Source organism: Candidatus Ozemobacteraceae bacterium (assembly GCA_035373905.1).
GTDB lineage: Bacteria > Muiribacteriota > Ozemobacteria > Ozemobacterales > Ozemobacteraceae > MWAR01.
The window spans coordinates 1-115343 of the sequence record DAOSOK010000011.1; the positions used below are offsets into that span (position 1 = coordinate 1).

90 protein-coding genes (1 of these 90 running past the window's edge) are annotated in these 115343 nt (G+C 61.2%); 31 read left to right on the forward strand and 59 right to left on the reverse strand.

The genetic code is table 11. From position 1 onward, the window contains the following. From PLU72_06970 to PLU72_06990, 5 genes are all read right to left on the reverse strand, one after another. The coding region (locus PLU72_06970) for a hypothetical protein (GenBank protein ID HOT27913.1) at window positions 1-746 on the reverse strand (746 nt) is incomplete at its 3' end. After that, window positions 743-1951, reverse strand: a complete 1209-nt coding sequence (locus PLU72_06975; GenBank protein ID HOT27914.1) for an ABC transporter permease subunit — start codon at window positions 1949-1951, stop codon at window positions 743-745. The genes PLU72_06975 and PLU72_06970, both read right to left, overlap by 4 nt. Window positions 1952-2015: 64 nt before the next feature. Further along, on the reverse strand, window positions 2016-3692 hold the full coding sequence (locus tag PLU72_06980; GenBank protein ID HOT27915.1) for a phosphate ABC transporter substrate-binding/OmpA family protein: 1677 nt from the start codon (window positions 3690-3692) through the stop codon (window positions 2016-2018). A 79-nt stretch (window positions 3693-3771) separates the two neighbouring features. Then, complete coding sequence (locus PLU72_06985; protein ID HOT27916.1) at window positions 3772-4524, reverse strand: PspA/IM30 family protein; 753 nt, start codon at window positions 4522-4524, stop codon at window positions 3772-3774. A 27-nt stretch (window positions 4525-4551) separates the two neighbouring features. Beyond that, window positions 4552-6339 (reverse strand): phosphate ABC transporter substrate-binding/OmpA family protein, encoded by a 1788-nt coding sequence (locus PLU72_06990; protein HOT27917.1) that lies wholly within the window; start codon window positions 6337-6339, stop codon window positions 4552-4554. A gap of 234 nt (window positions 6340-6573) precedes the next feature. On the opposite strand from PLU72_06990, the gene PLU72_06995 reads away from it, so the two are divergent. Then, a complete protein-coding gene (locus PLU72_06995; protein ID HOT27918.1) occupies window positions 6574-7098 on the forward strand; it encodes a ferritin family protein in 525 nt (174 codons plus the stop codon). Window positions 7099-7142: 44 nt separating this feature from the next. Here the strand turns inward: PLU72_06995 and PLU72_07000 are convergent, their stop codons facing one another. The 17 genes from PLU72_07000 to ftsE form a co-directional block, all read right to left on the reverse strand. Then, complete coding sequence (locus tag PLU72_07000; GenBank protein ID HOT27919.1) at window positions 7143-7727, reverse strand: hypothetical protein; 585 nt, start codon at window positions 7725-7727, stop codon at window positions 7143-7145. 24 nt (window positions 7728-7751) lie between these two features. Beyond that, on the reverse strand, window positions 7752-8798 hold the full coding sequence (locus PLU72_07005) for a M50 family metallopeptidase (GenBank protein ID HOT27920.1): 1047 nt from the start codon (window positions 8796-8798) through the stop codon (window positions 7752-7754). A gap of 72 nt (window positions 8799-8870) precedes the next feature. After that, window positions 8871-12074 carry a tetratricopeptide repeat protein gene (locus PLU72_07010; protein ID HOT27921.1) on the reverse strand — a complete coding sequence of 1068 codons (3204 nt, stop codon included), beginning with the start codon at window positions 12072-12074 and terminating at the stop codon, window positions 8871-8873. A gap of 7 nt (window positions 12075-12081) precedes the next feature. Further along, a complete protein-coding gene (locus PLU72_07015; GenBank protein HOT27922.1) occupies window positions 12082-14700 on the reverse strand; it encodes a tetratricopeptide repeat protein in 2619 nt (872 codons plus the stop codon). Window positions 14701-14737: 37 nt separating this feature from the next. Then, the gene (locus tag PLU72_07020; GenBank protein HOT27923.1) at window positions 14738-16054 is read right to left on the reverse strand and encodes a HEAT repeat domain-containing protein; all 1317 of its coding nucleotides are present in this window, start codon (window positions 16052-16054) and stop codon (window positions 14738-14740) included. 16 nt (window positions 16055-16070) lie between these two features. Beyond that, complete coding sequence (locus PLU72_07025; GenBank protein ID HOT27924.1) at window positions 16071-16718, reverse strand: hypothetical protein; 648 nt, start codon at window positions 16716-16718, stop codon at window positions 16071-16073. Between the two features lie 14 nt (window positions 16719-16732). Next, window positions 16733-17314 carry a hypothetical protein gene (locus PLU72_07030; GenBank protein ID HOT27925.1) on the reverse strand — a complete coding sequence of 194 codons (582 nt, stop codon included), beginning with the start codon at window positions 17312-17314 and terminating at the stop codon, window positions 16733-16735. A 36-nt stretch (window positions 17315-17350) separates the two neighbouring features. Then, entirely contained in the window at window positions 17351-17923 is a 573-nt protein-coding gene (locus PLU72_07035) for a PilN domain-containing protein (protein HOT27926.1), read from the reverse strand. A gap of 4 nt (window positions 17924-17927) precedes the next feature. Beyond that, entirely contained in the window at window positions 17928-18998 is a 1071-nt protein-coding gene (gene pilM / locus PLU72_07040; protein ID HOT27927.1) for a pilus assembly protein PilM, read from the reverse strand. Between the two features lie 6 nt (window positions 18999-19004). After that, window positions 19005-20768, reverse strand: coding sequence for an ATPase, T2SS/T4P/T4SS family (locus PLU72_07045; GenBank protein HOT27928.1), 1764 nt, complete (start codon window positions 20766-20768; stop codon window positions 19005-19007). 126 nt (window positions 20769-20894) lie between these two features. Beyond that, window positions 20895-21542, reverse strand: coding sequence for a prepilin-type N-terminal cleavage/methylation domain-containing protein (locus tag PLU72_07050; protein HOT27929.1), 648 nt, complete (start codon window positions 21540-21542; stop codon window positions 20895-20897). A 28-nt stretch (window positions 21543-21570) separates the two neighbouring features. After that, window positions 21571-22116: a prepilin-type N-terminal cleavage/methylation domain-containing protein gene (locus PLU72_07055; GenBank protein ID HOT27930.1), complete on the reverse strand. Its 546-nt coding sequence runs from the start codon at window positions 22114-22116 to the stop codon at window positions 21571-21573. 6 nt (window positions 22117-22122) lie between these two features. Next, complete coding sequence (locus PLU72_07060) at window positions 22123-22776, reverse strand: type II secretion system protein (protein HOT27931.1); 654 nt, start codon at window positions 22774-22776, stop codon at window positions 22123-22125. Window positions 22777-22789: 13 nt separating this feature from the next. Continuing rightward, window positions 22790-24163: a S41 family peptidase gene (locus PLU72_07065; protein HOT27932.1), complete on the reverse strand. Its 1374-nt coding sequence runs from the start codon at window positions 24161-24163 to the stop codon at window positions 22790-22792. 135 nt (window positions 24164-24298) lie between these two features. After that, complete coding sequence (locus PLU72_07070) at window positions 24299-25579, reverse strand: peptidoglycan DD-metalloendopeptidase family protein (protein HOT27933.1); 1281 nt, start codon at window positions 25577-25579, stop codon at window positions 24299-24301. After that, the gene (locus PLU72_07075; GenBank protein HOT27934.1) at window positions 25576-26478 is read right to left on the reverse strand and encodes a permease-like cell division protein FtsX; all 903 of its coding nucleotides are present in this window, start codon (window positions 26476-26478) and stop codon (window positions 25576-25578) included. Before PLU72_07075 ends, PLU72_07070 begins: the two co-directional genes overlap by 4 nt. Window positions 26479-26508: 30 nt before the next feature. Continuing rightward, the gene (gene ftsE / locus PLU72_07080) at window positions 26509-27192 is read right to left on the reverse strand and encodes a cell division ATP-binding protein FtsE (GenBank protein ID HOT27935.1); all 684 of its coding nucleotides are present in this window, start codon (window positions 27190-27192) and stop codon (window positions 26509-26511) included. A 127-nt stretch (window positions 27193-27319) separates the two neighbouring features. Here ftsE and PLU72_07085 point away from each other — a divergent pair, with 127 nt between their 5' ends. The 7 genes from PLU72_07085 to PLU72_07115 all read left to right on the forward strand — a co-directional run bounded on the left by PLU72_07085 (window position 27320) and on the right by PLU72_07115 (window position 36819). Further along, entirely contained in the window at window positions 27320-28405 is a 1086-nt protein-coding gene (locus PLU72_07085) for a PilT/PilU family type 4a pilus ATPase (protein HOT27936.1), read from the forward strand. After that, window positions 28402-29445 carry a PilT/PilU family type 4a pilus ATPase gene (locus PLU72_07090; GenBank protein ID HOT27937.1) on the forward strand — a complete coding sequence of 348 codons (1044 nt, stop codon included), beginning with the start codon at window positions 28402-28404 and terminating at the stop codon, window positions 29443-29445. Before PLU72_07085 ends, PLU72_07090 begins: the two co-directional genes overlap by 4 nt. Then, complete coding sequence (locus PLU72_07095; protein HOT27938.1) at window positions 29442-32210, forward strand: tetratricopeptide repeat protein; 2769 nt, start codon at window positions 29442-29444, stop codon at window positions 32208-32210. Before PLU72_07090 ends, PLU72_07095 begins: the two co-directional genes overlap by 4 nt. 130 nt (window positions 32211-32340) lie before the next feature. Beyond that, window positions 32341-33789, forward strand: coding sequence for a proline--tRNA ligase (gene proS / locus PLU72_07100; GenBank protein ID HOT27939.1), 1449 nt, complete (start codon window positions 32341-32343; stop codon window positions 33787-33789). A 201-nt stretch (window positions 33790-33990) separates the two neighbouring features. Further along, on the forward strand, window positions 33991-35514 hold the full coding sequence (locus tag PLU72_07105; GenBank protein ID HOT27940.1) for a HEAT repeat domain-containing protein: 1524 nt from the start codon (window positions 33991-33993) through the stop codon (window positions 35512-35514). 66 nt (window positions 35515-35580) lie between these two features. Further along, a complete protein-coding gene (locus tag PLU72_07110; GenBank protein HOT27941.1) occupies window positions 35581-36093 on the forward strand; it encodes an adenine phosphoribosyltransferase in 513 nt (170 codons plus the stop codon). Window positions 36094-36105: 12 nt separating this feature from the next. Further along, on the forward strand, window positions 36106-36819 hold the full coding sequence (locus PLU72_07115) for an acylneuraminate cytidylyltransferase family protein (protein ID HOT27942.1): 714 nt from the start codon (window positions 36106-36108) through the stop codon (window positions 36817-36819). Window positions 36820-36863: 44 nt separating this feature from the next. Here the strand turns inward: PLU72_07115 and asrC are convergent, their stop codons facing one another. The 6 genes from asrC to PLU72_07145 are packed head-to-tail and all read right to left on the reverse strand — an operon-like array spanning window position 36864 to window position 43387. Beyond that, entirely contained in the window at window positions 36864-37856 is a 993-nt protein-coding gene (gene asrC / locus PLU72_07120; protein HOT27943.1) for a sulfite reductase subunit C, read from the reverse strand. Window positions 37857-37872: 16 nt separating this feature from the next. After that, window positions 37873-38670, reverse strand: a complete 798-nt coding sequence (gene asrB / locus PLU72_07125) for an anaerobic sulfite reductase subunit AsrB (GenBank protein ID HOT27944.1) — start codon at window positions 38668-38670, stop codon at window positions 37873-37875. Continuing rightward, window positions 38667-39737, reverse strand: a complete 1071-nt coding sequence (gene asrA / locus PLU72_07130; protein ID HOT27945.1) for an anaerobic sulfite reductase subunit AsrA — start codon at window positions 39735-39737, stop codon at window positions 38667-38669. The genes asrB and asrA overlap by 4 nt, the downstream gene beginning before the upstream one ends. A gap of 1 nt (window position 39738) precedes the next feature. After that, the gene (locus tag PLU72_07135; GenBank protein ID HOT27946.1) at window positions 39739-40236 is read right to left on the reverse strand and encodes a ferritin family protein; all 498 of its coding nucleotides are present in this window, start codon (window positions 40234-40236) and stop codon (window positions 39739-39741) included. Then, window positions 40233-42356 (reverse strand): diguanylate cyclase, encoded by a 2124-nt coding sequence (locus PLU72_07140; GenBank protein HOT27947.1) that lies wholly within the window; start codon window positions 42354-42356, stop codon window positions 40233-40235. The genes PLU72_07135 and PLU72_07140 overlap by 4 nt, the downstream gene beginning before the upstream one ends. Then, window positions 42353-43387 (reverse strand): tetratricopeptide repeat protein, encoded by a 1035-nt coding sequence (locus PLU72_07145; protein ID HOT27948.1) that lies wholly within the window; start codon window positions 43385-43387, stop codon window positions 42353-42355. Before PLU72_07145 ends, PLU72_07140 begins: the two co-directional genes overlap by 4 nt. A gap of 115 nt (window positions 43388-43502) precedes the next feature. Here PLU72_07145 and PLU72_07150 point away from each other — a divergent pair, with 115 nt between their 5' ends. Beyond that, entirely contained in the window at window positions 43503-43868 is a 366-nt protein-coding gene (locus PLU72_07150; protein ID HOT27949.1) for a hypothetical protein, read from the forward strand. A gap of 24 nt (window positions 43869-43892) precedes the next feature. Here the strand turns inward: PLU72_07150 and PLU72_07155 are convergent, their stop codons facing one another. From PLU72_07155 to PLU72_07175, 5 genes are all read right to left on the reverse strand, one after another. Continuing rightward, window positions 43893-45617 carry a methyl-accepting chemotaxis protein gene (locus PLU72_07155; GenBank protein HOT27950.1) on the reverse strand — a complete coding sequence of 575 codons (1725 nt, stop codon included), beginning with the start codon at window positions 45615-45617 and terminating at the stop codon, window positions 43893-43895. Next, window positions 45614-46714 carry a deoxyguanosinetriphosphate triphosphohydrolase gene (locus tag PLU72_07160; protein ID HOT27951.1) on the reverse strand — a complete coding sequence of 367 codons (1101 nt, stop codon included), beginning with the start codon at window positions 46712-46714 and terminating at the stop codon, window positions 45614-45616. The genes PLU72_07155 and PLU72_07160 overlap by 4 nt, the downstream gene beginning before the upstream one ends. A 30-nt stretch (window positions 46715-46744) precedes the next feature. Further along, a complete protein-coding gene (locus tag PLU72_07165; GenBank protein ID HOT27952.1) occupies window positions 46745-48052 on the reverse strand; it encodes a pyrimidine-nucleoside phosphorylase in 1308 nt (435 codons plus the stop codon). Window positions 48053-48085: 33 nt separating this feature from the next. Next, window positions 48086-48283: a hypothetical protein gene (locus tag PLU72_07170; protein HOT27953.1), complete on the reverse strand. Its 198-nt coding sequence runs from the start codon at window positions 48281-48283 to the stop codon at window positions 48086-48088. Between the two features lie 180 nt (window positions 48284-48463). Continuing rightward, on the reverse strand, window positions 48464-49096 hold the full coding sequence (locus PLU72_07175; GenBank protein ID HOT27954.1) for a nucleotidyltransferase family protein: 633 nt from the start codon (window positions 49094-49096) through the stop codon (window positions 48464-48466). A gap of 158 nt (window positions 49097-49254) precedes the next feature. Between PLU72_07175 and PLU72_07180 the strand changes: the two genes are divergently transcribed. The 3 genes from PLU72_07180 to PLU72_07190 all read left to right on the forward strand — a co-directional run bounded on the left by PLU72_07180 (window position 49255) and on the right by PLU72_07190 (window position 52750). Beyond that, window positions 49255-50544, forward strand: coding sequence for a hypothetical protein (locus PLU72_07180; protein HOT27955.1), 1290 nt, complete (start codon window positions 49255-49257; stop codon window positions 50542-50544). A gap of 63 nt (window positions 50545-50607) precedes the next feature. After that, window positions 50608-51498: a hypothetical protein gene (locus PLU72_07185; GenBank protein ID HOT27956.1), complete on the forward strand. Its 891-nt coding sequence runs from the start codon at window positions 50608-50610 to the stop codon at window positions 51496-51498. Window positions 51499-51592: 94 nt separating this feature from the next. Next, window positions 51593-52750 (forward strand): HEAT repeat domain-containing protein, encoded by a 1158-nt coding sequence (locus tag PLU72_07190; protein HOT27957.1) that lies wholly within the window; start codon window positions 51593-51595, stop codon window positions 52748-52750. Between the two features lie 446 nt (window positions 52751-53196). Here PLU72_07190 and PLU72_07195 read toward each other — a convergent pair whose 3' ends face one another. Further along, entirely contained in the window at window positions 53197-53916 is a 720-nt protein-coding gene (locus tag PLU72_07195) for a hypothetical protein (GenBank protein HOT27958.1), read from the reverse strand. 215 nt (window positions 53917-54131) lie between these two features. Between PLU72_07195 and modA the strand changes: the two genes are divergently transcribed. The 5 genes from modA (at window position 54132) to PLU72_07220 (ending at window position 60586) form a co-directional block, all read left to right on the forward strand. Beyond that, a complete protein-coding gene (gene modA / locus PLU72_07200) occupies window positions 54132-54986 on the forward strand; it encodes a molybdate ABC transporter substrate-binding protein (protein HOT27959.1) in 855 nt (284 codons plus the stop codon). 16 nt (window positions 54987-55002) lie between these two features. Further along, entirely contained in the window at window positions 55003-55773 is a 771-nt protein-coding gene (locus PLU72_07205) for an ABC transporter permease (protein HOT27960.1), read from the forward strand. Further along, a complete protein-coding gene (locus PLU72_07210; protein HOT27961.1) occupies window positions 55766-56857 on the forward strand; it encodes an ABC transporter ATP-binding protein in 1092 nt (363 codons plus the stop codon). The genes PLU72_07205 and PLU72_07210 overlap by 8 nt, the downstream gene beginning before the upstream one ends. Window positions 56858-57060: 203 nt before the next feature. Beyond that, a complete protein-coding gene (locus tag PLU72_07215) occupies window positions 57061-57483 on the forward strand; it encodes a hypothetical protein (GenBank protein HOT27962.1) in 423 nt (140 codons plus the stop codon). A 19-nt stretch (window positions 57484-57502) separates the two neighbouring features. Continuing rightward, on the forward strand, window positions 57503-60586 hold the full coding sequence (locus PLU72_07220; protein ID HOT27963.1) for a DUF5693 family protein: 3084 nt from the start codon (window positions 57503-57505) through the stop codon (window positions 60584-60586). Between the two features lie 273 nt (window positions 60587-60859). Here PLU72_07220 and PLU72_07225 read toward each other — a convergent pair whose 3' ends face one another. From PLU72_07225 to ahcY, 3 genes are all read right to left on the reverse strand, one after another. Further along, window positions 60860-61363 carry a hypothetical protein gene (locus PLU72_07225; protein ID HOT27964.1) on the reverse strand — a complete coding sequence of 168 codons (504 nt, stop codon included), beginning with the start codon at window positions 61361-61363 and terminating at the stop codon, window positions 60860-60862. A 93-nt stretch (window positions 61364-61456) separates the two neighbouring features. After that, a complete protein-coding gene (locus tag PLU72_07230; GenBank protein ID HOT27965.1) occupies window positions 61457-62092 on the reverse strand; it encodes a hypothetical protein in 636 nt (211 codons plus the stop codon). A 543-nt stretch (window positions 62093-62635) separates the two neighbouring features. Continuing rightward, entirely contained in the window at window positions 62636-64054 is a 1419-nt protein-coding gene (gene ahcY / locus PLU72_07235) for an adenosylhomocysteinase (GenBank protein HOT27966.1), read from the reverse strand. A 224-nt stretch (window positions 64055-64278) separates the two neighbouring features. Here ahcY and PLU72_07240 point away from each other — a divergent pair, with 224 nt between their 5' ends. Both PLU72_07240 and PLU72_07245 read left to right on the forward strand, forming a co-directional pair. Then, a complete protein-coding gene (locus tag PLU72_07240; GenBank protein ID HOT27967.1) occupies window positions 64279-67323 on the forward strand; it encodes an adenylate/guanylate cyclase domain-containing protein in 3045 nt (1014 codons plus the stop codon). Beyond that, the gene (locus PLU72_07245; protein HOT27968.1) at window positions 67320-70316 is read left to right on the forward strand and encodes an adenylate/guanylate cyclase domain-containing protein; all 2997 of its coding nucleotides are present in this window, start codon (window positions 67320-67322) and stop codon (window positions 70314-70316) included. The genes PLU72_07240 and PLU72_07245 overlap by 4 nt, the downstream gene beginning before the upstream one ends. 25 nt (window positions 70317-70341) lie before the next feature. Here the strand turns inward: PLU72_07245 and PLU72_07250 are convergent, their stop codons facing one another. The 4 genes from PLU72_07250 to PLU72_07265 are packed head-to-tail and all read right to left on the reverse strand — an operon-like array spanning window position 70342 to window position 77609. Then, window positions 70342-71472 carry a prepilin-type N-terminal cleavage/methylation domain-containing protein gene (locus tag PLU72_07250; GenBank protein HOT27969.1) on the reverse strand — a complete coding sequence of 377 codons (1131 nt, stop codon included), beginning with the start codon at window positions 71470-71472 and terminating at the stop codon, window positions 70342-70344. A gap of 24 nt (window positions 71473-71496) precedes the next feature. Further along, window positions 71497-71964 carry a prepilin-type N-terminal cleavage/methylation domain-containing protein gene (locus PLU72_07255; protein HOT27970.1) on the reverse strand — a complete coding sequence of 156 codons (468 nt, stop codon included), beginning with the start codon at window positions 71962-71964 and terminating at the stop codon, window positions 71497-71499. A 13-nt stretch (window positions 71965-71977) separates the two neighbouring features. Next, window positions 71978-74665 carry a hypothetical protein gene (locus PLU72_07260; protein HOT27971.1) on the reverse strand — a complete coding sequence of 896 codons (2688 nt, stop codon included), beginning with the start codon at window positions 74663-74665 and terminating at the stop codon, window positions 71978-71980. Window positions 74666-74714: 49 nt separating this feature from the next. After that, window positions 74715-77609 carry a hypothetical protein gene (locus PLU72_07265; protein ID HOT27972.1) on the reverse strand — a complete coding sequence of 965 codons (2895 nt, stop codon included), beginning with the start codon at window positions 77607-77609 and terminating at the stop codon, window positions 74715-74717. Window positions 77610-77733: 124 nt separating this feature from the next. On the opposite strand from PLU72_07265, the gene PLU72_07270 reads away from it, so the two are divergent. Further along, window positions 77734-80478 carry an HAD-IC family P-type ATPase gene (locus tag PLU72_07270; protein ID HOT27973.1) on the forward strand — a complete coding sequence of 915 codons (2745 nt, stop codon included), beginning with the start codon at window positions 77734-77736 and terminating at the stop codon, window positions 80476-80478. Between the two features lie 269 nt (window positions 80479-80747). Beyond that, entirely contained in the window at window positions 80748-81260 is a 513-nt protein-coding gene (locus PLU72_07275) for a hypothetical protein (GenBank protein HOT27974.1), read from the forward strand. Here the strand turns inward: PLU72_07275 and pncA are convergent. The 3 genes from pncA to PLU72_07290 all read right to left on the reverse strand — a co-directional run bounded on the left by pncA (window position 81236) and on the right by PLU72_07290 (window position 84781). Then, on the reverse strand, window positions 81236-81874 hold the full coding sequence (pncA, locus tag PLU72_07280; GenBank protein ID HOT27975.1) for a bifunctional nicotinamidase/pyrazinamidase: 639 nt from the start codon (window positions 81872-81874) through the stop codon (window positions 81236-81238). The two genes, PLU72_07275 and pncA, sit on opposite strands and share 25 nt — an antisense overlap. Before the next feature lie 240 nt (window positions 81875-82114). Beyond that, complete coding sequence (locus PLU72_07285) at window positions 82115-83587, reverse strand: nicotinate phosphoribosyltransferase (protein ID HOT27976.1); 1473 nt, start codon at window positions 83585-83587, stop codon at window positions 82115-82117. A gap of 78 nt (window positions 83588-83665) precedes the next feature. Then, complete coding sequence (locus PLU72_07290; protein HOT27977.1) at window positions 83666-84781, reverse strand: aminotransferase class I/II-fold pyridoxal phosphate-dependent enzyme; 1116 nt, start codon at window positions 84779-84781, stop codon at window positions 83666-83668. 255 nt (window positions 84782-85036) lie between these two features. On the opposite strand from PLU72_07290, the gene PLU72_07295 reads away from it, so the two are divergent. The 5 genes from PLU72_07295 to PLU72_07315 all read left to right on the forward strand — a co-directional run bounded on the left by PLU72_07295 (window position 85037) and on the right by PLU72_07315 (window position 92140). Beyond that, the gene (locus tag PLU72_07295; GenBank protein ID HOT27978.1) at window positions 85037-87031 is read left to right on the forward strand and encodes an ABC-F family ATP-binding cassette domain-containing protein; all 1995 of its coding nucleotides are present in this window, start codon (window positions 85037-85039) and stop codon (window positions 87029-87031) included. Window positions 87032-87045: 14 nt separating this feature from the next. Next, window positions 87046-87360, forward strand: coding sequence for an ATP-dependent Clp protease adapter ClpS (gene clpS, locus PLU72_07300; protein HOT27979.1), 315 nt, complete (start codon window positions 87046-87048; stop codon window positions 87358-87360). Window position 87361: 1 nt separating this feature from the next. Further along, window positions 87362-89677, forward strand: a complete 2316-nt coding sequence (gene clpA / locus PLU72_07305; protein HOT27980.1) for an ATP-dependent Clp protease ATP-binding subunit ClpA — start codon at window positions 87362-87364, stop codon at window positions 89675-89677. Between the two features lie 146 nt (window positions 89678-89823). Then, window positions 89824-90543, forward strand: coding sequence for a glycosyltransferase (locus tag PLU72_07310; GenBank protein ID HOT27981.1), 720 nt, complete (start codon window positions 89824-89826; stop codon window positions 90541-90543). A gap of 169 nt (window positions 90544-90712) precedes the next feature. Next, window positions 90713-92140 (forward strand): transporter, encoded by a 1428-nt coding sequence (locus PLU72_07315; protein HOT27982.1) that lies wholly within the window; start codon window positions 90713-90715, stop codon window positions 92138-92140. 91 nt (window positions 92141-92231) lie between these two features. Here the strand turns inward: PLU72_07315 and PLU72_07320 are convergent, their stop codons facing one another. From PLU72_07320 to PLU72_07330, 3 genes are all read right to left on the reverse strand, one after another. Next, window positions 92232-93101, reverse strand: coding sequence for a CapA family protein (locus tag PLU72_07320; protein ID HOT27983.1), 870 nt, complete (start codon window positions 93099-93101; stop codon window positions 92232-92234). 75 nt (window positions 93102-93176) lie between these two features. Further along, entirely contained in the window at window positions 93177-96221 is a 3045-nt protein-coding gene (locus PLU72_07325; protein HOT27984.1) for a DUF3160 domain-containing protein, read from the reverse strand. After that, window positions 96218-96784 carry a hypothetical protein gene (locus PLU72_07330; protein HOT27985.1) on the reverse strand — a complete coding sequence of 189 codons (567 nt, stop codon included), beginning with the start codon at window positions 96782-96784 and terminating at the stop codon, window positions 96218-96220. Before PLU72_07330 ends, PLU72_07325 begins: the two co-directional genes overlap by 4 nt. Window positions 96785-96862: 78 nt before the next feature. Between PLU72_07330 and PLU72_07335 the strand changes: the two genes are divergently transcribed. Both PLU72_07335 and PLU72_07340 read left to right on the forward strand, forming a co-directional pair. Beyond that, on the forward strand, window positions 96863-97708 hold the full coding sequence (locus tag PLU72_07335) for a penicillin-binding transpeptidase domain-containing protein (GenBank protein HOT27986.1): 846 nt from the start codon (window positions 96863-96865) through the stop codon (window positions 97706-97708). Window positions 97709-97712: 4 nt separating this feature from the next. Further along, window positions 97713-99758: a TIM44-like domain-containing protein gene (locus PLU72_07340; protein ID HOT27987.1), complete on the forward strand. Its 2046-nt coding sequence runs from the start codon at window positions 97713-97715 to the stop codon at window positions 99756-99758. A 188-nt stretch (window positions 99759-99946) separates the two neighbouring features. Here PLU72_07340 and PLU72_07345 read toward each other — a convergent pair whose 3' ends face one another. Continuing rightward, window positions 99947-101113 carry an SPFH domain-containing protein gene (locus PLU72_07345; protein HOT27988.1) on the reverse strand — a complete coding sequence of 389 codons (1167 nt, stop codon included), beginning with the start codon at window positions 101111-101113 and terminating at the stop codon, window positions 99947-99949. 110 nt (window positions 101114-101223) lie between these two features. Between PLU72_07345 and PLU72_07350 the strand changes: the two genes are divergently transcribed. From PLU72_07350 to PLU72_07360, 3 genes are all read left to right on the forward strand, one after another. Then, window positions 101224-101535 (forward strand): Smr/MutS family protein, encoded by a 312-nt coding sequence (locus tag PLU72_07350; protein HOT27989.1) that lies wholly within the window; start codon window positions 101224-101226, stop codon window positions 101533-101535. A gap of 70 nt (window positions 101536-101605) precedes the next feature. Continuing rightward, window positions 101606-101767: a GxxExxY protein gene (locus tag PLU72_07355; protein ID HOT27990.1), complete on the forward strand. Its 162-nt coding sequence runs from the start codon at window positions 101606-101608 to the stop codon at window positions 101765-101767. A gap of 129 nt (window positions 101768-101896) precedes the next feature. Further along, window positions 101897-103582, forward strand: a complete 1686-nt coding sequence (locus PLU72_07360; protein HOT27991.1) for a hypothetical protein — start codon at window positions 101897-101899, stop codon at window positions 103580-103582. Window positions 103583-103783: 201 nt separating this feature from the next. Here the strand turns inward: PLU72_07360 and PLU72_07365 are convergent, their stop codons facing one another. The 11 genes from PLU72_07365 to cmk form a co-directional block, all read right to left on the reverse strand. Then, complete coding sequence (locus PLU72_07365) at window positions 103784-104026, reverse strand: hypothetical protein (protein HOT27992.1); 243 nt, start codon at window positions 104024-104026, stop codon at window positions 103784-103786. Between the two features lie 8 nt (window positions 104027-104034). Continuing rightward, a complete protein-coding gene (locus PLU72_07370; GenBank protein ID HOT27993.1) occupies window positions 104035-104331 on the reverse strand; it encodes a DUF2442 domain-containing protein in 297 nt (98 codons plus the stop codon). Between the two features lie 4 nt (window positions 104332-104335). Next, window positions 104336-104596, reverse strand: coding sequence for a DUF4160 domain-containing protein (locus PLU72_07375; GenBank protein ID HOT27994.1), 261 nt, complete (start codon window positions 104594-104596; stop codon window positions 104336-104338). Between the two features lie 114 nt (window positions 104597-104710). Next, window positions 104711-106084 carry a polysaccharide deacetylase family protein gene (locus PLU72_07380; GenBank protein ID HOT27995.1) on the reverse strand — a complete coding sequence of 458 codons (1374 nt, stop codon included), beginning with the start codon at window positions 106082-106084 and terminating at the stop codon, window positions 104711-104713. 52 nt (window positions 106085-106136) lie between these two features. Continuing rightward, on the reverse strand, window positions 106137-107360 hold the full coding sequence (locus PLU72_07385; GenBank protein ID HOT27996.1) for a hypothetical protein: 1224 nt from the start codon (window positions 107358-107360) through the stop codon (window positions 106137-106139). Further along, on the reverse strand, window positions 107357-108715 hold the full coding sequence (locus PLU72_07390; GenBank protein HOT27997.1) for a sigma-54 dependent transcriptional regulator: 1359 nt from the start codon (window positions 108713-108715) through the stop codon (window positions 107357-107359). Before PLU72_07390 ends, PLU72_07385 begins: the two co-directional genes overlap by 4 nt. Window positions 108716-108740: 25 nt before the next feature. After that, complete coding sequence (locus PLU72_07395) at window positions 108741-110417, reverse strand: HAMP domain-containing sensor histidine kinase (protein HOT27998.1); 1677 nt, start codon at window positions 110415-110417, stop codon at window positions 108741-108743. Between the two features lie 358 nt (window positions 110418-110775). Continuing rightward, complete coding sequence (tpiA, locus tag PLU72_07400) at window positions 110776-111534, reverse strand: triose-phosphate isomerase (GenBank protein ID HOT27999.1); 759 nt, start codon at window positions 111532-111534, stop codon at window positions 110776-110778. A gap of 1 nt (window position 111535) precedes the next feature. Next, window positions 111536-112741 carry a phosphoglycerate kinase gene (locus PLU72_07405; protein ID HOT28000.1) on the reverse strand — a complete coding sequence of 402 codons (1206 nt, stop codon included), beginning with the start codon at window positions 112739-112741 and terminating at the stop codon, window positions 111536-111538. Window positions 112742-112783: 42 nt separating this feature from the next. Next, window positions 112784-113851: a type I glyceraldehyde-3-phosphate dehydrogenase gene (gene gap, locus PLU72_07410; GenBank protein ID HOT28001.1), complete on the reverse strand. Its 1068-nt coding sequence runs from the start codon at window positions 113849-113851 to the stop codon at window positions 112784-112786. 125 nt (window positions 113852-113976) lie between these two features. Further along, window positions 113977-115343, reverse strand: the 3' portion of a protein-coding gene (gene cmk / locus PLU72_07415) for a (d)CMP kinase (GenBank protein ID HOT28002.1). It continues 1354 nt past the right edge of the window; the window shows 1367 of its 2721 coding nt (coding positions 1355-2721); the start codon falls outside the window, past its right edge; its stop codon occupies window positions 113977-113979.

Here is a 115343-nt window from a genome sequence, read left to right on the forward strand (position 1 = left end):
GGGCCGACGAGAGCGATGAACTCGCCGACGTCGGGCAGATCCTCGATCTCGAAGTCGATGTCCTCGATGGCCTTGTATTCCTGCGGCGTTCCCTGATTGAAAATCTTCGTCACGTGACGGAAGGTGACGACAGGCGGCTTCACACCCGGCCCCGCTGATGGTCCGGCTTCTCCGGGTTTCGTCGCCCCGGTGTTGGGGGACGTGAGGACAGGAGGTCGCTCGGCAGGCGAGGCGGGGGCGTCCGGCAGGTTGATGAACGGGGATAGAAGATTTTTCCAGAACGACCGTTGCCGAGGAGCCGGGGCTTTCTGAACCGGTTGATGGTGCAGGGCTCCGGCCTGAGCGGACGGGCGCTGCGGCACCGGCGCCAGCGGAATCTCTCTGGCGGAAGGCTCCGGAGCCTGCGCCGGTTTTGACTGAGCGCTTTCCGGTGCCTGCGGGTGCGGTGCGACGACGGCCGTTGTCGATTCGGGAGGATTCGTCGGCGGGGCATCCGGGGTGGCGGAAGGTGCGGATGCACCTGGCGATGTCGCCTGCCGTGTCGCCGACGGTTCGACGGGCTTTTCCGGAGCAAGAGAGGGGGAAGGCTGCATTCCTTCGGAGGATGCCGCGGGAGGTGCGACGATTCCATCCAGATCGGGACCGTCAGAGCTGCGCCAGCCCGGTGCCGTCGGCGCCTCATCGGTGCCGATGGGGCGAGCCGGTGTTTCGGGAAGCGGGGTTCCGGTTTTTTCGTTTTCGCTCATCGCTTGAGCCTCCGATAGGGGAACAGCCGGTCACCGCAGTATTCCCACAGCTTGTCGGTGATGAACGCCATCGTCACGATCACGAGGAGAACGAGATAGATGTGCTCCTTCGGCCCGATGCGCTGGCTGCCCAGAATGAGGGCGCCGAGGCCGCCGCTGCCCATGTCGACCATTTCGGCCAATATAATATAGCCCCATCCGACACCGAAACCCATCCGCATCGCGTCGTACAGATTCGGAAGAGAGATGGCGAGCAAAACGTGTCTGACGGTTTGCCACTTGTTCGCCCCGAGGGTGTAGGCCGTGAGCAGATAGACGTTGTCGACCTCCTCGATGGCCCGCACGAAGAGCGGAAGGAGATAGATTCCGAACGCGAAGGCGAGGAACATCACCTTCTGAAGCTCGGTCGTGCCGAAGAGGCTCATGAACAGCGGGACGAGCGCCGGGATCGGCAGGTAGCCGCCGAACACCACCAGCGGGGCGAACATCGCCTTGATGCGCGAGAAACTGCCCATGGCGAGGCCGAGGGGGAAGCCCAGAAGCAGGGCGACGAAAAAGCCCTCGGCGACGCGGATGAAACTCGAAACGACGTTGCTGAACAGCTTACGCTCGCTCCAGAGCGATTTCAGGGAGCGCAATACTTCCATCGGACTCGGAAGGATGGCCTGTGTCAGCAGGCGCGTCTCGATATCTTCGTAGGTATATTCCAAAACGTATGTTTGTTTGCCCGCCGCTTGCGGAACCGGGGTCCCTCCGCGACCGATGGGGGGCGATTTCTCGTTTCCGGCCGCCTCGGCCGGCGCCGGTACCGCGGTCCGCCCTGTAATGCGGCCCCGCTTCAGCTTGATCTTGAAGCTGTCGCCGTATTTGCGGACGTAGAGATTGTGCAGGGGAAACCGTGCCGTGCCATTGACGAGAAACGTATCGGTGGCGCTCTGCTCGAGCTTCCAGCCGACGATGGCCAGGCCCATGCCGTCGGTGATGACGCGGCCGATTTCGGGGACCGGCGTGCCGGTGTCGAGCTCCCCTTCGGGGAGATAGACGATATCCATCCGTCCCCAGGTCGCGATCGTCCAGACGAGCAGGATGAAACAGATCGGAAGCACGCCGAGCATCGCGCTCTGCGTGATCGAAACCGGCTCGCGGATCTTCAGAAACTCCTTCGGCGTGCCGCTCTGCGCCATGTCGTCCCGCTCTGCCGTCATCTCGCTTCCTCCGCCATGTCATGATGCAGACGCGCACTGCCGTGCGCGCCTGCATCATGCGTGATCAATTGCCTTCCGGTGAATACACCGAAACTTCGACGCGCCGGTTGAGCGCGTGGTTCTGCGCATCCGCGGCGTCGGCCGGCTCTTCCCAGCCTTTGCCCTCGACGACGAACTTGTTCGGGTCGAACTTGAACTTGTTCACGAGGGCCTGCTTGACGGCGTTCGCGCGCTCACTGCTGAGCTCCTTCACGATCTCTTCCGGGACCTTGCCCTTCATCGAGCCGTCGGTGTGGCCGACGATCGCGATGACGGCGCGCTCGTAGGCGCCGACGAGGCGGCCGATCTTTTCCATCGTCGTCTCGATGTTGGGATCGTAGAGGGTGTTGGGCAGGGGGCGGCCGATGTCGTCATGCTGAGGCTCATACAGGTTCGAGGAGTTGGGGTAGAAGCTGATGCGCACCGTCTGGGTGACGATCGGGGCTTCCGCCGACACCTTCTTGTAGCTGGTGGGGACGAAGCTGCTGACGTACTCGTCTTTGTGATGCTTGAACGTGCCTTCCTTCTGAAGCGCCTGGATGATCGAGAAATCCATGAGCTGATCGAAGGTGACCGGGCTTTCGACCCTGCCGGCGAGCTGGTAGACCGAGTTGATGTTCTTCCAGGTGCGTTCGAAGCTGGTCGGGTTGTTGGCGTTGAGGAAGAACTCGACGTTCTCGGCGAAGTTCGTCGAGTGGGCGTCGTTCTGCATCCCCTTCACGTCATCGACCTTCATGCCGTAGCCGTCGGCCATCCATTGGAAGGCCTGGGCCTTGAAGGTGGGGTTCTTCAGCAGGTCCATGCCCTCGAAGATGCCTGCCACGAGACCCTTCACGACTTCGGGCTTGTCGCGGGCGAAGTCGGCGCGCACGGCCCACACGTCGGCGATCAGCTTGTTGGCCTCGCTGGTGGTGGTCAGGATGCGGGTTCCGGCGACCTTCTCGGGAATATTGTAGATGTCGGGTGCCCAGCTGACGCAAGCATCGATGCTCTTGTCGGAGACGAACGCCGCGGCCGCCTCGAACGCGGTGGCGGTGTATTTCGGGGTGATGTCGCTCAGCTGGAGGCCGCCGTTGATCAGCAGGTTGCTGATGAAATACTGGGAGGGGCTGTTCTGGGCGAAGACGACCGTTTTGCCCTTCAGGTCGGCGACGCTGCGGATGCCGGAGCGGACGACGATGCCGTCGCCGCCGTTCGACCAGTCGACCTGCTGGAAGATGCGGGGCGCGGTTCGGCTGTCCTTCATCAGCTCGGGGGCGAACAGAGCGATCATGTCGAGCGTGCCCCACAGCACATGGCTGGTGCCGGCGGCATACGCGTCGCGGGCCGCGACCGGGTCGTCGATCAGCTTCAGATCGACCTTGAACCCGTATTTCTTGAAGAATACGCTCTCTTCACTGGGTTTGAAGCCGTTGTTGGCGGCCACGATGGGAAGCCAGCCGATCCAGACGTTGATCGGGAATACGACAGTCTTTTCCTTTTCGTCCCATTTGTAGGCGGATGTGCCCTTGACGGGGGGAAGCTTCTCCTGTGGAACGTATTTGTACTCCTGGACCGTCGTGACACCCTGCGTATCCGGAGCTTCGACCGCCGGCTTGGCGGGGGCGGCGCCGGCCGGTGCCGGGGCTTCCTGCGCGAATGCGGCGCCGAGTTGCAGCGTAAAACCGATCATCGCAGCGGCTGCGAATCGAAACAGTTTCATGAAAATCCTCCAGTATATATGAGCTAATATATTATGTCGGCGCGACCGGCCGGTCACGCCCACGAGGCGATGCCGGAGATCAGACGCGGGGTCCCAGTTCCTTCTCGGGGGCCGGCGGCGGAGCCTCGGTGACGGGAGCGGCTTCTCCAGACGCCGAATCGATGCCGTAGACCGAGGCAAACTCGGCCAGTGCCTGCTCGCCGAGGGCGGCCTGCTCGTTCTCCTTCAGCTGAACACCCGACGTGTCGATCTGGCCCGACGAGACACGCGCGCGACCCGCGGCCTTGTCGCGGCGCTCCTGCACGAGTTCGGAAACGCGGGCGATCGTGTCGCCGGTTCCGCCGATGCTGTTGATCATGCCCTTGGCCATCTCGGAGAGCTCTGCCTGGGCTTCGAGCATCTCGGTTTCGGAGACCATTGCCTGGAGCTTCTCGATTTTCTGCTGAGCTTCGCGGACGGAAACGTCGCGGGCGCGCTCGAGATCCTTGAAGGCCTTTTCCTGAAGCTGGAGCTGCTGTTGGTTCTCGTCGAGCTGCTGCTTGACGGTCTGGAGCTGGAGGGCGAGCTGACCGGCGACGGCGCGGTTTCCCGCCTTGAGGTTCGCGGTGATCTTCGCGGTGAGTTCCTTTTCTTTCTGGGTCAGGTTCTTGACCTGCCTGATCAGTCGTTCGAGGAAGGCGGCCTGGTTGGCCAGCTGCTCGTTGAAGCGGGAGATCTGCTTGCGCAGATTCTCTTTTTCGACCTCGATCAGGGCGTGCGGGTTCTGGGCCTCGAGTCCCGAGATGAACAGACCGAAAAAGCCTCGAATGAGATTCATCAACCTGGTGAACATACTATGACCTCTCCTTTCGGATTTTGCTTACTGCTCGGGGGTGAAGACCTGGACCTCGACTCGGCGGTTGAGAGCGTGGTTCATCAAGTCGTTCTCGTCGGCCGGAACTTCCCAGCCCTTGCCGGCCACGACGAACTTGTTGAGCGGGAATCTGTATTTACGGATCAGCGCGTCACGGACCGACTTCGAGCGGTCTTCCGAAAGTTCCTTCACGGCTTTTTCGGGGACCTTGCCCTTCATCGAGGCGTCCGTGTGCCCGACGATCGCAACGGTCGCGCGCTCATACTGGCCGACCATGCGAGCGATCTTCTCGAGGGTCGCGTCGACGGACGGGTCGTAGAGCGTGTTTGCGACCGGCTGGCCGAACTCGTCGTGTTCCGGCTCATACACGTTCGCGGAGTTGGGGTAGAAGTTGATGCGCACCGTCTGGGTGAGCACCGGCGCCTCGGCCGAGACCTTTTTGTAGGAGGTCGGCACGAAGCGGGACACCGGCACATCCTGCTGGTCCTTGAAGGCGCCTTCCTTTTCGAGGTCCTGCAGGACCGAAAAGTCCATCACCTCGTCGAACCGCACGGGGGTGGCGAGAACGCCGAGTTCGCGGTAGACGAGCGTGATGTTGCTCCAGGTGCGCTCGAAGTTGGTCGGGTTGTTGCGGTTGGTGAAGAACTCCTTGTTCATGCCGAAATTCGTGATGAACGCGTCGTTCTCCATCGTCTTGACGTCGTCGACCTTCATGCCGTAGCCGTCGGCCATCCACTGGAACGCCTGGGCTTTCTGGGTCTGGTTCCTGACCATCGCCATGCCTTCGAAAATGCCGGCCACGAGGCCCTTCACGATCTCCGGGTGGTCCTTGGCGAAGTCGGCGCGGACGGCCCATACGTCGGTGATGAGCCGGTTCGCTTCGGCCGTGGTGGTGAGAATGCGCGTGCCCGTCACCTTTTCCGGGATGGTGTAGATGTCCGGGGCCCAGCTGACGCAGGCGTCGATCGTTTTGTCCGAGACGAAGGCCGCCGCGGCTTCGAACGCCGTCGAGGTGTAGCGGGTCTTGATGCGCTGGGGGCTCAGCCCGGCGTTGATGAGCAGGTTATGAATCAGATACTGGGAGGGGCTGTTCTGCGCGAAAACGACGGTTTTGCCGTTGAGATCCTTGACGGAACGGATGTTGCCGCGCACGACGATGCCGTCGCCGCCGTTCGACCAGTCGATCTGCTGGTAAATACGGGGCGCGGTGCGGCTGTCCTTCATCAGTTCGCCCGCGAATAGGCACATCATATCGAGGGTGCCCCACAGGACGTGGCTTTTGCCGGCCGCATAGGCGTCGCGCGCCACGACCGGGTCATCGATCAGCTTGAGGTTGACCTTGAAGCCGTATTTCTTGAAGAATATGCTCTCTTCGCTCGGGGCGAACCCGTGGTTGGCGGCGACGATCGGGAGCCAGCCGATCCAGACGTTGATCGGGAACTCGACGATCTTCTTCTGCTCATCCCATTCGTAGCTGGAGACTCCCTTGACCGGCGGGAGCTTTTCCTGCGGAATGTATTTGTACTCCTGGACCGTCGTGATGCCCTTCGCATCGGGAGCTTCGATCACCTGGCCCGACGGGGCCGCCGCACTTTGGCCGGACGGCGTGCCGGCGGCGTCAGGAGCGCCCTGCGCCTGTCCGCTTCCGTGGCCGGTCGGAGTGGTCGTCGACGCGGGAAAGATCATCTGCTTGAGCGACGGCGAGAAGGAAACGGCTGCAGCAAAAATACAGCCGAGTATAAAAACGAACATCACGAACTTCCCCAGCGGGGTCGGGCCGAGTTCCTCGTTCACGGGTTTCCTCCTGTGGTCAGGTCTGTGAGCCGACACGGCCGTCACGTCCATCGCGTGGGCGGCCGGTTCCGACTCCCTGTTCCCCGACATGATAGCCGTAACCCGCGCACAAGGCAACGACGAGTTCCGGTGACCCCGTGAATTGTAATTTTCCGGGGAGTGTTGTAACCTCACATGTAGAGCGGATACTGTCGCCCGCTTTCAGCATACGAGGCAGTATCCGGAAAACCAGAAATGAATGTCGGTATTATGATGCAATCTGACGGGGCCAGGACCATAGGGGATATTTTCGACCTCGCCATCGAGATCGAGATGAAAGCGGGGAGGCTGTACGAGGCGCTGGCCGGCATGTTCGCTCACGAGCCCGCCGTCGCCGCCTTCTGGAACGCGATGAAAGATGACGAGGTCGGCCACGCAGAAATTCTGCGAAAGGCCCTTGCCGAGCTTCCTTCCGGCAGGATCTCATCCGCCGCCGACCGGGGAATGTGGGTGAAGCTCATCGACGTGAAATACCGGATCGATCGCTGCTCGCCGGACGATTTCAAAACGCTCGAAGACGCCTATGAAATCGCTCACGAACTCGAATATTCAGAGGTGAACGGGATTTTTAATCTGCTCGCTTCCGGTCTCACCTCTCCCGATGTGAAAGTGGAGCTGATCGATTCGAATATCGCCCGGCATCAGAACAAGCTGCTCGAGTTCTCCCACACCTTCGGCGGAAGGGCCTGGCGGCAGACCGTCCTCTCGAAACCTCGCTGACCGCCCCCGCGCCCATCGCTGCGCCTGGTCTTGCGGTGAAGCGATTAAAACCGGCCGAGAAGCAGGTCTGTCTGGACGAAGAGGCCTTCGAGCCTGACGCCTTCGACGCCGCAAAACGTGTACCCGGCGCCGATCTCGAGCACGATATGACGCGTCATCGGAATCACGCCGACGAGCATCGGCTCGGCGAAGGCGAAACTGCCCTCGTTGACGACGCGCGAGCTGATCCGGGATTTCAGTTCGAAGGTGCCGCCACCGAGGCCCACCCGCCATTTCAGCCGGGTATCCTTCATGAAATGGTCTTCGACCGTGAAGCCGCCCATGCGCAGGTTGAGGGTGAGACCGGTTCCGGTCAGCGTGCCTGCCTGGGCCATGAGACCCAGTTTCGGATCGTCAAGCCGGCCGCCGAACCCGCGGGCGCCCCACACCACCATCTCGCCTCCGAAGCCTTCGGGACCGGACGTTCGCTTGAACTTGAACGTCGGGCCGAAGGCGCCGACCGGCATCGTATTTCCGGGCTGGTCGACGAGCAGGATCGGATCTCTCGCCGCCTGTGCCCGGGCGGCTCCGAGGCACAGCAGGAGCAGGACGAGACATGTCAGCCGCCGGAACTGCGTTTTCGGGATCATCGTTTTCCTTATCGGCAGGAGGGGCTACATCAACAAGGATCCGATGTCCTTTATCGTGATCAGCAGGAACAGCAGGGCCAGCCCGATGGTCCCCCACTGGTACACCGGCATCAGGACCTGCTCCCGGAGGGGGCGGCCGACGGCGGCGTGCCAGGCCGCGAGAAGCAGTTTCAGACCGTCGAGAGGGGGGAGCGGCAACAGGTTGAACACCGCCAGGTTGACGCTGAGAATCGCGAGAAGGGTCAGGAAGCCGAACCAGCCGTTCTGTGCCGCCTGGGAAACCTGGTCGAGGATCGCGACCGGGCCGCTGACCTGGCCGGCGCTCCGCATCGACAGGAGGCGGGAAAAGGCGATTCCGACGCCGACCGTCTCCTGGACGGTGCGTGCGATGCCTGACGCGAAGGCGGCGCCGAGACTTCTTGGTCTCTCGGCAGCGAACCTGGGCCTGACGCCGATCACGAATCGTTCCCCCTCGCGGCGGGGGGCGCATTGCAGCAGAACCGTTTCCCCACCGCGCCTGACCGCGAACGGCATCGGCTTGTCGCCGTTCTCCTGAATGATCGACAGGAGTCCCTGCCAGTCGGACACGGGGCGTCCGGCGGCGCTGACGATGGAATCCCCGTTGCGCAGTCCCGCGGCCGCGCCGGCGCTTCCCTTGACGACGGAGTCGACGACGGGAACCGGGACGGGATCGCCCCAGAGATGGAAGACGATCGCGAACAAAAGGACGGCAAGCGCCAGATTCGCAGCCGGACCCGCGGAGGCGACGAACGCCTGCACGCGCGGAGGGTCATCGGGCAGAAGGGGTTCGCCCGCGGCTTCCCGGCGGTCCAGATCGGCGGGATCGACAGGCAAAACATAGCCGCCGAGCGGAATCCAGCCGAGCCTGTATTCCGTTGCACCGCGCTTCCACCGGGCGAGGGGAGCCCCGAACCCGACGGAAAAGGCGAAGACCGGCCTGCCGCACCGGCGAAGGGCAAGAAAGTGCCCCCATTCGTGCAGAAGCACGAGAACGCCGAATCCGAAAATCGCGCCGGCCCACGCCGACAACGTGCTCATCAGGCTTGTCATAGATCGTTCCTTGCTCTGGCTTGAACTGCGACAATGTCTCTTGTCGGCTGAAACATCGGTTCCCGTAACGGGTCATTTGCCTTTCTTGAGCGTGGCATACAACTTGTCGGACCTGTCGAACGTGTCGCGGAAATTGATGTCGACATTGCATATCATATCGTATATCAGAAGCGCGCCGTCGGTGTCTCCCGCGCTTTCGAGGGCGACGCCGATCTTGTACAGCTGCTCCTTGAGGGGATCGGACATCATCTCCCGGTCGAGTTCGAGGGTTTCGATGATCTCGCGGGCGAGAGAGGTCTTTTTGAGGTGAACGTAGGCGTCGGCGAGCAGCAGGCCGATGTCCTGCGACCGCCGGGATGCGAAGGCGGGGGCGAGAATCGTGACGACGTCCTCCCACTTCTTCTGGGAGGCTTTCTGACGCGCTTCATCCAGCTCCTTCACGAAGCCGTCGCCGGCCGCCTGCTTCGGAACGGGTGTGGGGGACGGCGTCAGGGTTTCGGGGGGGGCCATGCCGAGATCGTCCTGGAGGTCGGCGCCGTCGAGGCCCTGGGCGGCAAACGGATCGAGCGTCGGCATCGACAGGATGTCGTCGACGGACTTCATGCCTGGCTCCGGTTCCTTCGGTATCTGTATCTCACCGATGAAATCCGCGATGGATGGTATTTCAACGGGGGAAGCGACCTGCGGTGATGCGTTCTCAGGAGTTCCGGGCGAGAACTGCGGCTCGACATCCGCCGGGCGGATATCGGAAGCCTGGCCCGCGCCGCCCAGTTTCAGGAAATCCGGAAGCGGCGTCGATGCGTCGGATGCGTTGAATCCTTCGGGAGGCGGTTCGACGAAGTTCCGGATATCCGTTTCGGACGGAATCGCCGGAAGAACCGGCTCGGCCGGCAAAGACGGGAACTCGGGGGCGATCATCTCGTCGCTGAAGGGGGACAGTTCGTCGACCCCGCTCAGGGTGTCCGGGGACCTCGTCGCCTGTTCGAGCTCCTTGCGAAGGCCCGTGACGATTTCGGTCAACTGGGGATTTCCGGGATGCCGTCGCAAAAATTCCTCATACTGCAGGACAGCCTCGTCCAGCATGTTCATTTTCTTCATGCAGGTCGTGTAGACGACATGGATGCCCATGTTGTTGATGTTTTTCGAGAGGACCTGCAGGCACTCCCGGGCGGCTTCCGCATACATGGCCTTTTTCGAGAAGTTGCGGGCCAGGAGTTCCCGATACCCGTCGTTGTCCGGGCAGATCTTCACGGCTTCCTGGAGGATCGTGACGACCTCGTCCCCCATTCGCTTGTTCTGAACGTATGCCTCGGCGAGCGCCTTCACGTTGTCGCGGTTGGTGGGCTGAACCTGGTAGAACGCATACATGATCTCCATCGCGTCGGCCGTATACTGCTTCTGTGAGGCGTAATACTTGCACAGGATCGGCAGGAACTCGGTCCGGCCCGGATCGTTTTTATACTGGGTTTCATACAACGTGATCGCCTCGTCGGAAGACGAGTTCGTTTCGAGGTAGGATTTTGCGAGATATTTCCAGCCGATGGGATTATCGGCGAACTCCTGGAGAAGATGCCTCGCGTTTTCCTGGCATTTGAAATAATTTTTGAGCGTATAATGTCCCTGGACGCTGATTTCCAGCAGAAGTCGCAGCGTCTGGATGGGGATGTTGCGTTGCCTGAGAGCGTCGTCGGCGATGCGCACGGCCTTCTCGGTTTGGCCCGCATCGAGAGCCGTCTTTGCCTTTTTCACGGGGTCGAAGATAAAGAGGTTGAGGGCCGGGGCGATCATGAGGATGAAGACGATGATGAAGGCTGCCGCGAAGATGCCGAGACCCGCCCAGATTTCAGTCGTGTGGTTCTGATAGAAGAGCGTCCACCGGAGCTTCGTATATGTGCTCTGATTCTCGGCATACTCCCGTTCGCGCTCGACGAACTCGTTGAATCGTCGGTAGGCTTCCTCATACTGTTGGTCGTCTGTCAGGATGCCGATCATGACCCAGTCGACGTCCCGACTGAGCTCCGGGGCGCAGTTTGGGAGGCTCTGGAACTTCTCGAAATACTCCCGGGCCTTGCGGAGGTTCCGATTCGAGCCGAGAACGTAGATCTTGCCGAGGTAGAACACGGCTTCGGCATACTTCAACGGGTCTTCTTCATAGGCTTTGAGAATGTCCGGCAGGGCGATATCGTATTTCTCGCTCTGATACAGGCCGACGGCCGCCTTGTAGCGCTTGTCGAGCTCTTTCTTCGCGTCGATCTTCGCCTGAAGCTCCTCGCGTCCGGGCAGGCCCGGAAAAATGCCCACGGCTTTCCTGAGCGTGGTTTCCGCCTCTTCGTATTTCCCGTCGGAGAACTTCCGCTTCGCCTGGTCGAACCAGTAGTCTGCGTCCTTCATCTTCTTGCGCTCCGGGTCTTCGCTTGCGACTTCCGGCGCCGTGGCGATTGTAATCGCGGGCGGAGGCTCGGCGGGAAGCTGCGTTTCGGAGCTTGCGGGGAAATCCGTTTCGTCGGGCGCCGGAAAATCCGTTTCGTCGGGAGCGGGAGGCGTCACCGGCCTGCCGGGCGGCGTCGGGACACCCGCCGTCTGGAGCAGGTCGGGCTCCGGCTGCGGCTCCGGCGGCAGGGGAACGTCCGGCGGTGCGGTGGGATCGTTTTCGAAGGGGTTGTCCGGAAGGGCTGGGACGGCGCTCTCGGCCGCGACCGGCGTCGCACGCCGTGGAAACCCCGCTTTTCCGGTCAGGCGCTTCGCCGAAGCCAATCCGTAATTCTTCGCATTATACAAAAACTGGAAATCGTCGAAGAGGACTTCGGACGACGGATCGATCTGGAGCGCTTTTTCCAGCTGATCGAAACTCTGCGTCATCCTCCCTTTCGCGAAGAAAATTTTGGCGAGGGTGTAGTGGCCGAGCGCCCCGGGGTTCCTCGTGAGCGCCTGGGTAAGGTGCTGAACGGCGGCGTCGTAGTGCCCCTGGTGAAATTCTATATCTCCAAGAATAATTCTGACCTTCGGGTCGTCGGGGGTGATCCTCGCCCGCTTGACGGCTTCGTCTCGCACGGGCTTCAGGAGATCCTTCCGGAGTTTCGTGAGTTTGGGATCCTCGTCCTTGTTCTGCAGTTCACACCGCATCAGTTCGTAATACGCCTCGGAAAACATCCGTGCGGATATATATTTTTTGAGGGTCGTGTAATCGGCTGTCGCCGCGCCGAACGCCGTCGCCGCAACCAGGAAGGTTGCGAGGACGACGAGGGCGCGCAAGGGGAGGAAGGGTCGGTCGTTCATCCGCCGGTCAGACGATGCTCTTGCCGCACTGCTGGCAATAGTAGTCCGCTTTGCTGTTCGCGGCTCCGCAGTGCGGGCAGACAATGCCGTCCGCCGGAGCAGCGGCGGTCTGGGCCGCCGACGAACCGGCCTGCGAAACGGCATCCGGGGGGACCGCCACCGCGGGGGCCGGGCCGATCTTGACGCCGGTGCGCTGGGCGAGGTTCATCGCCTCGGTGAGGCCCTTCTGGAAGGCGACGTTGTAGGGATTTTCCGAGAGATAAGCGCGGTAGATCTCGAGAAGTTCGTTGAGCTTTTCCATTTTTGCATAACAGTCGCGCAGGACTCCATGCACCATTTCGTTGTTTACATCCATCCGGATGACCTGCTCGCAGAGGCGGAGACTCTCCTCATACTGCTTCTGCCGGAGGTGCAGCTTGGCCACGCCGAGCAGAAACTCCGGTTCCGGCTTCGTGAACTCCATCATGCGCTGGAAAACGAGCATGGACTTGTCGTCCGCCCGCCCCTTCTGGAGGTAGTATCTGCCGAGAGGCTTGAGGACCTCGGGATTCGTCGGTTCGAGCTCGAGCCACTTCTCGAGGATCTCGATGCCGTCGGCGCTGATGGTTTTCTGGGCCGTGTAATGCTGGCCGAGAAGGGAAATCAGGGCGATGTTCCGCTGCTCGGTCTTGTACAGGTTCAGGAGTTCGGGAAGACTCTCCGGCGTCAGCATCCTGCGGCCGAGATAGGCGAAGCCGAGCCATTGGTGGGCTTCCGCATCCTGGGTGTTGATCGAGATCAGGTGCTTGCACTCGCCGATTGCACGGTCGTAGGCGCCGGTCTTGAGATACGCCTGCGCGGCGATCCGGGAAATGACCATGCCGTCGTAGGCGTCGAGGTTCGGCAGGCGGCGGACACCGGTCAGCTCGTCCAGACACTCCTTATACAGGCCCTTGTTCAGATGGGCGCGCGCGCGCTTGATCGCCGCGTTTTTATTGTGTTCGGGCATGTTGTGGAAAATGATCCAGCCGATCCAGCAGAGGATCACGATGGCCACCGCCGGCAGAACGAGGACCCCCCACTTGAACGCGCCGGCCTTGTAAAATACGTCATCGATGCCGGGATACTCGGGATCCGAATCCTTTACTTCCTTGAGGATCTTGTACGCGGCGGCGTTGTCCCCCGCTGCGATGAAAAGATTGCCAAGGACGAACTTGGCGCGGTTGTTGTCGGGCTGCTTGACCAGTTGCAGACTGGCGAATTTCTTGGCCTTCTCGGTGTCCCCGGTTTTCCAGTAGCAGTAGGCGAGAAAACTGGGAAGATCGACCTCGTAATCGGCCGGAAGCGATTCCAGGCATGTGATGCATTCTTCGTACTCGCCGCTCTTGTAATGCTCTTTCGCTTTCTCCCAGGTTTGCGACCGCGTGTCGATCGTCCCGATCTTCGCCATCCCTGCGTTCACGCTCGGCCGGAACTTTTCGAGCTTGGAGTCGAGGGCGATGATCGCAAGGGCGCGCTCGAACGCCTGTTTCGCATCCTGGTTGTTGCCGGCGTCGAAGAAGCGGGTACCCATCATGATGTAATTTTCGGTCAGCGAGGCCCGTTCCTCGGTGCTGCGCGGCAGCCGGTCGGTCCGGCCGAGTTTCTTCATCAGTTCCGTTTCGAAGGCGGTGGCCTTGGCGAGCAGTTTGCGCGCCTCGGCATGCTTCGGTTGGGCGGCGACAACCCGCTCGAGCAGGTCGCGCGCCTCGAGCCATTTCTCTTGCGAGCTGAGTCTGAGGGCGTCCGCCATCAGGTCTCGCGACTCGGCCCTGGACTTCAGCGACTCGATCTCGCTCTGCGCGGTTTCATTCGTGGCATCGATGGCAAGAGCGTTCTCGAACTCCCCGATGGCCTTCGCGACCTCGCCCTTTTCGGCGTAGGAACGGCCCAGCTTGATGTAGCCCTCGACCGTCTCCTGCTGGTTTTTCTTGATGTCGGCGAGGAGTTCCTTGCCCTGATCGGGGTTGGGAAGCGGATACCGCGTCGACTTCTCGGCGTAGTCGCGGGCTTTCGCCATGTTCCCGGCGGTCCGCTCCATCTTTGCGAGGGCGTAGTACAGGCGGCCGATCCCTTCGGAACGGTATTCGGGAAGCTCCGCCTTGTTGCTTTCGAGCAACCGCAGGGCGAATTGCTTCGCCTTCTCGGCTTGCCCGGCCGCGACCTGCTCGTCGACGATATCGGCGCCGAGGCCGAGTTCCGACGGATCGACGGTGACGATCTCCTCGCGCAGGGCCGCGGCTTTCTCCGTCATGCCCGCAGATTTGGCGGCGCGCATGTCCTCTTTGAGAAACTTTGTATATTCTTCTCTATAAGTCTGGTTGGAGGGCTCGAGGTGGAGGGCCTTCTTCAACAGGGGCTTCATCTCGTCACGCTTGTTGACGGCTTTCTGAAGAAGCGCGGCGTTGTAAAACGGCTCGGCCCACGTCGGATTCAGTTTCGTGGCCTTCAGGAAGTAATCCTTCGCCTCGGCGTAGTTCCCGCTTCGCAAGGCCGTCACGCCAAGCCGATTGAGTTCTTTCGCGTCCTGCGCCGCGAGCGGAAAAGCCGCAAGCACGACGAACGCCGCCAGAAGAGAAACAAGGAAGAGAAACCGATGGCGGTTCATGGAAATCCCTCCGATAGCCGTGTCACCGCCAGATAGTCTAGGCGATTTTCGCTACTTTTGCCAGTGCCTTGAGAGCCCATTTACGCACGTCGGGGTCGGCGTCGTTGCTCAGATCTTGGAGGACGTCCGAAAACTGGAGGGCTCCGATTTCCCCGAGCGCCCACGCGGCGGACGCGCGCATCTGCTTGTGAGAGGATCGCAACATCTGCTTGAGCGTGACGATGGCGCCCATGCCGCCGAGTTTCCAGAGAGAGGCGGCGGCGCTGCTTCTGACGCGGTTATGCGAATCATTCAGCATCGGATACATCAGCTCGATGAGCTCCGGATCGTTCTGTGCGGCGAGGGCTTCGACGGCGTTCGACCGAACGCGGCCGTCCGCGTCCCTCAGGGCCTTGGCGAGAAGGGTGACGGTGCGGGGGTTCTTGATCAGACCGAGAGAGCGGATGAGCGTGGCCCGGTGTCTGGAGTCCTCTTCCTGGGCGTAGCGCTCGGAGAGGCGGGACATCGTGAGTTCAGGGTTGATGGAGAGGCAGGTCGTGATGATCGCATCGCGGATCTTGGACTCCTCTTCCTTGCTCCAGGCGTTCAGCAGATGGCTGATGGCGCGCGTCGAGCCGATCAGGCCGAGACTCAGCACGGCCCGGTTCCGGACGGTGGGCGAGATGTCGCCGAGGAGGCCGATGAGGAGATCGAGCGAGCGCTCGTCCTTGATGACGCCGAGGATATACGCGACGGAAGCGCGCTTCCGGGCGTTGGGCGAGCGGAGTTCCTCGGGAAGCGTGTTGAGGCCGAACTTGATGCCCCGCTCCCAGAGGGCCTGAATCGCGTTGGCCCGCACGCGGTTGTTGCGGTCGGACGAGAGGGCCTTCATGATCTCGACGATCTCGGGATTGTCGATCTGGCCGAGAGATTCGACTGCATTGGCGCGAACGCGCTCGTCCTCATAGGTCAGGAACGCCTTGAGGATAGGCATGTATTCGGCGGAGCGGAACGTGCCGACGATCTTGATCGCCGTGGCGAGCAGGTTCGTGTCATCCTCGCGGCGCAGAAATTCGCACAGGGCGTTGCGGACGGCCGGACTCGACTTCCCTTCGAGCGAGGCCAGGGCCTCTGCCCTGAGCATCGTGTTCGGCGATTCGAGATAGGTCAGTGCCATGCCGACCAGTTCGGGATCGGCGACGCGCCTGACGCCTTTCAACGAGGCTGCGACGATCTCCGGCCGCTCGTCGCGCAGACCCTCGCGCAGAAACTCGCCGATCTGCGGCAGATTGTCACGCAGGGCGGTTCGCAGGCAGAAGAGCCGCACCATCTTGTCGCGGTCGTGGAAGAGCATCTTGAGGGTCTGGTAGTCCATGATGTCGCCTTGTCGTTCAGGGCGTCGAGCCGGATGCCCGGAGTTTTGAGATCGAGGTGGTTACGTTCTTTCCGGAGGAGGATTGCGGGTCGGTGAGGTATTCGTCGAACGGAATGTTGTCGTTCTCGGTGTCGATCAGAACGACCCTGTCCATGTGGATTTCCTTGAGGATGAACGGCGTGTCGGGAATTTTCGAGTCGAGACGAGCGAGGGTGATGCGGCCGGCGGCCTTGATGATGGCCACTTTCAGCATTCCCATCGTGAAGAAACCGTGGTAGTCGATGTCGGGACGACCCAGCACGACGGCGGGCGCGATGGTGACGGGGCCGCTCTCTTTCTGCGGACGGCCGAACACGTTCCGACTCGGGCCGTATGGGAACGAGACCTGCGCCTGCAGGCGCGCCTCGACGCGGGGATCGATGGCAGGGATCGTCGGCGTGACGAGGGGCGGCGGCGGCTTGATCGGCTCTTCCGCGGGGGAGGCCTTGATGTCTGCGGTCGCTGCGGGCAGGGCCGTGGAGGTCGCCGCGGCCTGCTGCTTGTCTTTGTTGCGACTTGGCTTCAGGATCAGGTTGTCGAAGAGAAGGAGGCCGATGATGACGGGAACGCCGATCGCGACGGCCTTGTTCTTCTTGCAGTATTCCTGGATGGCCTGGATGTTCATCTAGCGCGCTCCGCTCACGGGAGGAAGAAGGTGGACAACGTCAGGGTCAGCCGCATCGTTCCCTCGCTGTCGACGATCGGCGGCTGAAGGGTCATCTGGCTGATCTTGACCATGCGGCCCAGGGTGTTTTCCATTTCCCAGAGGAAGTGTTTCATTTTCTCATAGGACGCCGTGAGATCGACGGTGAACTTGAACTCGAGATAATTCGAGGGCGCGCCCGGAGAGGGGGCCGGCGGGTTGTAGGTGGAGTTGCGGATGATGACGTCGAGGGCTTTCGCCTTCCGCTGGACCTGCTCGATGAAGAGCGTGTAGTTGGCGGCTTTGTCGAGAGAGCTCTCGAACTTGTTCTTGATCTCGAGGCGGCGGTCGGCGATCTGCTTCCTGATCTGCTCGAGCTGGGCTTCGCGCGACACCAGGTCTTTCTTGCCCGCCTCGATCTGGCTGAGATACTGCTTCAGTTCGGCGTCTTTTGCCTGGATGACACTTTTCTGGCGTCTGTCGATGGTCGTCTGGAAATAGAAGAGCCCGAACGCGGCGGCCGCGACGAGACCGTAGCTGATAACCCTCTCGAGAATCGAGCGCAGACGCGTTTTCACTCTGTTCCTCCGGGGACCGTTCGACCGTTCATTCCGTCACTTCTTTCCTGAGGGGTTGTAGGTGAAACTCAGCACGAAGGACGTGACGGTGCCGTTTTCGATGCTTCGGGTCGAGTTCTGCTTGAGATTGACGTTCGTGAATTTTTCGGACTTCTGGAGGGCGTTCACGTATTCGAGCACGTCGTAGACGGTTGCTCCTTCGCCGTTGACGGTGAAGTTCAGGCCGCTCTTGCCCGTGAAATCCTTCGGGTTGATGTCGGAGACGAAGATGCGTTCCGGTACCGTGGACTCGAAGGCATACAGGAAATCGACCCAGGAGGTGCCGGGCGTGTCGAGATTCCGGTTGATGAACTCGATGCTGCTCTTGAGGGCGGTGATCTCGGCGATGGGAGGCTGGAGCTCGCCGATCTTCTGGTTCAGCTCGCGGAGCTCTTTCATGGCCGCATCGACCTTGGTTTGCATCTTCAGTTGGTCCGAGGTGTTTTTCATGTAGGAGGAGATCGTCCAGGAAAGACAGCCGATGATGGCTATAGCGGCAAGTATAAAACCCGTATAGTCGGACGGGAGGCTCTTGTATTCTTTCGGCAGCAGGTCTATCTGGAATTTCATCTGCTTACTCCCGCAGGAACGCGCCGCAGGCGGCGGCCAGCTCGTTGCGCTCGGCGATGTCCGCCGGCCTGCCGGCGATCTGGAGCGAATAGAGGTCCGCGACGTAGCGGATGCTGGTATTCAGGTTCGATGCGAGCATCACGGGAAGGTTCTGATAATTCGCGCCGCCCCCTGAGATGATGACTTCCTGGATCGTGAACTCGCGAAATTTCGTCAGGAAGGATTCCATAGCTGAGAATATTTCACGGATCAGCACGGCGAAGACGCTCTTGATGACCGTGTAGTTGTACAGGTTCTCCTGCTCCGGCGAAAACTCGGGCAGGAAGAATATCTCGTTTCGCTTGAACTGCTCGGCCTCGGTGTCGGGGACGTGGAAATGCTTTCCGATCTGCTTGGTGAAGTCATACGCCCCGATCGGCCGGTTCACGAGGGTGCGGAGCTGGCCGTCGCGGAAGACGGCGATCGACGTCGTCTCGTTTCCGAGATGGACGAGGGAGATGTTCTTGCCGCGATTCTCGCTGGCGGTCAGGTAATGATCGATCAGGTTCGCGACGTTGAGAACGTTGATGTCGATCGTCTGCGGATTGAGGCCGGCCCGCTGGACGATGCCGCCGGCTTCGAGGAGGTTGTTCTTGATCGTCGCGACGGCGAGCGTGATCTCGTCTTCCTCCCAGGGGCCGATGGTCTGGTGGACGATATACCAGTTCTCGATGGGAAGGGGCATGATCGGGGCAAAATCTTCCCGGATCGACTCCTCCAGTTCCTTTTTCGAAAACCGGGGCGGGGCGATCATCAGATTCAGGAGCGAGGAATGGTCGGGCATCAGGACCAGCGTATCGTCGTAGGTCGATTTCGACGATGTGATGAGCTTCCTGATCGCGTTTTCCACCGGGTGCGCATCCATGATCGGATACTCGATGAAGGCCGATGCGACATACTCGCGAGGGGAATCGACGGTCGAAATCTGCTTCAGCCGGATATCTCCGGGTGCGGCGGAATCCAGACGCAGCAAGCGCATCTGGAAGGTTCCCAGATCGAGGACGAGGTTGCAGGCCGGCCCGCGCGTTCTCGCCATATGCTCCTATCCCATGTTTACCAAAATGAATTCCTCGATCGGCACCTCTCCCTCGAGAACCTTGTTGAGGCAGGAATCCTGGAGGGTGGGGATCTTCTGCGATCGCAGGTGCTTCAGGAGTGCGACGGAGGACTGGCGCTGACTGATCAGTTCCTTGAGCGCAGCGTTCACCTCGATGACCTCGAAGATGCCGGTGCGGTCGCGGAATCCGCTGTTGTTGCAGGCCTTGCAGCCGGCTCCCTTGTAGAACTTGTGGTTCTTGTACGTCTCGAAATCGAGGCCGAGCGAGGCGAGCAGATACGGCGTCGTTTCGATCTCGGTCTTGCAGCTCGGGCAGATTTTGCGCACGAGACGCTGGCCGACCAGCACGGTGAGGGCCGAGGCGAACAGATACGGGTCGACGCCGATATTCTCGAGGCGGTTGACCGTTTCGATGGCCGAGTTCGCGTGAATCGTCGAGAAGACCATGTGGCCTGTCAGAGCGGCCTTGACCGTGATTTCCGCCGTTTCGTAATCGCGGATTTCGCCGACGAGAATGACGTCCGGGTCGAGTCGCAGAACGGCGCGCAGGCCTTTGGCGAAGGTGAGCGAGCGCGTCTCGTCGACCTTGTTCTCATGGACCTGGAGTTGGTGGACGCCGGCGATCTTGAATTCGACCGGATCTTCGATGGTGACGATCTTGATCTGGCGGCTGTTGATCAGCGAAATGCCGGAATACAGCGTGGTCGTTTTTCCGGAGCCCGTCGGACCGGCGATCAGACACAGGCCCCATGGGCGGCCGATGTTGTACTCGAACGTCCTGAGTTCCTCATCGCGGAAACCGAGGCTCTTCAACTCGAGGTTGACGCGCCCCGAGTCGAGAATGCGGATCGTGCAGTTCTGGCCGTAGATCGAAGGAAGGATCGCGACGCGGAACTCGATCGCCTGGTTCTTCACCCGCAACTTGAAGTTGCCGTCCTGCGGCATGTACCGCTCGGTGATGTCGAGGTTCGACATGATCTTGATGCGCGAGATGATCGCCTGGTGCGCCTGCTTCTCGACCGGCATGATGTCGTAGAGGATGCCGTCGATGCGGTAGCGGACCTGGACGATGTTTTCGAACGCTTCGATATGGATGTCGGATGCTCGCATCCGGACCGCGTCGAGGATGATCTTGTTCACGAGGGTGACGATCGCGGTCTGGTCGGATTCCCGCTTCAGGTCTTCGAGATTGACATCGCCCATGGGGGTGCCGCCGGAAGAAAGGCTCGAGTCTTCTTTGCCGAACTCGAGCTTGACGTCGCGGAGCAGGTCGTCGACGGGCACGTTCTCGAGGACGTTCGCCGGGCGGTAGATGACGTCGCTGATGATGTGGTTGATCTGGGTCTTCATCGCCAGCACCCACTTGATGAACATGTACCCCGTCGCCATCTTGATGCTGTCGAACATCTTCGTGTTCGTCGGATCGTAGATGGCGATGGTCAACGACTTCGGCTCTTTCTTGAGCGGGATGAACTTGTAGGTCTTGATCAGGTTGTCGGGAATCTGGCGGATCAGTTCCCGGTTGAGATCGACCGTGTCGAGATTGACGAACTCGATGCCGTGCTGCTGGGAAAGGCCGCGGAAGAGCGTCTCTTCGGTGAGGGCCTGCATCTCGATGAGAATCTCGCCGACCATCTTCCGGACGGACGACTGGCGCTTGAGGGCGGCTTCGAGCTGCTGGGGCGTGATGGCCCGCATCTCGATGAGGATCTCGCCGATTCGTTTTCGCTTCAGAAAGTCAGCAGACATGGCTTCTCCAGAAAGTCTTCCTTGATTGTATCGGCAGCAGGGCCGCCTTGATTGACGATATTTTGACGATCCTCATTATACGTCGAGGGTAAAGGTACATCAAACGGTTGTCCGGTGACAACAAAATCAATACTTCATCCCCGTCGAGTCGACGGCGGTGACGCCGATGAAATCGAGCGGTTTGGCGGTGCTGCCGACGTAATCCGTCGAGGCTTTCCCGTTGAAAAGAAACTGGACCGTGTCGGTGGCTTCGCCGTCGAAGGAGGCATTGCCGTTATTGTCGATGAAGGCGAAATCCTTGTTGAAATCGAACCGGTCCGCTTCCTCCGGCAGCCCGTCATCGACGAAGAACATCGTCGACGTTCCGTAGCTCCAGTCGATGCGCGACGACGTCTCGGGATCCTCGAGGATGGGGAACGATGGGAGATATTTGAACCCGGTGCGGCGGACGACGTCGTATGCGCTCCCAGAACGCGTCACCTGAATCGGGCCGGCGATGAGTTCGAAATCCAGCGCGCTTCGAGGATTCGAAACGATCGCCGTGCCGTTGTTGTATACGGGAACCCGGAAGGGGCCGCGGCCTTGGTCGCCCCGGAAATCGTTCAAAACCTTGCGGAAATTCGCGAGATTCTGCTTCAGGGTGGAACGGCGGGCATCCCTGATATAGTCGCCGTAATAGGGGACGGCGATGCCCGTCAGGATCGTGATGATGAGTACGACCATGACGAGCTCTATCAGGGTGAAGCCGGCCTTGCTCTGCAATATCCTGCTCATGGGTCCTCCTGGTCTGTGGGGTGCTGTCTTACCAGTCCGCGTAGTTGGTGCCGTCGAGGGCGGTCACGAAGCCGCGTCGGATCGTCGTGTCGGTCGCCGGGGAGACGTCGTAGACGCCGATGCCGCCTGACTGGGCAACCACGCCGTTGCTGACGAGCGAAACCTCCGTGCCGGAGGCATACCATTCCAGCCAGGTGGGGTTGCCGATGAACGGGTCTTCGTCGACCCTGTCTATATATGGGCGCGGATAGAATGTGATCACCGGGTTCGACGCGACGTCGTAGACCGGAAACGGCTTCGCCTGCGTCAGCGACAGAATGCTGGGCGGGTAGAGGCGGAAGTCGGGGATGTTGATCATCGCCGTCTGGCCGAGTTGCCGGATGACGGCGGCTTCGCAGTCGCGTCGCCATTGAGATATAGCCGTGCGTATTTTTTGGAGGTTGTTCTGGAGTTCCGCCTCCTTGAGGCGGACGAATGCCACTTCCGCGAACGGGACCGCTCCGAAGGAGACGATGCCGATGATCATGATCACGATCATCATTTCGACTAGGGTCAGGCCGGCGCGTCGTTTCATGTCGGATCACCAGTCGTCCGTGTTCGTGCCGTCGATCGCCATGCCGGCTCCGCGGGAAACGATGTTCTTCACGCCCGTCGCCTGGAGGCTTTCCCATGTCGCGGAATCGGTGGCGGCCGTGAGGACGCTGGAATTCAGGGCGCCGGCGTAAACGGCAGGGACGAATTCCCAGCGGGCGTTGGGATACCAGCCCACGAACGGGTGGGGCGGGATGTTCCTGAGGAAAACGCGATCGATCGTGACCGTCGCCGTTCCGGTCGTTCCGGTCGCGACGTCGAAGGTGACGCCGATCGGGGCTCTTCCGGTGAGAGAGGCCGGGGAAAAGGGCAGGTCGAGGCCGTGATCGACCAGATACCTGATGCCGCTGGCGAGAGCCGCGTCCCGCGTTTCCTGCGTTTCGGTGGCGTTGTTGATCGCGTTGGCGAGCTTGTTGAGAACATGGACGCGGTAACCCTGATTGAAGGTGCGGTTGGCGAGCGCGATGGGACAACCGTAGATGGCCCCCCGCACGTTGTCGAGAATCTGCCTGAGCCGGTTCTCCTTCTCGCGTTGCTGGATGATCTGGTAGACGGGGAAGGTCACGGCCGCGATCAGCACGACGATCGTGCTGGCGACCATGATCTCGACGAGCGTGACGCCGCGCCTTCCCGACATCTTCATCGCGTGCGCCGGTTTACTGCCTGAGACCGTTGAAGATCTCGGTCGACTTGAGCACGTCGACGGCCCGCTGAAGCTGCGTGTCGTACCGATTGATCACGTAATACTGGATGCTGCCCTTGGAGAGGCTGTCCGGGGGCTCGATGAAGCCGCTGGGCGTGGCGATCGCAGCGGAGGAAGACGCCGGGAAGGTGCCGCTGGCGAGTTCGGCCGTCAGCGTGGCCTGGGCGGGCGTCTTCTGCTGCTTTTCTTCGGCTTCGATGGTCTTGGCGATCTCCTCGCGCTCGGCTTCGGATATCTTCGGGAGCTCGACGTCTATATCGGGCTCTATACCCTTCTTGTGGATGTTGACGCCGGAGGGGGTGTAGTAGAGCGCGGTCGTCAGCGCCATCGCCGACCCGTCGTTCAGGGAGATGACCGTCTGCACCGAACCCTTGCCGAACGATTTGCGGCCGATCAGGAGGCCGCGCTTGTTGTCCTTGATCGCGCCGGCCACGATCTCGGAAGCCGAGGCGGAACCTTCGTTGATCAGCACGACGAGGGGTAGGAGGGGATGCGACTGGAAGAACGAGCTGTACGTGCTTTTTTCGCCGTCGCGGCTCTTGATCGAGACGATATCGCCCTTGGGGATGAACTTGCGCCCGACCTCGACGGCCGCCGTCAGCAGACCGCCCGGATTGTTGCGCAGATCGAGAATGATCGAGGAGACTTTCTCTTTCTCGAGGGCGATCAGCGCCTTCTCGAGATCCTCTGCAGAGGTCTGGATGAACTGCGTCAGCCTGATGTAGCCGATGTTCGGCTTGATGACCCAGAACTTGATGCTCGGAATCTTGATGATCTCGCGGATGAGGGTGTAATCCTTCGCCTCTTTGTCGCCTTCGCGGATCACGTTGATGGTGACCTTCGTGCCTTCGGGGCCGCGGAGAAGCTTGACGGCGTCGTGAAGGGCGATATCGGCGACGTCCTTCCCGTCGATCTTGAGGATCATGTCGCCGGCCTTGATGCCGGCACGGAAGGCGGGCGTGTCTTCAATCGGGGAGATGACCGTCAGCACCTTGTTCTTGACGGTGATGACGATCCCGAGACCGCCGAACTCGCCCTGCGTCTCGGTCTGCATCTCCTTGAACGCCTTGGGCTCCATGAACCGCGTGTACGGATCGTCCAGCGTGCCGAGCATGCCTTCGATCGCGCCGTAGATCATCTTCTGCTCGTCGACATTCTCGTCGACGTAATCGGACTTGATGAGCTCCATCACCTTGCGTATCAGGTCGACCGATTTGAAGTAGGTGATGTCGGTCGATGTCGCCCCGGCCATACCTGCGAAGACGAGGACCAGCAGGGCGATGAGCGGAACGGCCACGATCAGGTGACGGGATGAGGAACGATTCATGGATGACTCCTTCGATTTCCGTGCAACAACGCATTCCTGCCAAGACGACAGGATTGCGAGAGTTTACCATATGAGGGACAAGAAGGAAAAGAGAATAACGCGATCCACTATCGGGAACGGGGCATTCCCGGGTGGTCAACGGATTTTCGGGAGATGGGCGAGCGGGTCGACGTTCTTGCCGGCGAATCGGATCTCGAAATGGAGCCGGTTCTGACTGACGCCGAAAATCCGACCGATCACGTCGCCGGCGTCGACGATTTCGCCGAGGCCGACCCAGACATCGTCCAACCGTCCGTAAACGGTCGAGAAGCCTTGCTTGTGGCTGATGATGACGATGTTGCCGAACTGGCCGACGGGGCCCTTGAACTGGACCTTGCCGCGGGCCGAGGCGAGCACTTCCGTTTCCCCCGTGACGACGAGTTCGAGAGCGGGAGGAGCCGCGCCGGTGGAGCTCTCGAAACTGAGCCCTTCGACATTCCGGAGCGGCCATCGGAATCGGCCGGTCGTCGCGCCGTCGTCATTCCCGATGTTCGAGGGAACTGCCGCCCCGGAGGCCGAAAACGCCGGCGGGGGAGGGGAGGGGCGGCTTTTCCGGAGGTGCTGCGAAGGCGGCTGGGCATCGAGTGCCCGGTCGACCGAGTCCGGATCCTGCAGCCGCTCGGTCTCGATTTTCGCGACTTCCTGTTCCAGTTCTCCGAGGCTTTTCTTCAGCTTTTTCTGGCGGGCGAGGAACACTTTTCGCTCGAGAAGCAGCGTCTGCAGCATCGCGGAGAGCGAGCTTCCCTCGACGACGAGCGCTTCACGGTTCTTCATCGTCTGCGCCGCGAGTTCCTCGAGCCGGGCCTGTTTGTCCCTGAGAGCGGCAGCATCACGCTCGAGTTGTTCGCTCCTGGCATTCAGTTCGGCCAGAAGCGCCCGGTCGCCCTGAAGGAGATGACGAACCATCTCATACCGGCTGATGAACGCATTGAGGTCGCGCGCCGAGAAGATGCTCGAGAAGAGCGTGCTCTGGCGGACCCGGTGGAGATGAACGAGCCTGCCGCGGAACCTCCGGCGGATGTCACCCATGCGGCGCTGACCGTCGTCGATCGCCTTCCTGAGACCGTCGATCTGCGTGGTGATGCGGGCGGACTCGCTGGCGATCGAGTCGAGGCTTCCCTGGATCTCGGCGATGCGGGCCTGCTGGCGGCTGATTTTTTCCTCGAGGCGTCTCACGTGGCCCCGGGTGTCTCGCACCTTCACGTCGAGATACTCGATCTGGAGGCGTACGGAGTCGAGTTCGGAGCGCAGGGACTCGATCCGGTTCCGCTCTTTTCCGAGACGTTCCGGGGAGAACGTGACGGCGGCCGGGGCCGGTCCGGCGATGAGGAACAGGAGCAGTGCTGTTCCGGCCGCTGCGATCGTGGTGCGGCTCATGAAGGTTCGCGGCAGAAAGAGTTGAGATCACGCAACGAGAGCAGACTGCCGGAGATGCCGAGAACGATGCCCATCATCGTCAGCTTGACGGAGAGCTTGAGCAGATAGCCGAAGCCGACCTGGATGGCGAAAAACGGCACGAGCACGGCCAGCCGGGCGAGAATGAACTGGTAGCTCAGGAAAAGCATCAGCGACGCAAGTATAGCTCCTGCTATTCCCTGGATGACGCCTTCGATCACAAAGGGCCATCGGATGAACCAGTTGGTGGCGCCGACGAGTTTCATGATGACGATCTCTTCCCGGCGCATGTAGAGCGTCAGGCGGACGGTATTGTACACGATGAACAGTGACGCAAGACCGAGGAGCAGGATGACGAGCATGCTGCCGAGCCAGATCAGTTCCGAGAGTCCCTGGAACTGGCGGTAGGCGTCTTCCCCGTAGCTGACGCTTTCGATGGGGGAAAGGCCTTTCAGCTTGGTCAGCAGCGGCTGGAGATCGTGACTGCCCCGCATCTTGATGCGGATGGTGGGCGGGAGCGGGTTCGATTCGCTTGCCAGGCCGATCTGAAGAAGGTCGCGGTCGGACGCGTCGGAAAACAGCTCGCGCAGCGCCGCTTCCGGCCAGACGATCTCGGCGCGCTCGACCTCTTCGAACTCCGTGAGGCGCAACTTGAGAGCGTTGACGTCGGCGTGGGACGCTTCAGGGGCGAGAAAGGCGGTGACGAGCGATTCCTGCTGGAGGCGGTGCAGAAAGCCTTCGGTGGTCGTGGCGGCGAGGAGGAAGGTGCCCATCAGCAGCAGCGTCACGGCGATCGTCGAGACGGTGATGAACGTCATCAGGCCGGCACGCCGGCAACTGGTGACGGCCTCGGTGAGGAAAAAAGAGAGAGAGGCGAGCATCAGGCGCGCTCCCGCCGGGAGCGGGGGACGTCATTCGTAGGCATAGGTGCCTCCCGGTTCGTCTTTGATGATGCGCCCCTCGACCAGCGCCACGACGCGCTTTCTCAGCTTGTTCACGAGGTTGTGGTTGTGGGTCGCCATGATGATCGTCGTGCCTCGGGAATTGATTTCGAGGAACAACTGCATGATCTCGTAGGAAATCATCGGGTCGAGGTTGCCCGTCGGCTCGTCGGTGATCAGGATCAGCGGATTGTTGACGAGGGCGCGCGCGATGCAGACGCGCTGCTGCTCGCCGCCCGAAAGCTCGTCGGGGAACATGCGCCGCTTGTGCGAGAGGCCGACCTGCTCGAGCGCCTCCTGGACGCGCGCCTGGATGATGTTGTCGGGCGTGCCGAGCACGCGAAGGCCGAAGGCGACGTTCTCGGAGACGGTGCGGCGCTGGAGGAGCTGGAAATCCTGGAGGACGATGCCCATGTTTCGCCGGAGAAACGGGACGCGCGACTCGGGCATATCGGAGACGTCTTTGCCGTCGATGATCAAGTGCCCTTCGGTCGGGAGCTCCTCGCGGAACAGCAGGCGCAGGAACGTGCTCTTGCCGGCGCCGCTCGGGCCGACGAGAAACACGAAGTCGCCGCGCGGCACCGACAGGGAAACGTTGTTCAAGGCCCTGACGCCGTTCGGGTAGATTTTCGTGACGTTCTGCAGTTCGATCATTTTTCCGGGCGATCATACCATGAAGGTTTCATTCATTGCCATACCGTCGCCAAATAATGTTGGAAGTTGAGAGGGGTCAGTGTATGATTGGAGGGTTTGACGGTATATCTCAGGGGAGGATCCGTGAATGATCTTCGAATTGCTGAAAATGTGCACTGAGCGCGGCGCATCCGATCTCCATTTCAAGGTCGGATACCCCCCGATTCTCCGCATCGACGGCAGCATGCTGCCGCTGAAGATGAAAGAGATCGACCATGCGGATTACGAGAACATGCTGGAAGCGATTCTCGACGATTACCAGCTCACGAAGTTCATCGAGCACCGCAAGCTCGATCTCGGCTACAGCTTCGCCAACGCCCGGTTCCGGGTGAACCTGTTCTACGATTACAACGGCGGCAGCGCCGTGTTTCGCGTCATCCCCTTCCTGCAGTTGAACTTCGACGACATCGGGCTGCCGAAGGCGGCCCGCGCGATGATCGAACGCCCGTTCGGCCTCATCCTCGTGACGGGCGCCACCGGCGCGGGGAAATCGACGACGCTTTCCACGTTCATCACGCATATCGTATCGCACAAGCCCAAGAGCGTGATCACGGTCGAAGACCCGATCGAATATATCTTCGGCGATGGAATCGGCATGGTGAGCCAGCGCCAGGTGGGCGTCGACTGCCGCACGTTTGACGAGGGCATTCGGGGCGCCCTTCAGACCGATGCCGACGTGATCATGGTCGGCGAGCTTCGCGACCCCGAGGCCGTCAACATGACGCTGACCGCGGCCGAGTCCGGCAAACTCGTCTTCGCGACCCTGCACAGCAACACGGCAATGCAGGCCATCGACCGTTTCGTGAACCTGTTCCCGCAATCGCAGCACGTGCAGGTGCTCAGCCGGCTCGCGACGACCCTGATCGGCATCATCACCCAGACGCTGGTTCCCCGCAAGATCGGCAAAGGACGCGTCGCGGCGTTCGAGGTGCTGATGGGCCTGCAGATGATCCGGTCGCTGATCGCGGAAAACCGGATCCACCTGATCCAGTCGTATCAGGAGGCAGGCGGCGACACCGGCATGTGCACGCTCGACCAGGCGCTCGCCCAGCTCGTGATTGCCGACAGGATCTCGATCTCCGAAGCCATGATGCGGGCCTCGAACCAGGCAACCGTGAAGAAGATGGTCGAACAGGCCGGCGTCACGCCCGGCCCGGAGGGGGCGCACTCATGAAACCGAAGATATTCACGTATTTCGATCAGGCCATCGAAATGGGGGCGAGCGACCTGATGCTCAAACCCGGTTCTCCGCCGGCGTTTCGGCAGAACGGCCACATGGTCATCTCCGAAGAGGACGCGCTGGCGCCGCAGGAAATGTACGATCTGTTCCTGCCGATCATCGACATCAAACGTCAGGAATCGCTTCACGGCACGTTCGAGTGCTACTCGATGTATCCGTACAAGCGCAAGGCCCGGATCCGCTTCTACCTTTTCCAGCAGCGCGAAGGGTATGCGGGCTCGTTCCGGTTCATCAGCACGTCGGTTCCCACCATCCAGGAGCTCGATCTGCCCGAGGAACTCGAGATACAGGCGCTCAAGCCGCGCGGCCTCTTTCTCGTCACGGGGCCGGCCGGCAGCGGCAAGTCGCACACGATGGCCGCGATGGTGCAGGCCATCAACAAGCGCTTCGCGCGACACATCATCACGATGGAAAACCCCATCGAGTTCGTGTTCAGCCGCGCCCAGTCGATTTTCACCCAGATCGAGGTGGGAGCCAGCATCCCGACCTACCAGGAGGCCCTGACGAACGCGCTGCGTGAAGACCCCGACGTAATGATGATCGGGGAGATGCGCGACCAGAAAACGGTCGAGATGGCGCTCGTCGCCTCGGAAACGGGGCATTTCGTGCTCTCGACCCTGCCGACGATCGGAGCGGCCCCGACGATCGAACGGATCGTCAGCTTCTTCCCGACCGACAAGCACGACGAGGTGCGGTTGCAGGTTTCGATGAACCTGGTGGGAATATTCTCGCAGATATTGATTCCCCGGGTCTCCCCCCAGCAGCGCGCGAGCGTTGCCTACGAGTTGATGATCGCCAACTCGGCGATACGCACGCTGATCCGCGACAAGAAGTATTCGCAACTCGTCTCGACCATGCTGATGGCGAAACGCGAGGGGTGCGTGACGCTCAAACACTCGCTCACCAAGCTGCTGCGCGATGAAACGGCAAACCAGGAACTGGTGCGGGCAATGCTTCAGGAGATCGTCGAATGAACCAGATCGCCGTCGAAAAGATCAGAACCATGCAGGAAAAGGCGGCGGCGAAGCTGCTGCCGTTGCTTACAACGGATCTTCCGGTCGCCATCCGCGCGCGTGCGGCCCTTGCCATCGCGAAGACGCATGCGCCCGGAAGTGATAAAAACGTCATGGAGTTCTTCCAGGCGAATCCCGATCTCGAGGAATCGATCCGCGCCGTCGCCGAACTGGGCACCGATGCCGCCCTCGCCGCCCTGATCGCGAGAAGCCGGGAGAAGCGCGCCTTCAACCGCGACGTGATCGCGGAAGTCCTGGCGAGGTTCAAAGCGCCTGCCAGCGCCGATCACCTCGTCGAGTTGCTCGGAGACGACGACCGACACGTTCGCTTTCAGGCCGCCAACAGCCTGTTCGCGCACGGCGGGCGCGAGTCTGCGCTGGCCCTGTGCCGGTACATTTCAGACCCCGACGAATGGATATCGATGACGATTCTTCGAATCCTGTGCCGGATGAAGGAACACGAGTCGATCCCCTTCCTCGCCGAGCAGTTCGCCAAGGATCCGGATCTGCGTCGGAAAGCGCAGATGGTCTCGTTCCTGTCGATGTTCAGGAGCGTGACGCTCGTCAACATCTTCGACGAGGGACTCAAGGGAAAAGACGCCCGCCTGAAGGCGAACTCGATCGAGGCGATCGGCGAGCTCGAACTCCCGTCGCGAGAGATCCAGAGCCGGATCATGCCGTTCCTGCACGATCCGAACAATCGCATCCGGGCCAACACGATCCTGGCCCTGGCCCGGACCCAGACGGAACTCATGCGGCCCGAAATCGTCCAGATGGTCGATTCGAGCGATATCCAGCTGCGGCGCAGCGCCGCGTACATTCTGGGCCAGATCTCGCCGGCAGGCAATGAGGAACTGGCCGCGAAGCTCGTCGGCGACCAGTCTGACGAAGTGCGGCGTCGCATGGTGCTCTCGCTGAAAAAGTTCCCGCCCGACTTCGTGCGTGCCCAGCTCGAACGCGTGATCGTCGATCAGAACAAGTGGATCCGCAAGTTCGCCGTCGAGATGGCGGCAGGGTTCCAGGACTTCCCCAAGCTCCCCGTCATCCGGCAGTTCAAGCTGGAAACGGCGTATCCGAACGTCGTCGCCTGCATGGAGTTTTTCGCGAAGCATCCCGACGAGGAAGGGGTGCGTCTGATCAGACAGCGAGTCAAGGATCCGCGGCATCAGATCGTTTCGGGCGTCATCCGAAGCATCGGTTCGATCTTCGGCCTCAAGGGGCTCCAGGCGCTCGCGCCGCAGATCAACTCCAGGGATCCGAAGATCTTTTCGACGTATGTCAGCAGCCATTTCGGCATGGGCGGCGTCGAACTGTTCGATACGATCCTCGAAAAGGCGGTCGCGGTGAAGAAACCGCCTACCAACGAGATGTTCCTGACGGCGCTTGACGGGTGTCTCGACCTCCTGGCCATGGGCCCGAACATGCCGGCCCCTCTGGCGGACGAACTCGGCAAGCGGATTGCGGCCCCGGTCGTCGAGGAACAACCGCTCGCCGTTCGGCCCGCCGCTCCGTCGGAACCAGCCGAAATCCAGCCTCCCGCAGTGCTCGGGGGAGAGATGCCGGCGGAGGGACTCGCATCCGTTCTGCCTCCGGAAGAAAGCGACCTCGAAGCTCACCCGGTCCGGAAAAAGCCCAGGAGCAAGGTGCCCGAATCGTTCACGGCCGGGGTCAAGTATTACAATCTCGGAAAATATAAAAAGGCTCGAGCGGCGTTCCGCGTCGCCCTGGTCGATCAACCCGACTACGCGAAAACGCACTATTATCTCGGCATGATGGCGTTCGAAGAGAAGGAATACGATTCGGCGCGCGAATCGCTGTCGTTGTTCCTCGAGGCCGAGCCCGACAACCGCAAGGCGGCCCACGCCCTCGCCCGCATCTACAAGCAGATGCGCGACTGGCCGAACGTCGCCCGCATCTACGAGCGGCTGACGGGAGGGATGGAAGGCCCCCTGGACAAGATCGGCCTGAAGATGCTGCGGGAGCTCGGGGCGGCGTACATCTTCCTGAAGCGATATCAGGAAGCGAGGTCGACGCTCGAAACGGTCTTCAAGAACGATCCGAAAGATCTCGAGACGAACTTCCATCTTGCGATGTCCTGTTTCCATCTTCAAAACTATATGAGGGCCGAAACCCTCCTGCTGGACATCGTGCGACAGTCAGAGCCCGACGAGAAACTCCATGGAATGGCCGAGTCGCTGTTGGATAAGATCCGCGACCAGGCTGCAGGCGCGGCGGGCGAGATCGCCGAGCCGCCCCGCGCGGCCGAGCCGGCGGTTCCCGCCCGGCCGGCTGTTTCCCCTGCCGAGGAGGAAGAGGAAGGGGAGCCGCCCGATGAGGACGAATCCTCCCGGCCTGACGACGAAGAGAAAGAAGGAAAAATAACTGACGATATCGAATTTCCCGCGCTGAAGCCCTCTGGTTTCCTCGACGAGCTGCCGATGGCCGATCTGTTCGAGACCCCGAAGAAAAAAGGCGCGCCCGCCGGCTTCGATCCCGGAGCGTTTTCGAGGGAAGGCGGCATCGGCCTGCCTTCGATGGACGACCTAAAACCCGCGAACGCGCCCGATGCCCCGGCCGCTCCGGAAAAACCGAAAAAGCCGTTTTCCGGGACATCTGGTTCGACGCCGCCGAATCCACCGGCCCCCGCCGGCCCGCGCCCGTTCTCTCCCAGACCCTCGGCTGAAGGGCAGAAGCCGGGCAAGCCGGGGGAAGACGACGATAAATAGTACCGCAAGTTGAAAGAAGCGTCCGGCGGACAGTGCATTCGCCGGGCGCTTTCTTGACACCGCATCGGGTGCTTCCTATAATGGGGGCCGCCTCCGAACCCCCAACTTCCGAGAAAGGCCGTGAATCGCCATGAACGAAAAGAAGACCGACGTTAAGACACTCGATGCCATCACCCCGAAATCGCAGGATATCTCTCGCTGGTACACCGACGTGGTGCTCAAGGCGAAGCTTGCCGATTACTCGCCGGTCAAGGGGTGCATGATCATCCGCCCCTACGGATACGCGATCTGGGAGAGCATTCAGCGGCTGCTCGACGCCGAGTTCAAGAAAACCGGCCACCAGAACGCCTACTTTCCGATGTTCATTCCCGAAAGCTTTCTGACGAAGGAAGCCGAGCACGTCGAAGGCTTCGCGCCGGAAGTCGCGTGGGTCACCCAGGGGGGGAAGGAAAAACTCGAGGAGCGGCTTGCCATCCGGCCGACCTCCGAGGCCATCATCGGCCACATGTACGCGAAGTGGATCGAGAGTTATCGCGACCTGCCCGTGCTGATCAACCAGTGGGCGAACGTCGTTCGGTGGGAGAAAGTGACCCGCCCGTTTCTGCGGACCACGGAGTTCCTCTGGCAGGAGGGCCACACCGCGCATCGCACCCACGAAGAGGCGAAGGAAGAAGTCGCGAAGATGCTCGAAGTCTACCGGCGCTTCGTCGAAGAGGACCTCGCCGTGGCGCTCGTGACGGGCGAAAAGAGCCAGAAGGAAAAATTCGCCGGCGCCCTCAATACCTTCACGATCGAAGCCCTGATGCCGGACGGGCAGGCCCTCCAGTCAGGAACGTCGCACGATCTCGGCCAGAATTTCGCGAAGGCGTTCGACATCAAGTTCCTCGACTCCGATGGCGACCGAAAGCACGTCTGGACGACCTCGTGGGGCATGTCGACCCGCATCATCGGCGCGATCATCATGACGCACGGCGACGACAAGGGCTTGCGCCTGCCCCCGCGCATCGCTCCCATTCAGTCCGTTATAATTCCTATCGTATATAAAGAGGCGGCCCCCGTTCTCGAAAAGGCGCGCCAGCTCCGCCAGCGGCTCGCGGACAGGAGTCTGCGGATCCATCTCGACGACCGCGACGGATTCAAACCCGGCTGGAAGTATTCCGAATACGAGATGATGGGCGTGCCCCTCCGCATCGAGATCGGTCAGAAGGACATGGAGAAGGGCCAGGTGTGTCTCGTGCGTCGCGATACCGGCGAGAAGTGCTTCGTTCCCGACGCGACCTTCGAGGCCGAGGTCGAGCGCCTGCTGGGCGAAATCCAGAAGAACCTCTACGCGCAGGCAAAGGAGATTCTGCGCAGCAAGACGTTCCCGGCCAAGAGCTTCCCCGAGTTCGTCGAGGTCATCAAGGAGAAGCACGGCATGGCCGAGGTCTCGTGGTGCGGGGCCCAGGAGTGCGAGGACAAGTTCAAGGCCGAAGTCGGCGCCACGATCCGTTGCCTGCGGAACGATCCGCCTGCCGGCCCCTGCGTTGTCTGCGGCAAGCAGGCTTCGCGCCAGATTTACGTTGCCCGCGCCTACTGATCCGGAGAGAACCGCCGCCGCTTTGCGCTCCCTCGGGGGCTGCAGAGCGGCGGTTTTCTTCGGAACGCCGGGCGGCCGGAATCGAAATTCTGTGCCCCTGGGATTGGAAAAATCCCGGAATATGGCTTATAGTGCTCTCGAGAAGATGACAACGATACCGGAGATGTGCCGGCGCGGTGCGCTCATGGAGGATGATCTGCGATGGAACTGAATATCAAGAGACTGCTGAAGGATCTTGCGAATCCCGACGACGACCTGCGGACGCTCTCTGCGATGACCTTGTTCAAGATCGATCTCGTCGATCTCGAAACCCGGGACGAGGTGGCGGCTGCCCTGCGGCAGGCGACCAAAGACAAGAACATCTCGGTGCGGTTTTTCGCCCGCCGTGCGCTCGGAAAAATACGCCAGCAGAACCTCGAGGAAGGCCGGGCGACGACGACGCAGGAAAGCATCGACCATGCGCTCGAGTCCGAAGATTACGCGGAACGCCTGAAAGCCGTGATGTCCATCGCCGCCGGGGAGAAGGCGGAATACCGCGAAAAGCTCCTGTTCATGCTCAAGATCGAGAAACACGATTTCGTGAAGGCGACGTTGATCAGTTGCCTGAAGAAATTCGTCTCGAAAGACCAGGCGTCGCTCCTGAGCCCCTTCCTGAGCGACCCGGACAGTCGCGTGCGGTCCAACACGATCGAGGCGCTCGAGTATCTCAAGGATGAAAAGGCCATCCCCCTGCTGTTTCCGGCCCTCGAAGACCCGGACAACCGCATCAGGGCTTCCGCCGCAAAAGCCCTCCAGTCGTTCGGCGAGGAAAAGGTCTTTACGATCCTGCGGAAAATGCTCAAGTCGCACGAAGACTGGATGAAGGGAAGCGCAATCTACGCGCTGTCACACATCCAGGCCGGCGAAGCGATCCAGATGCTGATCGACGCAGCCCGCGATGGCAACTCCGACATTCGCATCAAGGCGCTGGTCGCTCTCGCCAATTATCACGACCAAGCCTCGTTCGGATTTCTGAAACACGTCGCCGCGAACGGCGAAGAACCGTATCGGGGAACCGCCGTCCGCGCCCTGCGCCTCCTCGAGGAAAAATACGGGGCCGCACCGCCGACGACGACTCTCGTCACCCGACCGGCCGAACCGGCTGCCGCGGCACCTTCGGAAAAGGGCGCCCGGAAAACCGGCGAAAAGGCCGGAGATGCGGCTCCGGCACCCAGCGATCTGAGCGGAACCGTTTCCCGCTTCTTCCGGAAAGGCAAGGAGGAGGCGGTGGATCTTTCCCAAAAGGCGGCGATCAACTTCGCCGTCACCGATATCGAGAAGGAAGTGTCGGAACTGCTGAAGGAGACGGGACGCGTCGTCTTCGACATGTACCAGGCGGGCGACCTCAAAATCCCCGAACTTCTTACGATAGGTCATGAAATATTACGGATGAACTTCCTGATCCAGAAATACACCGACGAGGCGAAGCCCCAGGAGTCGTCAGGTGGCGGCCTGTTCGCACAGCTCAAAAGCCTCTTCAGCAAGCCGGCGGCCAGCAATCCCCGCGCGGCGCAGGCGGAGCGGTTCACGAAGAAACGGGAGGAGTTGTTCCACAAACTCGGTGAAGCCGCGTTCCATAAATACCGCGTCCGGGAGTTTTGCCCCGCGGCTCTGGACGGGTATTTCCAAACCTATATGCGCCTCGAGGAACGGCTTCAGAAGGAACGAAGCAGGCTTTCCACCTGAGCCGGCGCGGTCCCTTCCGGGCCGAAGAGCCGGGTCTTTTCGAGACAGAACTGAAGGAGCGAGACGATGAACCTGAATGAATATATTCGAGACGTTCCCGACTTTCCGAAAAAGGGAATTATATTCAAGGATATAACTCCTCTTCTGCGCGATAAGGCCGCATTTGCCACGGCGATCAAAACGCTGGCGGATCCGTATCGCAACGCCGGGCTTCATGCCGTGGCGGCGATCGAATCTCGCGGCTTCATTCTCGGAGCGGCGATGGCCGTCGATCTCGGAATCGGTTTCGTCCCGATCCGCAAACCGGGCAAGCTGCCGTACAAGTCGCGACGCCAGGAATATTCTCTGGAGTATGGAACGGATGCGATCGAAATCCATGAAGACGCGGTGACCTCGGGACAGCGTATTCTTCTCGTCGACGACGTGATCGCGACCGGCGGAACCGCCCGCGCCGCCGCCGACTTGCTCAAGGGACTTGGGGCCGACCTGGTCGGAATCGCCTTTCTAGTCGAACTGTCTTTCCTGGGCGGCATCGAGAAGCTCCGCGGCGAAAAGATCTTCAGCGTTCTCAAATACTGATCCGCCGATGCGATGAACGGCAGACGGCTTGCGGTCATCCCCGCGCGGGGCGGTTCGAAGCGGCTTCCCCGAAAAAATATCCGTCCGCTGGGCGGAAAACCCCTGATCGCCTGGGCGATCGAGGCAGCCCTCGCATCTGAATGCTTCGAGCGCGTCCTCGTCTCGACGGATGACCGGGAGATCGCCGATGCGGCGGTGAATGCCGGCGCATGGGTTCCCTTCCTGCGACCCGCCGTGCTGGCGACGGATACCGCCTCGTCCGTGGATGTGCTCGTGCATGCGCTCGAATGGGTGCGACAGGCGCCGCCCCCGGAGGGGTTTGCTCCCGAGATCGTCGCCCTGATCCAGCCGACGTCGCCGTTTCTTCGACCCGGGCAGATTTGCGAAGCCTGTCGTCTCCTCGATACCGGCGGATTTACGACCCTTGGCTCGATGTGCGCCGTCCGCGAGCGGCCCGAGTGGATGTTCGAACTCGATCCGGCGTGTCGTGCCCGGCCGCTCGATCCCGAGCGCCTGTCGCTGCCGTCCTCCCGTCTGCCGGACCTTTTCAGGGAAAACGGCGCCATCTACCTCGTGCGGTCTGCCTGGCTCGAGTCGGCCCGGAGCCTGTATGACCTCCCCCGCCATGGCGCCTTGGTCATGCCGCCCGAAGATTCCGTCGACATCGACACCGCCGAAGACTGGGAACTGGCCGAAACCCGCCTCCGCTCATCCACGCCCCGTTGAATCTGCAGGGGCGGGTTTCAAACCCTCCCTGAAACTCGAAAATTTCAGGGGCGGCGCAGCGGTGCCGGCCGGTACCCGGCGAACGTGAGGGATTCGGCGACGACCGCTTGGGGATTCAGCGTGACGCCTTTGAGGACGGCTTCGCGGAACGCCGGATACCCCGTTCGATCGACGATGTAGCCGACGTGCTCCTTGGGAAGCAATTTGTCTATATTCGGATCAATATAACTGAAACAATTGCGAAGGATCTGCAAAAGCGGCGCCTCTTCGATCGCGTCGATGAACGGGGCGGCGAGTCGGGGATTCCGCTTCCCCGTGCGGCCCATGATGAGGAGACGATAAAGGTGTTTCGGAACGCGGCTCCAGGCGTTGACCGGGCAGGCCAGCACGCACTCGCCGCAGCCGATGCACAACACCGGGTCCCGGCGCGGCCTGAAGTTGTGCATCGAGATTGCACCCGTCACCTTCTTGCGACAGGTCTTCGCGCAGGCTTCGCACCCGATGCAGCGGCCGGATTCCAGTTCGGGTTCGCAGATGGCGATGATGCCGAAATCCTGGAGATGCGCTTTGGCGCAGTCGTTCGGACAGCCCGTCACCGCCACCTTCACGTGATAATGGTTCGGATACAGGATCGCCTCGAGTTTCTGGGCCATCGATGTGGTGTCGGCATTGGCATACGGGCAGACGCGGTTGCCGATGCAGGCGCTGATGTTGCGCATGCCGGCGGCAGGATACCCGGTCCCGGGAGTGTCGATCGGGATGCCCAGCCCCCCTTCGACCTCGCCGATGAACGGCGCCATGAGCCGGTTTACCTCGGGGATGCGATCGTAGGGAATCCCGGGGATCTCGAAGCCCTGGCGGGAAGTCAGATGGACCGTTCCGTTCCCGTACTGCTCCGCGATCGTGCGGATCAGTTCGAGATGCCTTGCCGCGAGATGCCCGGCCGGAACGCGGACCCGCAGGCAACTCAGATTGCGTCGCGCGGTGATTCGCCACGCGTTCTTGATGACGGCCCTGGTGTCGATATCGCGACTCATGACGTGCCTCCTTCTCTCAGTCCGCAAGCCAGCGTGCTTCCGCGAAGGGAAAGACGGGGCCGTCGAGGCAGACATACCGGTCGTGAATCTTGCAGCGGCCGCATTTCCCCAGACCGCAGGACATGCGTCGTTCGTAGGAAACCCACAGGTTTTCCTCGCGGATACCGCGTTCGAGCATCGCCAGGATCGTGAACTTCATCATCAGGGGCGGCCCCACGACGACGACCCGCGTCGCCTCGGGCTCGAAAAGAGGCAGAGAGGGGATCATCGTGGTGATGACGCCGGTATGTCCGGTCCAGCTTGCATCACCCCGGTCCACGGTCACGTGGAGGTTCGTGAGACTAGCCCACGAAGCGAGTTCTTCGCGAAACAGAAGGTCGGCGGGACTGCGGAAGCCGAGCAGGACATGCAACCGCGAAGCGGTCGCGGGGTCGGCCGACATGAGCCGGATGAGGCTTTTGACCGGCGCCGCGCCGGTGCCGCCAGCGGCGATGACGAGCGGCCCGCTCCGAAGCGTGTCGAGAGGGAAACCGCGCCCGTAGGGCCCGCGGACATGGATGAGGTCGCCCGGGTGTTTGGCGCAGAGGGCGGCCGTCAAAGGGCCCACGGACCGGATCGTCATCTCGACGTGACCGGCCGCGAAATCGCTGACCGAGATCGGCGCCTCGCCGATGCGGGGGAGGGAGACCTCGAAAAACTGGCCCGGTTGAGGAGCGTCGGACGGGTTCTCGAAGAACAGCGTCACGTCCGTCGCGTTCTGCCGACGCGCGTCGAGAATCCGGACGGGGCGGGGGAGCCAGGTGCGCCTGTTCATGCCTGCGGCTCTCGGGCCACGGCGTCGGCCACCCGGTTGATACAGGTCGAAAACGAGATGTATTGGGGGCATTGATCGTCGCAGCGGCCGCAACCGACGCACATCGGGCGCCCCAGACGACGCTTGAAATCATGGATCTTGTGCATCACTCGGAAACGCATCCGGTCGCCGAACTTTTCGCGAATCCTGTGACCGCCGGCCATGTCGGCGAACCGATCGAGATGACAGCCCGTCCAGACCCTCCGGCGCTCGCCAAGGCGTTCGTCTTCGGAAAACGCCACGTCCTGGACCGCAAAGCAGGAACAGGTGACGCAGCTCGTGTTGCACCTGCCGCATGCAATGCATCGCGTATGATATTGATCCCACAGCTCGTGATGGAAAAAGTCACGTTCCCTGACGGCCTTCTCGAGACGCTCCGGATCGGGGAGGCGAACGGCGACGGCGTCGTTCTCGACCCCGCGCGGATCATATTCCGCCGGCTCGGCGGAGCCGGGAACGGCGGAGCGAAGATCGTCGGAACGCATGACGAGGGTGAACGAACCGTCCGTCTCCAGGCGAGCCGCCGCATGCCAGGCATCCGTCCTGTTCGTTCCCATGGCCTTGCAGAAGCAGTTTTCGAACGGCTTCAGGCACTCCATGAGAACGAACCTCACCCGTTCGCGTCGGCGGAGATAGTAGGGATCGGCGTGGGGGCCGTTGACGAGAAAGATCGCGTCCAGTCGGTCTATGCCGTGAATGTCGCACGCGCGCAGAAAGACGAGAGCCGGCCGGTCGAAAGGCGGCGACGGCAAACGCGTTTCCTCGCCGGAAAACTCCAGCATCGTTTCGGAAGGCGGAAACACGACTTCCTTCGGAGAACCGTCTGATTTGCGGTTCCAGACGATGTCGGCGGCCTTCCTGAACGTGCCATACCGGATGATATCTGTTTCGGAAAAACGGCCGCGGCCTTGTCGTCGGACCGGTCCGAAAAGATCGTGGGTCTCAGAGAGATGTTCCAGCCATGTAGCGAACTCCTCCGCCGCCAGACGAAAGGAAAACGGCCTGCCGGAATCCTGCCCTGAACCCATCTCAGTTCCGCTCCGTCGCGAGTTTTGCGAGTTCGGCGGTCAGCAGATGGATATGTCCGAGTTCCTCGGCGATGATGATCTCAATCTGCTCTCTGCCTTGGCGGAGCGGAACGAACTCCTGCATCGTCGAGTAGAAGACGACCGAGTCCTTTTCCCGGTCGATGGCGTATCTGAGCGCCTCGATGAGCCCGTTCGCACGTGCGAGTGCTTCAGGAATCGGGCCCGAAACCGGAAACACCCGCGTGTCGGCCATCGCCTTGAGATACAGGGCTTTTTCCTCCGGTGGCTCGAAGGGAACCGCAGGTTCTTCCGACAGGGTCCGGCGGAGAGCGTCGAACCGTTTTTCGTGCATCTGCTCCATCGCGGCCAGCCTCAGCAGAAGAGCTGCATGGGGGCGTCCCGCCGCGGAAGCGGCAGCCCTGGCATAGAACGAGGCGCCGTTTCGCTCGAACTCGATTGCCGTGGCGAACAGGTCGTCGACGCTCAGGTTCGGCATCATGCCTTGTCGCGGTCCTTTTCCTCTTTTTTCTTTTTCTTCTTTTCGAGCATCTCGTCGCTTTTCATGCCCGCGCTGTACAGCGTGGCGCGGTTTCGCCCGGTCTCTTTCGAGTAGTAGAGAGCGGTGTCGGAGCAGATGATCAGCTCGCCTTTCGTTCTGGCGTGGTCGGGATAGCTGGCGACGCCGAGCGAGACCGTGATCGGGACGTGCTGGCCGGCGATGCGGAAGTCGAACTCCTCGATGGCCGTCCTGATGCGGTTTGCCGGGGTCATGGCGCCTTCCCCGTCCTTCTCGGGACAGATGACGACGAACTCTTCGCCGCCGTACCGGGCCGGAATGTCGACCTCGCGCACGCTCTTCTCGAGGAGGCGGGCGACGGTCTTGAGCACCCGGTCGCCTTCGGGATGTCCGTACGTGTCGTTGAATTTCTTGAAATGATCGACATCGAGAATGATGAGCGAAACACGACTCTCATAGCGGTCGGCGCGCTGGAGCTCCTCGTCGAGGCGTTGTTGAAAATATCTATGATTATATAATTTAGTCATTTCATCCGTGACGGCGTATCGATACAGCCGGGCGTTTTCGATCGCGATCGCGGCCTGGTTGGACAGATTCAGGAACAGCTCGAAATCCTTCTTGCTGAAGCTACGGGGAATCGACCGCGAAACGTTCAGGACGCCGAGCAGTTTATCCTTCGCCTTGAGCGGCACCGACATGAGGGTGCCGCGCTGGATGGCCCCTTTCTTGATGGCGAGAAACGCGTGATCGCTTTCGACATCTTCGACGAACAGCGGCTGGCCGGACTCAACGACCCATCCTGCGACCGGCTCGCCGATACCGATGCGGGTTTCCTTCTGCACGTCTTCGGCGAGTCCGATGGCGACGCCGATCGACAGGGTCTTCTCGGCGTCGTCCACGAGCATGAGCGAGCCTTTTTCCGCCTTGATGACGCGAACGACCGTTTCGAGAATCATGTGCTGGAGCTGGGTGAAATCGAGGATCGAACTGATGGCCTTTCCCACCTCGTAGAGCGTGGATAGCTGGGTGATGCGGTAATCGAGGTCCTCCTTGGTCTGGCGCAGGTTCACCCGCATCTCGTCGAACGTCGAGGTCAGTTCGCCGATCTCATCCTGGGAGTTCGGCGTGATCGAGTGGCCGAAATCGCCCCGCCCAATGTGCCGGGCGCCTTCGATGAGGTTGAGCAGCGGCGCGACGAACGAGTTCGCGAGCAGCACCGCAAGGATCAGGGCCGCGAACGCGGTCAGCATCAGAAGCCTGATGATGCGCTCGCGAAGTTCGTAAGCGGCTTTGAACGCCTCCCCTTCGGGGATCTGGAGGATGATGGTCCAGTTCGGGGCCTGGTAGAAATCGAACTTTTTCAGCGAGATCGCGGTGATCAGATAGCGTTCGCTTCCGATGGTTCGGACGCCGGAAACGTCGTTGTCGACAGCCTCCGTCACGGAAATGGCGAGGGTTTTTACCTCATCCGACGATCGCGCGATGACGGCGCCGGCTTCGTCGAGAACCAGTCCCTGCGACTTCGACAGCTTGAGCGCGTTCTTGAGAAGATCTTTGATGTAGATCAGGTCGACTTCGGCGATCAGAACTCCGATGACGCCCTTTTCCTGGCTCTTGATCACGGCTTCGAGCGTCATGCAGGGATTGCCTTCCGGCGACGTGTAGACGTCCGAGAGAGACCCCTGGTAGGTGCGCTTGATGACGTTGGTGAATCGCCAGTCGGCCGGAAGCGCGGCACCCTGATTCGTCGTGGCGATGATCTTCTTGTCCGAGTCGACCAGGTAGATCAGCTTGAAGAACGGGTAGTATTTGACGAGCGCCGCGAAAAAATCGCCGGCCTCGACGGGGCGCAGGTTCTTGATCGTATCGAGATCGGAGATCGCTGTCAGGAGACGCCTCGTATACTCCAGATTTTCGTAGATCCCGTGGGCGAGAACGTTCGAAACCTCCCGGTGGCTTCGGGTCACTTCCTCGGTGATCACGCGCTTCTGCTCGTTGAACGCCTGCATGCCGAGGAACCCGACCGGAACCAAGGCCGTCAGCAGGATGATCAGGGTCAGTTTCAGACGTATGCCGAACGAAAACAGCCGAAAAAGACTCATGGCTTCTTCTCCGGTTCCCCGCCATACATGCCCAGCCGATCCTTCAGTGATTGAATATTCTCATCTATTGAAGGAAAGGACGGCTCGATCCGCCTGACCTGCTCGAACGATTCGAGGGCGTCCTTGAGCCGGTCGAGCGTCAGATAGAGGTTCCCGAGCTGGAACGATGCTTCGGCCGAATCGGGGTGTTCCGCGATGACCGAGGTGAAAAGAGAGATCGCTTCGTCACTCTGGCCGAGAAAACCGAGGGCCTGCCCCTTGACGATCTGCGCCTGCAGCTCGCCCGGAGCGACGGAGAGCACCTTGTCAGCGAGGGCGAGGGCCTGGGCGAAATCCCCGTCGATCATGGCCGTGAGAGCGGCGGCGAGAATGTCGGCCGGATACTCCGTGACGCGCTTGGCGACCTCACGGGCGATCTGCGGCTGATCGGCGGAGGATATCCTCGCGAGAAACTCCTGCTCCTCGCAGCGCCTCACTTCTATATCGACGACTTCGGAATACGTCGAATCCAGTTCCCTCAGTTTGAGAAGATGCTGTTTCGCCTTGGCGAACTGGCGCTCGTCTCGATAGATGATGCCGAGATTCTGATGGGCCTGGACGTGCGACGGGTTCAGCTGGAGGACTTTCTCGTAAAACGGGATCGATTCGCGGCGCCGGCCGATCTGGGCGAGCGCGACGGCGACGTTGAAGATGGCGTCGACGTCACGCGGATTCGCCCGGATGACGGCGTCCCACTCGTGAATGGCTTCCTGGACCCGGCCGATCTTCATGAAGATCAGACCGAGATTGAACCGGGAAAACGTGTGCTTCGGCTCAAGTTCGACCGCCTTGCGATAGGCATCGATCGCGCCCGTGAGATTGTTCATCTTGTGGTGAAACACGCCTTTGGTAGAGTGAAAATCGGCGTTTTTCGGCTGCGCTGCGATGGCTTTATCGATATGCTCGAGCGCCTTGTCGTAACGGCCGCGCTCGAAAAGATCCATCGCGGCCTCGTAGTAGCGCTGGGCGTATGTCGCGTTTCGGTCTGCCATGATCTCCCCTTGTCGGTTGCGGGAGCTATTATAGTCGATCCGGTCTGCCCGCGCAAACATCGAACATCGGGAGGCCGGCTTGAAGACCGGGGAAAAAGCCGGTATACTCTTCCCCATGACGCAATCTTCCGCTGAATCGACGGCTTCCCCCCATTCCCCGGCCGCAGTGCCCTCTGCAGCGAAGCCAGGCGAGGCGCGCGGATACGACGAGATGTGGGCGGGCGGCTGGATTTGCCTGCTCGTCACGGTGTATCTGTGCGGGGCGTTCCTCAACTCCCTGATGCGATGGCTCGCCTACGGCGCCCTCTGGGACCTCACAGGACTGATTCTCTCCGGCGTGCTCGCCTGGGCCGGTTACTACTGGACCATCTCCGAGTCCGCCATACAGCCTTACGGGAAGCGCGTCGCGGCGGCCATCTGCCTGCTCGTAGCCTGGGCCCTCGTTTTCCCGGCCCTGATGTGGACCTGCGGATTCCAGTAAGCGAACCCCGGACCGTCTCCCCGCTCAGCGCTTCGTGGTGATCGTGAACCGCGAAACCAGCGAGTGGAGCTCGTCCGCGAGACGCGCCAGATCCTCGGTCGAACTCGAGATCTGAGAGACGGTCGTCGTCTGCTGTTCGACGGACGTCGCGACGATGCCGGTGCGCTCCGACGTCGATTTGGTCAGTTTTGTAATATCCTCGACGGTTCGGCTCATCAGGACGGAGTTTTGGGACTGCTCGGCGGAAATCTTGCTGATGTCGCGGATCTTCCGGTTCACGTCGTTGATATTGTCGATGATATTGTCCAGGCTCAGGCTCACGTCCCGGATGACCTTGATCCCTTCGTCGACGCGACTGCGCCCCATCTGCATCGAGTCGGCGGCGTTCTGCGTCTTGTTCAGGATGTTCTCGATTCTCGTTCCGATGGCCTCGGCGGCTTCCGCCGACTCCTCGGCCAGTTTCCGGACCTCTTCGGCGACGACCGTGAAACCCTTTCCCTGTTCGCCGGCGCGGGCCGCTTCGATCGCGGCGTTCAGGGCCAGCAGGTTCGTCTGGCTGGCGATCGCGGTGATCGTGTTCACAATCTCGTTGATCTGCTGGGAGGCGGTGTTCAGATCGAGGATGACCTGGGTTGCGACGTCGACGGACTCCTTGACGCGACCGATCATCTCGACGGATTTCTTCACCGTGACTCCGCCCTTTTCAGCGGCTTCCGACGTGGTGTTGGCCGAGACGACGGCCGTCTCGGCGAGTTGGGCGACCTGCTGCGCCGACAGCGCGAAATGCTCGACCGAGGTCGAAGTCGTTTCGAGATTTCCGGCGACCTCGACGGCCGATGCGTTGATCTCGTTCACGTTCTTGGAAATGTCGAGAAGCGTGGCCGCCGACTCGACGGAGGCCGAGCTCAGTTGCTGAGAGCTGGTCGCGAGATCGTTGCTGGTGCTGAGAACCTTCGAGATCATGTGACGGATGCCGCCGAGCATGCGGTTGAAACTCTCGGCGAGCCGCTGGAATTCGTCGCGGGTGTTGATGTCGAGGCGCGTTTCGAGCATGCCCTGCTCCGCCTCGCCCATCGCTTTCATGATCCGTTCGAGCGGGACCGATATACCGGTCGAAATAAACCACGTGAACCCGATGGCGAACAGGATGATGAAGGCGGGAAGGATCCATTTCAGCCAGTCGAGAGCCGCGAAGACGGTTTTCAATTCGAGCTTGACCCGGCTGGCCTCGGTGATGCCGAAATAATCGCCGATCCTTTTCATCGAAACCTGGACGGCCTCGAGTTGCTCGCGAACGGCGAAGGAAACGGCGGTGAAACTGGCCGTGGAAAGGGGGAGGGGGGCCTGGAACGTGGCATCCGCAAGGTCGAACACCTGCGACATGCTTTTGAAGGCTTCGTCGGCGAAGACGAGGATTGGGCCGGCCGAACTGCCGAGTTTCTGCGAAACGATGTCCTTGATCGCTTCCGTTCCCTGCACTGCCCGCTCCCGCGCGTCCTTGAACGTCTTCATCATCTCCGGATCCTGGCCCGTGTGGCTGATCTGCAGAAAGGCGAGCCCGGCGACGACCACGTCGCCCGTCCATTCCTGCGTCTTCGCCATGACGGGGATCTGCCCGCCCTGCATCTGGTCGACGATGTTGCGGAGACGCTGGAGGAGATACCCGGAGGAAAAGACGACGGCGATGAAGATGATGAGGATGAAGAGAAATCCCCCGAGAATTTTCCGGCTGATCGAAAAGTTTTTCATGGCCGGCCGGTCGTCCTGTCGCCTGCGGGGGAGAGGCTCGTGTCGAGCTGGAAGTGCGGGACGAACAGGTCCTGGAAGAGACTGATCGCATACTCGTCGGTCATGCCGGCCAGGTAGTCGACCAGCGTCCGTTTCAGGGACTGTCCGGCCGGCGGCTGGTGCTTGAGCCGCGCCTGGAGATCCTCGGGATGCGACAGGAACCAGTGCGCCATCTGCCGGAGCAGTTCCTTGGACTTTTCTACGGCGGAATCGATGCCGGGGCGCGGATACACCTTCGAGTAAAGGAAGTCGCGCAGCTGCTCGGTGGCGTCTGCGACGGCCGGGCTCATCGTGATGCCCTCGGCGTCGGCGCTCGACGCGATGATGTCCTTCACCATGGTGTGGATGCGGACCGAGTGGCGTTCTCCGAGAAGACTGACCGGCGCCGGAGGAAGGTCTTCGTGCCGGATGACCCCTGCGCGAATCGCATCGTCTATATCATGATTTATATATGCAACGAGATCCGAAAGACGGACGATCTGCGCCTCCATCGTGAGCGGGGCGTCGGGGCCGTTGAGGACGAGCGAGCCCTTGCGACCCTTGCTGTGCTTGCCGATGCCGTCGACGACTTCCGCCGTCAGGTTCAGGCCCGCGCCGTTCTTCTCGAGAACGGTGACCACGCGAACGCTGTGCGAGGCGTGATGGAAGCCGGTCTCGCTGATCTCGGCCAGCACCTGCTCGCCCGCGTGCCCGAAGGGAGTGTGGCCGAGGTCGTGGCCGAACGCGATCGCCTCGGTCAGGTTTTCGTTGAGGCGCAGACCGCGGGCGATGCTGCGCGCGATGCCGACGACTTCGAGCGTGTGCGTCAGACGGGTTCGGAAATGGTCGTTCGTGGGAGAGAGGAACACCTGTGTCTTGTGCTTGAGGCGGCGGAACGACTCGCTGTGGATGATCCGGTCGGTGTCACGCTGGAAGCAGGTGCGCATGAAGCACTCCTGCTCCGGAACGGCGCGTCCGCGACTGTTGCGGGCCAGGCAGGCGCGCGGACCGAGGGTCCGGGCCTCCTGCTCTTCCATCAGGCGGCGGATCGAGTCGTCGTGAATCGGGCTGTGAGTCATTCCGTGCGTGAAGACGGTCTTCGGGAACCGTCAGGAGACGATGTCGAGAATCAGCGACTGCGGCTGAACCGGCTTCGATTCGAGCCGGAAGGCGGCGCGGAGGCGCTCGAGCGCCTTCGCGTTGTCGCGGTCGGGATCGATATGGACCTGGGCGAGCGGCTCGCCCTGCTTGACGCTGTCGCCGACATGCTTGACCAGTTCGAGACCGACCGCCATGTCGATCTTCGACTCCTTGGTCTCTCGGCCCGCGCCGAGCATCATCGCCGCGAGGCCGATCTCCTCGCACTCGATCGCGGCGACATGTCCGTCGCGGTCCGAGACGAGCGGGACGATCTTCTTCGCGGTCGGCAGTTTCTCGGGATGCTCGATCATCGATGCGTCGCCGCCCTGCATCTTCACCATCTCGACGAACGTGGCGAACGCCGCACCCGAGGCGAGAACCTCGGCGACTTTCGCGCCGGCTTCCGCCTGCGTCAATTTCGAGCCGGGAGCCATGAGCAGCGCCTCGCGAGCAAGGGCCTTGACCAGTTCGACCAGGTCGGCGGGCCCCTTCCCGCGAAGCGTGTCGATCGCTTCCTTCACCTCGAGAGCGTTTCCGATCATGCGGCCGAGCGGCTCGTCCATGTTGGACAGCACCGCCGCGACCTTGCGCCCGGCCTGCTTGCCGATCTTGACCATCGTCTTCGCCAGTTCGCGAGCGTCGGGAAGCGTCTTCATGAAGGCGCCGCTGCCGACCTTGACGTCGAGCACGAGGCCCTGGTTGGCCACGGCGAGCTTCTTCGACATGATCGAGGCCGCGATCAGCGGGATCGAGTCGACGGTCGCCGTGACGTCGCGAAGCGCGTAGATCTTCTTGTCGGCGGGAACGAGGTTGCCCGTCTGGCCGACAATAGCAACACCTATTTTATTTACGGCGTCGATGAACCGCTGCGACGGCAGGTCGCAACTGAAGCCTGCGATCGATTCGAGCTTGTCGATCGTGCCGCCGGTGTGGCCGAGGCCCCGGCCAGACATCTTGGCGACCTTGAGGCCGAGCGCCGCCAGCACGGGGCCCAGCACGAGGCTGGTCTTATCGCCCACGCCGCCGGTCGAGTGCTTGTCGACGGTGAAGCCCTCGATGCCTTCGAGTCCGATGAGATCGCCGCTGAGGCGCATGGAATCGGTGAGCCAGAAGGTCTCCTGCTCGTCCATGCCCTTGAAGAAGACGGCCATCAGGAAGGCGGACATCTGGTAGTCCGGCAGACTCCCGTTCACAAACCCGTCGACGACGAACTTCACTTCCTCGGCGGTCAGTTTCTTCCCGTCGCGCTTGCGCTTGATGACGTCATAGGCTCGCATCTCGATCTCCTCGGTTGCTCGTGTTCCGGCTGATCAGCGGCGGATTCGGGCCAGCTTGATCTCGTTGACCATGTAGCATCGCTCGAACAGTTGGCAGTCGCAGCACTTCTGCTGCTGTTCGGGCTTGTCGATCTTCATCGAATCGTACGTCATGCCGGTCTGGTTCCATTTGCCGAAATAATCCGTGCCGAAGCATTTCGGAAGAGAGGTCGGAGTTGTCGGGCCCGTCATTGGCGTTCTCCTGTCTTGTTGTTGTCGATCGATCACCCGCGCATTCCCCCGTGAACCGGAAAAACGTGGTCGCGGGTGCGTGAGTGCACGTAACGGCAGTTGCGATGTCGTGAATATACCACAAGCCCCCGGGAGCGTCCATGAATCTCTCCCGGGGCGGAAGGGATCGGGGCGGACGTCTCATGGACCGGACCGGGTCAGTTCCTGTTCCGCTTCTGCCAGAAGCTCCGGGGTGTTGATGTTGCGTCTGATCCAGGGGTCGTTCGACACGACGTGGGTGATCAGATCCGGGTGTCGCTGCAACACCAGCTTCGCGCCGGCCTCGAGAGGGCACGAGAGCAGTTCCTCGCGCGCCCAGGCCGGAAAATAGCTCGGGTGGCCCCGCCGTTCCCCGTCCGAAGGCGCGACGATCCTCTCGGCATCGATTCCGATCGCATCGAGAAGGGCTTCGAGCGTGGAAACGGCCACGAGTGGATGATCGACCGGCCAGAGCAGAAAGCCCCTTCCCTCGGGGATTTCCGCCAGCGCAAGGCGTATCGAGCTGAGCGGACCGTCGCCCGGCGCCGGATTGACGATCCACCGTCCTCCGAACCGGAAAATCGCCTCGCGCCCCTCGTCATCATGCGCCTGGCCGACGAAACAGAGCGGCCCGAGCCTGTCGCGTACACCCGAGAGCCGTGCCAGCAGGTGTTCCAGAAACGTCCTGCCGGCGATGACGAGATGCTGCTTGGGACGGCCCATGCGGCTCGAGTGGCCCGCGAGAAGGCAGATGACGGCGGGCCCGGAGGAGCAGCCCGAAGCGGTTCGTGACATGGGAAAATGATAAAGCGGTTGGTCGATCCTGTCAAAGCCGCGTGTGACCGCGATGAACGAGCCTCCTTGAAAGGGTGGGGGAAAGTTGGTACCATATTCGCGTCTCGCGACAAGATGAGATGATGCGGGGCAAATTGCCTGAAAAGGGGAATTGATCGATGTCGCAGGTGGATCTGAAGAGTTTCATCCCGAAGGAGCCCGAAACGCTGTACGATCTCAAGATCAACTCCGAGATCGTGAACGACATGATCTTCAAGGAACTGCACATTCACGGGAAGCGCACCCCCCGACAGATCGGAAAGTCGCTTCGCGTCAAGCCTGATATCATCCAGAAGCTGATCAACGACCTCAAACAGCAGGAAATGGTCGGCATGGTCGGCGGCACCGGCATGGGCTCCGACTACCAGTACGGTCTGTATCCCAAGGGAATCGAGCGCGCCAAGAACATCTACGAGCGCGACTCGTATCTCGGCGCCGCCCCGGTCGGATTCGAGGAATACGTCCGCATCACCAAGGATGTGCTCGCCGCGAACAAGAAGAGTTTCTCGATCAACCAGAAGATCCTGACCGAGAAGTTCGCCCACCACCTCGGCTACAAGGACGTTCTGATCCAGATCGGCCAGGCCGTCTGCGCCAGAAAGCCCGCCTTCGTCTACGGCTTTCCGGGAAACGGCAAGACCTTCCTGTGCAGCAACGTCGTGCGCCTGCTTCCGCCGATGATCGTGCCGTATGCCGTCGAAGTCGGCGGCCAGCTCGTGCGCATGTTCGATCCGAGCTGCCACCAGGCCATCGAGAACGTCGACCTGGAAGGGCTCGATCAGCGCTGGGTCGTCGTCCATCCGCCGATGATCACCGCCGGCGGCGAACTGACGCTCGAAAACCTCGAGGTCGTATATAACAAAAAATATGGCTGTTTCGACTCGCCGCCCCAGGTCAAGGCGACCGGCGGCGTCCTGCTTATCGACGATCTCGGACGCCAGCGCTGCAACGTCGAAGACATCTTCAACCGCTTCATCATCCCGCTCGAAAACAAGGTCGATTACCTCGTTCTCGGCGGCCAGCGCATGGAAGTGCCGACCGACGAAATCGTCCTGTTCAGCACCAACCTCGATCCGATGAAGATCGTCGACGACGCGTTCCTGCGCCGCCTGCCTTACAAGATCAACGTCCGCAACCCCACCGTCGAGGAATACACGGCGATCTGGAAGTCGTATGCCGAAAAAATCGGCCTGAAGTTCGACCCGGCGAACATCGAGTCGCTGATGGGGCTCTACAAGCGCGATCGGCGCGGCCTCCGGGCGGTCCATCCCCGCGACATCCTCAACATGGTCTTCGACAAGAAGCGGTTCATGGAAAACGCCGACACGACGATCACGCCGCAGGAGCTTGAAGACGCCTACGGCATCTACTTCGTCTCCAAAATGACGCTGGTCGAGGATATCCAGTAACCGAGGAGTTATGGAGCCGCTTTCGCAGGTGAGATTCATCCGCGGAAGCGGCCGTCCCTTTCTATGTCATTGAATCTGCTGCCGATCATCGACGCCGCGTTCATCGGCCTCATCGCCGGATGGGCGTCGTGGCTGTCTCTGCGGGGCGGCGTCCCGTGGGGTTTCGGCGGCGAGTTTCTCCAGACGACCCTCACCGTCGGCCTGCTCGGTGCGATCCTGATCGGTGGCGAACAGGCCGTGACGGCTCTCTGGCATGAAGGCCGGATGCGAAAGGCGGGGCAGCGGTTTCTCGCCGCCGCCGCTGTCGGACTCGCCGTCTCGATGGTCTCCACGGTCCTGTTCGCCCTCCTCGGCGAATGGGCGGGGCTTGCGAGGCGCTCGCCCGAGATCCTCCTGCGCCTGCTGTGGTGGGCGGTCTTTTCCGTCGCCCTCGCCGCGTCCCGCGGCATCGTGATGAGCGCGCCGAAGGCGGCCTGCCAGGCCTTCATGGGCCTCGCGCCCGCGCTGATCCTCGCCGGGCTCACGGCCGACATGGTTCTTTTCCCGCGCGGCGTCTGGGTCGGCGGGTGTCTCCTGATCGGAATCGGAGCCTCCCTCGGACCGGCCCTCGCGGTGGAATTGTTGAAAGAATCCTGGATCGAGGAGTCCGTCGCCTCCGGTTGGCCGGTGCAGTACCGGCTCGAGACCGAGGAGATCCTGGCCGGTTCCGATGACGGCTGCGATCTGAGCATCGACGAAGGGCCGGCCCAATGGTTCGTCATCACTGAACACGACGGCGTGCATGTCCTCGAGTGCCTCGATGAAACGCCCGTCTCCTTCATCGGCGGCCGCTACCGCTATAGGCCGCTCGTGGACGGCGACGTGATGATGCTCGGCGAGCGCAATTTTATCTATAGAAACAGATATTCAAGGTCCCGGGACGCCCTCGCCGAGACCGTCGACGGGGTCGGTTGACGATGCCCGGCGCGGGAGGGCCCGAACGGAAGACGCGACGGCGGGGAAGCGGCTTCCTCTGCAGGAACGAATTTCATCTGGATGAGGATCGAGTATGAACAGAAAACATGATGCCCCCGTCAGTGCGATGCCCCACGAGGACAGCTGGGCCGCGTTCCTCGAATCGTTGTATGCGCCGCTCCCTGGGCTTCGCGAGATGGCCGTTTTCGAGTTGCCCGTCTGGCACAAGCTCGGCCGGGACGTTTCCGAGGTGACGGCGATCTCAATGCGGGATCCCGAACCCCTCGTCTGCCGCGCCGCAGCGGTCGTCGCCGGCCGGTTGCGTCTCGATGCGGAGGTGATTCTGCAGGCTCTGTCGGAACGGCTTCAGACGGAACAGGATCCCCTTCTCCGCCGGACGATGGCGACCGCGTTGTCGCGCATCGGCCGACCCGGGTTGCCGATGCTGGTTCAGCTCCTTCGGGACCGGGACGCGTTCGTCAGGAATTTCACCGCCACGGCACTGGGCGATGCCGGGCCGGATGCGATCCCACTGCTCCTCGATGCGCTGAACGACGACCAGATCAGGACGTTCGCGGCCCCGGTTCTCGCTCATGTCGGGAGTGACGCGATTCCCGGCTTGCTGAAACTGCTGGATGCTCCTGAAGAGGCTGTTCGACAGTCGGTCATCGAAACCCTGGAGCATATCGGCCCGTTGTCGGTCGAGCCACTCGTCGAGGCGGTCCGCTCCGGCGCCGTCAGTCGCAGGAACGGCGCCGCGGCGCTGAGTCATTTCGGCGGAAACGCCGTTGCGCCGCTCGTTCGTCTCATGCGGGAAAACGACGTGTCGATGCGATGCTGGGCCGCCGACATCGTCGTCCAGATCGGCCGGCCCGCGGTCCCCTCGATCATCACGCTCCTGCGGGAAGAGCATGTCGGCATCTCGTATCTCGCCGGCGAAACGCTCGTGCGGCTCGGCGCCTGCGCGATCCCCGAGCTCGTCCAGTCCCTCGGCACGGTCACCCGCTCCGTTCGCTGGATCGTGGCGAACATCCTGGGCCGGCTCGGCGAGGAGGCCGTCCATGCTCTCGAAAAGGCCGTCGTCGAGGGCGACCCGCTCACGCGCGAAGCCGCCGCGCACGCGCTCGGCGAGATGGGAAGCGTCGCCTGCGTCGCCCTGCCGACCCTCGAAGGCCTGCTCGAAACCGAGCAGGAGCCCTTCGTCCTCGAAACCGTCCGCCGCGCCGTCGAACGCCTCCAGCACTTCGAGTGAACGATACGTCACCACAAATATACTCCATTGAATAAAACGAGGTTTTCAGGAAGGCATCAGCAGATGAGAGGCAGATGAAAGCCTGATGAAGAGCAGATATTGATTCCTGCAGAATGAAAACCACCCGTTCGCCCTGAGCCTGTCGAAAGGCGAAATGAGGAATCATCGGCAAGTGGCTGTTCGTGCTTCGACAAGCTCAGCACGAACGGAGACACGAAGCTGGTTTTTGATATGCAGGACTCAATAAGAACGAACGTCTGAAACGAGCTTTTTTCGCGAGGGATCGGAAACTCCAGGGGAAGAAGGTTTTCGGAGTTTCATCTGCGAAATCCGCTTCATCAGCGTCACCTGCGGATTGGTTCTCGAAGTGAAACACACATGCCAGGCACAAAAAAAATCGGATGTTCTTCGTGCCTTTGTGACGTCGCGGTGTGTTTCGCCCTGCGTCAGGAGCGGCGGGCGACGGCCTCAGGCGGTTCCTCGTCGCGGATCAGGGCCAGGAGCCAGAGCAGGCACTCGACCGTGAGAATGAACCCCTTCTTCACGCGCAGCCGCAGGCCGCCTTTCCGCGTCACCGTGATCGTCACCGGGCCGAGCGGAGAATCGACGAGGCCGGAGACGTTCTCGATCCCGTGATTGCGCGGGTCGATAACATTGTATTCGGTATAGCTTTCGATGAGCCCCGCGAGACGCGCCCGCCGGACTTCCTTGTCCTTCGGGTTGGTCAGCACGATCGCCTTCGTCTGGCTGAGGCGGTCCTGGAGTTGGCTCATCTGCCGGAACTCGAACTCCATCTGCGTCACTCCGTAGCCCGAGGCGGCGGAGAGCACGTTCGAAAGCCCCTTTCCCGGTCCGCTTCTTCCCATCGTGAACATGCAGTTCTCGAGCAGCAGGAACTCGGTGCTCTCGATCTTCTTGAACAGCGTTTTCGTCGTGATCCCGTCGACGAGATGCTCGACCTCGAACGGAGTGACGCACGAGTAGAAGCCGCGGATGATCTTCTTGTTCGCGTCGCAGTCGTGGAAACCGGGAATCTCGGGATCGATCGAGAAAACGTCGGTTTCCCCCGAGAGTTTCTTGAAGAAACCCGGAATATCGTCGATCCGGGCGTTCCAGCATTTGAGGGAAACGGATGAACCGGGAACTTCGATTTCGTCGATCGCCATCTGCACGACTCCTGCGCTTGAGCTTGGGCCGTCATTCTACCCTCTCTCCCGCGGTTCGACAAGTGGCCGCGCACCGCCGCGCACGTCCGCCCGTCGTCCGGTTTTGTTCCCTTGGCCGTGCGGGCGGATCGTGAAAAGTATGAAAAAATAGTGTATAATGGTAATTAGATGGCCGTTCCAAACGCCAAACCGTGCGACTTTGAGTTGAGGTGTCTATGAAATCACTCGTGACGTTTCTCGTTGCTGTCGTGTGTCTCGCCGGAAGTCTGAACCCCGCCCGGGCGGCCGAAGAGCGCATTCTGTTCATGGCCGGCGCCGCCGCGCAACCTGTCGTGGAGCCGCTCGCCAAAGCCTTCGAAGCCGCAACGGGCATCAAGGTCGACGTCTCGATCGGCGGATCTGGGATGTTGCTTTCGCAGATCAAGCTGTCCAGGCAGGGAGACGTCTACTTTCCGGGCTCGATCGACTTCATCGACAAGGCGGCAAAAGAGGGATTGATCGACGAGTCCACCGTCACGCCGGTCGTCTACCTCGTTCCGGCCATCAATGTGCAGAGGGGAAATCCCCGCAACATCGCCTCGCTCAAGGATCTCTGCCGCCCCGGCCTCAAGGTGGCCATCGCCCACCCCGAAACCGTGTGCCTCGGTGTCTTCGCCGTCGAACTCGTGGAACGGTTGTTCACCCCGGAAGAGAAGCGGGCGTTCCGGGCGAATCTCGTGACATACACGGAAAGTTGTGAAAAAACCGCTGCCGCCATTTCCCTGAAAACGGTCGATGCGGTCATCGGCTGGAGCGTGTTCGAACACTGGAACCCCGAACTGATCCAGTCGGTCAAGTTGCCCCCCGAGGAGGTCGTCCGGATCAGCTACCTGGCCGTCGCCGTGACGAAGAACTCACGCCATGTCGAGGCCGCGAAAAAGTTCGTCGAGTTCATGAAATCCCCGGAAGGGCTTGAATTCTTCAAGAAATTCCACTATTTTACGACCCCCGGTGAGGCGCTCGAGTATCTCGGGGCGGAGAGGCCGGTCGGGGGAGCTCCCTACGAGGTCCCGGCCGAATGGATGAAATAGCCCGGGGGAACGGCATGTGCTGAAGAAACTGACCATCGGGATCGCGTTTGGCATATTCGCGCTGTATCTCGTTCTGGTGTTGAGCCTCTTCGCGTTCATCGACCCGCTCAGACTCGCCCGGGCCCTCGCTTCGGAGCGCGTGTGGTTTTCGATGATGCTCAGCCTGAAAGCCGCGGTGATCGCAACGCTCCTCTCGATGGTTCTCGCCGTTCCTTCCGCCTACGCTCTTTCCCGATACGATTTCGCGGGAAAGCGGACCGTCGATCTCCTGCTCGAGCTGCCGCTCGTCGTGACGCCCATCGCCCTGGGGGCCATGGTGCTGATTTTCTTCCAGACGAGGGTCGGCGAGTTCGCGCAGACGCACGGCGTGACGTTCGTGTTCGAATTTCCAGGGATCATCCTGGCGCAGTTTTTGACCACGGTCGGAATCGCCGTGCGCACGATGAAGAATACGTTCGACGCCATCTCGCCCCGATACGAGATGGTTGCCTGCACGCTGGGGGCGACGCCGCTCCGGGCTTTTCTGACGGTCACGCTGCCCATGGCGAAAACCGGCATCCTGGCGGCGACGATCCTGACGTTCTCGAAATGCATCGGCGAGTTCGGTGCGACCATCATGCTGGTCGGAGCGATGCCGATGAAGACGGAAACCCTTCCGATCTCGATTTTCATGCGCGTCGGAAGCGCCGACATCGAAGGAATGGCGCTGATGATCCTCATTCTCGTCTCTCTCGGGTTTTCGGTCCTGTTCGTTCTCAGGTTCGTGCTGACGGTGCGGTATGATTGAGTTCCGCGAGGTTAGCGCCGTCGTCGGTTCGTTCCGGCTCGATTCAATATCGCTGAAAATACCTCGGGGCGACTGCCACGTCATCGTCGGCCCGACGGGCGCCGGAAAGACCTTTCTCCTGGAAACCCTGATCGGACTGCGCTCTCCCGAGACGGGCTCGATCCTGCTCGAGGGCCGCGAGATAACGGGGGTCCCGCCGCACAGGCGGCGGATCGCCTTCGTGCCGCAGGACACCTGCCTGTTTCCGACGATGACGGTTCGCGACAACATCCTCTACGGCGTCCGGGCCAACGCCATCGATCCCGCCGAAGTCGCGCCGTTCCTCGATCACCTGGTGGAGTTCCTGCGCATCGGCAACCTGCTCGACCGGTGGCCGCAGAACCTCAGCGGCGGCGAGAAACAGCGCGTGGCGCTCGCCCGGGCGCTGGTGACGAAGCCCGTGCTGCTCGTCCTGGACGAACCGTTTTCCGCCATTGACCACTCGTTCCGCGAGGAGATCCGCCGCCTGCTGAAAAGCCTCCTCGAAGAATTCCGGATGACGACGCTGATCGTCACCCACGATCACGACGAGGCGTTTTTCCTCGGAAATCACATCTCGATCATGATGGACGGCAGGATTCTCCAGAGCGGAAGCCGGGATGACATCTACTCGTATCCCCGCTCGTTCGCGGCCGCTTCGTTCTTCGGCATCAAGAACGTCTTCCCGGGAAAGGTGCTCGAGATAACCGAGACGGGCGTGACGCTCCTCTGGGAAGACATTCGCCAGACGGTCGCCGTTCCCTGCCGCTGCCGGCAAAAATACGCGGCCGGCCAGGCCGTCCATTTCGGGATTCGGCCGGAAGCCGTTTACGTCATGAGGGCCGACAGGCGGCAGGATGACAAGCAGAACGTTTTTCCGGGAACGATCTCGAAGATCTTCCTGCGCGGAAAAATGCACACCCTTCTCGTCGAAACCGGCTCGGAGACGAAGGTCCAGATCGAGATCGACATCCACGACGCCGCGATCCGGAAAATGGGCCTGCGGGAATCCATGGAGATCCGGATCAGCCTCGAGCCGAAAGGGATTTTCCTGATTTCGGGGTAGGTTCCCCGCGACGACGGCCATTCCCGCGAGATCTCCCGAAGGACCGGCGTGCAATCGACAGGCTGCGCACGAACGGTGTCGGGCATTCCGGTGATTGTCCCGCTCCTCGTGGGACGATGAGGAAGAGGGGCTTTCCCCCGGTGCGGCGGTATGGTACTGTGTGATTCGACGAACCAATCCTGCCCCGGGAGGTAACATATATCGTGAATCATATACAAAAACGCAGGGCCGCCAGACCGCTGCCGGCGCTGCCCGTGCTGCTCGTTCTCGCCGTCCTCGCCGTCCTGCCGGTGATCGCGGCGGCGCAGGAGCCCGGAACGACGGGCGATCCGATCGTTTCCAAGAGCTACCTCGACCAGTTTTTCCGGTTCCGCTCCGTCGTCATTCCCAAGGGGGACACGGTCCAGCTGACCCCGGGGGCGCTCGTCGTCGTGCGATCCGGCAAGCTGAAGATTCGTGCGCCGCGAGGGAAAAGCCTCATCGACCTGACCGACGGGAAGGAACTTGCGGCGGAGACGTTCCTGCCCGCGTTCCACCTGGTCCTGGTTCCCGAGACGCCCGGCCTTCTCCTCGAAGCACAGAGCATGAGCCTGGTGCTGGCGATGGGATTGCATCCGGAACGCTGACCGGACGACGCAGCCCCGTATGGAAACGCGATCCCCCACCTTGCCCGGCGACGCTTCGCATGGTATGCCAAAAAGTATAATAATACTCATTATACTCGTCCTGCCGGGCCTGCTGGCGGGAGGGGGGCGCGATCTGCTCCGATGGCGTGCCGAGGCGCGCGATACCTTTATCGAGACCGTCATGGATTTCGACGAGCTTCGGACGCTTGCCCGCCAGGAGGGCTGGAGGCTCCAGGAGATGCTCGTCGCCGCGGCCGAGCGCGGGGCGAGTTCCGTCGGCATTTCGGAAGACACTCTCCATTCGCTCGAAACCGAAGGCCGGATCTCCATCCTCAATCTTGCCGACCTGCGCCAGATGGCCGTGGAGGGAGATGTCGCGTCGTACGGGACCGAGATCGTCGAGCCGCAGGGCGCCCTCTGGATCTGGTCCCAGGAGAGCGGCCTCCTGGACCGCATCGAGCACCATCTGGGCTGGAAACTGCCGGGCGGCCGCGTCCGCCGGGTCAGCCTGAACCTGCTCATCGTCCGCAGATCGGGCGAGGATTTCAAAACCCGCGTCGGTCTGGGTTTTTCGAAAGAGTATCTGAGCCTGGCGCGCGAGTGCGGCCTCGGGATCGTCCTGAGAATATACAACCATCCCGGCCTGACCGCGGGCGCCATCCGCTCGATGATCGCCGGCCTGCCCGATCCGGCCGATGTTTCGGCGATCGTCTTCGCCGAAGAGGAGGTGCTCGGAAGCCGCGGCGCCCTCGCCGCAACCATCGACGAGCTGACGCACCGTTCCTACCGGATCGGCTGGGTCGAGTTCAACGACCAGGACGGCATGGATGCCCTGTTGGAGGGCCTTCGCGGAAAGCGCCCCTTCGTGCGGGTCCACAGCATCGGCCGGAAGGAGCTCGACGAGAATTATAATGTATCGCGTGCTATTGCCAGGTGGGTGAGGGCCGTCCGCGAGCGCCGCCTGAAGATGCTGTACATGCGGTGCTTCTTCCAGGACAAGAAAAAATTCATCGGGGACCTCGTCCAGTTCAATCTCGATTACCTCGGCGCCGTCGTGAAGCGACTGCAGGCCGACGGTTTTCAGATCCCGAGGCTCGACGAACAGCGCCGGGACGAGCCCCGGCACATGGTCGGAAAGGCGTCGCCGGCCGAGCGCCTGGCCATCGGCCTCGCTCTCCTGCTCGGCGTTCCCCTCCTGCTTGCCGCCACGAGATGGCGGTATCCCGCCGAACGCGATATCTGGCTGACGTTCGGCGTTGCCGCCGGCGCCTGGAGCATCCTGCCGGTTCCGCTCTTCATCGCGTTCGCCGGCCTCGTCGGCGCGATCGCCTGGTCGACGCTCGGCTGCATCTGGGCCATGGGCGCAAACGAAGCCTCGATGGCAGCGGGGAAGCCGGCGTCGTTCGGTGGCCTCGCAGGCTTCTTCCTGCGCCTGTCACTGCCGGGCTTCCTCGGCGGCGCCCTGGTCGCGGCCCTGCATGCCGAAACGATCTACCTGCTCAAGTTCGAGCAGTTCCGCGGCATCAAACTGGCTTTCATCGCGCCGTTGGCCTGGACGGCGGTCTGGGCGCTGCGCCGGTACGGCGGCGGCCTGCTGACGCTGTTCGCGCGGCCTCTGACGGTCAGAGAGCTGTTCATCGGTCTCGCGGTCGGCGGCGGAACCCTGCTGTATCTGCTGCGGTCGGGAAATGTCACGTTCCTCAAACCGTCGGCGATGGAGGACATCGGCCGGACGTTCCTGGAAAACCTGCTGATCGCGCGGCCCCGGAACAAGGAGTTCCTGATCGGGTATCCGGCGGCGCTGTTCTTCCTGTTCTTCAGGCGCCGCGGCGTTTCCGAAATCCTTCCCGTGCTCGCCCTCTTCATGCAGATGGGCCAGGTCTCGCTGGTCAACACGTTCTGCCATTTCCACTCGCCCCTGTCGCTCGCGTTCCTGCGCGGATTCAACGGCCTCTGGACGGGCCTGCTCACGGGAGCGGCGTTGCTGGCCGTCTATCTTGTCTGCCGGGTCCTGGCCTGCGCGGGGTGCAAAAGCGACAGGAGCGTCCTGGTCGGGTATTTCGGCTTCGGAAACCTGGGGGACGAACTGCTGTGGCGCAGTTTCGCCGAAGAGGCCGCCCGCCGCCGCCCGGACCTGAAATGGAGCGTCATCTGGGGGCCGGCGGAATGGGAGGAAAAGGGCGACCACGTTCGGGCCGTCTCACGGCGTGACCTGCTCGGCCTTCTCGAAGAACTCGCCGCCGCCCGAGCCGTGGTCGTTCCCGGAGGCAGTCTCCTGCAGGCGACGACGAGCCTCGGCAGTCTGCTGTATTATCTCGCGCTTCTCGCCTTCGGCCGCCTGCTGGGGGCGCGTCTCATCCTCTGCGGCCAGGGCTTCGGTCCCTGGGGCACGCCCGGCACGGTCCAGCGGTATCTCGCCGCATCCGCCGCCCGGATGGTCCTCGAGTTCGCCTCGTATATCTCCTGCCGCGACAGGGAAGCCGCGATGACGCTCGCCAGGCTCCCCGGGCCCGCCCTTTCCGCCGCTGTCGGGGCCGACCTCGCCTTTCTGCGGCCCCGGTCAGGTTCCTCGTCGCGACCGCCTGCCGGAGTGAAAACCGTCGGCGTCATCCTGCGGGGTTCGTTCCCGATGTCGCCGGTCATCGCCGAACGGCTTGCCGGCTGGGCCAAAACCTCCGGCTATAGAATTCTCCCGCTCGCCTTCCAGCTGGGTGAAGACGAAGAACCGTGGCGGAATCAGCCGGCGCTCCTGCCGGTCACGATTCTCCGCGATGCGGCCGCCGCCGACGAAACCTTCGCCTCCTGCGAGTTCATCGTCACCATGCGCCTCCACGCCGCGGTGCTGGCGACGATCGCCGGCGTCCCCTGGATCGGCCTTGCCGTCGATCCGAAGATGACCGGCCTGGCGGCCGAACTCGGCTGGCAATACGTGCTTCCCCCCGAAGAGGCCGATGCCGCCCGCCTCGACTCCTGCATCCGCCAGGTGTGCGACTGCCGCGAAACCCTCGCGGAAAAGCTCCGAACGGCGGCAGCCGGCAGGGCCTTCGCCGCTTCGGCAGACCTCGACGCGGCTCTTCGACATGTCGAGTCATATTCGAAATGATATATATCGCCGTGCTATAGATCGGAGGAGCCCGGACTACTACTCGTCTCACCAGTAACACGACAATCACCCGCATACTCGATACCGTTCGTGCTGAGCTTGTCGAAGCACGAATGCACTCGCCCTTCGACAAGCTCAGGGCGAACGGCTGTGCCTTGTCGGTCTGGAGGAATTATATTTTACTCGTGATAGCTGTTGACTAACATATGAGACGAGTAGTAATGGAGGGGCCATTGCCGGTATCGTTCTGGCCTTTCAGATAGATTGCTTCTCCTATTTCGTCTTACTGGTCTTGGGGTCGAGGTCGCGGAGCTGAGAGTTGTGCCAGAAGATGGGGAACTCGTCGTTAGGGTTGAAGAAGGTGAAAAAGGTCCTGACGTCGCCGCCCTCGATCAGCACCACGGCCCGGACCTTGATGGGGGTCTTCCGGAGAGCTCTCGGGCTGAGGTCGGGCATCTTGTTGTCCTCGGGGTGACCGCCGTAGAACAGGTCGATCTCCTTGGCGTTCTTCTGCAGATACTCGAAGGCGTTCGGAGCGGCTTTCTTCTCCTTCGAATCGACGTCGCAGGTCACGATCTCGGCAGTGAGTCTCGAGAGCTTCTTCCCGGCGAAGACGTTGAAAATGGCGCCCTTGTGCTCGAACTTCACGTCGAGCACCCGGATGGTGAGGTCGCAGAAAAGATACTCCTGCGGATTGAAGGCGACGGCGGGCTGAACCGCCAGCAACAGGCAGAGAGACAACAATCCAAACACGCCGAACATCCGAAGACCCTTCATGCTATACTCCTTCATATATATTCTAATGGCGCTTTTCGCCCGCGCAAACGCGGGGCGAAATCAGCCCCTGTCATCCCCGTGATTGAGCGATATCTAGCGAAGGGCGGCCGGGAGGGCCTTCTTCATCCCGCTCCTTTTGAGAAGCGGCGTGTATTTCAGAACCAGTTCTGCATCCTGCTTGGTCTTTGCATAGCCGGCGGCAGTGCGCATGAGGTCTTCCGCGGCAAGCGGTTGTCCGTTCGAATCCAGCATCCTGGCAAGCGTCACCAGGCTGGTCGTATCGGTGAATTTCGTTGCCCCGTAGACGATGATACGCGCCCAGGGGTTCAGGTCCGTGGCATTTCCGGCCGACATCTTTGCCGCACGGATCACCTCGTTCGGGGTGCGCGCCGCTTCGAGAGCCTGCCAGGCGATGGCATTCATGGCGGAGTCTGAAACGCACATGGTACGAAGGATTGAAAAATCCTCGAATTTTTTCACGAGAGGCATGTGGGCCAGCACCATGGGATCGATGACGCGAAATTGTTGGCTGTTATGGTCGAAATCCGGTTGGCGCGACCGCCATGCGGCGAGTTCCCCGAATGTTTTGAAGGGGGTCGGCGAGACCGAAGACGCTTTTTCTGTCTTGTTCTTGGCGACGGCGGTTTTCTGCGCAGTGCGGAGCCGGTAGGCCTGGTTGGCCAGGTAGTCTTTCGTCGCGCGTTGGTACGCCAATGACCAGAGCATCATCGCGTCCTCGGGGTCTTTGCCAAATGGGCATGCTCGAGAAGAACGGCATCGAGGCGAGCCCAGACCCCTCCGTGTCGTCCCGCTGAGTTGACTTGGTTGGCGACAAGATATGCCACGAGGAGCTCGAAGGACTCGAAGGGCGGCTCGCACCATGTGGGAGCAGGGTCAGCGCGATGCGAATCACCGGAAGATACGTTGACCGCGGCGGGGCGTTGTGCATCGCTCTCGACGTTCACTGGTTTCCCGTCGAAAGGACCGGCAAGGACGGGGAACGAATCGATGACGAAAAGACCGGCCAGGAGAATAACCGCGATCTGCGTTGTTCTTCGGCGCATAGATGTTCCTTTTCCCAATTCAAAATACGAACCAAGGCATGTACCATGCTATCTGACAAGAATATATCCTGGCAAGGAAACGAGCAGGGAAAACGGGAACTCCTCGATCCGTGGGGAGGCGTTTTCACGCCCTCCAGCGTCGGGTGCGAACAGGCCGGTAAAAACAAAACCGCCCGGCTTTGCGGCCGGGCGGCTTCGGGAATACGGCTCAGTAGCGGTAGTGGTCCGACTTGTAGGGCCCCTCGACCGGGACGCCGATGTAGTCGGCCTGGTCCTTCGTCAGCACGGTGAGCTTCGCGCCGAGCTTCTCGAGGTGCAGGCGGGCGACTTCCTCGTCGAGCTTCTTCGAGAGAGTGTAGACGCCGACCTTGTGGTCGCTGGTCCAGAGGTCGATCTGGGCGAGCGTCTGGTTCGTGAACGAGCTGCTCATCACGAAGCTGGGGTGGCCGCGGGCGCAGCCGAGATTGACGAGGCGGCCTTCGGCCAGAATGTAGATGCTGTGGCCGTCGGCGTAGGTGTAGCGGTCGACCTGGGGCTTGATGTTCGTGCGCTTCACGCCCTTCCAGGTCTCGAGCTTGCTCATCTGGATCTCGTTGTCGAAGTGTCCGATGTTGCAGACGATCGCCTGATCCTTCATTTTCGCCATGTGGTCGGCGGTGATGATGTCGCGGTTGCCGGTCGTGGTGACGTAGATGTCGGCCTTGCCGAGCGTGTTCTCGACGGTGTCGACGACGTAGCCGGCCATCATGGCCTGCAGGGCGCAGATCGGGTCGATCTCGGTGACGACGACGTGCGCGCCATACGAGCGCAGCGCCTGGGCGCAGCCCTTGCCGACGTCGCCGTAGCCGCACACGACAGCGACTTTGCCGGCGATCATGACGTCGGTCGCGCGCTTGATGCCGTCGACGAGGCTTTCGCGGCAGCCGTACAGGTTGTCGAACTTCGACTTGGTGACCGAGTCGTTCACGTTGATCGCGGGGAAGAGGAGCTTCTTCTCTTCCATCATCTTGTACAGGCGATGAACGCCGGTCGTCGTTTCCTCGCTGACGCCCTTGATGTGCGGCAGCATGTTCGTCCACTTCCTGGGCTCGGCCTTCAGGGTCTTCTTGAGGATCGCGAGCAGTTCCTGCTCGTCTTCACCCTCGGCGTGCCGGTCGAGGATCTTCGGATTGCGCTCGGCTTCGTAGCCAATGTGAATCATCATCGTGGCGTCGCCGCCGTCATCAACGATCAGGGTCGGGCCCTGGCCGTCCGGCCAGGTCAGCGCTTCCTGCGTGCACCACCAATACTCTTCGAGGGTTTCGCCCTTCCAGGCGAAGACCGGGATGCCGCGCTTGGCGATGGCCGCCGCGGCGGTGTCCTGCGTCGAAAAGATATTGCAGCTGCACCACCGGACGTCGGCGCCGAGCTCGGCCAGAGTCTCGATCAGAACGGCGGTCTGGACGGTCATATGCAGCGACCCGGCGATGCGCGCGCCGCGGAGGGGTTTCTTCGCGCCGTACTTCTCGCGCAGGGCCATAAGGCCGGGCATTTCGTGCTCGGCGATCTCGATCTCCTTGCGGCCGAGCTGCCAAAGATCGATATCTTTCACCTTGTAGGGAAGGCGGTTCGTCGTGGTCGTGGGCATCGTTTCACGCTCCGTTCCTGTCTGGTTCGTCTTTTTCATGAAGGCTCCTTCGAAAATCAGGCTTCGGTACCGTGCCGAAAGCCCGGAATAACGTCCAAGTTTCGCACGGAAGCCTGAAAAAGTCAAATCCCGTGCGGATTTCATGGGGCCGTCCCGCCGATGAACCGTCCGTATACCACGGAAGAACGGGATGCGATACAATATGCCCGATGATGGAAGACGGCATGAAACAACCTCGCGACAGCCATGCGGAGACGGTGATACGCCCGCGGGAAATCGCCCCCGAAGCACGTCTGCTGTTCTGGTTTCTCGTTATCCTCCTTCCGTTTTTTACCCTGCGGTTCGCATTCAGAGAGGTGATCCGGCGCGAAGAGGCGACGAATCTCCAGCTGGTGAAGCGCGAGTTGATGAACGAGGCCGAGGACGCCGCGAACCGGCTGAAACTGGAGCGGGGACTGGCGGATGCTCTCCAGCGGATCGAACGTCGTGCCGGCTTTCCCCCGGTCGGCGAAGAGAACCGATTCCGCTTCAGTCGGGACGCCCCTCTTCCGTTCGAAGCAGCCGCTCTCGCGGAAGATCTCTGGCGGGGGTTCGGGAACGCCTTCGGGACCGCGCCGCTGTTCCTGTTCACCTTCGGGCCGGATGGCCGGGAGAGCGAGATACGAACGAACCCGGCGTATATTTCCCCGTTGGAGCAGTTTTCCCGGCGGAGCGTGAGGAACTGGCTTCATGCGCTGGCGAGAACCCCCGGCCGAAGCCTGTGGCAGCCGGAAAAAGGGGTTCCCGACGATCGCCGCCGCTGGGAGGGAAACGCGGGAATCGAGCGCCTGCGAGCCGAGGTGACGCGTTTCGTCACATATTATTTCGGCATGTATGCATTGCCCTTCGGAGTCCCGGCGCAGCCTCGCAGCTTTTTCACCCACCGGTTCGGAGGGGAAAAACTCGTTCTGTATCACCGGTTCATCACCGCTTCCGACCAGCCCGATGCGCCCTTGCTGGGAGGATATCTCGTCGGGGTGCTCGACCGGACCGTTCCTGCCCGGCGTCTTGCCGACCAGGCTGCCCGCCTTGGCGCGCCGGAGCAGTTCGGATATCTCTTCGGCCGCGGCAAAACCCTTCGAGGCCCTGTGTTCACGAAAAGCCGCCGAGGCATCACTCTCTGGAACCCTCTTGCCCGGGATCCCGGCCTGCCGGTGAAGGGCATAACGGCGGGAAAGGATTCGCCGTATCTCGGGGTGCGGATCGGATGGGAACGGATTCGCCACCCGGCCCGACGTTTTTTTTCGCTCGTCGACTTTCTGCTCTCGGCCGGCGGCCTTTTTGCCTTGTGGCTGATCCTGTTTGGCGATCGCTGGATGTTCGTCCGGAACATGGACGTCCGGGGAAAGCTCCTCTTCGCTCTTGGGCTGGCCATGGCATTTCCGCTGCTGGCGTTCTGGACTGCCGCTACCGCGTATTTCAGCTTCCATCAGCGCCTCGAAATCAAGCGGGAGCTGATCTCGATGTCCGAACAGCTCGCCCGGCTCGAAAACGGTTTGAAGAGTTACTCGCTTTCGCATCGGACACGATTTCTGAAGTGGCGGAAACGCTTCGGGAAAAGTGACTCATGGCCCATTTCAAAGGTGGCGAACCTTCTCGATCGGCTGCTACGGGAAAGCGAACTCGATACGGTGCAGTATGTCCGGCGGGACGGGCAGACCCTGATTCGTACCTTTCCCCAGGGGCGCGGGCCGTGGGACGAAACTCGGATCGAGCGGATCATCGCCGATCCCTTCAAGGCGATGGCATGGGCGCTTCTGCGTTTCACCCGCAGTATCACTCCGGAAACGGAAGACGCCGTGAAAAAAAGCGGGGGCATGATTTCCGCGGCGGCCTTCGCCGAAGCGTTCCAGAATCGCGAACTCAACGGCATTCTCCTGCAGGACTTCAGGCCGCTGGAGATCAGCCTTTTCGGCGACCGGGCGGCGCAGTACAGCCTCGAGATCGTTACCGAGGCGGATGCGGCTCTTCCCACCCCCATTGGCGTTCTGTTCGCGCGTGAAACCTATATCAGCCTGGCCGAAAGCTACATGCGGAGTCTTGCCAACCCGCTTGGCAACCTGGGTGATGGGCGGTCCGGCTTCCAGGTGCGCGCCGGGCTGTTTTCGATCCCTCATCTCCAGGGGGCGGGAGACGCGACGTCCGGCGTCTGGCCCGAAGGGGCGCGGCGGGACGCCCTGCTGCGATCGGTCGCCCGCAGAGCGGTTGATTCAGACCTCGAAGGAACCTGGGATACGCGGGAAAACGGCCTGCCGATGCTCTTCGCCGTCCGAAAATTCTCGCCGCTTCCCTTCGTCGCCGTCGCGGGCGGTCACTGGCGGAGCGACATCGCCTGGTGGCAGACGGAAACCGGATGGGCGATGCTCCTGGCCGTGTACTCGGTCGGCATTCTTTTCTTGCAGGGAATGGTGCTCGCCGGAGCTTTCGCCCGGCCGCTCCGAAAACTGACCGAGGCCGCCGCCAGAGTGGGGAAGGGCGAGCTCGACGTCGACGTCACCCTCGAAACGAAGGACGAGTTTGCGATGCTGGGCCACGAGTTCAACCTCATGACCCGGGGCCTCAGGGAGCGCCAGCGGCTGACCCGCTTCGTGTCCGACGAGGCCCTTCGCTCCGTCCGCCGGGACCAGGCCGCGATGCGGGATGCTGGCGGACTGCGAGTCCGCCGGACCGTGCTGTTCGCGCATATCCGGGGATTTTCCTCGCTGGCCGAGTCGCAGCCGCCCGAGGACGTCGTGGCCCTCCTGAACCGGTATTTCGACGTCATGGAGAGCGTCATAACCGCTCGGCGGGGAACGATCGATAAATATATATCTGACGCAATAATGGCGGTGTTCGCTCCTCTGGAGAATGCCGCCCCCCCGGAACTCAGGGCCGCCGGAACGGCTCTCGATATGAGGCGCGAACTCGCGACGCTCAACCGGGAGCGGGCCGCGGCGGGAAGCTTTCAGATCGAGATCGGCATCGGCATCGCCACGGGTGAGATGATCTCCGGCTACATCGGGTCGGAGGACGGGCGGCAGTCGCTCACCGTCATCGGCGACACGGTGAATCTCGCCGCCCGGCTCGAGTCCCGCTCCGAGCTGGCCAGCCGGACCGGCATCGCCATCTGCCCTGCCACGGCCGAGGTGTGCCGGGGAACGTGTGTCGTCCAGCCTCTCGGAGCCATTCCGATCAAAGGCAAGGATCTGCCGGTGAGCCTGTTCGAACTGTTGCCGGAGGCCGGGGCGTGAACGGACCGCATCGAACGACGTCCGCCGCCGGCCGCCGCAAACCGGGCATTCGCGAGATGATCGGCCTGTGGCTGTTTCTCGTCGTCATCCCGCTGGCGGTGTTCCGATCCTTCTACCTGGGCGAGATCGCCCGGCAGGCCGAGGAACGCCTGATGCAGGCTCGCCAGGACTGCGTGACGCAGATGCAGGACTTTCAGGCGGATCTCGGAGCGAGCGAGATCCTGCATGAATTGCTCCAGCAGAAGAATATCGATCCGTGGGCTCCAAGTCGCAACTGGCCCTGGCTGGCGTCGTTCGACCCGAAGACGCTGACGAGAGGCGAGTCGGTTCTCCGGCTGAGGAGGAAGATCTTCGAACTGACGGGAATCCCGCCGGCGTATGTCCTCGTCATGGGCGCCGAATCCCAGAACGCCTATCTGACACCGGCGCTTCGGGGAAGGGTGGACACCGGCGTCCTGAAAGCCGCGATGCGCGAATATTTCCTGTTTTATTCCTCCCGGTTCGGGATGGAATTCCTGCGTCAACTCCTCGTCGGCAAGCCCCCGTCATGCCGCTGGTCTGACGGAGTCATCCGAAGTCTCCTGGACATCCCAAGCAGCATGGAGGAATGGTATGCAAAGGCCTTTCCCGCGTATTCCCTCCTGCACCAAAGTTCCTGCTTCATCATCAATATCCCCGTGTTTTCAGCCGGCTCCGGCCAGATGGACGCGTTGATCCAGGTGAGTTTTCTCGACAAGGACATGCGCCCCGGCGTGATTCTTCGGAAGATCGGGCATCGCAGAACGACGAAGGGAGAACGGCTGTTCGGCATGCGTTCCGCGCACGGCCTTCCACGATTCGAACGTGAGAACGGCGATCTGATTTATCTCGATCTGGCCCCGGGCAGGATTCTCAACCTGACACGATGGAATCCGGAACTGGTCGATCTGATCGAGAAAGGTCGGCTTCCCGTTCTTGGAATCCGGATCCGGTCGGATGAGCTGACCGTTCTTTCGCCCGATGGGCGCTCGCTTCTGGATATCGTTCTCGGAATCGCCGGCCTTCTGGGCCTTTTCGTGCTGTCACGGCTGATGAGCCCGGAACTGCCGCTGTCGACGGGGATCGGCACCAAGGTGACGCTGGTGTTCCTCTTGGGGGCCGTCGTGCCGCTCGTCGGGATCGGCTGGATGGGACGCGCGTTTCTCCGTTCGGAACACGACCTGAAGGCGGAGGAAACGCTCGACGTCATGACGCTCGAACTCGAACGTCTCGACCGGTTCATGCGGGCATCTGCTCTGCGGGCTGAAAAACGCTTGCGCTCCGTACAGCGTGCGCTGTGGCGAAACACCCGCGATGCAACCCATGGAGAAGCCTGGGTGCGAAGCCTGAAGAGTGCCCAGGTGATGGTGGGGATGCAGTGGTTCCGCAACGACGGAGAGGAGCGGTTCGTGTGGGGCGGCAACAAGAACAGCCTCATGAAACGGATCGGAGATTTTCTCCGGGGACCGCTGGCCGAGACGATGTGTGCCCGGGGCGCTTTTTCCCAGCTGGATCGCAAGACGCAGGAGAAAATCCAGAACGCGATCGCCATTTCCTTGTCGGTTCTCGAAAAGAACTTCGATATGAAATACTTCGGCGAATTGTTTGCGAATCCCGGCTGTCTGTTTGAAAACCCAGTTTCTGGAACCTTCCAGAAACTGGTCATGCTCGGCGGCGGCTCGGCCGGGGTGCCGCCAAAAATCGCCGCCATCGGGGTTCTCGAGCCTCACATGCCCTTCGTTCCCTTTTTCCGGATTCTGGAACGGCATCCCCGCCTTCTTTGCCGCGAAAAGAACGGATTCAAAATATATATTCATGTATATCGTATTCCCACGAAGACCAGCGAAACGGTGAACCTCGAATGGCCGACGTTCACCGTTCCCTTCGTGGAGCTCGCGGAAAGCCGCAAATGGCTGGCGAATTCCTTCCTCGCCTCACGTACCAACGGACGGATGAACAATATGCGAGGAGCCACCCCGTATCTGGCCGCCGGCCGGATGATGGGTATGGGAGCTTATCTCGCGATGGCCTATGCGGAACCGCTCGACGAGCTCCCCGGCGGTTTCACGCGCACCTGGGGTCTGGCGCTCGTGTTGTGTGCCCTGTTCCTCGCCGTTCTCATCGCCCGCGCCACGACGTGGTTCCTGACCCGGCCGATGGCGTCGTTCATCGAGGCGATCCAGGCCACGTCGAGAGGAAGTCTCTCGTGGCGTGTTCAAACCGAGACCCTCGACGAATTCGGAGAACTCGGGGATTCGCTCAACCGCATGGCGGAAGGTTTGCAGGAAAAGGAACGAATGAGCCGCCTCGTGTCCGAAGATGTCCTCCAGGTCGTCGCGCGCGACGACGACAGCGGCATCAGACCAGGCGGACAGCGCGTCGAGGCGACGATCCTGTTTTCAGATATCAGAGGCTTTACAACGATCTCCGAAACGCATCCTCCAGAACAGGTCGTTCTGATGCTCAACGGGTATTTCACGAAAATGGCTCGGTGCATCAAGGACCACCACGGCGTTCTCGACAAGTTCATCGGCGACGCCATTCAGGCGGTATTCTACCCTCGCGAAGGAGAAGAACCTTCTGCGGTGCGTGCCTGCCGGGCCGCCTTCGCCATGCGCGAAGCCCTCGACGAATTCAATCGCGATCGCGCGAAACAGGGCCTGTTCACCGTCCAGACGGGAATCGGACTCGCCTGCGGCCAGGTGGTCGCCGGCTGTATCGGCTCTTCCCGTGGCCGGCTCGACTACACCGTGATCGGGCGCACCCTGCAGGTTGCGATGAAACTCGAAGCGGAAAGCAAGAAGGCCCGCACGACCGGCATCATGATCGAGCCCGTCACGATCCGTTCCGCGGCGGGAAAAATCCGGTTCGGGTATATCGAACGAATGGAACTGGAAAGCGGCACTCGCTCGGTTCCGGTCTACGAACTGCTGGGCATGCGAAACGAAAAGCCGGAATCACCCGATGTCGGATGATTCCGGCTTGCGGCCGGGATAGGCGTCACTCGCCCTTGCTGGGATCCGCGTTTTCGACCTTGGTCAGCAGGTCTTCGACTTTTTTCTTGTTGTTGGCCAGAGTGATCTTCTGTGTCATGGCATCTTTTTTCGCGTCGAAGATGCTCTTGAACGTGTCCTTGAGTTCGAACGAGCCGGCGGCCTTTTCCAGCTTCTTGTAATCCATCTGCTCGATGGTCTTCATGCTGGCAAAGCTGTTTTTTACGCGGTTGAGGGCTTTCTCCTTGCTCGCGAACCAGGTGCCCGCCTTCGACAGTTTCCGCTCGAAAATGTCTTCGGGAAGATCGCTCATGTTCGTTTCGCAGTCCTTGATGGCCGAGGTCAGATCGAGGTCGGCGTTGGCGATGTCGTTCAGGGCGTTCTTGAGTTCCCGTTTCGTCGCCTCAAGATTCGCCTTGGGCTTGTTCAGGGCTTCCTCGACGTTCGCTTCGAGCCTGTCGAGATCGCTCTGGAGCGTCTTGCCGATGTCCTCCACGAGCAGCTTGGCATCGTCGCCGATGCTGTTGAGCAGGTTTCCGTAGGTGCTGAACACGCCTTTCATGTTCCCGACGTCGCGCCAGTGAGGATCGTTCTTCGCCGACGACACCTCGCGCATCGTCGCCATGACGTGCTGGTCGTGGACGAGGTCCTGCGTGAGGCCGGGAATGTTCGCCCGGAGGCTCAGCTTGATCGACACCTGCTCGGGGGTGTCGGGAAGATCGTCTTCAGAAATCGACGGGCGGGGCTTCGTCTCGACCGAAAACGCGTCCATCGCCGTGCTCAGCACTCGGATCGAAGTACTGCCCTTGTACACGACCTTCCGGATCAGTCGCGGTTTTTCCCATTTGTAGCTGATCAGCGCGAGATCGTCGCCGTTCCGATGCTGCTGAAGGGTGACTTCGCCCTTGTCCGCATCGAACTTCAGGCTCGCCGATGCGGCCATCCGGAAATCATCCTGCATCGCCTTCAGCACCGTCGTGGCCTGGTTCACCATCCCCTGGCGCGTATACGCCCGGGTACTCTCGAGATTCCCATGGCGCAGAAACGCATAGATGCCGCCGGCGGCGAGAGCGAACACGGCGGTAGCCACCATGACCTCGACCAGGGTGAACCCGCGGCTTCTGTTGGAATGTTTCATGGCACGTCCTCCCGTCTCATTCGATCACGATTTCGGTTCCACGAGGATCATGCTCGTGGAACGCTCCTGCTTGCCGGCGTTCGGCTGGATCCAGGTCACCCAGACCTTGAAAAAAAGCACGCTCCGGTCGCTTGGCTCGCGGCCCTGGCGCTTGACGAACTTGAACGTTCCCCGGGCGTTGAAGTCCCGGTATTTTTTCTGGTAGCTGACGACCTCGTCGCGGGAATGGGGCCAGAACATATCGTCAAGTTTATATTCGCCGCCGCTGTCGGGCGTGTTCGAGTCGGCATACGACCAGAAATCCCGAAATCGCACCGACGATACCTCCTCCTTGATCGACTGGAGGATTTTTGCCGCCATCTGCAGCTTCTCGGTGTCCTCTCCGACCTGGGCCTGTCCGCCGAGACCGCGAAGGAACGGGCCGAGAACGAGCACGAGGATGAACAACGACAGGATGACCTCGATGAGCGTGTAACCCCTCTGCGTGCTCATGATGCAAAACCCTTCACTTCTTCTGGAATTCGTAGGCGCGCCACTTCTTGCTGAACGTGGCGTGATATCGCGTCGGATCGTATTTCGCGACGTCCTTGAAATACGACATGAGGGAACTGTGCGTCCGGTTCGACTCGTAATGCACGTCGACCTTTCCCTGGCAGTCCTTGCGGTTGAACTGGTTCACGACCAGATTGCCGCGGATCTTCAGCGAGCCGTAGAACGGGTTCATCAGCCCCCGATCGCCGTATAGACAGGCTTCGACGACGTTCTTGCCGTTGTTGATGATCGCCCCATTCCGCGCGATGATCGAAAGCATCGTCGGCGGGCCGCCCGGCGGGTCCACCCGCCGGATGCTCTTCAGATGGATGTTGCCGGCCGCGACAATGATGCCTCTTCCGCAGACATACAGTTCGTTCCGGAAGAACAGACCTTGACCGTCCGTGCCCTCCACGAACGTCACGCCGTCGCAGTTGAAGACCATCTTCTTCCCGACGCCCGGAACGTCCATCTCGGAGCTCCGGTTCGCGATGTCCTTCGAGAAGTCGCTCGTCGTCGCGTAATAGTAACTTGCCTTCTTCAAATACTGCATCGGTGAATATATATTCGATGGAAGGTTTTTTGCTTCGGCGGGATTCCACTCCTTGCTCATCCCGGCGGCGTCCACCTCTCCGCTGTCCTTTTCGAGCGGAGGATACGCGCAGAAACCGTACGGCTCGACGATATTGTCCTGGAATGGAAGCGGCGGAAGGGTGATGTCGACGTTCGGGAACCCGATCCAGTTCAGCGGGATGAGCAGACGGATCATCGGCATCTTCACCCGCGAGAACTTCTTCCAGAGATTCCCCTCGACCCGGAACGAAAGAGGAAACTCGCAGTGAAAGTCGCCGAATAAATACGTTTTGTTATAGAACTTCGGCACGGGGATCCACATGGTGCTGTCCGTCAGCCAGGGCCAGTCAAAGTGAGGCACCTTCAGCGCATCGAGGGGGACGCTCATGAAGTCGCCCGCCGTGATCGTGCCGGCGCCCGTCTTTTCGAGCAGACCCTCCAGGATGTTGAACAGGGCGACCCATCCCCCGATCGGCGGGGGGCTTTCGGCGCTTATCCCGTAGAAGCTTTCGCCCATGGTCGGCATGTACGAGTGCTTGGCCGGGTTGGGCTTGTCGAGAGAAGAACCCTTCTTTTCACGATGCTTGTTCTTGTCGGTGTTGTTGATCAGCAGGGCCGCGATCTCGCAGCCCTTCAGCGCCTCGGTGAAGGTGTAGCCGCTTCCGAGGAAGTCGAGCAGCCCGAAGTTGAGCCGGATCTCCATCGGCTTCGTGCCGTTCACCCGCACGCGGCCGGGCAGGAAAAAGCCGTTCGCGAGCTTTTCGACGTCCATGCTCCCGATCGCCCCGAAGAAGGTTTTCAGCTTCGCGAACAGCTCGTCGTCGAAAAAGGTGATGTTGTGGATGATCAGCGAGCCCATGCCCTCGGCCCAGTTGATTTCCTTGTCGCCCTCAAAACCGTCTGTGTTTTCGAGCCCTTCGTCCTCGAACAGGAGCTTCGAGTTCGCGACGAAGAAGCTGTAATCGGGAGCGATGGGCTGCACGTCGGCAACGCGAAAATCCCGCTGCGTGTGCAGCGTCTTGCGGATCGTCGTGCCGCGCGACCCCTGCGGCTGGTATTCGACCGTCGTTTCCACCTCGAAGATGCCGATCTTCTCGACCGTCACGCCCCAGCCGACCTTGCCGACCAGCGTGCTGATTTCGTCCGGCAGGAAGCCGAGAATGCGGTTCCGGATCGAGTTCTTGAAGTCGGTCAGATCGATTTCGAGCTTCAGATCCTTCAAAAGCGTGTTCTTGAGAAACCCCTTCAGCGTCGCGCCCTCGCCGAGTTTGTCGCACATGCCCTTCAGAAGCGCCCCGATCAGCCTGCCGACCGGGATCGGGATGGCGACCGAATACAGGGCAAGATTGAACTGGATGTTCTTGATGACCTCGCGCACGACGTCGCCGAAGTTGACGTCGGGAATATACCCGACCAGTTGGTCGGTGAGGTTGATCTTGAACTCCTTGTCGTCCATGATCGAGTTGAGAAAGTTCCCGACGTTCAGGTCGGTCAGATTGTTGGCCTCGGTCAGATCGAACGTCAGCCCGGGAATTTCGTAATTCTTGCTCTTCGGCAGGATGCCGAAGACGCGCTTGATCGACGCCTCGCTCCTGATCGAAACCTCGCCGCCCATATCCCGGTACAGGTCCTCGAGGTCGGCGAAGTCCTTGTTTGTATACGTTTTTCTGAGCTTCGCGACCATCTCGGGCCCGAGGCTGATCTCGAGACCGAGACCGTTGCCTTCCGTGTCCGCTTTCTCGATGTTGGTGTTCTTGAACTGCAGCGGATCGACGTTGCCCCCACCCATGACCTGGGGCAGCCTGAACTTCCAGAACCAGCTGTCGAAATCGAGTTTTTTGAAGCTGATCGCATCGTAGATCATCTTCGGATCGTTCATCTCCTCGGCGATGAGACGATAGGTGAGGTTGGTCGCGGCTTCCGCGCAGTCCATGGCTTTCTGGTCGTTCACCGACCTGACGGCCAGCCGGCGGGTGGAAATGCCGGTTTCCGTCAGTGTTTGCGCGATGATGATGAGGATCGCCGCCACGCCGAGCACGATGAGGTAGGCAGACCCCCTCCTGAACGTGATTCCTGGCGTTTCTTTCATGTCGCTGCACCTCTTGCCGATCGAAAGTCCGTACATATCAGACGAGTGATCATTTGAATCGGTTCTGCATTTGCTTGAACCCCTCGAGCATTTTTTCCTGCATCTCCGGGGGAATCTTGCCGGGATGCTCCCGGGCAAGCTTCTGCATGAATTCGGAAAACTGCTGCGGGGTGATTTCATGCATGCGCTTCAACCCGTCGAAGGCTTCCTTCATCGACTGGCGGTTGTACTCCTTTGGAAGCTCCTTTTCGGGAATCATCGCGAGAAGGCGATCCATCGCCTTCTCGAGGACTTCCTTGTCGCCGACCTCGTAGCCGATACCCAGCAGGCTTTGGCACACCAGGACTCGTGCTTCCTCCGAGATCGAGGTGTCCTCGAGGGCTTTCATCAGGTAATCGCGGGCCTCCCTGAACTCCCCTTTTTCGATGCACTCGAGGCCCATCTTGCAGTTCTGGTTCAGATAGAACTCGGCGTAGCCCTTGTAATTCGGGTCGTCCGCCATCTTCATCAGGGTTTCCTGGAGCGCCTGCTCGCTTTTCCGGGCGAACTCGGCCGAGATCGAAAGGCGCTCGTCGTGCATCGCCTTCATCGAACTCGCGTACCCGCTTCCCGACAGGAACTGGCCCGGACTGCCGCGGGTGCCGGCGACCATCGACGGGGCTTTGCCTCCGCTCTCCTCCATTCTGGCGGCCTGGGTCTCGTGAACGACCCTGGGGGCCGTGCCGGAGCCGCCGGGAAGGCTCAGCCGGTCGCCGGCGAACCGCCAGAGTCCGGCAATGGCGAGAACGACGGCCGCCGCCGCGAGAATGGTGCGATGTTGTTCCGCGAAGCCCGTCGCGCGGCCAATCGCCTCGCGGGCCTGGACTTCCGTGAACTGCGGCGATACGGCCGAACCGGGCATCTGATCCTTTTCGCCGTAGAGGTTCCTGGTGCTCGAGGCAGTGACCTTCTTGAACGTGTAGGCCGGCGGGGCTTCGGGTGCCGTCGCCGCAGCCGGAGCCGACTTTTTCGCAACGGCGGCCATCAGCGTGGCGATATCCGGAGCGAGAAGGGGGATCGCGCCGGCGATCACGGCGTCCCACAGATCCTGAGAGCCCGGGAGGATGACGCCGTTCACGTCGTGGGTGCAGCTGTAGAGAACGGCAAATCCCTCGCGGGTCGGGTTGGTCGCGAGAATGAACGCCGCCTGGGTGCGCAGCTCCGCGTTCTTTTCCGTCGGAAGGTATTCCAGCAGCAGGTTCTGGACCGACGCGAAATCGACCGTCGCGAGCAGGGAGAGGCTGTTCTTGCGAACCTTCATCTGGGGCGACTTCAACATCCCCGTCAGATACTGAAGCGCGCTGGCCCTGTCCGATACGATATACAGTTCGAGCGCGGCGGTCTTGATGCGGACGTCGTCCTGCCGCAGGTAGTTCGGTATTTCGTAAGCTATACAATCGAGGTCGAACCGGCCGATCGTCCGCAGCGCGGCGGCGACGACCCCGGGGTCCTCGTGCTTGAGGTGCGCGAACATCGGCTTGGGGTCCCATCTCACGCCGTGGGTGGCAATCCGGTCGAACAGATGGAGGAGGACCGAGCGGTCGAGTTTCGCGAGAAGGAGCACGCCGATCGTTTCACGAAGCTCGGCGAACGAATCCTGGTCGCGTATGGCCGAAAGATGCCGCCGCTGACTCTTCGGATCGAGGTCGTAGAACGAGCCGTCCCGGACGATCCGCCGGAGCGTTTCGACGGAATACTCGTCCTGGGTTTTCCCGAGAGCCTGCTGGAGCAGTTCACGGATCTCTTCGACCGTTTCGCGCATCTGAAGCTGCTCGAGAGCTTCCCGCACGTGCGGAACGTCGAGCCCCTGCACGAGCACCCTGACGGCCGCGAGTCGTGCCTCGGGGTCTTCCTGGGTGAGATCGTTGAGCGCGATTCTGCACGCCGTCTGAAGTTTGCGTTTTCTGAGGCCGTCCTTCAGCTTTTCGAGATACTGATCGATCGACTCCTCGAGAATGCCCGATGCCTTGATCGCCGTGATCAGTTGCTTGATGACCAGCTGGAGGATATGCGCGCGGGTCCCCCGGAGGCCTGCATAAATGTCGTACAGCTTCAGCGGAAGGTCCGGCGACGGGTTCATCGCGACGGCCGACCCTGCCAGCGAGAGAAGGAGGGGCACTGGTTCCGCTGCAAGGTAGGCGAGATACAGGGCCTCGCTCTCGCTGAACGGCACCAGAAGAAGCTCGCGAAGGCCCCGTTGCCTGATCAACGGGTCGCGAGCAGAAAGCATCGATCTCAGATACGCCTGGGCTTCGGCCGGGTCGAAGCTCCGAAGCTTCCGGATCGCATGAAGGCGGATTTCGATATCATCGGATGTCAGGAAGTCGGCGACCCGTTCCTTGAACCCCTCGAGATTCTGCGTATGCAGCAGATCGATGATCGCCTTGATGACGGTGGGGGAGGGGTGGTCGGCGAACGCCGAAGCCAGGCCGGCGTCCTGCGACGTGCCGAACTTGGCGAGAAGCGTGAGGCCGACGGCGAGAACCTCGGCGTTGTCTTCGCTGAGGATATGGGCCCGCCAGGTGTCGAGGATTTCCGGGGCGGGCGGCTTGCGGAGCGAAAGCTGGACGGTGCGCCTGAGGGTATCTTCGCCGACCTCGAGAAGAGCCTTCGTGCGTTCGGGCGTCAGCTCGACCTTCTCGATCTTGCGGTCGAAGCGCTTTTTGTTGAGCGTTGCAAGCAGCTGTTTCGCTCGGTAACTGCACTCTTCCGACGTCTCGTCGGCGGCGATACGATCGATGATTCCTGAAAACTCTGCTCCGAGCCCCTGAAAAGCGATCTCGTCGAGCGCAAGAAGCCGCTCCACCGGATGCTCCGAAGTGAGGGCGAGGGAGATCCAGGCGCCTGGATCGAGCGTTTCCGGAAGCGCCGGCGCCGTCTGCGTATGTTCGTCCTGGTTCGCCATTCCTGAAGTTGTCCTCTCTCCCATGGAACGAAACGGATGTACCATTCTATCATGCTCTCTCGCGATGGAGGGAGAAGTTGTATAATTCCCACGCGAACAAAGAAGAACGGGAGAAATGACTTTCATGGAACAGATCCGCGAAGCCGTGAAAAACGACTGGTCGAGCCGGGAGGCGGCAGATGCCCTGAAAGCCTTCGGAACGGGCGAACGCGGTCTCTCGCGTTCCGAGGCGGAAACGCGGTTCGCGGCGTTCGGTCCGAACGAGATCGCCCAGGGAAAGCCGACCCCCTGGTATGTGCTGCTCGGCCGCCAGTTCACGAACCCGCTGATCTACATCCTTCTGGCCGCCGCCCTCGTAACCGGACTCGTCGGCCACCTGAGCGACGTCACCATCATCCTGTTCGTTCTCGTCGTGAACGCCGGCATCGGCTATTACCAGGAAAGCAAGGCGGAGCGCGCCATCAACAATATCAAGGGCATGTCGGCCCCCCATTGCCGGGTGCGCCGCGACGGCGAGGTGCTCGACGTGACGGCGGTCGAACTCGTGCCGGGCGATCTGGTGTTGCTCGAGGAGGGCGACCGGGTGCCCGCCGACGGGCGGCTTGTGTCGACGAAGCGACTTCGTATAGAGGAAGCTATATTCACCGGCGAGACGATCGCGGCTGAGAAACAAGCCGCGAAAATCGAAGTGACCGCCGTCCTGGCCGACAAGACGAACATGATTTTCATGGGGACCCATGTGACCGCGGGACGCGGAGAAGCGGTGGTCACCGGAACCGGCATGGCGACCGAACTCGGAAAGATCGCCGGCCTCGTGCAGACGGCCGACGAAGTCCAGACCCCGCTCACGAGAAAGCTCGAGACGTTCAGTTCCCTCATCGCGAGGGGCGTTCTCGGCATCTGCGCCGTCATCTTCGTCAGCAGCTACCTGGTCCACAAGCAGAGCTTCACCGACGTCCTGCTCAACGCAATCGCCCTCGCGGTGTCGGCCATCCCGGAAGGCCTTCCGATCGTCGTCACTCTGGTGCTCGCGATCGGCGTCCGGCGCATGGCCCAGCACAACGCCCTGATCCGCAAACTGCCGACGGTCGAGACCCTCGGCTCGGCGACCGTCATCTGTACCGACAAAACCGGCACCCTGACCCGCAACCAGATGGTCGTGACTCGCGTGTACACCTGCGACCAGGAGTATGAGGTCACCGGTGAGGGATACGCCGCGGATGGAACGATCACCGCGGTGAAAGGCGAATATGCAGCCGCGGCGATGGCTTCGTTCGCGGAAACAGCCGTGCTGTGCAACAACGCCTCGTTGCGCCAGGAGCCGAATGGCGCCTGGACCATGGTCGGCGATGGCACCGAAGGCGCGCTGATGACGCTGGCAGGAAAACTTGATCGCTCCCTGCTCACCCTGCGCGAACGCTACCCTCGCCAGGGCGAACTGCCGTTCGACAGCAAGATCAAATACATGGTCGCCGTGCATGGCAGCCGGTCGGGGCTGAAAGCCCACCTCAAGGGCTCGCTCGAGGCCGTTCTTGCACGATGCACACGCATCGCCGGTCGCACCGGCGAGCGGCCGCTGTCCGAAACCGATCGCGAACTCATCCTGAAGAAGAATCTCGGATACGCCGATGAGGCGTTGCGCGTGCTGGGCTTCGCCGTCCGCGGCCTGCCCGCCGGAACCGATCCGACGGCGTTCTGTGAGGGCGAACAAGAGGGATACACGTTCGTCGGTCTCGTGGGAATGATGGACCTGCCGCGTCCCGAGGCAATCGAAGCCGTGGCGAAATGCAGGAAGGCCGGGATCATGGTCGTCATGATCACTGGCGATCACGCCGCCACCGCCAGGGCGGTCGGCCGCAAGGTCGGCCTGTTCGACGACGGCATGCGGATGATGACCGGCGAGGAATTGTCGAAACTCGATGAAGAAGGCCTGCGGTCGATCGTCGAATCGGTCGCGATCTACGCGCGCACCAGCCCCGAGGATAAGATGCGCATCATCAAGGCTCTTCAGCACCACGGCCACGTCGTGAGCATGACCGGCGACGGCGTGAACGACGCTCCGGCTCTCACCCGCGCTGATATCGGCGTCGCGATGGGCCGCTCCGGCACCGATGTGGCCCGCGAAGCCGCCGGCATGGTACTCGTCGATGACAACTTCGCTTCGATCGTCTCCGCCGTCGAAGAAGGGCGCATCATCTTCAACAACCTCCGCAAGGCGATCGGCTTCATGATCTCGACGAACGCCGGCGAGGTGCTGACCCTGCTCACCGCTTCGCTGATGGGCTGGGCCGCTCCGCTCCGCGCGGTGCAGATCCTCTGGGTGAACCTTGTCACCGACGGCTTCACGACGATCGCGCTCGGCGTCGATCCCGCCGAAGGCGACGAAATGCAGAAAAAGCCCCGCCGCCATAACGAACCCCTGCTGTCCGGTCCGATGTCGGTGCAGGTCGGCGTCGTCGCCGTCCTGATGACGGTCGGAACTCTGTGGGCTTACAGTCTCGGTCTGAACTGGAACGGCGCCCCGGCGACCCCCGAACAGTCTGACGCGGCCGTAAAACTGGCCCAGACGATGGCGTTCGGCGTGATGGTGTTCTTTCAGTTGTTCAACATTTTCAACTGCCGAAGTTACGAAAAATCCCTGTTCAGGGTGGGCATCTTCGGGAACATGAGCCTCGTCGGCGCCGTTCTCCTCGCCTCGCTCCTGCAGATGGCGGCGATGTATCTCCCGTTCCTGCAGAAGCTCATGAACGCGGCTTCGCTCGACGCGGCCCAGATGGGCGTCGTTCTCGGCATCTCCCTCAGCGTCATTCCCGTCGTCGAGGTGACGAAATTTGTCGCGCGCCGGGAATCACCGCAAAACGTTCGTTGATGAGCCTGATACGTTTCTATGGCCGGGCGATTGCTTCATTTTTCATCGCCTGTTTTCTCCTCGGCGCCATCATGCTGCTGTTTCCCCCCGATATTCACAGGCGCGTCATGGCCATCAGGCGCCTGCAACCGGGGGCATATCATCCTCCTGCGGATTTGCCTGAAAAAATACGCTCCCGCATGCTCGCAAGGCTCGAGGAACCGCGGAGCCGCGAAGAAGCAGCTTCAGGCATGCGGCCGAACGCAGAACCCCCGCTGGAGGGCTTGCCGTTGGAATTCAACGTGGAAAGCTATTTCAGACACCTCAACCGTCTGAAAATGGAGGATGGATATAGTCTCGAGTATGCCTATTACGTCGACAGCGGGCGCGGATTTCCTCTGCTCTACGCACGACCTCGAAAAAGCCCCAGGCTTCTCGATCAGTATGACTTCGAAGAGCGTTTCGGCGAAATACGAAGTCGGAAAAACGTTGTCAACGCATATCTGGAACACATTCGAACCGACGGCAGTCGCGAAGGATTCGTTCAACTTGCTGTCCTGAGGATCGTCGGCGATCAGTTCCATCTGTACTGGCATGCGCATTACAACGACACGAAAATTCTCACCCGGCTTCCCGCCTGGGTGACGTTCTCCGATGACGAGGTTGCCGTTTCGCTGTTCACGTTCACCGCATGGGGTGGCGTGAAGCTATACACAATGCGCGTCAGACGCGAATTTCCTCACACGCTTCTCGCGGAAGACGCGGTGAGGCTCATCCCCTATAACTGCGGAATACGTTTTTGAAGCGCCGGATCTGAGAGGGGGAGCCGCCGGGCTCCTGCGCGCTCCATCTCTCGGAGGGCCTGCTCCCCGTCTTCGGGGGTCAGATTGACGGCGCGGCAACCCGCCTCGATGACGCTGACTCGGAATCCGAGCCGGCAGGCGTCGAGAACCGTGAATTTCACGCAGTAATCCGTCGCGAGACCCATGACGAACAGATCGCTCACCCCATGCCGCCGGAGAAGATCCGCAAGTCCGGTGTCGTGGCGGCCGCCGTTGTCGAAGAACCCGCTGTAGGAATCGACGTCCCGGATCGTTCCCTTCCGGACGACATTCCGGTTGACGCGCGGATCGAGGTCCTGATGAAACGCCGCTCCTGGCGTGTTCTGCACGCAGTGGGCCGGCCAGAGAATCTGCTGAAGCCCGGCAAGCTTGATGATCTCTCCGGGTTTTCGGCCCGGATGCGATGCGGCGAAACTTCCGTGATCGGCCGGGTGCCAGTCTTGCGTCGCGACGACGAACTCGAATGCCGGTATCACCTGGTTCGCAACCTGCACCGTCTCGTCGCCCCCGGCGACCGCCAGGGCCCCGCCCGGCATGAAATCATTCTGCAGATCCACCAGAATCAATCCCCTCATTGCCCTTTCTCCTCGTGCCGAAATGTCCAATTCCGAACGCCTTCCTGTGTAAATCTATTGAATCCTGCAGAATGAAAGCCGCCCGTTTGCCCAGAGCCTGTCGAAGGGCGAAATGAGGAATCATCTGCAAGTGGCTGTTCGTGCTTCGACAAGCTCAGCACGAACGGAGACACGAAGCTGGTTTTTGATGTGCAGGACTCAATAAGCTCCGTCATCTGCGGATCACGTGTTCCTTCGTTCCTATTTTGCGAAGCCGCGGGCCTTCAGGATCAGGGTCGTCTTCATCTCGTGCAGCCCCAGTTCGAGGCCGACGGGATACCGATGCGGGTTCACGAAGCGCTTGATGCCGCCATGGAACCCGGCAAGCTGATCGTAGGTCCGCTTTCGTGCCGCTTCGAGTGGCTCGTGCTCGAAGACGGGGTGCCCCCTCCGGAAGGCCGGTTGCAGCAGATCTTCGGCCGTCAGATCGCTTCCGAGTTTCCGTCTCCGGGTCTGATCGAGGGGGTCGACCATGACCGGTTCGGCCGGACAGCCCGTCAGTTCGTCGAAAATGAGATCGGCGGAGCACTCGCCCGAACGCCTGAATCTTCGCACCTGGAGATGGCCCGGCGTGGTGATCTTGATGTGCTGCTCGGAAAGCTTGATCGGGTGCTTCCACTCCTCGCCCGGCCGCTTGACCGACGTCAGCTTGTAGACGCCGCCCAGGGCCGGCTGGTCGAATGCCGTCACGAGCTTTGTGCCGACCCCCCAGACGGCGATGGCGGCGCCCTGCTCCTTGAGGCTCGCGATGATGTGCTCGTCGAGATCGTTGCTGGCAAATATAGCTGCGTCTATGAATCCGGCCTCGTCGAGAATGCGCCTGGCTTCGCGACTGAGATAGGCAAGATCGCCCGAGTCGAGGCGGATGCCGACAAGTTTGTGCCCGCGCTCCTTCAGGCGTGTGCCGACGATCGCGGCGTTTTTGACCCCTTCGAGCGTGTCGTAGGTGTCGACGAGAAACACGCAGTTGTTGGGAAGCGCGTCCGCGTAGGCGTCGAACGCTTCGAGCTCGGAGTCGAACGACATGATCCAGCTGTGCGCGTGCGTCCCGCGAACGGGAATGCCGTACAGCCTGCCCGCCAGCACATTCGATGTTGCATGACAGCCGCCGACATATGCCGCCCGGCTTGCTGCAAGACCGCCGTCGATGCCGTGGGCCCGCCGTAGGCCGAACTCGAGCACCTGCTCGCCACGCGTCGCATGACAGATTCTGGCGGCCTTGGTGGCGATAAGCGTCTGGAAATTGATGATCGTGAGCAGCGCCGTTTCGACGAGCTGGGCATGCATGATCGGCCCTTTTACCCTGATCAGCGGCTCCTGGGCGAAGACGACCGTGCCCTCCCGGACGGCTTCGACATCGCAGGCGAATCGCAGGCCGGACAGAAAATCCAGGAACCCCTTTTCGAACAAAGACTGGCCGTCGTTGCCTTTCAGCGACCAGAGATACGCGATGTCCTCGTCGTCGAAATGAAACTTCGCGAGAAAATCGAGCGCCGGCTGGATGCCGCACGCGATCGCAAAACCGCCGTGAAACGGGTTTTCCCGGAAAAACAGCGTGAAGACCGCCTCCTTGTCCGCCGTTCCCGACTTCCAGTAGGAATAGGCCATCGTCAGTTCATACAGATCGGTCAGCAGGGCAAGCGAAGGTTTGTACAGCCCGGTATGCTCGGTCATCTTGATCCTCCCTGGTCATCTCTTCGCATGATATCAGCAGTTGCGGGGATTGGGAATGATCCTGGCGTGATGATCGTCTCAGGTTCCGATTGATGTCTCGAGATGCTTCTTCAGACGGTCGAGAGCGTCGGGAAGATTCTTCCGGCCGAAACCGATCCGAAACGCATTGTATATCGGGCCGTACAGACTTCCCGGGAGGAGCAGAACGCCTGCTTTCCGGACGAGATCCTCGCAGAACTCGGCGACGGATCCCCGGAGCAGGGCTGGAAATGCGATGGGCCCGGCTTTCGGCCTTCGCCAGCGGAAGAGATCAGGGTGTCTGCCGAAAAACGTGTCGAGCAGATCGAGATTGTGGCGGATGATTCTCAGGTTGCGCTCGACGATCGGCTTTCTGTGGCGCAGCGCGAGCGTCGCGAGAAACTCCGCAGGAGCGCTGGAACAGATCGTGGTGTAGTCCTTGAACGCGGCAATCTCGCGGAACAGGGCGTCGTTTCGCGTTGCGAGCCAGCCGATCCGAAGCCCGGGGAGACCGTAGGTCTTCGACATGACGCCGAGGGAAACGGCGCGAGGGTTGATGTCGGCGAACGCCGGGAGGGTGGGGCAGCCATGTTCGAGCCCGCGGTACACCTCGTCGGAGAAGACGATGAATCCGTGCTGTTCCGAGAGCGCCGAGAGTTCCTCGAGAAACGCTTGTGACGGAACGAAACCTGTCGGGTTGTGGGGAGCATTGATTGCCACGACACGCGTCCGGTCGGTGATAGAGCGTTTGAGTACCTCGATGTCCAGTTCCCAGCTTCCTGCAGGATCGCCAGGCCACTCGGTCACCTGTGCGCCGATACTGCGAGCCACTTCCCCGAGCGACTGGTAATACGGGGCATGCACGATGAGCTGGTCACCCGGCTCGAGAGCGACGTTCATGAACGTGAAGATCGCTTCCTCCGCGCCGGCGTGAACAAGAATCTGGTCGGCTGGGATGCGTTCGTAGAGCGAAGCGATCGCTTGCCTGAGATCGGGATGCCCGAGGCTTTCCGTATACCCGAGCCAGAGCGCGGAAAGCCGTTCCTCCGCGCCGGGGTCGAGCGCCAGCAGGTCGCCGACCGTCATGCTCTCGCAGTCAGACGAACAGAGCAGCCAGGGGGTCGAAAACTCGTATCGCGCAAAGTAACGCTCGAGTGCGAATGGGCGGATCTTCATGATGAATCTACCTCGACGGGGCCTGGGATATCGGTTCGCATCAGTTGCGGAGGTTCGCGAACCGACGGGGCCCGGATCGGATTATAGAGGTATCGGGACATCGGAACAAGACTTCGATGACATCTCCAGAAGAGCCGCCGCGGTCGTCGTTGTGTAAGAGAAAATATACAAAGTCCGTCCGGCGCGCCGGCTTCGGCGCTTGGCCATCGGAGTGCCAGTCGTTCCATGTTGAGTGCAGGCCGAAGCCGTGATACAATGCAGCACTCCGATATGTCGCTTCAGATACGGAATCTCTCGAAATCGTTCAGCGTCCGGACCCTGTTCCGGAACGTGACGTTCGTCGTCAACCCCGGCGAGCGCATCGCCCTCGTCGGCCACAACGGCTCGGGCAAATCGACGCTGATGCGCATCATTCGCGGCGTCGAGACGGCCGACGACGGCGCGGTCACCCGGCCTCGCGAGACACGGGTCGGATATCTGCCGCAGGAGATCTTTCTCGAGAACGATCCCGAGTGGGGCGAGGCGGGCGTCGACGCGACCCTCTGGACGCTCGCCGCGCAGGCGTTTTCCGGCCTCCAGCAGATCCGGGACGAGATCGCCGTCGTCGAGGAGCGTATCTCGGCCGGCGATATATCTGCGGCTATACATGACCGACACCACAGCCTGCTGGCACGTTTCGACCGCGCCGGCGGATACACTTGGCAGGCGCGCACCATCAGGATCCTGAAGGGACTCGGCTTTCCCGAGGAACGATTTCACGACCCCCTGAAGACGTTTTCCGGCGGCTGGCAGATGCGTGCGTATTTTGCGCGTCTCCTGCTGAGCGAGCCCGATTACCTGCTGCTCGACGAGCCGACGAACTACCTCGACATCTCCTCGATCGCCTTCCTCGAGGAGTATCTCGCGTCGTATCCGGGCGGGATCCTGATGGTCTCCCACGACCGCTACTTCCTCGACAAGCTTGCCGACTCGGTCGTCGCACTGATGCCAGAGGGGGCCCGCACCTGGCGGGGCAACTACACCGACTTCCTCGAGGCCCGCGAACAATGGGCCCGCGAGGCAGCCGCCGCGCAGGACCGCCAGGACCGCGAGCGGAAGCGGGTGCAGGATTTCATCGAACGGTTTCGCTATAAGGCGTCGAAAGCCTCCCAGGTGCAGAGCCGCATCAAACAGCTCGAGAAGATCGATCGCATCGACCAGGCGCGTGCGGCCCCCAAGCTCGATTTCGACTTCCCGCCGTGCCCCGAAAGCGGGGAGCTCGTCGCGAAGGCCGAGAAGATCGGCCGCCGGTACGGCGACCACGTGGTGCTCGAAGGGCTCGATTTTACGATCAGGCGAGGCGACCGGCTTGCGATCATCGGCGAAAACGGCGCCGGCAAGACGACGCTCATGCGCATCCTGGCCGGCCAGGACGCCGCCCACGCGGGCCGCGTCGAGTGGGGCTACAAGGTCCGGTTCGGGTACTTCGCGCAGGACGAGGAGATCAGCTTCGAACCCGAAGAGACGATCTGGAACCGCATGCTTCGAGACGCCCCGTTCGACATGGTTCCGCAGCTCCGCAGCCTTCTCGGCGTGTTCCTGTTCTCGGGAGACGATGTCGAGAAACCCGTGAGAGTTCTCTCCGGCGGCGAGAAGAGCCGCTTGGGCCTGGCCCGCCTGATGCTGCGACCGTGCAATCTTCTGATGCTCGATGAGCCGACGAATCACCTCGATATCTCGAGCCGCGAAGCGCTGCTGGAAGCGCTCGACGCATTTCCCGGAACGCTTATCATCGTTTCGCATGACCGGTTCTTTCTCGATTGCCTCGCGACACGCATCCTCGCGATCCGCGACGGAAAGGCCTTCCTCTACGAGGGCAACTACAGCCAGTATCTCTGGTCGATGTCTCACCGCATGGCTGAACGTGAGACGGTTGCGCCCCTCGGAGGAACGGCGGCGACCGAAAGCGATTCAGGCAAGGACGATGCCCGTGAGGCCTGGAAGGAGCGGAAACGGCAGACGAACCAGCGGCAGCGGTGGGAGCGCGAACTCCGAGAGGTCGAAGACGCGATCAACGCCCTCGAGACCCGACAACGGGAACTCGAGGCCCGACTTGCCGACCCGCCCGCCGAACTCGGCCGGGAGGGAATCGTCGACCTTTCACGGCATCACACCCAGGTCGGCGACGAGATCGGGAAGCGCATGGAGCGCTGGGAAGAACTTCAGAAACTGATCGAGGAGGCGTCGCAGGCCGACGGCGCCGGGGCGTAAAGGAGCGCAGAGGAATGGCGGGAACGAATGCACGTCCCGATCAGGAACTGCTCGAAAAGACGAGGCACAAGGTCGATGAGCCTCCGATGTTCCGGGTGTTCCTGCTGAACGACGATTACACGACGATGGAGTTCGTCATCGAAGTGCTTCAGAAAGTGTTCCACAAATCGACCATGGATGCCACGCAGATCATGCTTCACGTGCATCGCAACGGACGAGGGCTCGCCGGGGTGTACGTGCGGGATATCGCCGAAACCAAGGTCGAGACCGTGAAAGTGATGGCCCGCGAGAGGGGTTTCCCCCTCCAGTGCGCGATGGAGAAAGTCTGACATGCCGAAGATTCAGCGTGACCTCGAAATAACGCTTCATTCCGTCATCCGGGAAGCGAGCGACCGGCGCGACGAGTATCTGACGCCGGAGCACATCCTCTACGGCTGCCTGTTCGACGGTCTTGGCCGGGAGATACTGCGCGCGTGCGGGGGAAACATCGACCGCATGAAGAAGGCACTCGAAGACTTCTTCGCGGACAAGGTGCCGAAACTGCCGGCCGACTCCGACCTCGATCCCCAGCCGAGCGTGGGCTTCGAGCGGGTCATCCAGCGCGCTCTCCTGCACGTGCAGGCCGCCGAGAAGGAAGAGGCCGACGCGGGTGATATCCTTGCCGCTATTCTTCAGGAACCCGACTCCCATGCCGTGAAAATTCTGACGGTCGAGGAGATCTCCCGACTGGATATTCTTGAGTATATTTCGCATGGCGTGTCGAAGGCCGACGAGTATGACGAGCCGGAGAGCCGCGGCGGAACCGAAAACGGCGAAGAGCCGCTGACCGGCGGCGAGGAGCACGCGGGAGGCGAGGAAGCCGGTGAAAAGCCGGTGAAGGACCCGCTGGGCCAGTTCGCCCAGTGTCTGAACGAGAAGGCCGCCGCCGGCCAGATCGATCCGCTGGTCGGCAGGCATTCCGAACTGCAGCGCGCCATCACGGTGCTCGCGCGCCGGCGGAAGAACAACGTCGTATTCGTCGGCGAGCCCGGGGTGGGCAAGACGGCGATCGTCGAAGGCCTGGCCCGGATGATCCAGGAGGAAAAGGTGCCTCCGACGCTGGCCGGCTTCCGCGTCTTCGCCCTCGACATGGGCGCCCTGCTCGCGGGAACGCGGTACCGCGGCGATTTCGAGGCGCGGCTGAAAGCCGTCATCAAGGCGCTCGAGAAGCAGGAGAAGGTCATCCTGTTCGTCGACGAGATTCACACGATCGTCGGCGCCGGCTCGGTGAGCGGCGGCTCGATGGACGCGGCGAACCTGCTCAAGCCCCTGCTGAACAGCGGACGTGTGCGATGCATCGGCACGAGCACCTACGAGGAGTTCAAAAACCATTTCGAGAAGGACCGTGCCTTCGCGCGCCGGTTCCAGAAAATCGACCTTGCCGAGCCGACGAAGGCCGAAGCGCTGCGCGTGCTGCACGGACTTCGTGGTTCATACGAGACGTTCCATGGCGTGACGTATACGAATGCGGCCCTGAAGGCCGCGGTCGATCTGGCGGCGCGGCATCTCACCGAGAAGTTCCTGCCCGACAAGGCGATCGACCTGATCGACGAGGCGGCCGCCCTGCTCAAGCTGTCGCCGAAATACGAGAAGCGAAAGACCGTCCGCGTGCGCGATATCGAAAAGGCCGTCTCGCGCATGGCGCGGATTCCCGCCGCCCGCGTCTCGACGTCGGACGCCGATCGGCTCAAGGCGCTCGACGACGTCCTTCGCGGCGTCATCTTCGGCCAGGACGAGGCCATCAAGGCCCTCGTGACCTGCATCAAGCGCTCGCGCGCCGGCCTCGGCGGCGAGCGGAGGCCGGTGGGCTGCTTCCTGTTCGCCGGCCCGACGGGCGTCGGCAAGACCGAAGTCTCGCGCCAGATGGCGCAGGCGCTCGGCGTCTCGTTCCTGCGATTCGATATGAGCGAGTATATGGAAAAGCACGCCGTCTCACGTCTGATCGGCGCGCCTCCCGGCTACGTCGGCTTCGAGCAGGGCGGCCAGCTCACCGACGCGATCCGCAAACAGCCGAACTGCGTCCTGCTCCTCGACGAGATCGAGAAAGCGCATCAGGATATATATGGAATACTATTGCAGGTGATGGACGACGCGACCCTCACCGACAACACCGGCCGCAAGGCCGATTTCCGCCACGTCATCCTCGTGATGACCTCGAACGCCGGCGCACGCGAGATGAGCAAGGGGGCGATCGGCTTCGGCGACCAGAGCGGCCACGTCCAGTGGCGCGGTCGCGAGGCGGTGGAAAAGGCGTTCAGCCCCGAGTTCCGCAACCGGCTCGACGCCATCATCCACTTCAACGCCCTCAACCGCGACGTCATGCGGCGCATCGTCGACAAGCTGATCGGCGAGTTGAACCGCCAGCTGGCCGAGAAGAAGGTGAACCTGGTGATCTCCGACGCCCTGCGCGACCATCTCGCCGTGAAGGGCCACGACCCGCGTTTCGGCGCCCGCCCCCTCGGCCGCGTCATCCAGCGCGAGATCAAGGACGAGCTCGCCGACCGTATCCTGTTTGGCGAACTGAAAAACGGCGGCACCGCCCGCCTCGACATCGCCGACGGCAACATCACCTTCGCCTGTACGCCCGCCGACCCGGGGTGTGGGTAAGATATCCGCCGGATTTCCCGCGCTTCGGAAGTGGCCCTTCGAGGGCCTTATCGGCCCCTGTGTTCCTGAAGTGACCATTTTTTCCGACACCGTGTCATCCGGCAGGGCGGGATGATACGATGGGAAACATGCAGGATTCTGAAACTGTGACTCCGCTGTATTCGGTCATCGTTCCGGCCTATAACGAGGAAAAGCTGCTGCCGGCCTGCCTGGCGGCGGTGAACGCGGCCATGGCCGGGGTGCCGTGGCCCGGCGAGGTCATCGTTGTGGACAACAACTCCCGCGACAGGACCTCCGAGGTCGCCCGCGAACGCGGCGCGCGCGTCGTCTTCGAGCCCGTCAACCAGATCTCTCGCGCGCGAAACGCCGGGGCCCGGGCGGCGCGCGGCCGGTATCTCCTCTTCATCGACGCCGACACGTTCGTGAGCGGACCTCTGCTCGCCGCGGCCCTCGACGCCATGCACGAGAAGGGCTGGAGCGGCGGCGGCGCCATGGTCACGTTCGACAGGCCGATGAACCTTTTCTACAGGAAGCTTCTCGAATTGTGGTCGGCGATTTCCCGCAGTTTCTCGCTTGCGGCCGGCTGCTTTCTCTTTTGCCGCGCCGATGCCTTCGCCGATACGGGCGGTTTTTCAGAAAAAGTGTATGCAAGTGAGGAAATCTGGTTTTCACGACGGCTCGTTCGCTGGGGAAAACAGCATCGGATGCCTTTCCGGATCATCTCCTCTCCGAACATCGAGACATCCGGCCGCAAGATGGAGAGCCTTCCGAGAATGCTTCTCGTTCTGCTCACCTTCATTCTGTGCCCGTTCGCGCCCAGGTTCAGGGCGACCAGCTGGTTCTGGTACCACCGCCAGGATTCCTGAATTCCGAGGGGAATGAGCCGGGGCGGTCATTCCGCCGACATCGCTGATTTTGAGGTTGCGAAAAGAATTCCCCTGCCTGAAAAAATATCCGTTAAGAAATTCATGCTTCGTGCCGATGAGGCCGAGGTGACTCAGTGTGTCCGGCGAACCGGACAGCAAGGAGCGAGGCATGAGCAGAAACACCGCGATATTGGCCCTGGCTGCGTCTCTGCTGGCTCTGCCCGCGGGCGCGCAGGAATACCTGCAGCCCGAGGTCCAGAATCAGTTGAAGCAGTCGGGGTTCAGTAGTTCCTTCATCTCCAGCGTCAGGCGGCAACCGGTCAGCCCGTACCGGCGCGTCGCCGATGCCAGCCCCGCCATGGGCCAGGCCGGTTCCCTGCCGGCGATCACGACGTCCGTTCCATCGTCGGCTGACGCGACTGGTGCGGCCCTGCCCCCCGTGAGCGCGTCCGCTCTCTCTCCAGCTGCCGGGAGCTCCGACACGGGAGGGAGCGCCATCACGCCGGCTTCCGCAAAGAGCGGCGTGAAGAAAAAGGCGAAAAAAGCGAAGCCGAAGAAACGCTCTTCCGCTCCGATCGTTTCCAGCAGTTCCGATACGATGATCACCCCGGCACCGGCGCCGGTCATGCCGGTTCCGGCTCCCTACGCGAATCAGCCGGCTCCGCTTCCCTCCATCCGGTCGACCGATCAGGAGATCTATTCGCAGGAACCCCTGAGGTTGCCTCCCGTGTCCAGTCTGCCCGACCCGTCACGAACGACCCTGCCGCCCGTCAGCCGCGACGCGATGATGACGGCCCCCCTGGGCGAAGCCGTGACCCGCGTGCTGGCCTGCAACATGATGGGTCTGACCGGCCTGTTCACCACCACGTCGGCCGACGTCAGCAAGGAAGGCTCGTTCAAGATGGGCTTCCATTCGAGCTGGTTCACCCTCGACCGCGTCTACGACCGCGTCCTGGCGAGCGGCGAAAGCGGCGACCTGCTCGAGATTCCGCTGTTCTTCAATTATTCGGTGACGAACGACCTCGAGTTCGCGTTCTCGATGCCGATTCTCAACTACACCATCAAGTCCCGCATCCTCTGGTCGAAGGATTTCCGCGAATCCGGAAGCGGTGACTCGAAACTCGCGTTCAAATACCGCGTGTTCGATAATCCCCAGTATCAAACGCGCGGCGCGTTCGGCCTCGGGTTCAAGTTCCCCACCGGCAGCGACGCCAAGGGGCTGGGAACCGGCAAGACCGACTTCGAGGTCTACACGGCCTTCAGCAAGAACTTCGAGCGCGTCATCGCCCACCTGAACCTGGGCTACGTGATGACCGGCGACCCGAACACCCAGTTCTACCCCGACGGACTTGCCGATATCTTTTACTATAATATCGGCCTCGAATACCCGCACACCAACAACGTCACCGTCATGGCCGAAGTGAACGGCCAGGACTGGGGCGCGGAAGGCCTGAAGATCGACGTGACCCCCGGCCTGCGCTACACACCGACCGAGAACTTCGCGTTCGAGGTCGGCGTGCCCGTCGCCGTCACGAACGACCAGCGGTATGGCTACAACTATAGAGTCGTCTTCGGGGTGACGACCTTCTTCCGCTGATCCATGCCGGAAAAACTCGAGCGCCGGCGAAGCCGATAGGCTTCGCCGGCGCTGCGTTTTGACGCGGAAACACGCTTGTCATGAAACGGTGTCATCGCGCTGATGTGTTTCGAGCGAGTGAAGGGGACATGACGTTCGGCTGATGCGTGACGGGTTGCATGTGGATGGCATGCGTTTCCCACGCGAGCGGAACCCCGGCCCATACGTGAACTCTGACGAGGAGTCCGTAACAATCAGGCTTGCGGGAGCGGTCGAACAGGACGCTTCCGAGGGAGTGAAAGACGGGGCGCCCGCCAATGCTCCCGCCAGACTTGATCCGATGCGGATGGTGTCCGAACACGCCGGCCGCGCCCGCATCGATCAGGGCCTTGGCGAAGCTCCGTTCTGCCGGCGAGACATACTCTGTGTCCTCGATGCCGACGTGCAGGAAAACGAACGTCAGGTTTTCGCGCGAGTCGCTCGCGACCTGGTTCACGAGGTTCCGATACCGCCTGCCGCCCGGTGGGGAGCCCGTGAGATCGGCGGCAAGAATCACGATCGGTATGCCTTTGATCAGAAACTCGTGACGGCCGGCGAATCCCGTGAGTCCGATTGCCGAAAGCTCCGCGATCGTGCGCTCGAGGCTGCCGGGGCCGCCGTCCCGGGCATGGTTGTTCGCCAGCCCGAAGGCGGAAAAGCCGCTCTGCGGCAGACAATTCAGCGCTTCCGCGTCGAAGGAAAGATCGTGGCGCATCGTTTTGGAGGATGTTCCGACACCGGTTTTCACCGAGCCTTCCAGGTTCGAGACGGCCAGATCGGCGGTGCGCAGATGCTCCCTGAGCGACGAGAAATACCGGTCGGCCCCGATCGATTCGATGCGTCGCGGAATCTCACGGCCGAGCGCAAGATCGCCCGCGAATTCGATCCTCAGCCAGAGATGGTCGACGAGCCCGAGCAGCAACCAGATCAGCCACGGGCTCATGGAAACAGGCGGGTTGAATGAATAGAAGATGCTATGTAGGGGCGGGTTTCAAAGCCGCCCCTACGGAAACGCTGGTCAGTTGTCCCCGCCCGAAACATCCTCTTCCTCATACCAGCCATCCTTGAAATCCAGTTTTGTGGCGTCACCCGAAAGATACGAGGAAGTCCAGCCGGGCGGGGGAGGGGCTTTCCCGTCGCGCATCATCTTCCGCCAGTCTTCGTCCGACAGACGGTTCGAGACCGGTTGTTCGAACTCGTAGAACGAGAAGATGCCGCCCCGGTGCAGGCGCTCGCCGCGGGGGCCGTTGCACCTGACCCACAGCTCGAACACGCGGCCGATCGCGACCTCGAGACAGGTGCCGTCGCCGTTGAACACGTCGGCGATGAGCGACGTCTCTTCCTGCACGAAGTTGTAAAACTCCTTGTCGGGCCTGATCAGGGCGATCGTCAGGTGCTCGCACCAGACGCCGAACCTCCACAGCTTCTCATGCTCGGCGGGCGTGAGGGGCTGACCGGCGGCCTGTTTCGCGGCGCAGGTTTCCATGAGCGAGAGGAGCTCGATCATCTTCAACGTCAGGCCCTTGGAGGTGAGCGGGAAGATCTCGTCGTAGTCCTGGTCCGAGTCCTCGTCGCGTTCGTTCTTCGGCAGGTATCCCTGCGCCGACAGCCTTCCGAACAGTTCGACCGTCAGCCGGCGAAGGCCGCCGAACACCTCCGGATACGGATCGACGGCGACCGACGGCAGGCGGCGGATCATCCAGTCCTCGATCTCGCCGCCCTCGCCGGCTTCGGCCCCGCCCATCTTGTTATACAACAGGGTGTCGTGCCGGAGGGTGACGAGGCTTCCGAGCGCTGCCGTGAGCAGGCGGTCGGTCCAGGCGTCGCTGCCCGTGTGCTCGAGAGCCGTTCGCCCGTTGTCCTTCAGCAGATCGGCGAACCCCTTCAACCACCTTCTGTAGGCGCTTCGTTCCCAGTCGCCGGCCGAAAGGGCGCTGACGGCTTGTCTCGCCTCGGCAAGCGACTCACGGTAGTTCTCGTATCGGTTCTCCTTGTAGAAGTCGACCAGGAGCTTCTCCGCACGGTCCGAGCCGAGGGCGGCCATCACGTCGAGCAGTTTCGGGAGAAGCCGTTTGTTCGCGTCCGTGCCGACGGCCCGATACACGAGGCGCTGCATGACTTCGCTGTCCAGCGTCACCCGCTGTGGGAAAAAGACGACCTGCACGCCCGACAACGGGTTCAGGCGTGGCTTCGGCCAGGCGGCAAGCCTGTCGAACAGAAGCTTTTGAAACTCCTCGTCCGACGGGGCTTTCGATGTCGGCGGAACGCGAATCCCCTGCAGAAGGCCGCGCAGGTCGGTGATGCCGATGTCCTCCGACTCCCCGACCAGATACGACAGCGGTCGGCAGATCGATTCGACGGCTTCGATGACCGGCTTCCCATCGACCTTCGCGTTCGCGGCGATGCCCACGAGAGCCGCGATCGCCGGGAGATCAGGGCCGGGGCTCCTGCCGTCGTCGGCGAAGACCTTCAGGGAAAGCTGGGACAGCGCCATCATGACCCTGAAATAACCCTGCAGCCGCGGGTCTTTCTCGTAATGTCCGCGAACCTTGAACTGGCTGAAGTCGACGTTCCTGCCCAGGACCTTCGATTCCGAGGGGCCGCTCGCGGCGAAGATGCTCCGAAGATCCGCCGCTATGGAATCGCGGATCGTCGCGGGGAGCTGCTTCGCGGCTTTCAGGGCGCCGTCGAGCGTCTCGTTCGACAGAAGGGCCGCGATCTCGAAGACGCCCTGGATTTTCGCGATCTGGGCCCGGCTCTCGCCTGAAGCGCTCTCGGCGGCCTTGCGCGCGGAGACGGCCATCGCTCGGTTGATCGCCGTGATGCGGTCCAGGAAGACGCTTCTCTCGAGCTGCTTGAGAATGAAATCGTAATACAGGTGGAACAGGAACCATACCGTATCGACCGTTATATAACTGTCGAGCCAGTGATACCGGTTGCCTTCGTAGACTTCGAAAAACTGCCGGTAGGTGGCGGGGCGGCCGACGAACCGCTGCGAACGGATCATGTCGAGAGCGGGGGTGGCCAGGTCGATCCGGGGATGGCTCATGTTTCCGGTGAACCAGAGCGGATCTGGCGGCTCGAGGCCGATGCACAGCCGATGTTCGCCGTTTTGTTTCTCGATCCACGCGAGCCGGCGGTTCAGGTGGTCGGCGGCGATTTTCGACACACGGTTCACCGGGCCGAAGGAGACGTTTGTCCTGGTCCGGATGTCATAGGCGCCGGGCACTTTCGACCCGGACACGAAGAGGTGAACGAAATCGGGGGCCCAGCTGATATCCCGCAGGCCCGCCGTGCCCTCGTGCATGGTCGTCTTCATCGGGGGGAGCTCGATCCCGATCTGCTGCCGCTCCTGGTCCATGTTGCAGTAGACGGCGCTGCACAGCCCCTCGGGGCCGGCCACGAAAAGCGTGTCAGGCTCGCCTTTGAGAGCGAGTTCCGTCCAGGCGCCTGGAATGAGCGTCACGATCATCGAGCCATCGGCCTGTTTCCGGATGCAGTTCTTGACCTTGACGTCGCCCTGGGGAAACTGCAGATACTCGACAAGCCCCGGCGTCGGCTGCCCGTCCGACCGAATCGAGCAGAGATTCCCGGAACCGCCCTTCCCCTGGAGGAAAAATAATTTATCATATAATACCGTGTCATCATCGGCTGCGGCGAACTGCGCGCGGGCGCATTCGACACGGAATTCGTCCTCGGGCGTTGTCGTGATGTTCCTCGAACTGCCCGAAGCAACGGAAAACGCTTTGAGATCGTAGTTTCCGGCAGTGTCGGAACAGTAATACACGGTCTGCCCGTCTGGGGAAAAAGAGGGAGAGACAGCGTTTCCCTTTTCGCTGACGAGCTGTTTCGCGGCCTTGTGCGCGAATTCATACAGCCAGATGGAGCGCCGGCCCTCGGCGTTCAGGGTGAAGGCGATCGCGGAGCCGTCGGGCGAGAAAACCGGGTCGGCGATCTCGCCCGGATTGCGGAAAAGCACCTCTTCGGCGGCCGATACTCCGGTGCAGGTGGCGAGACACACGATGATGCCGAGCAGGAATGCCGGCAGGAACGATCGCTTCATGGCGTCGGGTCCTCCCTTGAAGATACTGTCCTGAAGCCGAAAGTATACCACAGATACTCGGATGTCACCTTCCTCCCGTACCGCCGTTCGACGGCCCTCAGCCCCGGCCTGCCCCGAACGGAGACGACGTTGAAATCGTCGAGCACGAACGAGAGGCGGGATCCGAGCCAGAGCGGCGGAAAATCCGGGTGCCGGGATTCATAGACATATACCCGCTTCCAGACCCGGCCCCGGATGGTTCGTTCGACGCCGGCGATCAGGTCATCCGTGCCGTTTCCGTCGATATCCGCAAGGAGAAGTTTGAACAGCGGCGGCGTCAACCGCCCAGCAAGAGGAGTGCCGCCCGGTCTTGCCCGTTCGATCAGCAGAACGTTCAGGCTGTCGTTCGATACGCCGCTGTCGACGGCTTCAAACCAGCGGCCGTGGGGGGAAGCGCCGGATGTGCCGAAGGTTTTCGGGAAATACCAGACACGACGGTTCACGAAACCGCCGTCTTCGGACGGGATGGCCGCCGCCCAGAACAGCAACCAGGCGAGCCACCAGTGAAGCGTGGAAATCACCATGACTGGTAGTATAGTGTAATTCGACAACCCCTGCCCGGCGGCGGTAGTTTTACATGGAACGACCGATGCGATGGAGAAATGATGAAACGGAAGAGTCTCGGTTGGCCCGGCTTGATGATGGCCCTGCTCGTGCTGGCCGATAGCCTGGTCGGCGGAGCTGTTCCCTGCGTTCTCGCAGCCGCGGGATCGAAGGCCGGGCTGAAAAAAGGGATCATCCTCGAATCCGTCGCGACCGGACCGGTTCGCATCGTTGGCGGCGATTCCGAGCTGGCGACGTGCCGGGCATGCCCGGCTTCCGTGTTCAAGCTGGTCATCGCCTGGGCCGGGCTGGAGACTGGCGTGCTGCGGCCCGACACCAGGATTCCCTGTCGGGAAGATCGTATAGCGACTGGTATATGCGAGCTCGGCCTTCGGGATGCCCTGCTGCGTTCGAGCAATGCGTTTTTCGAGACCGTCTCCGGACGCATCGGGCGCGAAAAACTGACCGAATATGCCGCCAGGAGCGGGATCCTGGACGGATCCGTTCCCGAGCATTGGCTGAGGGGGGGGACGAACGCCGCCGTCTGGGGCGGTGACCTGCTCGTCACTCCCTCCCGGGTTCATGACATGATGGTTCGACTTGCCAATGGAACATTCGCCTCGCCGGGAACGAACGAACCCCTCGTTTCCGCGATCGAATGGCCCTGTGATATCCCTGGCATGCGGATCTTCGGAAAGTCGGGAACGATGCGCGGCGCGGTGTGGTTCGCCGGGTTCGCCCGGGAACCGGATGGCCGGCCCCGCACGGTGACGGTTTTTCTCAAAGGCGGCCTTCCCAGAAAGTCCGAGGCGGCCTCGTTGTTTTTCGGCCGGTTTGGAATGAAACCGCCGGTCCTGCCTTTCCTGGAAGGCATTGACAAACGAGTTCCTCCGGGGGGAAAGTGATCTCATGATTCTGCGAAAGAGATTCGATTCGGGGCCCGCCCGCATCGGGATAATTCCGAAGAGATCCACGCTCAGAGCCCTTCTCACCGGCGGATTTGGAATCCTGCTGGTGCTCTGCGCCGTCGCGGCGTTCGCGCGTGCCGGCGGCGGCGAAGGCTTTGGAAGCGGAGGTTCCGGCGGCGGCGGACGGTACGGTGGCGGTGGCGATGCCGACCTGATCTTCTTTCTGGTCGAACTCCTCCTGCGGCTGACGATCGAATACCCCGCCGTCGGCATTCCGCTGGCCCTGACGATCATCGCCGTCGTCGTGTATTCCGCCAGGGAAGGCGGCGAACGGTACGTCGACTACACGATCCGCCGCGGCGTCGTCGCCCAGGACCAGGTGCGCCGGAACAGGGCCGAATCTGCCCTGAAAAAGCGCGATCCCGCCTGGAATTCCGTTGCGATGCTCTCCAGGGCGAAAACGGCGTTCGCGCTGATCCAGGAGGCGTGGTCGGATCAAAAGCTCGAAAAGGCGCAGGCTTTTCTATCCGATGCGATATATGAAAAGTTCCGTCTCCAGATCTCCGAACTTCAGGAACGGGGGATCCGCGACCGGATCGAGAGCGTCACCCTTCATGACGCCCGCATCGCCCAGCTCGAATCCGACGAGACATTCGACACGCTTCATCTCTATTTCAGAGCCCACGCGACAAACTTCAAGGTCGACGCAAAGTCCGGGAAGCGCCTTTCCGACGACTCGGGCGAGTTCGAGGAATACTGGTCGTTCCTGCGCAGGCCGGGGGCGAAATCCCTTGCCAAGGGCCTGATCGAAGGCTACTGCCCGAACTGCAGCGCTCCGGTCAGCATGAACCGGGCCGCGAAGTGCGAGGTCTGCAACTCCTTCCTCCGGTCCGGCGAATACGACTGGGTGCTTTCCGAGATCACGCAGGCCTCCGCCTGGTCCGTCCGGGAGGCGGCTGCCGTGCCGGGCCTCGACGCCATGCGCCGACTCGACGCCGGATTCAGCGTTCAGCAGATGGAAGACCTGGCCTCGCTCGCCTTCTACCGCCATGAAGCGGCGGTTCGCCTCGGCACGCCCGAGACGATCGCGAAGCTGGCTCTCGATTCGTTCGTGGAGGAGTTTCCGGCGAAAATCCGGAAAGAGCCTGACGGAACGCGCCTGTATTACACCTCCTGCGCCGTCGGAAGCGTCGATACGAAGCTCATCGAGCCGGGCGAGCCGCTGGACCGCGTCTGGATCGAAATCGCCTGGAGCGGCCGGACGACCCGCCGGATGCCGGACGGCCGGGAAGTCATCGGCGGAATCTCGCCGCCGCGCCGCCATTTTTACGTGTTCGTCCGAAAGCACGGCGTCGAAACGGACGTCAGGCTCTCCCTCAGCAGCGCCCACTGCCCGAACTGCGGGGCTCCCGAACAGAACGTCACCGACCATACCTGCCCCTATTGTCAGACCGTCCGCAACGACGGTTCGAAAGGCTGGGTCCTCGAATCCGTTCTTCCGGTGAATCCGGACACGTTCCGCCTCATGAAGGGAAAACGGACGAATCAGGCTGCCCGGACTCCCGGCGCTCCCGAGGTGCCGGGGGAAATTCCGCCTCTCCCGGTGCCGGCCGTCGAAGACATGGCCGACGAAGAGCCGGGCGCGGCGGAAATCGGCCTTGCGTGCATGATTCATGTCATGATGGCCGACGACGTCATCGACGACCGCGAGGAGAAGTTCCTTCGGGAGTTCGCGGCACGATGCAAGGTCAGGAAAATCGTGGTCGATTCGATGATCCAGCAGGCGCGCATCTTCGGAAAAATGGATGATTCCTCGTTGCCCGTTCCTGCAACGCCCGAGCAGGGAAAACGTCTGCTCCGGCGGATGGCTGCGATGGCCCTCGCTGACGGGCGACTCTCGAAGGAGGAACGGGCGGCATTGAACGCGTTCGCATCCCGCATCGGCCTTTCACCAGCCGACGTCGACGCGATCGTCAGCCAGGAGCGGAGCCGCATCTACGCTGAGGCGAAGAAAGCCATCGCCGAAAGCAAGAATATCCCCACGTAGGGGATCGCTTCCGAGAGCGGCAGGCTGGAGAGTCCCCGTTCCCCCTGAGCCTGTCGAAGGGCGAGAACCCGTTCGTGCTTCGACAAGCTCAGCACGAACGGGTTCTCGTAATATAATTTATATAAGTCTTTATAAAACGAACAAGCCCCGCCGGAAAGGCGGGGCTTGTATCGCGAAAGTATTGAATCTTACTGCATTTTCTGGCCGCACTCCGGGCAGAACTTCGCGTTCGGGGCGAGGGACGCCTTGCACTGCGGGCAGGCGCGGCTCTGGGGTGCGCCGCACTCGGGGCAGAACTTCTGGCCGGCGGTGATCTGCTTCCCGCAGCTGACGCAGGGGGCGGTCGCCGCGGCCGCCGGGGCGTTGGGCTTTCCGCAGCCGGGACAGAACTTCGCGTTCGGATCCATCGGGGCGTGGCAGGCGGCGCAGGCGATCGTCGCAGGCGCGGTCGGGGCGTTCATCCCCTGGTTCATCATGCCGGCCGCGAGGCCCTGGCCGAGGCCCATGCCGGCGCCGAGGCCCATGCCCAGGCCCGCTCCGCCGCCCTGGTTGCCCGCCGCCGTGTTCACGGCCTTGAGCTGCTCGACGGTCGCGAAGTTGCGCATGCTGGTCTGGTCGACGCCGCCCAGGGCGTTGATGGCGTGGGCGTCGGCGATCTTGTCGGAGATCTTGTCGATCCGCTTTTTGGTGTCATCGTCGAAATCGGTGTTTTCGATCCGGAAGTCGGTCAGCTCGAAACCGAGCGGCGTCAGCACCGGCCCGATCATCTTCTGGAGCTTCTCGGACAGCTCGACGCGGTTGCGGTCGATCTCGGAGTAACTGAAGCCCGATTCCGCGAACAGATCGGTCAGCGGGGTCAGGAGCCGGTCGACGATGATGTTGCGGATCTCGGCGATCGTGTAGACCTCACGGTTGCTGGTCACTTCCGTGAAGAAACCGCGCGGGTTCACGAGGCGGAACGAGAAGTTGCCGAACGCCCGCAGGCCGACGGGGAACTTGTACTTCGGGTCGTCGTATTTGATCGGGGCCTTCGTTCCCCACTTCTGGTTCATGAACTCGGTCATGCGGACGAAGTAGATGTTCGCCTTGTGCTCCGAGGTGAAGCCCTGCATGATCTTGCTGATCGTCGTCCAGAAGGGGATATTCGCGGTATGCAGATCGAACAGGCCCGGATAGTCGTGGATCGCCTGGACCTGGCCCTGATACACGAAAATCGCCGCCTGGCCCGGATTGATCAGCAGCTTCGACATGTTCTTCAGTTCGTCGTTGCCGCCGTCCCAGCGCCAGATCAGCACGTCGGGCGACGGGTCCTTCCACTCGATGACCGACCGGAGCTGATTGCCGAAAAATCCCATGGTGTTCCTCCCAAATCTGACGTTCGATCGAAATGTCGCTCCGTAATGATACCGCACCATGCGCTCAACCACAACAACACGCCCTCGGAGACGTGGTATCCTGAGAAATCATGAGTGGTGATGATCAAAGCCAGCCTCCCGTGGAAATCCCGGTCGACGGGACGCTCGACCTGCACACCTTCCGCCCGTCCGAGGTGAAGGATGTCGTTTCAGATTACATCGACGCCTGCCTCGAACGCGGCATCCTGCACCTGCGGATCATTCACGGAAAGGGCGTCGGCAACCTCCGTCGCATCGTCCACGCCCTCCTCGAGCGCCACCCCGCCGTCGCCGAGTTCTGCCTCGCCGACCTCGACGCCGGCTCCTGGGGAGCCACCCTCGTTACGCTTAAAACTGCTCCTGAAGGGAAGCAGAATGGTTGAAATTTACGAATAACCGCAGAGGCGCTGAGGCGCAGAGAAATATGAAAACAATTAAGAAAAGATTCTTCCGATTCATGAAGCTCAAATCCTCACATATCTGAAGCTTATGCAGATGACTGTTGGTCTCATAATCAACTTCAATGTTCCGGCTTTAAAAAAGGGAATCAAAAGAGTTGTGAATAATTTTGTCGAGATTCCAAATCCAATTCTTCTGGAAAACGATCATCAGTAGAATACAGAAATTCTCTGCGCCTCAGCGCCTCTGCGGTGAAACAGTGTTGAATGAATTCCAGAAGACGGGGTATAATGAGATGTTGCTGAGGCGCGGTAGTCGCCCGGTAGGTAGGAGTTGCCCAGAAGTATGTTGCATGTGAGCGATCGCATTCGGTCGGTATATATTGTTATTGCAATAATATGCACTGTTTTTTCTCTCGTAGGATGCGGTGGCGGTGGAGGAGACGGAGATAATCCGGTTGCTCCAACACCGTCATTGCCTGATACGCCGTTGATTTCTCTGAAAGCGCAAGATTTGGCAACTCCCGGAACTTCTTCTGACAATGCTTTCAACCAAGGTGCTCTTGCTCTTCGCATCCCAACATCGACCAAACGTGAACGATATGCCGTGCTGCTCTCCAATGGTGGCATGGCCAGCACGGTTAAGATCAATGGCGGTGGTTCATCCAGGCTGAACTCTGTCAGATCTTCGGTTGCGGCTGTCGCGCCGATGACGCGACCTGTCTGCGGGACGCCGTTCCTTCGCGAGGCGCGAAAGAACCTTTCGTCCTCAGCAATTCGCGCGAACAGGGTTGCGACCATGAAGGCGATGACAACCGACGAAAAGCTCAAAGATGTCATTTCTTTCAGTATTTACGCAGGTGGCGTGACGAGTCTGAATAATACATTCTATACAAAACGGAACGGTGTACTTCGCCGCATCGGAACGTATTGTAAAATTTTTGTTGATCCCGAACCCGCGCCGAACGGCCTCAGCGCTACCATTGGTACCTATACCATCAAAGACACTGAACTCGATACAATGGTCAAAAACTTCGACGAGGCAATCTATCCTCTGATGACAGGCCAGTATGGACCGTCCTATGACATGGACGGCGATGGAAAGGTTGCTATCTTCCTTTCCCCTTTAGTCACCCAGAATGGTTTCGCTGGATTCTTCGATAGTGAAAACTTATCGGAATCTCCGGATAGTAATCAGCGAGATATGTTTTGCATGTGGACGCCTTATTGGGATTATAAACGAGAAGAATGGCTTCCTGCAACCTGTGAAACGATTGCACATGAATTTCAACACCTGATTAACTTTTCAACGCGCATGAAAATGCAGAAATCTTCCTTAATGAGTAATTATGGTGGATATTCAGAATATAATCGCGATCATGGAAATTACTGGTTTGACAAAATAACAGAGGAAGAGACTTGGCTTGACGAGGCCCTCTCGATGGGGGCCGAGATACGATATCGACTTTCCGTCGGCGATCCGGCAACAGAGGGGCGCTTTAGGAATTACATGTATGAACTGTCGACAAAACCACTGACGTCGTTCTCAAATACCCTCGCTGACTATGGCCGCGTGGGACTTTTTAGCCATTACCTCTTCGAGAAGGGGACGGCTTCTAGGATCAAGCAGTTGGTCACTTCCGGGCTGCGCGGTAAAGAGAATATCAACGCGGCATTTGCCGACCATGAAATAAAAGAGCTTCGCACGTTTGATAGTATTTTTAAAAACTGGACGAAAGCAGTATTTGTCGAGATGAATCGTGAAAATATTCACGATCTGAGTGTTATTCCAGCTTGGCAAAGATTTTCCGAAGACTTCAAGCTTGTCCGTTCAAATACCACCGCACTTACTTATGGGGCTGGTGCGCAGGAATATCTCCCTGAAGATTCCTTGACGATGTTCATTCTCAAGCCTTCCAACGGCTACACCGCCGATTCGGCCACTCTCTATCTCCAGGCAGTCATCGGGACGACCCAACAGACGTCAGCTTCGATCGACTGCACCGTCATGCGTCTGAACGACGCTCAATGAGCGGAAGACGGTTCACCTCAGAGACACAGAGGCACAGAGATATTCATTGCGAAGCCACAAAGGCGCGATGATGAATATATTGTATAGTATTTATTCTCGGCGTCTCTGCGCCTCCGCGGTGAAATATTCGAATAAGTCGCATCGCGGTCGCCCGGGTAATTCTCTGTGTCTCCGTGACTCTGTGGTGCGTTGTATCCAGAGTCAGGTGAAGGGGCGGTTGAAGAGTTCGACGAGGTCGGTCATGAGGGCGATGATGCCCAGGCCGATGATCAGAAACCACAGCGAGGCCCGCCGACCGGGGTTGTCCGGCGGCGGTGCAGCGTCATCCCCGCGGGGCGCAGGCTCGTCGTGATCGGCGAACAGGTGATCCCACTGATCCAGGCCGTAGAGAAAAAAGCCCAGAAACAGCAGAAACAGACAGAAGAAAAACAGCCCGACCCACATGGAGCTCGCTAAGCCACCTTGTCTTTGATTGGGGAATTTTCGTGGGAATAATCAGGTATGGAGACATTGAAAACCCACGAATAGAGAACGACTGGATCGACGTCCGCTCCATTTGGCCAGCAGATGGTCCCAAGATCAGGATCGACTTTTCCTGTTCTGAAAACGTTCAGGTCTTTCAGTGGAGCAAAGATTCCCGAGAAAGCGATATGCTTTGCGAGATCGACCTCTCCCGATTTCCCATCGTCAAACGTGAGACGCAAACGATAATCGCCAATGAATTCAACGAAAGTAACGTCTTTCAGCATTTGCTTACTCCAGCGGAGAAATTCTCGGAAGCGGCCGATTTTCCTGGGCGAGATTCCATGCATTCCGAAGTTCGGAGTGATGTGCCAGACCCCATTCCATTACCATCCCAAACACTCGTGGTGCCAGAGAGCCTTCGAGCAGTCTCATCGTTCTGATTTCAATCAGAGCTTTTTGGTCTCCGTATCGAACGTGAAAATGAGGTGGGGAATGATCACTGTAATTCATCGTGATGATGATTCCAAAAAATCTGCTTATCTCAGGCATGAGAATTCCAGAATGTGCATGAGTTTCGACCATATCTATTTTAGGCCGCGGAGCAAAGATGTGCAATCTTCTATCAAGATACTATTTTTGAGAGAATCGCCGGTAGATGCGAACTCAGCCGGCGTGGTCGGTGGGGCCGAGGAGCTGGGAGACGGTCACGAAACGGTAGCCGCACTTCTTCAGGGCGGGGATCAGCACCGGCAGCACGCGCAGGGCGCCGGGGTGGATGTCGTGGAACAGCACGATGCATTCGGGCGAAAACGAGCGAACCACGCGGGCCAGCATCCGATCGCTGCTGCCGCCGGCCCAGTCGCGGCTGTCGGCGTCCCACAGCACTTCGCGCCATCCCTGGCCTTCGATCATGCCGCGGACGCGGCCATTCGTATGGCCGTACGGCGGCCGCACGAGGCGCGGCGATCTGCCGGTCAGTGCGGCGATCATCTCCGATGTGCGGCGAAGATCGCCGATTCCGGCGGCGGAACTCATGTTGACGAGAGACTTGTGGCTCCAGGTATGGTTTGCCACTTCATGTCCCTCTTCCGCCATCCGCGTAACCAGATCGGGATAGGCTTCCGCCCTGGAACCGAGCACGAAGAACGTGGCCCGCACGCCCTGCGCCCTGAAGTAATCGAGCAGTTGCCGGGTGTAGGCGGCATGCGGTCCGTCGTCGAACGTCAACGCGACGAGCTTCGAACCACCCCCACCGGAAATGCGACTGATCGCGGCGGCGCAGGAGTCGATCGTGTATGGCTCGGCAGGCTCGATCCGGGCCGGCGGGGAAGGATGCCTCGCGACGGCCGTTCCCTGCGAACCTGGCAGCTCCGGCGGTCCGTGCGGCGGAATCGGAGCGTCGCGCATGCCGGACCCGAACGAGTCGGCGATGCCGAGATTGCCGTCCATCACCGGAGGCTTGATCTCCGTGGCGGCCGGTGGAACGCCGGGCAGTCGTCCGTAGGCGTCCGGAGATGGCGGCCGGAGACCCAGTTCCTGGAGTTGCCTGGCGGCCGGCTCGAATCCGGGATTCAACCGTAGGGCCGCGAAAAACGACGCGGCGGCTTCGCGCCGTTTCCCGGTTTCCTTGTAGAGGAGCCCAAGGTTGTAATGGAGCCAGAACGAAGATTCGACGCGCAGGCCCGCCTCGAACACCCTGAGCGCGTCGGTAAACCTCTTCTGGGTTTTCAGGGCGGATCCGAGGTTGTTATAGAGGTGAACATATTTCGCGTCGATGGAAAGACCGCGTTGCCAGAGGAGTATCGCGTCTTCCAGGCGGCCCGCCCGGGCGTAGATGATGCCCATCGAGTTCAGGACGCCGACGTCGCGGGGATTCTGCTCGAGTTGCTGCCGAAGCAGCTCGAAATCCTTCATCAGGTCGGGGGGCGTCGACGGATCGCTTCGGGCCTCCTGCCCGGCGATCTGGCCTTCCGCCGGCCGCGCCGGGACCGCGATGGCGAGAACCAACGCGCAAAGCAGAAGATGCCAAGGACGCATGCGGTCCAACCTCCGTTTCGCCATCCCCCATCGGCACAAGTCGGAAAATCGTTTACCTGTCCGCTGGCAGCCTGTACAGCGCCTGATACAGCCGCCAGATCCGGCGCTTGAGATCGCCTGCATCCGGTTGCGGAATCGTTCCGGCCTCGAAGGCAAGCCCGTGTTCGCGCAGAATACCCTCGCAAAGGGCCAGTAATTCGGGGTCCCGTTCGCCGGCGAAAGATGAAACGGCTTTCGTCAGGAGAGAGGCGCTCTCCGTCGCGATCGCACGCTCAGGCGGTTCGCCCGTCATGGATATCGAAAAGAAGCGCCAGATATCCTTGTTCACCCCGTCGTCCGGCCCGTTCAGGACTCTCTCCGCCCCGGCCGACAAGTCTGAAAGCCTGGATTCGGCGAGTGCGGGGTGTTGCATGTCTCCCGTGCGCAACGATTCGAGCGCGTCGAGAAACAGGCGAGCGGCGAAGGGCTTTCCAATGAGCAGGGGAGGGAAGGAAAAGTCGAAGGAGGGAACGCCGTCCGTCGATATGCGTTCGGCCAGAAATGCAACGGCTTTTTCCAGGATCGGAGAGATGTCGAGGTCGAGGCAGAACTTTTTGAGATAGGCCAGGGCCGCGGCTGCGGCCAGCGTCGGCGTGACGGCGCCGTATTCCGGACGGCCAGGAACGGCAAACGAGCCGTCTGCCTGCTGCAGTGCGACGAGTTGGTCGGCGATGGACGCGAGAACCGTTCTGGGGGTTTCGAGACAGCGAAATTCGGCGACCGTCGCCGCCCAGGCCAGAGGCAGGGCGAGGTGGCACGAAAAGCACCGATTCGTTCGCTGAAATTCCATGATCGCGCGGGAAAGATCGGTAAGCTCGATTTCCAGGTTGCGGACCGCCGGGTCGAGGCCGGAAACGATGATGCCCCCCGTCGTGCCTGAACCTATTTTCGAGGGTGCGGAAACGAGCGGAACGAGCTCGAGCCAGCCCGTCGAGGGATCGTTCAGCCTGATGCTGAACGTGTCGTCATACGGCTCGTTCAGGCGGCAGACCCGCGTGACGTGAGCGCTTCGGACGATCACGGCCGTTCCCCGCCGTCCCGCGCCGAATACGTCCGCGGAGTCGGGCGGAAGATTGACGAATTTGACGGCTGACGTGGCCGGGAAGTCGATCCGACAGCCGCCGTCCGGGAGAGAACGGATCGTCCATGCCAGTTCTCCGGAATCGACGATTGATGGTGCGGCGAAGACGATCAGGAGGAATATAATCGTTACCAGTATAATATGATTGGATATCACGGCCTGCCGGAGTCCTTCCGGAGACCGTATTTTTTCAGTTTGTAATGGAGGTTCTGGCGTGTGACTCCGAGAAGCTCGGCCGCCTGTGCGTAATTGTAACCGGAGGCCTCCAGGGCGCGCCGGATCATGTCCACTTCGAGCTGTTCCCTGGCCGTATCGAGCGGCAGACCGCTCGATACGGCCGGGCTTCCTTCGCCACGCTCTGCGGACGTCGGTGGAAGCGGCAGGTCTTCAGGAAGAAGTTCGGCGCCGACCCGCTTGAGGATCACGGCCCGCTCGATGATGTTCTCCAATTCGCGCACGTTGCCCGGCCAAGAGTGAACGGCAAGATGAGCCAGCGCCGCCTGGGATGGAGCGAGAAGAGGCCGATGATGACGTTCCGCGAACCGCCTCAGGAATACATCGACGAGGTCCGGGATGTCTTCGGGGTGTTCCCGGAGCGGCGGCATGCGGATCTCCACGACGCTCAGCCGATACAGCAGATCTTCGCGGAATCGGCCCGCCATCGACTCGGCGCGCAGGTCGCGGTTGCTCGCCGCGACGATGCGCACATTCGCCGGAAATGCCCGCGTGTCGCCGACTTTGCGAACGACGCCGTCCTGGAGGACCCGGAGAAGTTTTGCCTGGCTCGGCTGGGCCAGATCGCCGATCTCGTCGAGAAACAGCGTGCCGCCGATCGCTTCGTGAAACAAACCGTCCTTGTCGGCGAATGCACCCGTGAAGCTGCCCTTCACGTGGCCGAACAGCTCGCTTTCGACGAGATTCTCCGGAATGGCGCTGCAGTTGACCGGAATGAACGGCCCGGAGGAACGTTTCGAACGTGCGTGCAGGGTTCGCGCCGCCAGTTCCTTGCCGGTTCCGCTCTCGCCCTGGAGAAGGACGGTGCTTTCGGTGTCCGCGACACGATCGATCAGATCGAGAACGTTCCGCATCGCCTCGGAATGGCCAGCCGGCGTCACCCTCGTAACGGAGGCGGTTTCCGTGCTGGCAAACTCCGCGGCGAGAACGGAGCGCACGGCGGCACGCAGATCGGCGATCTCGAAGGGCTTCAGCAGGTAATCCCGCGCACCGAGCTTGACGGCCGTTACGGCCGTTTCGATCGACGAATAGGCCGTCATCAGGATGCAGGGCGGCCGGGGATGCAGTTCGCCGAGCTTTGCGAGCAGGTCGAGGCCGGACATGCCCGGCATGCGAATGTCGGAGATCACGAGCGCGGGATTGCGCTCGATGATGAATTTGAGCGCCGCATCGGGTTGCGAAAAGTCGCAGACCTCGTGACCGTCGAGTTCCAGGGCTTTTTTCAAAGCCCGCAACAGCTTCACCTCGTCGTCGATCAGTACGATTCTGTTCGGCATTCTATTGATTCCTTCATATAATGTATCACGAGTTCTCTCCGCCGGCTGTCCTGAGCGTGAAGGAAAAAACCGTCCAGCCGTCCGCCCGGCGCTCGGCCCATATCCTCCCGCCGTGTCCTTCGATGATGGACTGACAGATGGCGAGACCGAGACCGGTTCCCTGCGGCTTCGTCGTCACCAGCGGCTCGAACAGATGATCGGCGGCTTCGCCGAGACCCGGCCCGTTATCCGAGACCGTGACGACGGCGAAACCGTCCCCGGTCACCGTCGCTGAAACCCGTATCGTCGCCGCTTTTCCCGAAGAAACCTGATCGTGAAGCGCGTCGGCTGCGTTCCTCAGGAGATTCGACAGGACCTGCCCGATACCGGTTCTGTCGACGAGCACGGCCGTATCGAGCTTCTCGGCGACGTCGAGTTCGATTCCGGCGCGCCTCGCCACGTCCGAAAAGATGCGGACGGTCTCGGCGATCAGTTCGCCGAGAGGGGCGGCGGTAAGCCGTGGCGGGCGGTTGTGGGCGTATTCCAGGAGCGACTCGACGATTCGGCGGCACCGCTTGGTCTCGTCGATGATCGCGACGATATCGTCTGACTCGACCGGTTTCCCGGATTTCACGGCGTCGAGAGCGAGACCGGCGCTGGCCAGAATCGTGCCGAGCGGGTTATTGATCTCGTGGGCCAGTCCGGCGGAAAACCGGCCCAGCATCGCCATTTTCTCCTTGCTCATCAGCTCCTGCTGCACGGCGATCAGCCGGTCTCGGGCCGCGGAAAGCTCGAGCACCATACGATTGAAACTTCGTGCCACCGTCCCGATCTCATCGGCCTCATCGGGAACTTCCGTCACGGGAATCTGCTGCCAGTGCCCCGCGCTGACCCGGTCGATCGCCTGTTTCAGCCTCTCGAGTGGTGAGAACAGGCGCCGGGCGAGAAAGTAGCCGAGGACGAGGAAGGCAAGGATCTCCAGAATGGCGAGGCGGAGCATCAGGTCGTCGACACCGGTCCTGGTCAGAGTTGCCGAATCGGCCTCGTAGCCGATCAGAAGGGTCTGACCGGTTTCCGGAAATGCGGTGGCTCGAAGACGATACAGCTTGCCGTGCATCAGCCGCTGGAACGTCGCTTCCCGCGAGGCATACTCGGTGCGGAGTTCCGCCGGCCAGTCCGGTGCATTGCCGCTGATGAGCCCCTGCGAATCCCAGAGCACCATCAGCGGCTTCGCCGGCACCGTTGGCCTGCGGGCGACGATCAGTTCCGTTTCTGAGGCGGGCAGGGGAACGACATGGACGACGAAGCCGAAATTCGAAAGAGGGCCGGAAAGAGCGATGCGCTGCGGCAGCGCCGTGCCGTAAACGAGCGGCGCCGGCCGAAGCAGAGGGTAGAGCAGACTTGTCCCGTTTCTCCGGATATCCAGCCAGTCGAGCTGAAGATGCCGCTTGAACAGTTCGACCGTCTTCAAAAGCCATTCCTGCGAGGTTTGACCGAAGTCCGTACCGGCGAGCACCGGCGTGATCTCGCCTGCGACGCTTGCCAGCGCGCCTTTTTCGCGACTCCACTCCAGGATGACGGAGTCGCGGAGAGAGGTGAGCTTGCCCAGGTCGGCCTCCTCGAGCTGCAACCCGAGCGTGCGCGCGCCCCAGGAAATGATGAGGCCGGTCAGGGCCACGATCATCAGGGCAAACCCGATGCCGATCTTGAAGCGTATGCTCACGCGGCCTCCTGAGAAATCCTTGGCCGTCGCACAACGGAAAACGAAACCACGGAGTCGCAGAGACACAGAGGCTGTTGTCGGGCACATTGTCCTGTATCCGATGTGGAGGAGGGTTTGAAACCCGCCCCTGTCGAGCAATACCGATGATCAGATGCGCATCTGCGAATCACGGAATTCATAAAATATTTTTTTCTCTATATCTGCGTGTCTTTGTCCGAAACCCCGACCGTTTTCGAACCGTCCTGTCTATCATCGCATAAAATCTCTTCAGCGTCATATACGGATGTTCCATGAAAGTTTCGTGGAAAAACAACGACCCGCCGGCTTGTGCGCGGCGGGTCGTATCCGATCGTCAGGGTCAGTAGCTGATCAGCTGGGCGAACGAGTCGGGATCGAGGCTCGCGCCTCCAACCAGGGCTCCGTCGATGCCGGGCTGGCTCATGTAGGTCTTCATGTTGTCGGGCTTGACCGAGCCGCCGTACAGGATGCGGGTCTTGTCGGCCGCCGAGCTGCCGTACCGGCTGTGCAGGAACTCGCGGATCAACGCGATCGCGTCGTGCGCGTCCTTCGTCGAGGCGTTCTTGCCGGTGCCGATGGCCCAGACAGGCTCGTAGGCCACGACCATGGTGCCGATCGCGTTCTCGGGGACATCCTTCAGATCGCGATCCATCTGATTCAGGATGACCTGCTCGGTCAGGTTCTTCTCGCGCTCGTCGAGCTTCTCGCCGACGCAGAGAATCGGGATCAGCCCGTTCTTGACGGCTGCCAGCACCTTTCGGTTGATCAGCTCGTCGGATTCGCCGAACACCCAGCGGCGCTCAGAATGGCCCAGGATCACGAATTCGCAGTGAAGATCCTTCAGCATCGCGGCCGAAACCTCGCCCGTGAACGCGCCCTTCTCCTCGAAATACATGTTCTGCGCCCCGAGGAGGATCTTGGTCTCCTTGCGGGCCTGGTCGACCGGGTAGATCAGCGGGAACGGCGGGCAGATCAGCACGTCGCGCTCACGGACGTTCGCGATCTTCGGCTGCAGGGCGGCGACGAAGCTCTTGGCCTCGCCGGTCACCTTGTGCATCTTCCAGTTGGCGGCGATCAGGGGACGGCGTGACGTAGGCATGTCAGGCTCCTCCGACCATGTTCTTGATGTCGCGCGAGAAGATCTCGATGCCCGGCAGCGTTTTGCCTTCCAGATACTCGAGGCATGCGCCGCCGCCCGTGGAGACGTGCGACACCTTCTCGGCGGCGCCCATCTGCTCGATCGCGGCGACCGAGTCTCCGCCGCCGACGACCGTCACTGCCTTCAGCGACGCCATCGTCTCGGCGATCGCCCGGGTGCCGGCGTCGAAGGGCTTCGTTTCGAACACGCCCATCGGGCCGTTCCAGAGCACCGTCTTCGCCTTCTTCAGCTCGGCGTTGAAAGCGGCGACCGTCTTCGGGCCGATATCGAGGCCGAGCTGGTCGGCCGGCATCGCGTTCGTATCGACCGTCTGCACGGCAACGCCTTCCTTGATCTCGGCGGCGACGACCACGTCGACCGGAAGCAGGATGGTCTTGCCGAGCTTCTTCGCGGTCTCGAGGATCTTGAGGGCAACGTCGAGCTTGTCGGCCTCGCACAGCGACTTGCCGATCTGCTTTCCCTGCGCCTTCAGAAAGGTGAACGCCATGCCGCCGCCGATCAGTAGCGAGTCGACCTTGGTCAGCAGATTCTCGATGACGAGAATCTTGTCGCTGACTTTGGCCCCGCCCATGATCGCGACCATCGGCCGCTCGGGCGACTGAGTGACCTTGTTGAGGTAGGTGATTTCCTTCTCCATCAGGAACCCGGCGAACGCCGGCAGGATGTCGGCAACGCCGGCCGTCGAAGCGTGCGCGCGATGCGCCGTTCCGAACGCGTCGCTGACGTAGATCTCACCGAGGCTCGCCAGAGCCTTGCTGAACGCGGCGTCGTTCTTCTCCTCCTCCGCGTGGAAGCGGAGGTTCTCGAGCATCAGGACCTCGCCGTCCTTCAGCCCCTTCGCAAGTTTGGCCGCCTCGTCACCGATGCAGTCGTTCGCGAAGGAGACCGGCCTGCCGAGAAGATCGCTCAGATGCTTGACGAGCGGCTTGAGCGAATACTTCGGGTCCGGTCCGCCCTTGGGGCGGCCGAGATGGCTCATGATGACGAGCCTCCCGCCCTGGTCGATGATGTGCTTCAGCGTGGGCACGGCAGCCCGCATGCGGGTGTCGTCGGTGATGTTCAGCGACTTGTCGAGCGGGACGTTGAAGTCGACGCGCACGAGGGCGCGCTTGCCCTTGAACTGGATGTCGCGAATCGTTCTAAACATGGAGCGGAGTTCCTCCTCTCGGTAATTCAATACGCCGGAATATTATTTGTCGTGCTTCATCATGTGGCTGAGCAGGTCGCACACGCGGCAGCTGTAGCCCCACTCGTTGTCGTACCACGACACGACCTTGAAGAAACGCTTCTCGCCCTTCAGGTTGTTCTGAACGGTGGCCAGCGAGTCGTAGATCGAGGAGCGCTGATCGTGAATGAAGTCGGTCGAGACCAGTTCTTCGCTCGTCACGCCCAGAATGCCCTTCAGATAACTCTCGGAGGCCTTCTTCATCAGGCTGTCGATCTCCTCGATCGAGGTGTCGCGGGCGGCGCGGAACGTCAGGTCGACGACCGAGACGGTCGGGGTCGGCACGCGGAACGCCATGCCGGTCAGCTTGCCCTTGGTCGCGGGAAGCACTTCGCCGACGGCCTTGGCGGCGCCGGTGGTGGACGGTATGATGTTGATCGCGGCCGCGCGCCCGCCGCGCCAGTCTTTCTTCGACGGGCCGTCGACGGTCTTCTGGGTCGCGGTATAGGCGTGGATCGTCGTCATCAGGCCGGTCTCGATGCCGATGCCTTCCTTCAGGAGCACATGGACGACGGGCGCCAGGCAGTTCGTGGTGCAGCTGGCGTTGCTGACGATATGGTGCTTGGACGCGTCGTATTCCTGCTCGTTGACACCCATGACGATCGTCTTCACGTCACCCTTGCCGGGGGCCGAGATGATGACCTTCTTCGCGCCCGCGTCGAGATGGCCCTTGGCCTTCTCTGACTCGGTGAACAGGCCGGTCGACTCGATGACGTACTCGACGCCCAGGGCCTTCCACGGCAGCTCGGCCGGGGTCTTGGTGGCCGCGACGCAGCGGATTTTGTGACCGTTCACGACGATGACGTCGTTCTCGGTCTTGGAAGGATCGCTCTTCTCGGTGGTGACGGCGTGCTTGAACTTGCCCTGCACCGAGTCATATTTCATCTGATATGCAAAATAATCCGCATCCGTCGAGACATCAACGACCGCGACGACATCGAACGTCTTGCCGAGAAGCCCCTGATCGCAGATCGCCTGGAACACCATGCGCCCGATGCGGCCAAACCCGTTGATACCAATTTTCTTCGCCATTGACGTAAAACCTCCTTGGATTCAGATTGATGTGTCGGGGGAAAAGAAACCGACAGCCCCCCGCGAATCGGAGGGGCTGCCGGTCATGTGAATGGTTCGGTTGAGATGCGCAACGCGTGCGTCTCTCAATCCTTCAGCTGCTCTTTGAGCGAAGCGAGCTTGTCGCGGAGCAGATCGCCGATCGTGTCGGAGAAGCCCTCCGATGACTGTGCCTGGAACTTGCGGAGTTCGCGCTGGTCGCTGTCGAGAACCGCTTCCTTGATCGAGCACTTGAGCCGGCGGTTCTTGCGGTCGATCTCGAGAACCTTGAAGGTGACCTTGTCGCCTTCCTTCACGGCTTCGCTCGGGTGCTGAACGCGGTTCTGCGCGATCTGAGAGACGTGAATGAAGCCGGTCACGCCGTCGCACAGCTCGATCTCGACGCCGTTGTTGTCCAGCGTCTTGACGATGCCGCTCTGGATCGAGTTCGTCGGGAACCGCTTCTCGATGCCCTTCCACGGGTCATCGGACAGCCGGCGCAGCGAGAGGCCGATCTTCTGCTTGGACTTGTCGACTTCATAAACGCTGACCGTCACCTGGTCGCCGACCTTGAGGACCTGCGACGGGTCTTTCACATCGTTGAGCCACGAGAACTCGGAAATGTGCAGCAGGCCTTCGAGGCCGTTCTCGAGCTGGACGAACGCCCCGTAAGTGACGAGGTTCTTCACGACGCCGGTGACGACATCGCCGACGTTGTACGTGTTGTCGAGGGCGTCCCACGGGTCGGTCATGGTCTGCTTGAGCCCGAGCGACAGGCGGCGGTTCTTGACGTCGATATTGAGGATCTTGACCTGGATCTCCTGGCCTTTTTCGAGCACTTCCTTCGGATGGTTGATCTTCTTGACCCAATCCATGTCGGAGATGTGCAGCAGACCTTCGATGCCGTCGGCGATCTCGACGAAGGCGCCGAAGTCGGTCAGGTTGTTCACCTTGCCGGGAACGGTGTCGCCGATCTTGAACCGACTCTCGATGCCGTCCCACGGATGGGACTGGGTGTCCTTATAGGAAAGGGAGATGCGCTTCTTGGTCTTGTCGATTTCCTTCACGACGACCTGGATCGAGTCGCCGGATTTGACGATGTCGCTGGGATGCCGCACGTTGCGCGCCCAGGACAGGTCGGAAATATGGACCAAGCCCTCGACGCCTTCTTCCAGCTCGACGAACGCGCCGAAGTCCATCAGGTTCTTGACCTTGCCCTGATACCGGCGGCCGGGCTCGTAGCGCTGGTCGACGGTGGCCCACGGATCGTCCTTCTTCTGCTTGAGGCCAAGGCCGATCTTGCCCTTCTCGTTGTCGATCTTGAGAATCTTCGCCTCGATCTCCTCGCCGACCTGCACGACTTCCTTCGGATCCGTGATGACGGACCAGCTCAGGTCGTTGCGGTGGATGAGGCCCTCGACCCCGTCGCCGAGATCGATGAACGCGCCGTACTCGACGATGCGGGAAACGGTCC

Excerpts from the sequence above, each read along its gene's own strand:
- PLU72_07160 (HOT27951.1), bottom strand. The coding sequence starts at position 46,714 with ATGACTCACAGCCCGATTCACGACGACTCGATCCGCCGCCTGATGGAA.
- PLU72_07135 (HOT27946.1), bottom strand. The coding sequence starts at position 40,236 with ATGATGCCGAACCTGAGCGTCGACGACCTGTTCGCCACGGCAATCGAG.
- PLU72_07110 (HOT27941.1), top strand. The coding sequence starts at position 35,581 with ATGAACCTGAATGAATATATTCGAGACGTTCCCGACTTTCCGAAAAAG.
- PLU72_07175 (HOT27954.1), bottom strand. The coding sequence starts at position 49,096 with ATGTCACGAACCGCTTCGGGCTGCTCCTCCGGGCCCGCCGTCATCTGC.
- PLU72_06985 (HOT27916.1), bottom strand. The coding sequence starts at position 4,524 with ATGTTCACCAGGTTGATGAATCTCATTCGAGGCTTTTTCGGTCTGTTC.
- PLU72_07150 (HOT27949.1), top strand. The coding sequence starts at position 43,503 with ATGACGCAATCTTCCGCTGAATCGACGGCTTCCCCCCATTCCCCGGCC.
- PLU72_07315 (HOT27982.1), top strand. The coding sequence starts at position 90,713 with ATGAGCAGAAACACCGCGATATTGGCCCTGGCTGCGTCTCTGCTGGCT.
- PLU72_07020 (HOT27923.1), bottom strand. The coding sequence starts at position 16,054 with ATGGACTACCAGACCCTCAAGATGCTCTTCCACGACCGCGACAAGATG.
- PLU72_07190 (HOT27957.1), top strand. The coding sequence starts at position 51,593 with ATGAACAGAAAACATGATGCCCCCGTCAGTGCGATGCCCCACGAGGAC.
- PLU72_07350 (HOT27989.1), top strand. The coding sequence starts at position 101,224 with ATGAGTGGTGATGATCAAAGCCAGCCTCCCGTGGAAATCCCGGTCGAC.
- PLU72_07185 (HOT27956.1), top strand. The coding sequence starts at position 50,608 with ATGTCATTGAATCTGCTGCCGATCATCGACGCCGCGTTCATCGGCCTC.
- asrC (HOT27943.1), bottom strand. The coding sequence starts at position 37,856 with ATGAGTCGCGATATCGACACCAGGGCCGTCATCAAGAACGCGTGGCGA.
- modA (HOT27959.1), top strand. The coding sequence starts at position 54,132 with ATGAAATCACTCGTGACGTTTCTCGTTGCTGTCGTGTGTCTCGCCGGA.
- PLU72_07055 (HOT27930.1), bottom strand. The coding sequence starts at position 22,116 with ATGAAACGACGCGCCGGCCTGACCCTAGTCGAAATGATGATCGTGATC.
- PLU72_07005 (HOT27920.1), bottom strand. The coding sequence starts at position 8,798 with ATGACAAGCCTGATGAGCACGTTGTCGGCGTGGGCCGGCGCGATTTTC.
- gap (HOT28001.1), bottom strand. The coding sequence starts at position 113,851 with ATGGCGAAGAAAATTGGTATCAACGGGTTTGGCCGCATCGGGCGCATG.
- clpA (HOT27980.1), top strand. The coding sequence starts at position 87,362 with ATGCCGAAGATTCAGCGTGACCTCGAAATAACGCTTCATTCCGTCATC.
- PLU72_07340 (HOT27987.1), top strand. The coding sequence starts at position 97,713 with ATGATTCTGCGAAAGAGATTCGATTCGGGGCCCGCCCGCATCGGGATA.
- PLU72_07115 (HOT27942.1), top strand. The coding sequence starts at position 36,106 with ATGAACGGCAGACGGCTTGCGGTCATCCCCGCGCGGGGCGGTTCGAAG.
- PLU72_07330 (HOT27985.1), bottom strand. The coding sequence starts at position 96,784 with ATGGTGATTTCCACGCTTCACTGGTGGCTCGCCTGGTTGCTGTTCTGG.
- PLU72_07105 (HOT27940.1), top strand. The coding sequence starts at position 33,991 with ATGGAACTGAATATCAAGAGACTGCTGAAGGATCTTGCGAATCCCGAC.
- PLU72_07320 (HOT27983.1), bottom strand. The coding sequence starts at position 93,101 with ATGAGCCCGTGGCTGATCTGGTTGCTGCTCGGGCTCGTCGACCATCTC.
- PLU72_07085 (HOT27936.1), top strand. The coding sequence starts at position 27,320 with ATGATCTTCGAATTGCTGAAAATGTGCACTGAGCGCGGCGCATCCGAT.
- PLU72_07065 (HOT27932.1), bottom strand. The coding sequence starts at position 24,163 with ATGAATCGTTCCTCATCCCGTCACCTGATCGTGGCCGTTCCGCTCATC.
- tpiA (HOT27999.1), bottom strand. The coding sequence starts at position 111,534 with ATGCCTACGTCACGCCGTCCCCTGATCGCCGCCAACTGGAAGATGCAC.
- PLU72_07380 (HOT27995.1), bottom strand. The coding sequence starts at position 106,084 with ATGCGTCCTTGGCATCTTCTGCTTTGCGCGTTGGTTCTCGCCATCGCG.
- PLU72_07155 (HOT27950.1), bottom strand. The coding sequence starts at position 45,617 with ATGAAAAACTTTTCGATCAGCCGGAAAATTCTCGGGGGATTTCTCTTC.
- PLU72_07195 (HOT27958.1), bottom strand. The coding sequence starts at position 53,916 with ATGGCGATCGACGAAATCGAAGTTCCCGGTTCATCCGTTTCCCTCAAA.
- PLU72_06975 (HOT27914.1), bottom strand. The coding sequence starts at position 1,951 with ATGACGGCAGAGCGGGACGACATGGCGCAGAGCGGCACGCCGAAGGAG.
- PLU72_07000 (HOT27919.1), bottom strand. The coding sequence starts at position 7,727 with ATGATCCCGAAAACGCAGTTCCGGCGGCTGACATGTCTCGTCCTGCTC.
- PLU72_07035 (HOT27926.1), bottom strand. The coding sequence starts at position 17,923 with ATGAAATTCCAGATAGACCTGCTGCCGAAAGAATACAAGAGCCTCCCG.
- PLU72_07090 (HOT27937.1), top strand. The coding sequence starts at position 28,402 with ATGAAACCGAAGATATTCACGTATTTCGATCAGGCCATCGAAATGGGG.
- PLU72_07145 (HOT27948.1), bottom strand. The coding sequence starts at position 43,387 with ATGGCAGACCGAAACGCGACATACGCCCAGCGCTACTACGAGGCCGCG.
- PLU72_07370 (HOT27993.1), bottom strand. The coding sequence starts at position 104,331 with ATGCTGAAAGACGTTACTTTCGTTGAATTCATTGGCGATTATCGTTTG.
- PLU72_07345 (HOT27988.1), bottom strand. The coding sequence starts at position 101,113 with ATGGGATTTTTCGGCAATCAGCTCCGGTCGGTCATCGAGTGGAAGGAC.
- asrA (HOT27945.1), bottom strand. The coding sequence starts at position 39,737 with ATGGGTTCAGGGCAGGATTCCGGCAGGCCGTTTTCCTTTCGTCTGGCG.
- PLU72_07070 (HOT27933.1), bottom strand. The coding sequence starts at position 25,579 with ATGAGCCGCACCACGATCGCAGCGGCCGGAACAGCACTGCTCCTGTTC.
- PLU72_07050 (HOT27929.1), bottom strand. The coding sequence starts at position 21,542 with ATGAGCAGGATATTGCAGAGCAAGGCCGGCTTCACCCTGATAGAGCTC.
- PLU72_07260 (HOT27971.1), bottom strand. The coding sequence starts at position 74,665 with ATGAAAGAAACGCCAGGAATCACGTTCAGGAGGGGGTCTGCCTACCTC.
- PLU72_07390 (HOT27997.1), bottom strand. The coding sequence starts at position 108,715 with ATGCCGAACAGAATCGTACTGATCGACGACGAGGTGAAGCTGTTGCGG.
- PLU72_07295 (HOT27978.1), top strand. The coding sequence starts at position 85,037 with ATGCAGCACTCCGATATGTCGCTTCAGATACGGAATCTCTCGAAATCG.
- PLU72_06980 (HOT27915.1), bottom strand. The coding sequence starts at position 3,692 with ATGAAACTGTTTCGATTCGCAGCCGCTGCGATGATCGGTTTTACGCTG.
- PLU72_07285 (HOT27976.1), bottom strand. The coding sequence starts at position 83,587 with ATGACCGAGCATACCGGGCTGTACAAACCTTCGCTTGCCCTGCTGACC.
- PLU72_07225 (HOT27964.1), bottom strand. The coding sequence starts at position 61,363 with ATGAAGGGTCTTCGGATGTTCGGCGTGTTTGGATTGTTGTCTCTCTGC.
- PLU72_07250 (HOT27969.1), bottom strand. The coding sequence starts at position 71,472 with ATGAAACATTCCAACAGAAGCCGCGGGTTCACCCTGGTCGAGGTCATG.
- PLU72_07075 (HOT27934.1), bottom strand. The coding sequence starts at position 26,478 with ATGCTCGCCTCTCTCTCTTTTTTCCTCACCGAGGCCGTCACCAGTTGC.
- PLU72_07365 (HOT27992.1), bottom strand. The coding sequence starts at position 104,026 with ATGTGGGTCGGGCTGTTTTTCTTCTGTCTGTTTCTGCTGTTTCTGGGC.
- PLU72_07095 (HOT27938.1), top strand. The coding sequence starts at position 29,442 with ATGAACCAGATCGCCGTCGAAAAGATCAGAACCATGCAGGAAAAGGCG.
- PLU72_07265 (HOT27972.1), bottom strand. The coding sequence starts at position 77,609 with ATGGCGAACCAGGACGAACATACGCAGACGGCGCCGGCGCTTCCGGAA.
- PLU72_07240 (HOT27967.1), top strand. The coding sequence starts at position 64,279 with ATGAAACAACCTCGCGACAGCCATGCGGAGACGGTGATACGCCCGCGG.
- clpS (HOT27979.1), top strand. The coding sequence starts at position 87,046 with ATGGCGGGAACGAATGCACGTCCCGATCAGGAACTGCTCGAAAAGACG.
- pncA (HOT27975.1), bottom strand. The coding sequence starts at position 81,874 with ATGAGGGGATTGATTCTGGTGGATCTGCAGAATGATTTCATGCCGGGC.
- PLU72_07375 (HOT27994.1), bottom strand. The coding sequence starts at position 104,596 with ATGCCTGAGATAAGCAGATTTTTTGGAATCATCATCACGATGAATTAC.
- PLU72_07255 (HOT27970.1), bottom strand. The coding sequence starts at position 71,964 with ATGAGCACGCAGAGGGGTTACACGCTCATCGAGGTCATCCTGTCGTTG.
- asrB (HOT27944.1), bottom strand. The coding sequence starts at position 38,670 with ATGAACAGGCGCACCTGGCTCCCCCGCCCCGTCCGGATTCTCGACGCG.
- PLU72_07140 (HOT27947.1), bottom strand. The coding sequence starts at position 42,356 with ATGAGTCTTTTTCGGCTGTTTTCGTTCGGCATACGTCTGAAACTGACC.
- PLU72_07210 (HOT27961.1), top strand. The coding sequence starts at position 55,766 with ATGATTGAGTTCCGCGAGGTTAGCGCCGTCGTCGGTTCGTTCCGGCTC.
- PLU72_07360 (HOT27991.1), top strand. The coding sequence starts at position 101,897 with ATGTTGCATGTGAGCGATCGCATTCGGTCGGTATATATTGTTATTGCA.
- PLU72_07060 (HOT27931.1), bottom strand. The coding sequence starts at position 22,776 with ATGAAGATGTCGGGAAGGCGCGGCGTCACGCTCGTCGAGATCATGGTC.
- PLU72_07325 (HOT27984.1), bottom strand. The coding sequence starts at position 96,221 with ATGAAGCGATCGTTCCTGCCGGCATTCCTGCTCGGCATCATCGTGTGT.
- PLU72_07290 (HOT27977.1), bottom strand. The coding sequence starts at position 84,781 with ATGAAGATCCGCCCATTCGCACTCGAGCGTTACTTTGCGCGATACGAG.
- PLU72_07220 (HOT27963.1), top strand. The coding sequence starts at position 57,503 with ATGGAAACGCGATCCCCCACCTTGCCCGGCGACGCTTCGCATGGTATG.
- PLU72_07015 (HOT27922.1), bottom strand. The coding sequence starts at position 14,700 with ATGAACCGCCATCGGTTTCTCTTCCTTGTTTCTCTTCTGGCGGCGTTC.
- proS (HOT27939.1), top strand. The coding sequence starts at position 32,341 with ATGAACGAAAAGAAGACCGACGTTAAGACACTCGATGCCATCACCCCG.
- ftsE (HOT27935.1), bottom strand. The coding sequence starts at position 27,192 with ATGATCGAACTGCAGAACGTCACGAAAATCTACCCGAACGGCGTCAGG.
- PLU72_07165 (HOT27952.1), bottom strand. The coding sequence starts at position 48,052 with ATGCGAGCCTATGACGTCATCAAGCGCAAGCGCGACGGGAAGAAACTG.
- pilM (HOT27927.1), bottom strand. The coding sequence starts at position 18,998 with ATGGCGAGAACGCGCGGGCCGGCCTGCAACCTCGTCCTCGATCTGGGA.
- PLU72_07270 (HOT27973.1), top strand. The coding sequence starts at position 77,734 with ATGGAACAGATCCGCGAAGCCGTGAAAAACGACTGGTCGAGCCGGGAG.
- PLU72_06995 (HOT27918.1), top strand. The coding sequence starts at position 6,574 with ATGAATGTCGGTATTATGATGCAATCTGACGGGGCCAGGACCATAGGG.
- PLU72_07025 (HOT27924.1), bottom strand. The coding sequence starts at position 16,718 with ATGAACATCCAGGCCATCCAGGAATACTGCAAGAAGAACAAGGCCGTC.
- PLU72_07010 (HOT27921.1), bottom strand. The coding sequence starts at position 12,074 with ATGAACGACCGACCCTTCCTCCCCTTGCGCGCCCTCGTCGTCCTCGCA.
- ahcY (HOT27966.1), bottom strand. The coding sequence starts at position 64,054 with ATGCCCACGACCACGACGAACCGCCTTCCCTACAAGGTGAAAGATATC.
- PLU72_07180 (HOT27955.1), top strand. The coding sequence starts at position 49,255 with ATGTCGCAGGTGGATCTGAAGAGTTTCATCCCGAAGGAGCCCGAAACG.
- PLU72_07045 (HOT27928.1), bottom strand. The coding sequence starts at position 20,768 with ATGTCTGCTGACTTTCTGAAGCGAAAACGAATCGGCGAGATCCTCATC.
- PLU72_07335 (HOT27986.1), top strand. The coding sequence starts at position 96,863 with ATGATGAAACGGAAGAGTCTCGGTTGGCCCGGCTTGATGATGGCCCTG.
- PLU72_07230 (HOT27965.1), bottom strand. The coding sequence starts at position 62,092 with ATGATGCTCTGGTCATTGGCGTACCAACGCGCGACGAAAGACTACCTG.
- PLU72_07170 (HOT27953.1), bottom strand. The coding sequence starts at position 48,283 with ATGACGGGCCCGACAACTCCGACCTCTCTTCCGAAATGCTTCGGCACG.
- PLU72_07405 (HOT28000.1), bottom strand. The coding sequence starts at position 112,741 with ATGTTTAGAACGATTCGCGACATCCAGTTCAAGGGCAAGCGCGCCCTC.